This window comes from Halorubrum sp. CGM5_25_10-8B (assembly GCF_005435095.1).
GTDB lineage: Archaea > Halobacteriota > Halobacteria > Halobacteriales > Haloferacaceae > Halorubrum > Halorubrum ezzemoulense.
Genome location: NZ_SGTY01000002.1, coordinates 168455 through 279133, shown reverse-complemented (window position 1 = coordinate 279133; position 110679 = coordinate 168455). Strand labels below are relative to the sequence as shown.

Annotated in this window: 109 protein-coding genes, 1 tRNA gene and 1 pseudogene (2 of these 111 only partly in view); 57 read left to right on the top strand and 54 right to left on the bottom strand. The window is 71.3% G+C overall.

Annotated features, from left to right (window positions below):
- Window positions 1-857, bottom strand: the 5' portion of a protein-coding gene (locus EXE51_RS02915; protein WP_049931881.1) for an ABC transporter ATP-binding protein. It extends 211 nt beyond the left edge of the window; only the first 857 of its 1068 coding nucleotides appear in the window; the start codon lies at window positions 855-857; the stop codon falls past the left edge of the window.
- Window positions 858-913: 56 nt separating this feature from the next.
- Between EXE51_RS02915 and EXE51_RS02910 the strand changes: the two genes are divergently transcribed.
- Window positions 914-1372: a hypothetical protein gene (locus EXE51_RS02910; RefSeq protein WP_049931879.1), complete on the top strand. Its 459-nt coding sequence runs from the start codon at window positions 914-916 to the stop codon at window positions 1370-1372.
- 115 nt (window positions 1373-1487) lie between these two features.
- Window positions 1488-2756, top strand: a complete 1269-nt coding sequence (locus EXE51_RS02905; RefSeq protein WP_137691997.1) for a hypothetical protein — start codon at window positions 1488-1490, stop codon at window positions 2754-2756.
- Between the two features lie 55 nt (window positions 2757-2811).
- Here the strand turns inward: EXE51_RS02905 and EXE51_RS02900 are convergent, their stop codons facing one another.
- From EXE51_RS02900 to EXE51_RS02865, 9 genes are all read right to left on the bottom strand, one after another.
- Window positions 2812-3015, bottom strand: a complete 204-nt coding sequence (locus EXE51_RS02900; RefSeq protein WP_049931877.1) for a helix-turn-helix transcriptional regulator — start codon at window positions 3013-3015, stop codon at window positions 2812-2814.
- Window positions 3012-3410: a hypothetical protein gene (locus EXE51_RS02895; protein ID WP_137691996.1), complete on the bottom strand. Its 399-nt coding sequence runs from the start codon at window positions 3408-3410 to the stop codon at window positions 3012-3014. The genes EXE51_RS02900 and EXE51_RS02895 overlap by 4 nt, the downstream gene beginning before the upstream one ends.
- Window positions 3407-3679, bottom strand: a complete 273-nt coding sequence (locus tag EXE51_RS02890) for a hypothetical protein (protein ID WP_199234019.1) — start codon at window positions 3677-3679, stop codon at window positions 3407-3409. Before EXE51_RS02890 ends, EXE51_RS02895 begins: the two co-directional genes overlap by 4 nt.
- Window positions 3680-3681: 2 nt before the next feature.
- Window positions 3682-3981, bottom strand: coding sequence for a hypothetical protein (locus EXE51_RS02885; protein WP_089308862.1), 300 nt, complete (start codon window positions 3979-3981; stop codon window positions 3682-3684).
- A 335-nt stretch (window positions 3982-4316) separates the two neighbouring features.
- Window positions 4317-5261 carry an ABC transporter substrate-binding protein gene (locus tag EXE51_RS02880; RefSeq protein ID WP_137691995.1) on the bottom strand — a complete coding sequence of 315 codons (945 nt, stop codon included), beginning with the start codon at window positions 5259-5261 and terminating at the stop codon, window positions 4317-4319.
- 290 nt (window positions 5262-5551) lie between these two features.
- Window positions 5552-5818, bottom strand: coding sequence for a hypothetical protein (locus EXE51_RS02875; RefSeq protein ID WP_089308860.1), 267 nt, complete (start codon window positions 5816-5818; stop codon window positions 5552-5554).
- On the bottom strand, window positions 5815-6459 hold the full coding sequence (locus tag EXE51_RS02870; RefSeq protein ID WP_094494342.1) for a class I SAM-dependent methyltransferase: 645 nt from the start codon (window positions 6457-6459) through the stop codon (window positions 5815-5817). The genes EXE51_RS02875 and EXE51_RS02870 overlap by 4 nt, the downstream gene beginning before the upstream one ends.
- A gap of 170 nt (window positions 6460-6629) precedes the next feature.
- On the bottom strand, window positions 6630-6806 hold the full coding sequence (locus EXE51_RS17665; RefSeq protein ID WP_167373103.1) for a hypothetical protein: 177 nt from the start codon (window positions 6804-6806) through the stop codon (window positions 6630-6632).
- 164 nt (window positions 6807-6970) lie between these two features.
- Window positions 6971-10057: an FAD-binding and (Fe-S)-binding domain-containing protein gene (locus tag EXE51_RS02865; protein ID WP_137691994.1), complete on the bottom strand. Its 3087-nt coding sequence runs from the start codon at window positions 10055-10057 to the stop codon at window positions 6971-6973.
- Between the two features lie 220 nt (window positions 10058-10277).
- On the opposite strand from EXE51_RS02865, the gene EXE51_RS02860 reads away from it, so the two are divergent.
- On the top strand, window positions 10278-10646 hold the full coding sequence (locus EXE51_RS02860) for a VOC family protein (protein WP_049931864.1): 369 nt from the start codon (window positions 10278-10280) through the stop codon (window positions 10644-10646).
- 156 nt (window positions 10647-10802) lie between these two features.
- Here the strand turns inward: EXE51_RS02860 and EXE51_RS02855 are convergent, their stop codons facing one another.
- The 7 genes from EXE51_RS02855 to EXE51_RS02825 form a co-directional block, all read right to left on the bottom strand.
- Complete coding sequence (locus EXE51_RS02855; RefSeq protein WP_137691993.1) at window positions 10803-11072, bottom strand: hypothetical protein; 270 nt, start codon at window positions 11070-11072, stop codon at window positions 10803-10805.
- Window positions 11073-11139: 67 nt separating this feature from the next.
- Window positions 11140-12051 (bottom strand): CoA ester lyase, encoded by a 912-nt coding sequence (locus tag EXE51_RS02850; protein WP_049931863.1) that lies wholly within the window; start codon window positions 12049-12051, stop codon window positions 11140-11142.
- A gap of 101 nt (window positions 12052-12152) precedes the next feature.
- Window positions 12153-13193, bottom strand: a complete 1041-nt coding sequence (locus tag EXE51_RS02845; RefSeq protein WP_049931862.1) for a zinc-dependent alcohol dehydrogenase family protein — start codon at window positions 13191-13193, stop codon at window positions 12153-12155.
- A 74-nt stretch (window positions 13194-13267) separates the two neighbouring features.
- On the bottom strand, window positions 13268-14296 hold the full coding sequence (locus tag EXE51_RS02840; protein ID WP_137691992.1) for a DUF4350 domain-containing protein: 1029 nt from the start codon (window positions 14294-14296) through the stop codon (window positions 13268-13270).
- Window positions 14293-15279, bottom strand: a complete 987-nt coding sequence (locus EXE51_RS02835) for a S49 family peptidase (RefSeq protein ID WP_086220735.1) — start codon at window positions 15277-15279, stop codon at window positions 14293-14295. The genes EXE51_RS02840 and EXE51_RS02835 overlap by 4 nt, the downstream gene beginning before the upstream one ends.
- A gap of 127 nt (window positions 15280-15406) precedes the next feature.
- Complete coding sequence (locus EXE51_RS02830; protein ID WP_094592919.1) at window positions 15407-16411, bottom strand: alcohol dehydrogenase; 1005 nt, start codon at window positions 16409-16411, stop codon at window positions 15407-15409.
- Window positions 16412-16503: 92 nt separating this feature from the next.
- The gene (locus tag EXE51_RS02825; RefSeq protein WP_049931858.1) at window positions 16504-17589 is read right to left on the bottom strand and encodes a sulfite exporter TauE/SafE family protein; all 1086 of its coding nucleotides are present in this window, start codon (window positions 17587-17589) and stop codon (window positions 16504-16506) included.
- A gap of 341 nt (window positions 17590-17930) precedes the next feature.
- Between EXE51_RS02825 and EXE51_RS02820 the strand changes: the two genes are divergently transcribed.
- From EXE51_RS02820 to EXE51_RS02805, 4 genes are all read left to right on the top strand, one after another.
- Window positions 17931-20342 carry a type II/IV secretion system ATPase subunit gene (locus EXE51_RS02820; RefSeq protein ID WP_137691991.1) on the top strand — a complete coding sequence of 804 codons (2412 nt, stop codon included), beginning with the start codon at window positions 17931-17933 and terminating at the stop codon, window positions 20340-20342.
- Window positions 20339-22405, top strand: coding sequence for a type II secretion system F family protein (locus EXE51_RS02815; protein WP_241990579.1), 2067 nt, complete (start codon window positions 20339-20341; stop codon window positions 22403-22405). The genes EXE51_RS02820 and EXE51_RS02815 overlap by 4 nt, the downstream gene beginning before the upstream one ends.
- A 73-nt stretch (window positions 22406-22478) precedes the next feature.
- Window positions 22479-23150 (top strand): hypothetical protein, encoded by a 672-nt coding sequence (locus EXE51_RS02810; protein ID WP_049931854.1) that lies wholly within the window; start codon window positions 22479-22481, stop codon window positions 23148-23150.
- 374 nt (window positions 23151-23524) lie between these two features.
- Window positions 23525-24220 (top strand): hypothetical protein, encoded by a 696-nt coding sequence (locus EXE51_RS02805; protein WP_137691990.1) that lies wholly within the window; start codon window positions 23525-23527, stop codon window positions 24218-24220.
- A gap of 40 nt (window positions 24221-24260) precedes the next feature.
- Here the strand turns inward: EXE51_RS02805 and EXE51_RS02800 are convergent, their stop codons facing one another.
- The gene (locus EXE51_RS02800) at window positions 24261-24749 is read right to left on the bottom strand and encodes a cupin domain-containing protein (protein WP_094579805.1); all 489 of its coding nucleotides are present in this window, start codon (window positions 24747-24749) and stop codon (window positions 24261-24263) included.
- A gap of 339 nt (window positions 24750-25088) precedes the next feature.
- Between EXE51_RS02800 and EXE51_RS02795 the strand changes: the two genes are divergently transcribed.
- Window positions 25089-26660, top strand: a complete 1572-nt coding sequence (locus EXE51_RS02795) for an alpha-isopropylmalate synthase regulatory domain-containing protein (protein ID WP_176450653.1) — start codon at window positions 25089-25091, stop codon at window positions 26658-26660.
- Between the two features lie 51 nt (window positions 26661-26711).
- Window positions 26712-27023 (top strand): hypothetical protein, encoded by a 312-nt coding sequence (locus tag EXE51_RS02790; protein WP_049931849.1) that lies wholly within the window; start codon window positions 26712-26714, stop codon window positions 27021-27023.
- A 27-nt stretch (window positions 27024-27050) separates the two neighbouring features.
- On the opposite strand, the gene EXE51_RS02785 is transcribed toward EXE51_RS02790, so the two are convergent.
- Entirely contained in the window at window positions 27051-28496 is a 1446-nt protein-coding gene (locus EXE51_RS02785; RefSeq protein ID WP_049931848.1) for an MATE family efflux transporter, read from the bottom strand.
- A 29-nt stretch (window positions 28497-28525) separates the two neighbouring features.
- Window positions 28526-29629 (bottom strand): ATP-binding protein, encoded by a 1104-nt coding sequence (locus EXE51_RS02780; RefSeq protein WP_049931847.1) that lies wholly within the window; start codon window positions 29627-29629, stop codon window positions 28526-28528.
- 127 nt (window positions 29630-29756) lie between these two features.
- Between EXE51_RS02780 and EXE51_RS02775 the strand changes: the two genes are divergently transcribed.
- Window positions 29757-30164, top strand: coding sequence for a gamma-glutamylcyclotransferase family protein (locus EXE51_RS02775; RefSeq protein WP_049931846.1), 408 nt, complete (start codon window positions 29757-29759; stop codon window positions 30162-30164).
- 263 nt (window positions 30165-30427) lie between these two features.
- Complete coding sequence (gene ilvA, locus EXE51_RS02770) at window positions 30428-31639, top strand: threonine ammonia-lyase (RefSeq protein ID WP_086215771.1); 1212 nt, start codon at window positions 30428-30430, stop codon at window positions 31637-31639.
- Window positions 31640-31998: 359 nt separating this feature from the next.
- Here the strand turns inward: ilvA and EXE51_RS02765 are convergent, their stop codons facing one another.
- The 5 genes from EXE51_RS02765 to folP all read right to left on the bottom strand — a co-directional run bounded on the left by EXE51_RS02765 (window position 31999) and on the right by folP (window position 39025).
- Complete coding sequence (locus tag EXE51_RS02765) at window positions 31999-32559, bottom strand: hypothetical protein (RefSeq protein WP_094552509.1); 561 nt, start codon at window positions 32557-32559, stop codon at window positions 31999-32001.
- Window positions 32560-32697: 138 nt separating this feature from the next.
- A complete protein-coding gene (locus tag EXE51_RS02760) occupies window positions 32698-33768 on the bottom strand; it encodes an NAD(P)/FAD-dependent oxidoreductase (protein WP_089308847.1) in 1071 nt (356 codons plus the stop codon).
- 181 nt (window positions 33769-33949) lie between these two features.
- Window positions 33950-34672: a bifunctional 2-polyprenyl-6-hydroxyphenol methylase/3-demethylubiquinol 3-O-methyltransferase UbiG gene (locus EXE51_RS02755; RefSeq protein WP_094579804.1), complete on the bottom strand. Its 723-nt coding sequence runs from the start codon at window positions 34670-34672 to the stop codon at window positions 33950-33952.
- 77 nt (window positions 34673-34749) lie between these two features.
- Complete coding sequence (locus EXE51_RS02750; protein ID WP_094495437.1) at window positions 34750-36246, bottom strand: DHH family phosphoesterase; 1497 nt, start codon at window positions 36244-36246, stop codon at window positions 34750-34752.
- Window positions 36247-36331: 85 nt separating this feature from the next.
- Window positions 36332-39025 (bottom strand): dihydropteroate synthase, encoded by a 2694-nt coding sequence (gene folP / locus EXE51_RS02745; RefSeq protein WP_137691989.1) that lies wholly within the window; start codon window positions 39023-39025, stop codon window positions 36332-36334.
- Window positions 39026-39171: 146 nt separating this feature from the next.
- Between folP and EXE51_RS02740 the strand changes: the two genes are divergently transcribed.
- From EXE51_RS02740 to EXE51_RS02725, 4 genes are all read left to right on the top strand, one after another.
- Window positions 39172-40206, top strand: coding sequence for an ABC transporter ATP-binding protein (locus EXE51_RS02740; RefSeq protein ID WP_137691988.1), 1035 nt, complete (start codon window positions 39172-39174; stop codon window positions 40204-40206).
- Window positions 40203-40958 carry an ABC transporter permease gene (locus EXE51_RS02735; RefSeq protein WP_049931830.1) on the top strand — a complete coding sequence of 252 codons (756 nt, stop codon included), beginning with the start codon at window positions 40203-40205 and terminating at the stop codon, window positions 40956-40958. The genes EXE51_RS02740 and EXE51_RS02735 overlap by 4 nt, the downstream gene beginning before the upstream one ends.
- Window positions 40959-41049: 91 nt before the next feature.
- Window positions 41050-41193: a zinc ribbon domain-containing protein gene (locus EXE51_RS02730; RefSeq protein ID WP_129452291.1), complete on the top strand. Its 144-nt coding sequence runs from the start codon at window positions 41050-41052 to the stop codon at window positions 41191-41193.
- A gap of 89 nt (window positions 41194-41282) precedes the next feature.
- On the top strand, window positions 41283-42296 hold the full coding sequence (locus EXE51_RS02725; RefSeq protein ID WP_049931828.1) for an aldo/keto reductase: 1014 nt from the start codon (window positions 41283-41285) through the stop codon (window positions 42294-42296).
- A gap of 13 nt (window positions 42297-42309) precedes the next feature.
- Here EXE51_RS02725 and hisH read toward each other — a convergent pair whose 3' ends face one another.
- Entirely contained in the window at window positions 42310-42963 is a 654-nt protein-coding gene (gene hisH / locus EXE51_RS02720; RefSeq protein ID WP_049931826.1) for an imidazole glycerol phosphate synthase subunit HisH, read from the bottom strand.
- A 129-nt stretch (window positions 42964-43092) separates the two neighbouring features.
- Between hisH and EXE51_RS02715 the strand changes: the two genes are divergently transcribed.
- The 3 genes from EXE51_RS02715 (at window position 43093) to EXE51_RS02705 (ending at window position 46027) form a co-directional block, all read left to right on the top strand.
- Entirely contained in the window at window positions 43093-44133 is a 1041-nt protein-coding gene (locus tag EXE51_RS02715) for a phosphate/phosphite/phosphonate ABC transporter substrate-binding protein (protein ID WP_049931825.1), read from the top strand.
- Between the two features lie 71 nt (window positions 44134-44204).
- Entirely contained in the window at window positions 44205-45023 is an 819-nt protein-coding gene (gene phnC / locus EXE51_RS02710; RefSeq protein ID WP_049931823.1) for a phosphonate ABC transporter ATP-binding protein, read from the top strand.
- Complete coding sequence (locus EXE51_RS02705; RefSeq protein ID WP_049931821.1) at window positions 45020-46027, top strand: ABC transporter permease; 1008 nt, start codon at window positions 45020-45022, stop codon at window positions 46025-46027. Before phnC ends, EXE51_RS02705 begins: the two co-directional genes overlap by 4 nt.
- Window positions 46028-46033: 6 nt before the next feature.
- Here EXE51_RS02705 and EXE51_RS02700 read toward each other — a convergent pair whose 3' ends face one another.
- From EXE51_RS02700 to EXE51_RS02690, 3 genes are all read right to left on the bottom strand, one after another.
- The gene (locus EXE51_RS02700; protein WP_049931819.1) at window positions 46034-46666 is read right to left on the bottom strand and encodes a uracil-DNA glycosylase family protein; all 633 of its coding nucleotides are present in this window, start codon (window positions 46664-46666) and stop codon (window positions 46034-46036) included.
- A gap of 65 nt (window positions 46667-46731) precedes the next feature.
- A complete protein-coding gene (locus EXE51_RS02695; RefSeq protein WP_137690613.1) occupies window positions 46732-47298 on the bottom strand; it encodes a DUF99 family protein in 567 nt (188 codons plus the stop codon).
- A complete protein-coding gene (locus EXE51_RS02690) occupies window positions 47299-47481 on the bottom strand; it encodes a DUF5786 family protein (RefSeq protein ID WP_007995123.1) in 183 nt (60 codons plus the stop codon).
- Between the two features lie 112 nt (window positions 47482-47593).
- On the opposite strand from EXE51_RS02690, the gene EXE51_RS02685 reads away from it, so the two are divergent.
- The gene (locus EXE51_RS02685) at window positions 47594-48235 is read left to right on the top strand and encodes an MBL fold metallo-hydrolase (protein WP_137691987.1); all 642 of its coding nucleotides are present in this window, start codon (window positions 47594-47596) and stop codon (window positions 48233-48235) included.
- Between the two features lie 208 nt (window positions 48236-48443).
- Here the strand turns inward: EXE51_RS02685 and EXE51_RS02680 are convergent, their stop codons facing one another.
- Together EXE51_RS02680 and EXE51_RS02675 are read right to left on the bottom strand one after the other, a co-directional pair.
- Complete coding sequence (locus EXE51_RS02680; RefSeq protein WP_006629440.1) at window positions 48444-48593, bottom strand: 50S ribosomal protein L40e; 150 nt, start codon at window positions 48591-48593, stop codon at window positions 48444-48446.
- Window positions 48594-48678: 85 nt separating this feature from the next.
- Entirely contained in the window at window positions 48679-48948 is a 270-nt protein-coding gene (locus tag EXE51_RS02675; protein ID WP_006111654.1) for a co-chaperone YbbN, read from the bottom strand.
- A 158-nt stretch (window positions 48949-49106) separates the two neighbouring features.
- On the opposite strand from EXE51_RS02675, the gene EXE51_RS02670 reads away from it, so the two are divergent.
- From EXE51_RS02670 to hisE, 3 genes are all read left to right on the top strand, one after another.
- Window positions 49107-49268 carry a preprotein translocase subunit Sec61beta gene (locus tag EXE51_RS02670; protein WP_049910744.1) on the top strand — a complete coding sequence of 54 codons (162 nt, stop codon included), beginning with the start codon at window positions 49107-49109 and terminating at the stop codon, window positions 49266-49268.
- A 94-nt stretch (window positions 49269-49362) separates the two neighbouring features.
- Window positions 49363-49956, top strand: coding sequence for a pyridoxal 5'-phosphate synthase glutaminase subunit PdxT (pdxT, locus tag EXE51_RS02665; RefSeq protein ID WP_086220210.1), 594 nt, complete (start codon window positions 49363-49365; stop codon window positions 49954-49956).
- Window positions 49953-50279: a phosphoribosyl-ATP diphosphatase gene (gene hisE, locus EXE51_RS02660; RefSeq protein WP_137691986.1), complete on the top strand. Its 327-nt coding sequence runs from the start codon at window positions 49953-49955 to the stop codon at window positions 50277-50279. The genes pdxT and hisE overlap by 4 nt, the downstream gene beginning before the upstream one ends.
- Before the next feature lie 20 nt (window positions 50280-50299).
- Here hisE and EXE51_RS02655 read toward each other — a convergent pair whose 3' ends face one another.
- Complete coding sequence (locus EXE51_RS02655) at window positions 50300-50695, bottom strand: hypothetical protein (protein ID WP_049931810.1); 396 nt, start codon at window positions 50693-50695, stop codon at window positions 50300-50302.
- Between the two features lie 173 nt (window positions 50696-50868).
- Between EXE51_RS02655 and EXE51_RS02650 the strand changes: the two genes are divergently transcribed.
- From EXE51_RS02650 to EXE51_RS02615, 8 genes are all read left to right on the top strand, one after another.
- A complete protein-coding gene (locus EXE51_RS02650) occupies window positions 50869-51774 on the top strand; it encodes a glycerophosphodiester phosphodiesterase (protein WP_099288758.1) in 906 nt (301 codons plus the stop codon).
- Window positions 51775-51843: 69 nt separating this feature from the next.
- A complete protein-coding gene (locus EXE51_RS02645; RefSeq protein WP_137691985.1) occupies window positions 51844-54144 on the top strand; it encodes a hypothetical protein in 2301 nt (766 codons plus the stop codon).
- A gap of 117 nt (window positions 54145-54261) precedes the next feature.
- Window positions 54262-56934 carry a leucine--tRNA ligase gene (gene leuS, locus EXE51_RS02640; protein WP_094580536.1) on the top strand — a complete coding sequence of 891 codons (2673 nt, stop codon included), beginning with the start codon at window positions 54262-54264 and terminating at the stop codon, window positions 56932-56934.
- A gap of 70 nt (window positions 56935-57004) precedes the next feature.
- A complete protein-coding gene (gene kynU / locus EXE51_RS02635) occupies window positions 57005-58417 on the top strand; it encodes a kynureninase (protein WP_137691984.1) in 1413 nt (470 codons plus the stop codon).
- A gap of 111 nt (window positions 58418-58528) precedes the next feature.
- The gene (locus EXE51_RS02630; RefSeq protein ID WP_137691983.1) at window positions 58529-61165 is read left to right on the top strand and encodes a PAS domain-containing protein; all 2637 of its coding nucleotides are present in this window, start codon (window positions 58529-58531) and stop codon (window positions 61163-61165) included.
- A 188-nt stretch (window positions 61166-61353) separates the two neighbouring features.
- Entirely contained in the window at window positions 61354-64308 is a 2955-nt protein-coding gene (locus EXE51_RS02625) for a DEAD/DEAH box helicase (RefSeq protein WP_199234018.1), read from the top strand.
- An 80-nt stretch (window positions 64309-64388) separates the two neighbouring features.
- Complete coding sequence (locus tag EXE51_RS02620; protein ID WP_137691982.1) at window positions 64389-65894, top strand: stage II sporulation protein M; 1506 nt, start codon at window positions 64389-64391, stop codon at window positions 65892-65894.
- Window positions 65895-65986: 92 nt separating this feature from the next.
- Entirely contained in the window at window positions 65987-66340 is a 354-nt protein-coding gene (locus EXE51_RS02615; protein WP_094495447.1) for a hypothetical protein, read from the top strand.
- 220 nt (window positions 66341-66560) lie between these two features.
- Here EXE51_RS02615 and EXE51_RS02610 read toward each other — a convergent pair whose 3' ends face one another.
- The 10 genes from EXE51_RS02610 to ahaH all read right to left on the bottom strand — a co-directional run bounded on the left by EXE51_RS02610 (window position 66561) and on the right by ahaH (window position 76111).
- Window positions 66561-66950: a DUF6276 family protein gene (locus EXE51_RS02610; RefSeq protein WP_094495448.1), complete on the bottom strand. Its 390-nt coding sequence runs from the start codon at window positions 66948-66950 to the stop codon at window positions 66561-66563.
- 116 nt (window positions 66951-67066) lie between these two features.
- The gene (locus tag EXE51_RS02605; protein WP_049931793.1) at window positions 67067-67768 is read right to left on the bottom strand and encodes a V-type ATP synthase subunit D; all 702 of its coding nucleotides are present in this window, start codon (window positions 67766-67768) and stop codon (window positions 67067-67069) included.
- Between the two features lie 153 nt (window positions 67769-67921).
- Window positions 67922-69346, bottom strand: a complete 1425-nt coding sequence (locus EXE51_RS02600; protein WP_049931791.1) for a V-type ATP synthase subunit B — start codon at window positions 69344-69346, stop codon at window positions 67922-67924.
- Window positions 69347-69348: 2 nt separating this feature from the next.
- Window positions 69349-71112: an ATP synthase subunit A gene (locus tag EXE51_RS02595; RefSeq protein ID WP_049931790.1), complete on the bottom strand. Its 1764-nt coding sequence runs from the start codon at window positions 71110-71112 to the stop codon at window positions 69349-69351.
- A gap of 1 nt (window position 71113) precedes the next feature.
- Complete coding sequence (locus EXE51_RS02590; RefSeq protein ID WP_006629423.1) at window positions 71114-71443, bottom strand: V-type ATP synthase subunit F; 330 nt, start codon at window positions 71441-71443, stop codon at window positions 71114-71116.
- Window positions 71440-72486: a V-type ATP synthase subunit C gene (locus tag EXE51_RS02585; RefSeq protein ID WP_049931788.1), complete on the bottom strand. Its 1047-nt coding sequence runs from the start codon at window positions 72484-72486 to the stop codon at window positions 71440-71442. Before EXE51_RS02585 ends, EXE51_RS02590 begins: the two co-directional genes overlap by 4 nt.
- Window positions 72483-73061 carry a V-type ATP synthase subunit E gene (locus tag EXE51_RS02580; protein WP_049931787.1) on the bottom strand — a complete coding sequence of 193 codons (579 nt, stop codon included), beginning with the start codon at window positions 73059-73061 and terminating at the stop codon, window positions 72483-72485. Before EXE51_RS02580 ends, EXE51_RS02585 begins: the two co-directional genes overlap by 4 nt.
- Window positions 73062-73082: 21 nt before the next feature.
- Window positions 73083-73334 (bottom strand): ATP synthase subunit K, encoded by a 252-nt coding sequence (locus EXE51_RS02575; RefSeq protein ID WP_049931785.1) that lies wholly within the window; start codon window positions 73332-73334, stop codon window positions 73083-73085.
- 202 nt (window positions 73335-73536) lie between these two features.
- Window positions 73537-75750 (bottom strand): V-type ATP synthase subunit I, encoded by a 2214-nt coding sequence (locus tag EXE51_RS02570; RefSeq protein ID WP_089308874.1) that lies wholly within the window; start codon window positions 75748-75750, stop codon window positions 73537-73539.
- A 4-nt stretch (window positions 75751-75754) separates the two neighbouring features.
- On the bottom strand, window positions 75755-76111 hold the full coding sequence (ahaH, locus tag EXE51_RS02565) for an ATP synthase archaeal subunit H (RefSeq protein WP_049931783.1): 357 nt from the start codon (window positions 76109-76111) through the stop codon (window positions 75755-75757).
- Between the two features lie 167 nt (window positions 76112-76278).
- Here ahaH and EXE51_RS02560 point away from each other — a divergent pair, with 167 nt between their 5' ends.
- Window positions 76279-77922, top strand: coding sequence for a P-loop NTPase (locus EXE51_RS02560; protein WP_137691981.1), 1644 nt, complete (start codon window positions 76279-76281; stop codon window positions 77920-77922).
- A gap of 18 nt (window positions 77923-77940) precedes the next feature.
- Here EXE51_RS02560 and EXE51_RS02555 read toward each other — a convergent pair whose 3' ends face one another.
- Entirely contained in the window at window positions 77941-78912 is a 972-nt protein-coding gene (locus tag EXE51_RS02555; protein WP_049931780.1) for a transcriptional regulator, read from the bottom strand.
- Between the two features lie 197 nt (window positions 78913-79109).
- Here EXE51_RS02555 and EXE51_RS02550 point away from each other — a divergent pair, with 197 nt between their 5' ends.
- Both EXE51_RS02550 and EXE51_RS02545 read left to right on the top strand, forming a co-directional pair.
- The gene (locus tag EXE51_RS02550; RefSeq protein WP_137691980.1) at window positions 79110-80498 is read left to right on the top strand and encodes a tRNA(Ile)(2)-agmatinylcytidine synthase; all 1389 of its coding nucleotides are present in this window, start codon (window positions 79110-79112) and stop codon (window positions 80496-80498) included.
- A 26-nt stretch (window positions 80499-80524) separates the two neighbouring features.
- Window positions 80525-80878 carry a VOC family protein gene (locus EXE51_RS02545; protein WP_049931776.1) on the top strand — a complete coding sequence of 118 codons (354 nt, stop codon included), beginning with the start codon at window positions 80525-80527 and terminating at the stop codon, window positions 80876-80878.
- A 45-nt stretch (window positions 80879-80923) separates the two neighbouring features.
- On the opposite strand, the gene EXE51_RS02540 is transcribed toward EXE51_RS02545, so the two are convergent.
- Both EXE51_RS02540 and EXE51_RS17660 read right to left on the bottom strand, forming a co-directional pair.
- Window positions 80924-81154, bottom strand: a complete 231-nt coding sequence (locus tag EXE51_RS02540; RefSeq protein WP_049931774.1) for a hypothetical protein — start codon at window positions 81152-81154, stop codon at window positions 80924-80926.
- Window positions 81155-81245: 91 nt separating this feature from the next.
- Entirely contained in the window at window positions 81246-81416 is a 171-nt protein-coding gene (locus EXE51_RS17660) for a hypothetical protein (RefSeq protein WP_167373102.1), read from the bottom strand.
- A gap of 93 nt (window positions 81417-81509) precedes the next feature.
- On the opposite strand from EXE51_RS17660, the gene EXE51_RS02535 reads away from it, so the two are divergent.
- The 3 genes from EXE51_RS02535 (at window position 81510) to EXE51_RS02525 (ending at window position 84475) form a co-directional block, all read left to right on the top strand.
- Window positions 81510-82670, top strand: a complete 1161-nt coding sequence (locus EXE51_RS02535; protein ID WP_137691979.1) for an aminopeptidase P family protein — start codon at window positions 81510-81512, stop codon at window positions 82668-82670.
- A 270-nt stretch (window positions 82671-82940) separates the two neighbouring features.
- Window positions 82941-83240: a DUF5789 family protein gene (locus tag EXE51_RS02530; RefSeq protein ID WP_086219956.1), complete on the top strand. Its 300-nt coding sequence runs from the start codon at window positions 82941-82943 to the stop codon at window positions 83238-83240.
- Between the two features lie 695 nt (window positions 83241-83935).
- Window positions 83936-84475 (top strand): hypothetical protein, encoded by a 540-nt coding sequence (locus EXE51_RS02525; protein WP_241990578.1) that lies wholly within the window; start codon window positions 83936-83938, stop codon window positions 84473-84475.
- 112 nt (window positions 84476-84587) lie between these two features.
- On the opposite strand, the pseudogene EXE51_RS02520 reads toward EXE51_RS02525, so the two are convergent.
- Window positions 84588-84845: pseudogene (locus EXE51_RS02520) on the bottom strand (cation:proton antiporter); the annotation flags it as partial.
- Between the two features lie 51 nt (window positions 84846-84896).
- Here EXE51_RS02520 and EXE51_RS02515 point away from each other — a divergent pair.
- From EXE51_RS02515 to EXE51_RS02505, 3 genes are all read left to right on the top strand, one after another.
- Window positions 84897-85268: a hypothetical protein gene (locus EXE51_RS02515; protein ID WP_089308830.1), complete on the top strand. Its 372-nt coding sequence runs from the start codon at window positions 84897-84899 to the stop codon at window positions 85266-85268.
- A 71-nt stretch (window positions 85269-85339) separates the two neighbouring features.
- The gene (locus EXE51_RS02510) at window positions 85340-86641 is read left to right on the top strand and encodes a ribonuclease R family protein (RefSeq protein ID WP_049931763.1); all 1302 of its coding nucleotides are present in this window, start codon (window positions 85340-85342) and stop codon (window positions 86639-86641) included.
- A gap of 40 nt (window positions 86642-86681) precedes the next feature.
- The gene (locus EXE51_RS02505) at window positions 86682-87239 is read left to right on the top strand and encodes a hypothetical protein (RefSeq protein ID WP_094592901.1); all 558 of its coding nucleotides are present in this window, start codon (window positions 86682-86684) and stop codon (window positions 87237-87239) included.
- 16 nt (window positions 87240-87255) lie between these two features.
- Here the strand turns inward: EXE51_RS02505 and EXE51_RS02500 are convergent, their stop codons facing one another.
- The 3 genes from EXE51_RS02500 to EXE51_RS02495 form a co-directional block, all read right to left on the bottom strand.
- Window positions 87256-88539, bottom strand: a complete 1284-nt coding sequence (locus tag EXE51_RS02500; protein WP_137691978.1) for an MFS transporter — start codon at window positions 88537-88539, stop codon at window positions 87256-87258.
- Window positions 88540-88724: 185 nt separating this feature from the next.
- Complete coding sequence (locus EXE51_RS18105) at window positions 88725-88853, bottom strand: hypothetical protein (protein WP_255375966.1); 129 nt, start codon at window positions 88851-88853, stop codon at window positions 88725-88727.
- A gap of 184 nt (window positions 88854-89037) precedes the next feature.
- Window positions 89038-89109 (bottom strand) — tRNA-Ala (locus EXE51_RS02495).
- Window positions 89110-89367: 258 nt separating this feature from the next.
- Between EXE51_RS02495 and EXE51_RS02490 the strand changes: the two genes are divergently transcribed.
- The 3 genes from EXE51_RS02490 (at window position 89368) to EXE51_RS02480 (ending at window position 92238) form a co-directional block, all read left to right on the top strand.
- A complete protein-coding gene (locus EXE51_RS02490; RefSeq protein ID WP_049931759.1) occupies window positions 89368-90126 on the top strand; it encodes a DUF120 domain-containing protein in 759 nt (252 codons plus the stop codon).
- Window positions 90126-90878, top strand: a complete 753-nt coding sequence (gene ribB / locus EXE51_RS02485; protein WP_099288933.1) for a 3,4-dihydroxy-2-butanone-4-phosphate synthase — start codon at window positions 90126-90128, stop codon at window positions 90876-90878. Before EXE51_RS02490 ends, ribB begins: the two co-directional genes overlap by 1 nt.
- A 430-nt stretch (window positions 90879-91308) precedes the next feature.
- The gene (locus tag EXE51_RS02480; RefSeq protein WP_049931757.1) at window positions 91309-92238 is read left to right on the top strand and encodes a branched-chain amino acid transaminase; all 930 of its coding nucleotides are present in this window, start codon (window positions 91309-91311) and stop codon (window positions 92236-92238) included.
- Between the two features lie 86 nt (window positions 92239-92324).
- Here the strand turns inward: EXE51_RS02480 and EXE51_RS02475 are convergent, their stop codons facing one another.
- Window positions 92325-93038 carry a DUF502 domain-containing protein gene (locus EXE51_RS02475; protein ID WP_049931755.1) on the bottom strand — a complete coding sequence of 238 codons (714 nt, stop codon included), beginning with the start codon at window positions 93036-93038 and terminating at the stop codon, window positions 92325-92327.
- A gap of 84 nt (window positions 93039-93122) precedes the next feature.
- Window positions 93123-93962: a proline dehydrogenase family protein gene (locus EXE51_RS02470; RefSeq protein WP_049931754.1), complete on the bottom strand. Its 840-nt coding sequence runs from the start codon at window positions 93960-93962 to the stop codon at window positions 93123-93125.
- A gap of 132 nt (window positions 93963-94094) precedes the next feature.
- Here EXE51_RS02470 and EXE51_RS02465 point away from each other — a divergent pair, with 132 nt between their 5' ends.
- The 6 genes from EXE51_RS02465 (at window position 94095) to EXE51_RS02445 (ending at window position 99579) form a co-directional block, all read left to right on the top strand.
- Window positions 94095-94637: a CDP-2,3-bis-(O-geranylgeranyl)-sn-glycerol synthase gene (locus EXE51_RS02465; RefSeq protein WP_137691977.1), complete on the top strand. Its 543-nt coding sequence runs from the start codon at window positions 94095-94097 to the stop codon at window positions 94635-94637.
- 151 nt (window positions 94638-94788) lie between these two features.
- Window positions 94789-94971, top strand: coding sequence for an HVO_0416 family zinc finger protein (locus tag EXE51_RS02460; RefSeq protein WP_049931749.1), 183 nt, complete (start codon window positions 94789-94791; stop codon window positions 94969-94971).
- A 78-nt stretch (window positions 94972-95049) separates the two neighbouring features.
- On the top strand, window positions 95050-95208 hold the full coding sequence (locus tag EXE51_RS17655) for a hypothetical protein (protein ID WP_006111597.1): 159 nt from the start codon (window positions 95050-95052) through the stop codon (window positions 95206-95208).
- Between the two features lie 106 nt (window positions 95209-95314).
- On the top strand, window positions 95315-97159 hold the full coding sequence (locus tag EXE51_RS02455; protein WP_049931748.1) for a UvrD-helicase domain-containing protein: 1845 nt from the start codon (window positions 95315-95317) through the stop codon (window positions 97157-97159).
- Window positions 97156-98511: a Xaa-Pro peptidase family protein gene (locus EXE51_RS02450; RefSeq protein ID WP_137691976.1), complete on the top strand. Its 1356-nt coding sequence runs from the start codon at window positions 97156-97158 to the stop codon at window positions 98509-98511. The genes EXE51_RS02455 and EXE51_RS02450 overlap by 4 nt, the downstream gene beginning before the upstream one ends.
- A 159-nt stretch (window positions 98512-98670) precedes the next feature.
- Window positions 98671-99579 carry a BGTF surface domain-containing protein gene (locus EXE51_RS02445; protein ID WP_241990577.1) on the top strand — a complete coding sequence of 303 codons (909 nt, stop codon included), beginning with the start codon at window positions 98671-98673 and terminating at the stop codon, window positions 99577-99579.
- A 13-nt stretch (window positions 99580-99592) separates the two neighbouring features.
- Here EXE51_RS02445 and EXE51_RS02440 read toward each other — a convergent pair whose 3' ends face one another.
- Entirely contained in the window at window positions 99593-99862 is a 270-nt protein-coding gene (locus EXE51_RS02440; RefSeq protein ID WP_049931745.1) for a hypothetical protein, read from the bottom strand.
- Window positions 99863-99979: 117 nt separating this feature from the next.
- Here EXE51_RS02440 and EXE51_RS02435 point away from each other — a divergent pair, with 117 nt between their 5' ends.
- Window positions 99980-100603 (top strand): riboflavin synthase, encoded by a 624-nt coding sequence (locus EXE51_RS02435; RefSeq protein ID WP_137691974.1) that lies wholly within the window; start codon window positions 99980-99982, stop codon window positions 100601-100603.
- Window positions 100604-100628: 25 nt separating this feature from the next.
- On the opposite strand, the gene EXE51_RS02430 is transcribed toward EXE51_RS02435, so the two are convergent.
- Entirely contained in the window at window positions 100629-101333 is a 705-nt protein-coding gene (locus EXE51_RS02430) for a phosphoglycerol geranylgeranyltransferase (RefSeq protein WP_049931741.1), read from the bottom strand.
- A gap of 90 nt (window positions 101334-101423) precedes the next feature.
- Window positions 101424-102503: a tubulin/FtsZ family protein gene (locus tag EXE51_RS02425; RefSeq protein ID WP_049931740.1), complete on the bottom strand. Its 1080-nt coding sequence runs from the start codon at window positions 102501-102503 to the stop codon at window positions 101424-101426.
- 74 nt (window positions 102504-102577) lie between these two features.
- On the opposite strand from EXE51_RS02425, the gene EXE51_RS02420 reads away from it, so the two are divergent.
- From EXE51_RS02420 to EXE51_RS02385, 8 genes are all read left to right on the top strand, one after another.
- Window positions 102578-103147, top strand: coding sequence for a hypothetical protein (locus EXE51_RS02420; protein ID WP_137691973.1), 570 nt, complete (start codon window positions 102578-102580; stop codon window positions 103145-103147).
- Between the two features lie 7 nt (window positions 103148-103154).
- Window positions 103155-103619 (top strand): hypothetical protein, encoded by a 465-nt coding sequence (locus EXE51_RS02415; protein ID WP_049931736.1) that lies wholly within the window; start codon window positions 103155-103157, stop codon window positions 103617-103619.
- 143 nt (window positions 103620-103762) lie between these two features.
- On the top strand, window positions 103763-105781 hold the full coding sequence (locus EXE51_RS02410) for an ATPase, T2SS/T4P/T4SS family (RefSeq protein ID WP_137691972.1): 2019 nt from the start codon (window positions 103763-103765) through the stop codon (window positions 105779-105781).
- Window positions 105778-107601 (top strand): type II secretion system protein, encoded by a 1824-nt coding sequence (locus EXE51_RS02405; RefSeq protein ID WP_137691971.1) that lies wholly within the window; start codon window positions 105778-105780, stop codon window positions 107599-107601. The genes EXE51_RS02410 and EXE51_RS02405 overlap by 4 nt, the downstream gene beginning before the upstream one ends.
- Before the next feature lie 85 nt (window positions 107602-107686).
- Entirely contained in the window at window positions 107687-108187 is a 501-nt protein-coding gene (locus tag EXE51_RS02400) for a hypothetical protein (protein ID WP_137691970.1), read from the top strand.
- 6 nt (window positions 108188-108193) lie between these two features.
- Window positions 108194-108658 (top strand): hypothetical protein, encoded by a 465-nt coding sequence (locus EXE51_RS02395; RefSeq protein WP_137691969.1) that lies wholly within the window; start codon window positions 108194-108196, stop codon window positions 108656-108658.
- Window positions 108649-109257: a hypothetical protein gene (locus EXE51_RS02390; protein WP_049931731.1), complete on the top strand. Its 609-nt coding sequence runs from the start codon at window positions 108649-108651 to the stop codon at window positions 109255-109257. Before EXE51_RS02395 ends, EXE51_RS02390 begins: the two co-directional genes overlap by 10 nt.
- Window positions 109251-110679, top strand: the beginning of a protein-coding gene (locus tag EXE51_RS02385; protein WP_137691968.1) for a hypothetical protein. 1793 nt of this gene lie beyond the right edge of the window; the window shows 1429 of its 3222 coding nt (coding positions 1-1429); the start codon lies at window positions 109251-109253; its stop codon lies off the right edge, out of view. Before EXE51_RS02390 ends, EXE51_RS02385 begins: the two co-directional genes overlap by 7 nt.

Below are 110679 nucleotides of genomic sequence, written 5' to 3'. Positions count from 1 at the left end.
GCCTCGCGGAGGCCCGCGACCGCCTCGGCGTCGAGGTCCGGGCTGGCCACGCGCACCGCGTCGCTCGCGGCCGCGCCGAGCAGCGCCTCCACGCTGTCGTCCGCCACGATCCGCCCGTTCGACAGCATGACGACGCGGTCGCACACCGCCTCGATCGTCGTCATGTCGTGGCTGCTGACGACGATGGTGAGCCCCTCCTCGACCGCCAGCCGGCGTAACTCGGCCCGGAGCGTCCGCGCGCTCTCCACGTCGAGCCCGAGCGTCGGCTCGTCGAGGAAGACCAGCTCCGCGCCGCCCGCCAGCACGCTCGCCAGCGACACCTTCTGTTTCATGCCGCGCGAGAGGTCCCGAACGGGCGTGTCCGCCTTGTCGGCCAGGTCGAGCCGGTCGAGCAGGCGGTCGTGACGCGCCGCCACGGAGTCGGGGTCGACTCCGCTGATCGTCGCGAAGTACCGGAGGTTCTCCCGGACCGTGAGCCGCCAGTAGTCGTTGCGCGCGCCCTCCAACATCGCGTCCACGTCGGCGTAGGCCGCGCGGCGGCCGTCGCCCACGTCGTTGCCGAACACCCGGATCGACCCCGCGTCGGGGACGACGATGCCCAGCGCGCACTTGATCAGCGTCGTCTTACCCGCGCCGTTCGGTCCGAGCAGCCCGACGACGGAGCCGCGCTCGACCGCGAGACTCACGTCGTCGACCGCCGTCACCGCGTCGTCGCCGTCGCCGAACCGCTTCGTGAGCCGCTCGACCGAGAGGGCGGGCGGGCCGGTCAGCCCGTCCGTCGACGCGTCGTCGTCCGCGCTCCGGGTCTCGTCGCGCTTGCGGGGACCATCGCTCGCGCTCGCCGCGCTCCGTGCCATTGATCCGGGGTACGAGCCGAGCGGGGATATATCCGCGCTCGCGCCCCAACGCGGACATGGACCTCGACCAGTTCGCGGCGGACGCCCCCGACGACGACGCGCCCGGCGACGCCCGCGTCTGCGTCGTCGCGACCCAGCCGGACACCTTCGAGCGCTGTCGCGCCGGCTTCTACCCCGCGCCGCGCTCGTACGACCGCACCCGCGCCGACTTCGCGTACATGGCCTTCTACCGGACCGAACCGGTGTCGGCGGTCACGCACTACGCCCGCGTCACGGCCCGCACCGAGCAGACCCGCGGTGAGCCCGGCCCGATGGACGAGGCCGACTGGAAGGCGCTCATCGACCCGTTTTCGGAGGAGCGCGTGGTCGTCGTCTTCGAGTTCGACGACCTCGTGCCGCTGGAGCGCCCGGTCGAGAACGACCTGAACGGCGTGCGCGGCGCGTGGTACTGCGCGGTCGACGACCTCCGCGAGGCCGGGACGCTGTCGGCGCTGCGCGAGCGGGCGGAGACCTGACCAGCCGGTCGTGATCACCGGCTCTACTGAGATACGCCGCGACGGCCGGGCGGACCCGCGAGACGGCACCTGAGCAGACCGAATTTTATTATCGACGAGACTCAGGGCGTTCACGATGCGGTACGGTGCCCTCCTCGCCCTCTGCGTGGTACTCGCGGGATGCGGCGGGTCGCTCGGACTCGGGTCGGCGCCGGCAGACGACGTCTGCCGCGGGGCCACGGGGGCCGAGACTCCCGAGTCGGTAGCCAGCACTGCGCCTCCCGACGCCTCCCGGGTCGAGGTCCGAGGTGACGGAGACAGGCTCCCGGTGAACGCCACCGTGGTCTGGCTGCGCGTGCTCGACCTCCACGGACTGTCGCCCGCGGAGGTTCCCGCCCCTGTTGTCAGGGTCGCTCCGGCCAGCGAGCAGACCTTCTCGCAGACCGATCTGGACGGGAACATGGACCGCTTCGGCAACCTAATCGGGTTAAACGAGAACCAGAGTCGAGACGTGACGCTGACCAGCCCCGACGGCTACGTCGCTCCCCCGGATTTCACCGACGGTAATTACTCGAGAGTGAACGTGGGGATCGGCGGGGACGACCCCGTCGCTGACGTCGAGGCCACGCTCGCCCACGAGTACGTACACGTCGTCCAGATCGAGACCGATTTCTGTTTGACCGACGAGGAACTGACACAGGTTCAGGCGAACGTCTCACCGGGGATGTTCGCCGCCGTCCGCGAGGGGGCCGCAGAGTACGTCGCCGATGTCTACGCCGAGCGCTACCTGGAGGGGATCGATCTCAGGGCCGAGCGCCGGGCGGCCTACGAGCGGGCCAGACCGAACGCCTGGAAGCTGTCCAGGGCCGGCTACTATTACGGCTATCGCCACGTCGCGGCCCGCGCCGAGTCGCCGCGACAGCTGCCGGCCGTGTACGAGACGCCCCCGGAGACGACGGAGCAGCTCGTTCACGGGCTGCGACCCGACGAAGCGCCGCCGGTTCCCCTGTCAGTCCGAGCCGGAGGGAAGTGGCAATCCCGCGGGACCGTCGGCGAGCTCCGCCTCCAGGTCGCGCTGACGGAGGGGGTGGCAGAATCGCGCGCTGCCGAGGCCGCGGCGGGGTGGGGCAACGACACGCTCCTGCGACGCGGTGACGACTACGTCTGGATCGTGCGGATGGACGACGCCGCGAACGCCTCCGATCTCGAAACGGCGCTGGAGTCCCACGTCGACGGGCTCGCGGCCGCCACCGATCCGATCGGCCGACCGTCGGACATCGCATACCGGGTCGTGCGGGTGGACGAGGAGACGCTGGGGCTCGTCGTCGGTGAGTCAACGACCGTCGAGAGCCTCCGTATTTCGGCTGAGGGCGAGGCGGTAAACGTCTCCACCGAGGCCGCGTAGCCGCCGGCCTCGGCGGCGGTTCGGTTTCGAGCGCGCTCCTCGACCGTGCGTCGCCTCAGTTCGTATCGAGGGTCGGGTCGAAGAGCGTCTCGACCCGACAGTCGAAGTGTGCGGCGAGTTTGAACGCCAGTTCGAGCGAGGGGTCGTACCGCTCGCGCTCGATCGCGTTGATCGTCTGGCGGGACACGTCGACGGCGTCCGCGAGGTCGGCCTGGCTGAGACCGCGTTCCTCTCGGCGCTCCCTGACGCTGTTTTTCATCTGTATCGTAACCAGCCGTAGGTGAGCGCGAACAGTCCCGACTGGACCGCGATCGCCAGTAGCGCCCCGTCGAACGCCGGCGGCGGCGTGTACACGTCGATCTCCGAGAGGACCACCATCGTCGGCCAGAGCAGGATCATCCCCAAGGTGAAGACGGTCGCAGCGAGGGCTATCGCCCGGCGTTCGAGCGCGCGGTCGCGCTCGTCGAACAGGGGGACTGAGGTCCCCTGCCAGACCGACAGAAAGCCAGCGAACCCCGCCCAGTACAGCGCGACTCCCACGACGGGGTACCCGACAGACTCGGCGGAAATAAACCCGAGGGTCCCGGCGAGGACGCTACCGCCCATCAGCCGGCGGTACCGGCGGATCCGGGCCTGTCTGGACGAGCCGCTCACGGCAGGAACCTCCGGACGCTCCAGTACAGGCCCTGTGCGGCGTCTCGGAGGGCCCCGGTCGGCGACAGCCCCGCGTCGGGGTCCGCGGCGGGCTCGAACTCGGTCCGGAGAGCGGACGCCGTGACGCGGCACACCGCTCCCGTGTGGACCCGACGACCATCGGCGTCGCCGACCCGGAGGAGCGTCGCGCCGTCGGTGGCCCCGACGACGCGATAGACGCCGGGGTCGTGATCGCCGTCAGTGGGGCGGTAGTGTGCGCCGACGTCCACGGTCAGCACCCCTGTGACGCCACGGTCCCGTCGTGATCGACCAGCTGTGAGAGGAGGGCCGGCAGCGCGATCCAGCACGCGGCCGAGACGGCGAACGCGACCACGAGGCCGTCGATCGGCCCGACGGCGAGCCGGTCTTCGAAGTGGACGAGAGGGGTGATGGCGACGCCGCCCACGAGCAGCTGGAGGTACCAGGGCAGCGCCTCCAGCGTCGCGTGGTCGCCGAGCCGCCGTTCGATGGCGAATCCGGCCGCGAGTACAGCCACGAACACGGCGATACTCGCGAGGAGTGCGGTGGCCATCAGCGCTCACCCCCGTCAACGGCGGTGGTTCCCTGTCGATGCGTTCGAGAGCGGAGAGCGTCGTTCATTGGTGGTTTCCGGTAAATCGGCGGCGTCGTAAAGCGCGCTTTACAGTAAAGCGTACTTTACACCTCAGTATTAAATGTGTTGGTCAGTCGGAACGAGCCGGAGAAAGAGGTCCTAAGCAGTCGATGGTCTCGACGAAACCGCCGTTCGGAGGGGCGGCACGCGCTCGCCGTTCCGCTCCGCTGACGACACCGCTCCGTGCTCAGCGAGCGGTCCCCGTCTGTCTCTGAGAACGGTGGCGGGGCGAGAACGCCGGACCGCAGTCGCCGTTATCCGCCGTCGGCGCGCACCGAAGGCGTCGCGGCCGCGTCGACGCGCGCGATCCGGTCGTGCGCAGCGGGCGGCGTCGCGGCGTGCTCGGGGTGGAGACACGCGAACAGCGCCTCCAGCGAGTCGACGAGCCGGTGGCTCGGGCGGTTGAACAGCCCGTTGCCGTCGACAGCGTAAGCGCGGTCGCGGCGGACCGCTGCGAGGTCGTCGAAGCCGGGCCGCGCCGCGAGGTCGCCGACCGCGTCGACGGCCCGGTCGCGGTCGAAGCCGCAGGGCGCGACGACGAGGGCCTCGGGGTCGACCTCGCGCACGTCGTCCCACGCCACCGGTTCCGAGGGGCCGTCCGGCTGGAACGCGGGGTCGCCGCCCGCGAGTTCGACCATATCGCGAACCCAGTGGCCCGCGCGGATCGGCGGCTCGGTCCAGTCGAGGACGGCGACTCGGGGGCGGCCCTCGTCGGCGACCGCGCGCTCGGCGCGCTCGCGGACCGCGTCGACGCGATCGCGGAGGTCGCCCCGGAGCGCGCTCGCGGCGTCGGTCGCGTCGACCGCCTCGCCGATCCGCACCACGTCGTCGAGCGCGTCGGCGAAGGAGTGCGGGTCGCACGCGAGCACGTCGGGCGCGGGGTCGAGCCGCTCGGCGGCCGCGCGGACCTCGCTCGCGTCGACCGCGCAGACGTCGCAGGTCGCCTGCGTGACCAGCAGGTCGGGGTCGAGGGCCGCGAGCCGCTCCTCGTCGAGGTCGTAGACCGCGCCGTCGACCGCGCGCATCTGTTCGTCGATGTCGGCGGCCGAGCGGTCCGCGTGGTCGACGACCGTGCTCGTCAGCGTCGGTAACTCGCGGGCGGCGGGCGGGTGGTCACAGCTGTGAGAGACGCCGACCGGCTCGACACCGAGCGCGAACAGCGTCTCCGTGGCGGAAGGCAGCAGTGAGGCGACGCGCATGCCCGAAAGAACGCGCTCGACGGGCAAAAGCGAGGGGGCCGGCCCGCGCTACTGGGCGGGGAGCCACGCGAGGAGGGGCCGCGAGACGACGTAGCCGGCGTACAGCAGCGTCGCGACCGCCAGGGCGGCTGACGCCGTTGGAACCACCGCGCCGTCGGGGCGTCGAGCGTGTTTAGCAGCGTACGGCGAGCAGGGTACTCAGGAGGACGAACCGCGCGTCGCGCCGGTCCGTGCCCGGCCGTGGAACGGAGCTGGTGAAATGGTCGGTGGTTTCGCGGCCGACGCGACGCCTACTCCGTGACGGCCTCAGCGGTCGCCGTCGCGTACGCGGCCGCGAGATCGCCGTTCGGCAGGGCGTCGAGCGCGGCCCCGCAGCCCCACCGGACGCGGTCGCGACGCTCGCCGGCCGGGAGCTTGTTCGTCGCTACCGTCTCGGCCGTGTCGAGGGCGGCCCGCGCAGTCGGCTCGTCGCCCTCGGCCGCCGCGGTCGACGCCGCGACGAGCAGCTGTTCGAGGCTCGCTCGCACGTCGTGAGGGACCTCGTCGGCGTCGGTCACGAGTTTGCTTCCCTGTCGGGTGTCTCGCCGAGCGTCGCGAGCGCGAACTCGGTACTGCTGCCGAGCGGGTCGGTCGCGGTCGGCGTCTCGACCTCGGTGAACCCCGCGGCGCGGAGCTGGTCGAGCGTGCGCTCGCGGCCAGGTGCGGAGAAGAACATCTCGCCGCCCATCCAGCCGCGCCGGACCGTCTCGAAGCGGCCGCCCGGCAGCGTCGTGAGGAGTCGCCCGCCGGGACGGAGGACGCGGGCGAACTCCGCGTACACCTCGGGGTGGCGCTCCCGCTCGACGTGAAACACCGCGTGGTACGCCGTGACCGCGTCGAAGCGGTCGGCCGCGAACGGGAGCGCCGACATCTCGCCGTGGACGAGCCGGGCCTCGGGGACGGTCTCTCGGGCGAGGTCGAGCCCCCGGCGAGAGATGTCGATCCCGACGCTGCCCGGCGGGAGGTTCGCGAGCGTGCGCGCGCCGTCGCCGCAGCCGACGTCGAGGACGAGCGGGTCGCCGTCGCCGACCGCGGGGTCACTTGCCAGCGCGTCGAGCAGGTCGTCGATCAGCGCCGCGTCCGAGCCGTCGGGGTCGCGGCGGGCGGCGTACGTCTCGGCGACCTCGTCCCACGCGCGGCGCACCGCGTTGCGGTCCATACCGACGTGACGGGCGCGAGCGGCTTGATTTCGTCGGCGGTCGGGGCACGCTGGCGTCGGCGGTCGGGGCACGCTGGCGTCGGCGGTCGGGGCACGCCGGCGCCGCCGCTCGGCGTTCCGGGCGCGCGAAAAGATTGTCGGGGTTCGAGGCGGGGTCGTGCCCGACCGCGTCAGTCGTCGGCCGGGGCGCGCGGCTCCGCCGGGGGCTCGGGCTCCTCCGTCTCACCCGCCGGCTCGTCGACCGCGTCGGCGTCGGGGATCGCGTCGGGTTCCTCGTCCGCCTCCTCGGATCGGTGGCGTGCCCGGACCTCCTCCCAGGTCATCGCCTCGTCGTAATGGTGGCACATGGCAACTATTGACAAGGCCTGTTCGCTCATAAGCGTTACGTCGGTTAAGCGGGGTGAGAGCCCGCAAAGCGCGGTGTCGACGGGACGGACAGATCGGCCCGGGCGCCGAACTGACGGTCGCGGACGCCGGGCCGATCGGTGGGGGCGTCGACCGTAACGCCGGCTCAGTCGTCGGCCGAGGACGGAGTCGTCGCGTCGGCGCCCGCGTCGGGCGCGGGCCCGGCGACCGCCTCGGCGACCTTCTCGATGGGGTGCGGCGGGGCCGCGGCCGCGGCGTCGCGGTCGCCGAGCTGTGACCGGCAGGAGGCCCCGGGGGCGGTCACCGTCTCGCCGTCGCTCTCGTCGACCTGATCGAAGAGGATCCGACCGATCGCCGCCGAGAGGTCGTAGTGTTCGGACTCGTAACCGAACGACCCCGCCATCCCGCAACAGGAGGAGTCGAGCGGGTACACGTCGTAGCCGGCGCGCCGCAGCACGCCGACCGCGTGGTGGTCCTTGTTCGTCGCCTTCTGGTTACAGTGGCCGTGGTAGGTTAGCGACTCCGCGGGCGCGTCGAACGCCAGCCGCTCGTCCACGCGGCCGGCGTCGAGGTACTCCAGGACGCCGCACGCGGCGGCCGACACCGCTCTGACCTCGTCGCCGTCGAGCAGGTCGAGGTACTCGTCCTGGAACATCACCGCGTCCGAGGGCTCGACGAAGACGACCGACTGCCCGTCGCGGACGCGGGGCGCGAGCGCCGCGACGTTGGCCTCGGCGCGCTCGCAGGCCGCGTCGAGGAATCCCGTCGAGAACGCCGCGCGGCCCGAGGGCGCGAGGTTGTCCGGCACCTCGACGCGGACGCCGGCCGCCTCCAGCACCGAAACGGCGGCCTTGCCGGCGGCCGGGTAGCTGTAGTTGGTGTAGGTGTCGGGGAACAGCGCGACCGTGTCGGTCGCGTCGGCGGGGTCGACCGTCGAGCCCCCGCGCGCGTCGAACCACTCCTCGAAGCTCTCGGCGCGGAACGTCGGGAGCTCGCGGTCCGGGGCGATCCCCGCGACCGCGTCCATCACCTTGCGGGCGCCCGGGAGCTTCGTGGCCGCGTTCGAGAGCGGGGCGAGCGCGCTGCCGAGCGCGGAGAGTCGGTCGATGTCGCGGAAGATGCGCTCGCGGAGGCCCGCCCCCTCCCGCTCGTGGTGGTCGTGTTTCACCTCGGCCTTGAGCTTCGCGAGGTCGACCCCCGTGGGGCAGTCGCTCTTACACCCCTTACAGCCGACGCAGAGCCCGAGCACCTCCTCTTGGAACCGGTCGGAGTGGATCTCGTCGTCGTCGAGCTCCCCGCTGATCGCGGCCCGCAGCATGTTCGCCCGGCCGCGGGTCGACTGGACCTCCTCCTCGGAGGCGCGGTAGGTCGGACACATCACGCCGGAGTCGGTCTCTCGGCAGGTGCCGCAGCCGTTACACAGCTCGACGAGGTGCGAGAGCCCGCCCTCGTCGGAGAAGTCCAGTTCGGTCTGCGGCTCGATCGACTCGTAGGCGGGGCCGTACCGGAGGTTCTCGCGCATGTCCGTCTCGGCGGCGGTGTCGGGATAGTCCCGCTCGGCCGCGGTGTCGCCGTCGACGTAGACGACCTTCCCGGGATTCATCCGCCACTCGGGGTCGAACGTCGACTTGAGTTCCTGGAACGCCGCCCACAGCGCTTCGCCGTACATCTTCGGGTTGAACTCCGTGCGCGCGAGCCCGTCGCCGTGTTCGCCCGAGAAGGCGCCGTGGTGTTCCAAGACGAGGTCGGTGACGTCCTCGGAGATGGAGTGCATCTTCTCGACGCCTTCCTCCTCCTTCAGCGAGAGGATGGGCCGGATGTGGAGCGTCCCGCTCCCGGCGTGGGCGAAGTACGCCGCCGAGGTGTCATGATCCGCGAGGACCGACTCGAACTGCCCGACGTACTCCGCGAGCTCTTCGGGCGGGACCGTGGCGTCCTCGATGAACGGGTACGGCTTCGGGTCGCCCCGCATGCTCATCAGGAGCGGGATGGCGGCCTTCCGGAGCTTCCAGAGGTCTTCTTGGGCCTCGGGGGCGTACGCCTCCAGTACGTCGAACGCGTCGCCCTCGGCGACGAAGTGCGCCGTCGTGTCGGCGATCCCGTCCGCGAAGTCGTCGACCAGCTCCGAGTCCCACTCCAGCATGAGCGCCGCGGCCGCGCGCTCCGGGATCGGCTCCGCGTACTGCGCGAACTCCTGTGACCCGGCCGCCAGCGAGAACACCTCGTCGTCCATCAGCTCGACCGCGCTCACGGGGAACTCCAGCGCCTCCGGGACCGCCTTCATCGCGTCGACCAGCGAGTCGAAGGCGTACAGCGCGAGCGCCGTCTCCTCGGGTCGCGTGACGAGCGACACCTCCGCCTCGACGATGGTCCCGAGCGTCCCCTCCGCGCCGACGAACAGCTTCGAGAGGTTGATCACCCGCTCGCCGTCGTCGTTCTCGTAGATCACCTTGTGGAGGTTGTACCCGGAGACGGAGCGCTTGAGGTTCGGGTACTTCTCGTCGATCGCGGCCTCGTTCGCCTCGACGAGCGCGCGGGTCGTCTCGTACAGCGCCGCCTCCCGGTCGTCCCGTTCGACGATCGCCTCGTACTCCGGCGAGTCGAGGACGACCTCGCGGGTCTCGATCAGCGACCCGTCGGCGAGCACGACTGTCAGCTCCTCCGTGTACGCGTCGGTGATCCCGTACCGGACCGAGTGCGCGCCGGTGGAGTTGTTGCCGATGCCGCCGACGACCGTCGCCCGCGCCGAGGAGGCCGGATCCGGCGCGAACTTCAGCCCGTCCTCCGCCAGCCGGTCGTCGAGTCGGTCCTGAACGACCCCGGGCTGGACCACCGCCCTCCGGTCGTCCGGGCGCACCTCGACGATCCCGTCCATGTGCGTCGAGAAGTCGAGGACGACACAGCCCGGACCGACGCTCTGCCCGGCCAGCGAGGAGCCGGCCCCCCGCGGGATGACGGGGACGCCGTGGTCGGCCGCGACCGCCATCGCCGCCCGCACGTCGTCGATCGAGCGGGGGACGACGACGCCGGCGGGCCGGGCCTGATAGACGCTCCCGTCCGTGGCGTACAGCACCTGCGCGTACTCGTCGAACTGGACCTCGCCCGTCACGCGCTCGCGGAGGTCCGCCGCGAGCGCCCGATACGCGGGCACGTCCGGCCGATCGTGGCCGAGCGCGGCCGCCGACGTGTCCGGGGCAGGTGTGTCACCGCCCCTCGTGGGCTCGCTTGCCATGATAACGACCGGGGGAGAACAGAGAATAAAACCTTTGTTCATGATGGTTTTGGCGGGGAGCGGGGTCCGACGTCGGCCCCGTGTCGTCGCTCCGGGGCGCAGTCGCTCTCGTCGCGTGTTGCCTCGCTGCGTCCGTCCGAGGCGTCCCTTCGCTGTGTCTACCCGAGGCGTCCTCCGGCTTGCCGTCGGGATTTATGCCGTCGCCGCGACAGCACGACGCATGGAGATTCTCCACACGTGTCTCAACGTGGCGGACGCCGACCGCGCCGCGGACTGGTACGTCGAGCAGCTCGGGTTCGAACGCGCTTGGGAGTTCACGACCGCCGACGGCGACACGCGCAACGTGTACGTCGCCGGCGACGGCGGCGTCGAGTTCCAGTTGTCTGACACGGACGGCGCGGCGCCGAGCGCGGACGGCGACCGCTACGACCACGTCGCCGTCGGCGTCGACGACGTGGACGCCGCGTTCGAGACGATCGACCACCACGGCGTCGTGAAAGAGCCGGGCGACCAGCCGGAAGCGGGGGCCCGGACCGCCTTCGTGAAGGACCCGGACGGCCACGTCGTCGAGCTGATCGAGCCTCTGTGAGCGGTCGGGCACCGAAGGCGGCGGTGCGTCCGGACCGGACGACGCGCGTACTTCGGCGGTCACCACCCGTCGTCGTCCTCGCCGGGCCACACGTCCACGTCGACGTCGTCGAAGAACGCGGACGGTCCTCGACGACCGCCCAGACCAGCACCGTGATCAGCGCGAGAACGAAGAGGCGGCCGAACCGCCCCGCGTCCTCCGTTCCGAGGGCGTGGCCGAACGGCACCGCGTAGCCCACCCACACCAGCAGCCAGCCCCATCGCCCGTTCGCCTCCGTCCCGTGGCGCGGAGCGCCACGTACTCGAGCCCGGCGACCGTCACGGGGAGTCCCGGGAGCGAGGAGAGCCGAAAGAGCCAGAACGCCGCGACGAACGTCGGCACCGCGACGACGTGGTGAACGAGCGCTCCCCACCTGCCGTCACCCATACCATTAGCGTGGCTCCGAATCGCAAAAAAAGCGGACGCCAGAACAGGGAGTGCGGCGCGCGACTCCTTACAGGATCCCGGCGGCCTCGGCCGTCTCGACGATGTCTTGGGCCATCTTGTTGGTCGCCTCGTCGACCATCTGGCCGTCGACGCTCACGGCGCCTTTGCCCTCCTCCATCGCCTCGGCGTAGGCGTCGACGATGCGCTTGGCGCGCTCTGCGGTCTCCGGATCGGGCGCGAACACGTCGTTGCCGATCTCGATCTGCGATGGGTGGATCGCCCACTTGCCGTCGCAGCCGATCATGTTGGCGCGCTCGGCGGACTGCCGGAACCCGTCGGCGTCCTCGATGTCGGCGTACGGGCCGTCGAGACACGGCAGGCCGGCCGACTTCGCCGCCGAGTTACACTCGGAGAGCGCGTGGTGCCAGTAGTGGCCGGGGTACTCTGGGAACTGGCCGATGTCGAGCCCGGGCGTGCCCATCGCCGCGGAGTAGTCTCCCGGCCCAAAGATGATCGAGGAGAGCCGGTCGGAGGCGTGCGCGATATCGTGGACGTTGTGGATCCCCTCGCCGTCCTCGATCTGGGGCTCGAGGCCGATGGCGCCGACCTCCAGCCCGTTGTTCACCTCGACCTGCCGGAGCAGGTTCTCGACGGTGTGAATGTCGCTGGCGGACTTCACCTTGGGGATGATGATGTCGTCGATGGACTCGCCCGCGGCGCCGACGACGGTGATCACGTCGTCGTACCACCACTCCGTGTCGATCCCGTTCATCCGGAAGCTGAGGACCTTGTCGCTCCAGTCCTCCTCGCGGGCCGCCTCGATGAGGGGCTCGCGGGCGTCCGGCTTGGCGTTGGGGGCCACGGAGTCCTCGAGGTCGAGGAACACCTCGTCGGCGTCGCTGTCGGCGGCTGAGTGCATCATCTTCTCGTCGCTCGCCGGGGTCGCGAGCTGCGTCCGGCGAAGGGTAACGTCCGTCATCTGTGTCGAATCTATCACGCTCGTCCATGAAAATAAAGCTACCTTACGCGGGGTATTTTCGCCGGGTCGAAAACGAGTTAACGGCCGCCGAGCCGCGGCCGCTACGGCTTGACCAGCACCTTGATCGCCTCGCGCTCGTCCATCAGCCGGTACCCCTCGGCGACGCCGTCGAGGTCGACCGTCTCGGTGAAGATCGGCGCGGGGTCGAGCGTTCCCTGTAGCACGTCGGCCATCAGCTCCTCGGCGTATGCGCGGACCGGGGCGACTCCGCCCGCGAGCGTGACGTTCTGTCCGAACATCCCGAACACGTCGAGCCCCTCCTCCTCGACGCCGTAGGGGACGCCGACGTACCCGATCGTGCCGCCGGGACGGACGGCGTCGATCGCGGTGTTCATCGCGCTCGCGGCGCCGACGCACTCCATCACGTGGTTCGGCCCGCCGTAGGTGAGCTCTCGGATCCGCTCGACCGCGGCCTCACCGCGCTCGGAGACGGTCTCGGTAGCGCCGAACTCCTCGGCGAGTTCGAGCCGGTCCTCGTGGTGGCCGACGGCGACGATGCGCTCCGCGCCGAGCCGACGCGCCGCGAGGACGCCGCAGAGCCCGACCGCGCCGTCGCCGATGACGGCCACGGTCGACCCCGCCTCAACGCCCGCGCTGACCGCAGCGTGGTGGCCGGTGCCCATCACGTCGGTGAGCGGGAGCAGCGAGCGGAGCGTGTCCTCGTCGTCGGCGTAGCGGTCGGGCACGCGCACGAGCGTCCCGTCGGCGTGGGTCGACCGGACGTACTCGCCCTGTCCGCCGCCGTTGTCGCCGCCCCAGGAGTCGCCGTTCTCGCAGGAGGTGTGGAGCCCCTTCCGGCAGAACTCGCACTCGCCGCAGGAGATCGCGAACGGCGCGAGCACCCGGTCGCCGGGCTCGACCGAGGTGACGGCCTCTCCGACCGCCTCGACGATCCCCATCGGCTCGTGGCCGACCGGGGAGCCGGGGTCGCGCTCGCTGTCGCCGCGGTAGAACCAGAGGTCGGAGCCGCAGACCGCGGTGTGGGTCACGCGGACGATCGCGTCCGTCGGCGCCTCGATCTCGGGCCGGGGTCGCTCTTCCACGCCGATGTCGCCGGGACCGTTGAAGACGGCTGCTCGCATACAGTTCGCTTCCGGCGCGGGCGGCAAAAATGAGAGGGTGACGGAAGTCGCTCGGGCGCGGACCGACCGACCGATCAGCCAGCGGTGCCGTTCGTCGGCGGCTGGCCGGGCCCCGGCTGCGTCGGGCCCGTGGATCCGCCGTCGCCGGGCGGCGTCCGGTCGTTCGTCACGAGGAAGTCCGCGAGGTTACCGATCAGCGCGTCGTTGTCGGCGCGCCTGGCGTTGTCCGGCGACAGGAAGTCGCTGTCGCCGATCATGACGACCTCGTCGTTGCGGACTAACAGCGGCGCGTCCGTGGGCGCGCGCGTCGTCGAGAGCTCGCTGCCCTCGATCGGGCGCAGCACGTCGGCGCCGCCGGCCGGCGTCCCGACGGGCGTCGCCGACGGGAACACCGCGCGGTCGACGCCCTCGGTCAGCGACGCGTCGCCGGTCGCCTCGGCGTACACGCGCTGGTAGTTCAGGTCGTTCTCTTCCATGTTGTACACGTACCCACCCTCGGTCGTGACGTCGAGCGTCGCGTCGAGAGACGCCGCGCCCGGCTGCGAGTACGCCGCGTCGGGCTCGGTGGCGAGCACGACGTGACCGCCGGACTCGACGAACGACTCGATCGCGTCGAGCTCGTCCGGCTCGTAGTCGGTCCGGAACGTCACGAACGCGTCGGCCTCGGCGAGCCGCTCGCCGAGCTGGGTCGTCTCCTCGGCGCCGGGCCGCGCGGGCCGTCGCTGCTGGTCCGGATCGGGGACGTACACGCCCACCTCGTGACCGTTCTCGATGAGCGCATTCGCGAGCGGCCGGATGTCCCGGTCGGCGACGCCGCCGCCGCCGAGCCCGATGAGGCTGAAGGGGAGCACCGGACGGGCGGTGGCCGGTTCGACGCCGGGGTCGACGAGGACGGTCTGGGAGTCGGCCGAGGCGTCCATCTCGACCGTCGCCTGCCCGGGCGTGTCGTTCGCGATTAGGTCTGGGTTCTGGTAGTGGTCGTTCTGGATCGCCGGTGCGGGCGCGGCGCCGTCGGCGGTCACGTAGCCGGCGACCGCGGCGCCGCCGGTGACCGCCGCGAGGGTCACGACGAACGCGGCCGCGAGGGGGGCGACGCGGGTCACGCGCCGACACCTCCGCTGAGCCGCGCCGTCTCGTTCCCCGGCGTCCCGCGCTCGGTCGAGACCGCGCCGCCGGTCCGCACGTCGGTCTCGGAGAACCGCTCGATCGTGTCGACGTGCGGGACGGCGGGCGTGTACACGTACGTCGAGGGCATCGGCTTCACGTCGGCGTACCCGGGGTCGTTCGCGTGGATCGCGACGATCCCGGTGTCGGTCCGGACGAGGAAGGGGATGCCGAACTCCTGTCCGGTCTCGCGGGTGTCGACCGTGTACTCGCCGAGTTCCTCCTCGGTCGCAGCCGCGTGAATCGCCTCGTTGAGCGAGCCGATCTCATCGGCGAAGCCGTTCTGAACGGCCTCGGTACCGAGGTAGGTGTCGGCCTTCGCGACCTCCTCGCGGGGCATCTCGAACTCGTCGCTACGCTCGGCCATCATCGCGTTGATGAACGTGTCCGCGAGCGTCTGTTGTTCGGCCCACGCCTGCGTCGGGTTGCTTCCGGCCTTGTCGGGGCCGCTCGGCCCGAGCGCGGTCGACGACGCTCGGGGCGCGGGAGCGTTCAGGCCGATGCTGCCGACCGTCGAGGTCGGGAGCACGTAGATCTCGTCCGCGGGCGCCATCGCGTAGTAGCCGCCCGAGGCGCTGATCGACTGGACGCTCGCGATGACGGTCATGTCATCGCTCGTCCGCTGGACCGCCTTGTACATCCGCTCGGAGGCGACGGGCGCGCCGCCGGGCGTGTCCAGCTTGAGGACGACCGCGCCGACGGACTCGTTGGCGCGGATGTCCGCTAGTTCGCTCTCAACGTCGTCGGCGAGGGCCGTGTTGACGGGCCCCTCTATCTCGACGACGGCGACGGTATCACTCGGTTCGTTTGTCGCCGCGTACACGCTCGGAGCGAGCACGGCGCCGACCAGAGCCGCGGCCAGCACGACGACAGCCACCTGCTGTCGCGACGTGAGGGCCGTGGAGGGCTTGTCTGCTGACATCGCCGTCTTATACGATCGGCAACTGTATGATAAAAACAACGACTCCGGGACGACGACGCCGCGAGCGACGGGGGCGAGACGGGTGGGCGAACCCGACGCGAGGCCGGGAAGCGATCGCGCCCGTCGCCTACGGCTCCAAGACGACTCGGAACCGCGCCTCGTTGTCGGCCATCCGGTCGTACGCCGCGGCGACATCGTCGAGCGCGAACGTCTCGATCTCCGGCGCGATGTCGCGCAGGGCGCTGAACTCCAGCGTGTCCTGCGAGTCGCGGGCGTGCCCCGAGCCCCACCCCTCGACGGCGCCCCGCGTCCCGACCAGCTGCTGGGCGTCGACCGACACCGGCTCGCCGGGGATCCCGGCGACGATCACCGAACCGTCGATCCCGAGCCCACCCACGACCGACTCGATGGCGTCGCTCGCGGGGGCAGTCGTGAGGACGACGCTCGCGCCGCCCAGCTCCGAGAGCCGCGCGGCCGGGTCCGACTCCGCGGCGTTCACGAAGTGGTCGGCCCCGAGGTCCCTCGCGAGCGGCTCCTTCTCGGGGGTACGCGAGATCGCGACCGTCTCGTAGCCGGCGGCGTGCGCGTACTGGACCGCGAGGTGACCGAGCCCGCCGACGCCGACAACGGCGACGAGGTCGCCGGCGCGGGCGTCGGAGTTACGCAGGGCGTTGTAGGTGGTGATCCCGGCGCAAAGCAGCGGGGCGGCGTCGACAGCGTCGAGGCCGTCCGGGATCGCCGCCAGCGCCTCGGCGGGGACGGTGGCGTACTCGGCGTAGCCGCCGTCGAACGTGAGCCCGGTGATCTCGGCATTCTCGCACTGAAGGAACTGCCCGCGGCGACACGGCTCGCAGGTGAAACAGTGGCCGCCGTGCCACCCCGCGCCGACGCGCTCGCCCGGCTCCCACGCGTCGACATCGGCGCCGACCGCGTCGACGCGCCCAGCGATCTCGTGGCCGGGGACGCGCGGGTAGTCCACGCCGGGATAGCCGCCCTCGACGACGAACTCGTCGCTGCGGCAGATCCCGCACGCCTCGACGGCGACCCGGACCTCGTCGGGGTCCGGTTCCGGCACGTCGCGCTCCACGAGTTCGAACTCGGCTCCGGGCTCCGGCACGACCGCGGCACGCATGGTGTCCGTCATCGGAACACGCTCCGGTCGAGACGATCAAGAAGCTGACGCCGGCGGCGATACGACCGCTCGGCGGCGGGGGGCGTCAGCCCTCAGATCCCGCCGGCGGCCATCGCGAACAGCGCGGCTGCGATGACCGCGAACAGGCCGCCCACGCCCGCCTTGATCGTCCCGGTGTCCAGCGCGGTCGAGACGTACGGGGCGATCTGCCCGCCGAGCGTCGTCGCCGGGACCGTCCAGACGACCATGTTCCACGGCGTCGTCGCCAGGTCCATCGTGTGGCCGCCGACCAGTCCGCCGCCGAACACGTGGACGACGGACGCCAAGACGGCAGTCGTCGCGACGACGATGTGGTTGGTGCCGATCGCCACGCGGACCGGGACCTGCGTCCGGAGCATCGAGATGATCCCGAGCTCGCCGATCCCGAAGCCGGCGAGCCCCTGGAACACCCCGCCGACGCTGTAGTTGAGGAACCGTTCGAGGTAGCCGCCGCGGGAGTAGGTGTAGTCGTCGCCGTCGCGGTCGACCCGGGTGACGGTGCCGGACTCGTCGGTGTCGACGCCTGCCGGCCCGAGCTTGTTGTCGTCGTCGGGGAGATCCGGTGACGAGCCGCCGTCGGTCGCGACCTCCTCGTCACCCCCGCTCTCGGTGGGGTCGCCGTGGGCCAAGTTGGCCTTGAACAGCAGGTACGAGGCCGCCAGAAGCGCGACCCCCAACAGCGCGTGGAACACCGGTTCGGGGATCACGAACGAGAGGAGCGCCCCGCCGACGACGAACGGGACGCCGCCCAACACGAGCGAGAGCGAGAGCCGGCGGTCGACGAGCCCGTACTGGATGAACGCGAGCGACGAACTCGACAGCCCGAACGACTCGCTGATGAGGCCGATCTTCACCAGCGTCGTCGGCTCCAGCGGGTAGGCGACCAGCGGGAAGGCGAAGATGAGGAACGGCACGAACAGCGCCGACCCGCTGATCCCGACGGTGTTGACGATCGTGGCGCCGGCGGTGAAGACCGCGAACAGCCACCAGTACTCGGTCCAGTAGCCGACGCCGGCGTCGGCGGGCGTCGGCGCGAAGGCGTACACGCCCCCGACGAACGCGAGGGGGGCGAGGAAGACGAAGACGTGCTGATAGCGCAGAAAGGCGCGCTGAACGTCGCTCGACAGTGACGTGCTCATTGAGGCGTGGAACGCGGGTTACGGGGAGACGAATAAATGCGTTTTCACACGTCACGATAGTGATGATCGATCGTCACCGTCGCGGAGCGCGTCGGAGCGGGTACCGCACCTTCGATATCCGACCGGACGAGCGCACGTTTTCGCGGCGTGAAATGAATGGACAGTGACAGAAAAGAAACGGTTAAACGGACCCGTAGATCACCCGCGGATCGAACGATGACACGGGATCTCGGGACCGCGGCGCACGGCGTCTCGGGGAGGGCGACGCGCCCGCCGCGCGCGATAGACGCGATAAGCGGAGAGACGACGACTGCGGACCGGCGGAGCCGGAGGACGGGGCGGTGAGCGACGGAGCGACCCTCCGGATCGTCGACGAGCCCGACGAGGGGTCGAGCGGTGCGGTCCCCGCGCCGGTGCCGCCGGACGACCCCGAGGCGTGGTACGCCCCGGACGTCCGGGCGCAGTACGAGGCCGCCCCCGGCGTGGTGGCGACCGTCCGCGAGCGCGACGGCGGGCGGTTCGGCTACGACGCCCGCGAACCGCCGCTGTCGGTCGGGGACGAGCGCGCGCTCGACCGCGTCCGGGACCGCTTCTCCGCGGTGCGGCACCGTCGCCCGCTCACCCGGGTCGGGGTCGTCGAGCGCGCCGAGGCCGGGTTCGAGCCGAAGTACGCGGAGGCGATCGACCGGTTGGTGGACGCGAGCGCCGCCGCGCGTCGACGGATCGACTACCACGCGCTGCGGGAGTTCCGGCTGCTCGGCGCGCTCACGCCGATCGCCTTGGACGACCGGATCGAGGTGGCCGACGTGGGCGACGACCGCGAGCTTGTCGTCCACACCGAGACGTTCGCGCCGCTGGAGACGGGGATCGACGCCGACGCCGACTACGTCGAACGCGTGGCGGCCGAGCGGCTCGCGCAGTACACCGTCGAGTTCGCCGGGCTCGCGGTCGAGGTGGTCCTCTACCGCGAGCGGCTGCTCGGCTCGGACGCGTTCGAGACGAAGTACGCCGTGCTAGAGCCGGACCTTCTGCCCGGCGACGAGGAGCTCATCGAGGAGTGTAAGTCGCGGATCTGGGAGACGACCGTCAGCGACGTGATCGAGGATCGGGAGTCGTTCGTCGCCGCCCGCGCCCGCCGCTTCCTCTCGCGGCGGCTGACCGCGCGCAACACCCGGGCGTGGCTCGACGCCGCCGCGTACCGGGCGAGGTCGGCGCTCGCGGACCGGGGGCTCGTCGCGCCGCCCGTCGACTCGCGGTTCGCCCGCGACCGGCTCGACGACCTCGCGTACTACGTGCTGCGCGACTTCGTCGGCGAGGGGATCCTCACGGTCCCGATCCGCGACCCGCACCTCGAAGACGTGGAGGCGAACCGGGTCGGAGAGCGCGTGAAGGTCGTCCCGCGCGCGTCCGTCCTCTCCGGCGCGGCGGACGAGACGGGCCGTTCCGCCGCCGCGAGCCGGGGTGACGGCGAGGCCCCGGCGGTCGGCTCTCGGATCCCGACGAACCTCGCGTTCGAGGACGAGACGACGTTCGTCGACGTCGTCACGGGGATCGCCGCCCGCGACGGGACGGAGCTCAACGCCTCGACGCCCTCAGCGAAGGTGAACCTCGAACTCGACGGCGTGCCGCAGACGATCCGGTGTGCGGTGGCGCTCCCGGTCATCTCTGAGGGCGGTCCGCACGTCTCGATCCGGAAGCAGCGCGCAGACGCGCTCACCCCGGTCGACCTGATCGAGCGCGGGACCCTGTCGGTCGACCTCGTGACGCTGCTGTGGCTGCTGTACGAACACCGCGGGGTCGTCCTCTTCGCCGGACCGACGGGGGTCGGCAAGACGACGCTGCTCAACGCTCACGCGCCGTTCATCCCGTTCGACGCCCGACCGGTCTCCGTCGACGAGGGCTCCCGCGAGGTCCGGCTCCCCCACGAGACGGGCGTCTCGCTCACCACGCGCGACCACGAGGACGCCTACAAGTCGGTGGGAATGGCCGAGCTGATGACCGAGGCCAACTACCTCAACCCGGACGTCGAGATCATCGCCGAGATCAACACCCCGGAGAGCTTCGAGACCTTCGCGGAGAGCCTGAACACCGGCCACGGCGTGATCGGGACGACGCACGCGGAGGACGTCGAGGCGCTGGCGAACCGCCTGCGAGAGCGCGACCTGCCCGCGCGCCTGCTGCGCGAGGTCGACCTCGTCGTCTTCCCGCGGCGGGTCGACGGCGAGCGGTACGTCTCGCGGGCGATCGAGCCGCTCTCCGAGGCCGCGTACGACGGCCTCGGCCCGGAGGCGACGCGGAGCCCGACCGGCGACCCGAAGCGCGGCGGTGCGGGCGTCGTCGAGGCGGGCGGGGAGTCCGTCCGGTACAACACGGTCGCGTGGCGCGACGGCGACGGGACGTTCCGGTTCCCCGGCGCGCCGGGCGGCGACGCGGACGGGGCGGCGTCGAGCGCGACCGCGGCGGGCGAAGCTCCGGGCGGCGGTCGGGACAGCGACCCGCTGTTCCGCGCCTTCGACCGGATCGCAAGCCGGACCGACCGTGACCGCGAGGCAGTCGCCGCCGAGTTCGCGTCGAAGCGTCGGTACGTGGAGTTCCTCGTGCGAGACGGCGTCGACGACCCGGACGAACTGTTCGAGTTCCTCGCCGACCTGCGTACCGACGAGGCCGCGACCGTCGAGCGCGCCGCGCGGATGATGGACCGCGACGACGGGGGCGAGAGCCGAGACGAGTCAGCGGCACGGAGGCGGCCGTGAGCCGGCGTCGCGCGACCGAAACGGTCGGCTCCGAGGCGAACAGCGCGAGCGCGGCCGGGACGTGCGCGGGCCAGTCGGACGCGGCGCACGCGCACAGAGCGGACGCGGCGCACGCGGACCGAGCGGACGCGGCGAGTGTAGACGCGACAGGCGAGACGGGCGCGGACGACCCCGTCGCGGCGGGCGGGCGGTTCGCGGTCGTCGGCCGGGTCTGCTACGCGCTGTTCGCGCGCCACGCGAGCGACCGGCGGCACGACGCCGACCGGAAGCGGTACCGCGGCACCGCGCTCGACACCGGGTTCGAGACGTACCTCTCGGGGGCGTACGGGCTCTCGTGGATCGTCGCGGCCGCGGTCGAGGCGCGGTTCGGCGCGGCGTTGCTCGCAGCAGGGTCGACGGCGACGCCGGCCCCGACGCCGGACTCGGTCGGCCCGCTCCGCACGGACCGGGCCGCGCTGCTCGTCGCTACCGGTGTCGCGCTCCTCGCCAAGCGCGCGACGGTCGCGGTGGCCGGACTCCACCTGCGGTGGGTGGTCGCGACGCGGCGGACGGACATCGAGCGCACCCTCCCGGGGGCGGTGCGCTACCTCGAACTGCTCTCCTCGGGGAGCGACGAGCCGCGGGCCATGCTCCGGAAGGCGGCCGACGGCGACGCGTACGGCGGCACCGCGACCTCGTTCCGGAAGGCGCTCAACGCCGCCCGGCTCGCGGGGAGCCTCGACGAGGGGCTCCGGCGCGTGGCGCGGGACACCCCGTCGCGGGAGCTGCTCGCGCCGTTCCTCCTCAAGTTCCGGAAACACGCTGCCACCGGCGACGAGGCGCTCTCCGAGTTCCTCGCGACCGAGCGCCGGATGCTCTCGCACCGGCAGGACCGCGCCCGGAAGCGAGCCCGGCGGTTCCTCGAACTGCTCACGGAGCTGTTCGTCGCCGTGTTGGTGTTGCCGGCGCTTCTCGTCATCGGCGCGACCGCGCTGTCGGTCGTGATCCCCGAGCTGCTCCCGCCGGTCTCGACGCCGGTCGGCGTGGTCCCGACCCGGGCGGTCGTCCTCTACGGCGCGGTCGCGTTCCTCGTCGCGTTCGGCCTCGCGGCGGCGGTCGCGGTGGGCACGCTCCGCCCGCCGAGCCAGCGGGCGAGCTACGAGGCGCCGGCGAGCCCACGGGCGGTCCTCGCGACCGCCGGGCGCAACCCCGCGAGCACGGCCGTCGTCGCCGCGGGGCCGGCGGTCGCCCTCGCGCTCTGGCTCGCGGTCGCGGGCTACACGCTGGTCAACGTCGCCCTCGTCGGCTACGCCGCCTTCGCGGTGCCCGTCGGGCTCGTCGCGGCGCGCCGCACGCGGATCGACGACGCGAAGGACCGCGAACTCGCCGACTTCGTCCACGCCGTCTCGGGCCACGTCGCGCAGGGGCGCCCCCTCGAGGCCGCGGTGGCGGCGGTCGCGCGCGACGCCGACCTCGGCGTCCTCGACGACGACGTGGCCGACCTCGCGTTCGCGCTGCGGTCGACGACCGCGCCCGCAGACTCGGCCCGTTCGGAGCCCGGAGCCGGCTCACCGGAGGAGCCGACCGCGGTCGACCTCCGCGGGGCCGCCATCGAGCGGTTCGTCGACCGCGTCGACACGCCGCTCGCCGCGCGGACGCTCGGGCTCGTCACGGGGGCGTTGAACGCCGGCAGCGACGCCGACGCCGTCTTCGAGACGCTCCGCATCGAGGTCGGGCGGCTGTACAGCGAGCAGCGCGCGCTCCGCTCGTCGATGCAGCCGTACATCGCCGTCGGCTGGGCCGCGGCGGTCCTCGTCGCCGGCGTCGTCGCGGTCGTCAACACGCAGGTCGTCGACGCCGCGCGGCTCGCGGAGTTCGCGGCCGCGTCCGAGGCCGTGACGGAGCCGGAGGGGGTATACCCCGAGTTGGAGCGGTTCCGACTGTACGTCGTCACGCAGGCGACCGTGCTGGCGTCCGGGTGGTTCGCCGGGACCGCCGCGCGAGGGCGGTACGCCGCGCTGCTCCACTCGGGCGCGCTGGTGGCGTGCTGTTACGTGGTGTTCACCGTGGGTGGGTTGGTGTGAGGCCGGAGCGATACCGGTGTGGACGCCGCGCCGACACGAGGCTTTTCAGCCGTGCCCGCGTAGGACCGCTCCCATGGACGAGAAGACCGCCGAACTCCGCGACCTGTTCGTCGACGCCACCGGCTCGGAGACGGTCACCGAACGCCAGGAGGCGGAGCGGGGGACCCTCGTCAATCGCGACGACGCCAGCGAGGGGGTCCGCGACCTCGTCGCCGCGATGCGGGAGCGGTACGGCTTCTCGACGCCGCTCGACGACGCCGCCTACGCGCTGGTCGCCCGCGGCCGGTTCGCAGACGAGAGCGACGCGGCGGTCGCGGCGGCGATCCGCGACGAACTCGGCGATCGCGAGGACGGCGACGCCGAGGTCGATCCGGACGATATCGACGCCGAGACCGTCCGGAAGGCGCGTCTCGACCTCCACCTCGTCCGCGAGTCGGACCGTAAGGTCGGGACCGACGACGGCGCCGACCCGCCGTTCGCGTACGCCGACCTGAAGCGGCTCACCGCCGCCGGGAACTCGATCGTCGAGTGCGCCGAGGAACTGGACGCCGCGCCGGACACGGTCGCCCGGTACGCCGCCGTCGCGCGCACCGACATCGCCTCCACGCGGGCGAACGACCGCTTCCGCGACGCGTTCCGCGACCTCCTTACCGACGCCGATATCGAGGGATCGCTCGCGAGCGACGCCCGCGAGGACGGCCTCCGCGAGGCGACCGAAGACATCGAGACGGACGTATCCTTATAAATAGTCGACGACTGAGCGGCGGCGAACACCTCCAAAGCCCCAGCCGCTCGCTTATAAATGGATGCTGACGGATCCGTAACGAACACCTCCAAAGCCCCAGCCGCGAGGGCTCGCGCGGCTCGCTGCGGTCCTCAGTCAGTCGCTGACGCTCCTTCCTTGCGGTCCTTGCGTCGCCGTGCTTCGTCCTCGCGGCTGCCCCTTTGAGTCCCGCCCCGCACAGCACCGCAGCCTCACACCTCCCCAGCCTCGTCGCTGGCACCCTTCGCTTCGCTCCGGGGCCAGCGACTCCCTCGCGCGTGCTCCTCGCGCCCGGTGGGCGCTCGGAGGCACGCGCCGTCGTTCATTTATAAGCGAAGCCGCGGCCAGCGGCTCGCGTGACCCTCGTCCCGTTCAGCGACTTGGCCCGCGCGGCGTACTGTCCCCGCCAACTCTACTACGTTCGGCGCGACGACGAGCGGAGCGTCCCCCCGAAGGCGCGCGAGCGCATCGGACTGGCGTTTCGGTACGACGAACTCGTCGACGCGCCCGATCGGGCGCTCCGGCAGCTTCCGCTTCACCGATCGCCCGCGGCCTACCGCCGGAATCTGGACCGCCTGCGCGAGCGCGAGGAGTACGGCTCCCTCGTCGACCCCGCGAGCGAGCGCGGGTTCCTCTCGGGCAAGGACTGCCACGGCACCGTTCACAAGGTGCTGGAACCGAGCGGAGAGGCGGAGGACCCGGACGAGACGGAACAGTCTCCCCCGCCGATTCCGACGCTGGTCTCGTCGGGCGAGCCGCCGGAGAACGGCGTGTGGGAGCCGCAGGCGGTCCGTGCGGTCGGGATCGCGAAGGCGCTGGCGTGGGAGCGAGAGCGCGAGCTACCGCGCGCGCTGGTCGAGTACCCGGCCGTCGGGGTCGTCCGCGAGGTCCGGCTCACGCTCCGGAAGAAGGCGGCGTACCGCGAGGCGCTCCGCGCGGCGCGGTCGATCGACGGGCCCCCGCCGCGCGTCGACGACGGCCGCTGTTCGACCTGCGACTACGCCGCCGAGTGCGGCACGCGGCGGCGGTCGCTCCGGTCGCTGCTGGGCTGAGGCGGCGCGGGCGGTGGTCACCGAGCGCCGCAAACGATCCTCACGGCGAAAACGACGTGCCGCACTCGGTACAGGTGAACCGGAACCGGCCCTCGTCGGTGAGTTCGGTGTCGTGGACCCGTTCTTCGCCGCAGTCACGGCACTCGACGATCGACTCGACCTGGTCCCAGTCGTGGCGCGCGCCCGGCGCGCCGATCGCCCACGCGATCACCTCCTCGTCGGCGTCCTCGGGGACGAATCCGGACTGGAACTCGCCGGGCGCGAAGCGGATCGCCTCGTCGGGGCCGACCTCGACGCGCTCGCGCTCGCGCCCGACCTCGAACGTGGCGGTGCCCGAGCGCACGTAGAATATCTCCTCCTGGTCGCCGTGAGTGTGGAGGCCGCCGGAAAAGGCGTCGCCGGGCGCGAGCTCGAAGTAGTTCATCGCGACGTGGTCGGCGCCGAGCGCGCGCGAGACCGGCTTTCGGATGTCGTGAACGCCCATCGGGTTCGTGACGACGTCGACGTCGTCGATCGCGGCTCGCTCCATGGGCGTCGCTCTCGGGGGCGGGTCGTAATCCTGTCGCCGGCCGCGTGTGAAACCGCCGGCGTGTGACGCTCTCGCTGACCCGCGCCGAGGATCCCTCGGCGATCCCCCGGGTCGCGGCGAGGATCGCTCGGCCAAACCTGACGCGACCCGGCAGTTTATACGTGTGTACATTGTTCGCACGGGTACGAATGACGCGAGACACTCGCGATCGTTCGGAGGATAGAGGAAGTCGCCTCGCGGCGGCTGGCCGCGAAATTCTCCGACGATAACGACTCCGGGGCACGACCGCCCCGCGGCGGCACCGACCCCGAGACCACCGCAGAGCCGACGGACTCCCTTTTGACCCGAACACCACTCACCGACCTCGACGAGGTACAGCTACTCGACACCACCCTGCGCGACGGCGAACAGATGCCGGGCGTCTCGATGACCCCCGGCGAGAAGGTCGACGTGGCCCGCGAGCTCGACGCCGCGGGCGTCCACCTGATCGAGGCCGGCTCGGCGTGTACCTCGGCGGGCGAGCGCGAGGCGATCAGCCGCGTCGCCGACGAGGGAGTCGACGCGACCGTGACGAGCTTCGCCCGCGGGGTACGGGCCGACGTGGACCACGCGCTCGACTGCGGCGTCGACGGGGTGAACCTCGTCGTCCCCGCCTCCGACAAGCACGTCGAGACGAAGGTGGGGTCGACCCGCGACGAGGTCGTCGAGACGACCGTCGAACTCGTCGAGTACGCGACGGATCACGGTCTGTGGGTCGAGGTCCTCGGCGAGGACGGCTCGCGCGCCGACCTCGACTACCTCGAACGCCTGCTCGGCGCCGGGCTCGACGCCGGCGCGGACCGGATCTGCTACTGCGACACGGTCGGCGCGGCCGACCCCGAACGGACCGCCCGCGTCGTCTCGCGGCTCGCCGACCTCGGCCCGACGAGCCTCCACACCCACGACGACCTCGGGTTCGGACTGACGAACGTCCACGCGGGGCTGAAGGCCGGCGCCGACACCGTCCACGGCACCGTCCTCGGGGTCGGCGAGCGCGCCGGCAACGTCGCGCTCGAGGAGGTCGCCATCGCGCTCGGGGAGTCGTACGACGTCGACACGGTCGAGCTATCTCGGCTCTATCGGCTCTGCCGGGCCGTTTCAGAGGCGACCGGCGTCGCGCTCCCCCCGAACAAGGCCGTCTGCGGCGCGAACGCCTTCGCCCACGAGTCGGGGATCCACACGGACGGCACGTTGAAGGACGGGACGATGTACGAGCCGTACCCGCCCGAGACCGTCGGCCGGGAGCGCCGGCTCGTCCTCGGGAAGCACGCCGGGCGCGCGGGGGTGAAGGCGGCGCTCGCCGAGCACGACGTGGCGGTCGACGACGGCGAGCTGCGCGAGGTCGTCGCCCGCGTCAAGGAGCTCGGCGAGCGCGGCAAGCGGGTCACCGACGCCGACCTGCTCGCGATCGCCGACGACGTGCGCGGGCGCGAACGCGAGCGCCACGTGGAGCTCGTCGACCTCTCGGCGACCTCCGGCGGGAACCTCCCGACCGCCTCGGTGCGGCTCCGAGTCGGCGAGGACGAGCGCGTCGCCTCCGGCACCGGCGCGGGTCCCGTCGACGCCGGCCTCGAAGCGGTCCGCGCGGCGCTCGCGGGCGACGACGGCGGGCGCGGCGGGGACGCGGGCGCCGAGGCGGACGTCGCCTTCGAGCTCGACTCCTACCACGTCGACGCGATCACGGGCGGCACCGACGCGGTCGTCACGGTCGAGGTCGACCTCTCACGGGGCGACCGCTCCGTGAGCGTCTCGGCGTCGGACGCGGACATCACCCGCGCGAGCGTCGTCGGGATGGTCGACGGGCTCGACCGGCTGCTCGCGGCGGAGGCGGACGCGGCGGGCGCCGACCCGAGCGCCGTCGCCGACGACTGAGCGCGCCGGCGTCTGACGAGGCTTTTATTCGAGGGCGGTCGATCGTCGGGTGTGAGCGTCGTCGTCGCGATCAAACCCTCGGCCCGCAAGCGGAACGCGAAGGTGGGACGGCTCGTCTTCGAGGACGGTCCCAGCCACACCTTCGAGAGCCGCGCGGCCGCCGAGCGCTGGGCGGACGACCTGTCGGCCGGCGACGGACACGTCTGGGTCGCGAGCGCGCACCCCCGCGACGACGGCGACGCCGACTGTTACCTCGTCTCGCGGGCGACGAACGCGAAACTGGAGGCCGCCTACGACAAGCGCCGCCGCCGGCTCAGGGGCGACGCGGGGTCGGAGCAGGAGTCGCTCGGCGGCGAGCCGTAAGAGCGGGTTTGGAGGCGACCGCGGCGGCTACGACGATTTTTCGCTCGGCGTGGGGTCCGATTCGGCGCCCGATTGCGGGTCGGGGTCGGCGTCCGGACCGGACCCGCGCGCGTCCATCATGTCCGCGGCGCGGGTCGCCCAACCCGAGTAGCGGAAGCCGGCGACGACGACGAGCGCCATCCACGCGTAGGCCGCGGACACGCCGACGTACGCGCCCGTGGGGCCGAGCCCGACGGTGCGTCCGAGCAGCCACGAGAGCCCGAGGAAGAGCCCGAACATCGCCGAGACGCGCGCGACGAGCGGGATCCGGGTCTCGCTCGCGCCCTGGAGCGACCCGGAGAGCGCGGAGAAGCAGGCGAGGGCCGCGCCGGCGAGCCCGTACACCCGCGCGAAGTCGACCGCGGACGCGACCGTCGCCGCGTCGTCGGTGAAGATCGGCACGATCCGCGGCGCGCCGATCACGAGCCCGAGCCCGATCGTTCCGACCGTGAGCACGCCGAGCCCGGCGACGGCCCAGCCGTCGAACCGCGCGCCCGCCGGGTCGCCCTCGCCGAGCGCCTGGCCGACGAGGACCGACGCCGCGACGTTGTAGCCGCGCGAGAGCGGGCCGGTCACCTGCTGGTAGACCCGGCGACCGATCTGGAAGCCGGCGTTGACCGACTCGCCGAAGCCGAGGAGGAGCGCGTTGAACGGGAACTCGGCGATCTCCGAGCCGAACCCCTCCAGCACGCGCGGGGCGCTCACCACGAGGAGCTGCTTCGCGATGGTGAGGTCGCGCGGCCACGCGAAGTCGGCGTCGGTCCACGACCCCCAGATGGCGAAACAGAGCAGTCCGGCGGTGAGTACGTTCGCGGTCGCGGTCGCGAGACCGACGCCGAACACCTCCAGCCGCGGGAAGCCGAACAGGCCGAGACCGAGGACGACGGAACCGGCGATGTTGACGGAGTTGGCGGCGATGTTGACGTACATCGGCGTGCGGGTGTCGCCGGTGCCCTGGAGCGCGCGGGCGCCGACGAGGGCGACGTGGCGCGCGGGGGCGGTCGCGAACACGATCGCGAGGTACGTCGACCCGAGGTCGACGACCGCGGGCGAGGTCCCCTCGCCGACCAGACGGCCGAACACGTCGATCGCGAGCTCGCCGAAGAGGACCCCGAAGAGGACGAACGGAATCCCGGCGAGCGCGCCGAGTACGATCGCCTGCGTCACCGCCTCGTCGCGGTTCTCAGCGGCGCCCGCGCCGGTGTCCTGCGAGGAGAGCGCGATGGCGCCGCCGCCGAGGCCGAGCCCGATCCGCAGCGGGAACCGGGCGTACAGGTCGGCGAGGCCGATCGCGACGACGGCGGCCGGGGAGAACAGCGCGGTGACCAGGATGTCGGTCGTCCGCATCGCGGTGCGGAACGTCTGCTCGGCCATCACGGGCCACGCGAGCGAGAACACGCGCTTCCAGACGCGCCGCAGCCGCGGGAGGTCCATGCGTCGGTCCCGACGAGCGCCCGCGGTTTCTACGTATCGGAGCCGGCCGAGTCGGCCGGTGCGTGCGGGAGCGTCACCGTGAACCGCGCTCCCCCGAGCGACGACTCGCCGGTGTCGAGGGACCCGTCGTACGCCTCCGCGAGCGTCGCGACCAGCCGCAGGCCGCTGACGCCGCCGTCGCTCGCCCCGCCGACCGCCTCGTCGGTCAGGAACGACCCGTCCCGTACCTCCGGGGGAAGCCCCGGACCGTCGTCCTCGACGACCAGCGCGACCCCGTCGTCGCCCCCGAGGCGCGCCGCCTCGTCGCCGTCGGCGCGGACGGCGACGCGGACGGTGACGCCCGGACCGCCGTGTTCGACCGCGTTCTCGACGAGGTTATGGACGATCGACCGCACGCCGTCGTTGGCGGCGACGGGGGCCGCGTCCGGGAGGTCGGTCTCGATCGCCGCCGATTCCCCGTCGGCGACCCCCGCCAGCACGTCTCGGGTCGTGTCCGCGAGATCGACGCGGCTGGAGTCCGCGTCGCCGAGGATCGCGTCCGCGACCGCGCTCGTCGCCTCGATGCGTTCGAGCCCCTCGCTCGCCTTCGCCGCAACGGTCTCGGCGTGACCGGAGCCGTCGGGGTCGTCGAGCAGGTCGGCGTAGCCGCGGATCGTCGAGAGGTCGTTTCGGAGGTCGTGCCGCAGGAGGTGGTTGACGAAGGAGACGGCGCGGACCGCGTCCCGCGCCCGGCGCGCCTCCGCCGACTGCCGGACCGCGTAGTACCCCGCGATCGCGCCGCCGAGGCTCCCGACGCCGGCGGCGACGAGCATCGGGAAGGCCGGCTCGACGAGCGGACGGCCCTCGAAGGCGCGCACGGCGAGCGTCGCGGCGAAGGCGGCGACGGCGAGGACGGTTCCGGTGGCGGTCCACCGCGCGACGCGCTGCTCCTCGGCGGGCGAGAGGTCCCGGCGAGCGATCCGGCGGCCGGCGACGAGGACCGCGACCGCGATCCCGCCGTCGAGCGCGAACGCCAGCAGCGGCCCGGCGGAGCTCCCGATGGCGCCGATCTCGGCGCCGTGGTGGACCGCGGCGGCGACGAGGAGGCCGGCTCCGATCAGGGAGACGGCGCGGTGGCCGCGCAGCGTAGACATTACGAATCCGACCGCGGAAGCGAGTAAAACGGTTGTGGATTCGTCGGGAGGCCGGCCGCAGCGCGGCGAGAGAGACGCCGCGGGGAGCCGTCCGAACGTTGAAAGCCGCGAGCGACCCACGGCACCCATGGACGTCTTCGTGTACGGGACGCTGACCGAACCGGAGCGGGTCGCCGAGGTCGTCGACTCGTTCGTCTTCGTCGGCTCCGCGACGCTCGACGGCCTCCGGCTCGTGGAGGGGCGGTACCCGACGCTCGCGCCGGGCGGCGAGACGGGGGGCCGACTCCTCCGGACGGAGGCCGTCGACGCGCTCGACGCCTACGAGGACGTCGGGGGCGGACTGTACGTCCGCGAGACCGTCCCGCTCGACGCGCCGGCCGACTACCCCGACGCCGCCGCGGTGTACGTCGGCGACCCCGAGCGCCTCGACGCGGACGCGACGTGGCCCGGATCCGGGCCGTTCCCCAACCGAGTGCGCTCCGTCCTCGACGCCCGCGACGTGCGGGTGCGACTGACCCCCCGAGATACCGTCTGACGGGCGGATGACGGCGCCGCTGTCGTGCGGTTTCACTTTCGCTCTGGTAGCCCCACCTTTTTGTATTTCCGTCGCATCGTTTCACTCGCACGTCACACGCGTGCATTCCCCCTTTCACCGACCGCGAGCCGTCGGCTCGGCGTGCCGGGCCGCCCGGCGGCAGGCAGTCGGCACACGGCGACCGCGGCGGGTGCCGTCGACCGTCCCGTGGACGGTCGCCCCCGACCGGAACCGATTAGCGGGCGGCGCGGCGACGGGGTGGCATGCTCAGTCTTGCCGACATCCGCGAGGCGCGCGAGCGGGTCTCGGGCGTCGCCCGCCACACGCCGCTTGAGCGGTCGCGCTCGTTCTCCGAGATGAGCGGCGCGGACCTCCACCTGAAACTGGAGAACTTCCAGCGGACCGGCGCGTTCAAGATTCGCGGCGCGATGAACCGGATACAGACGCTCTCGGAGGCGGAGCGCGAGGCCGGCGTCGTCACCGCGAGCGCCGGGAACCACGCGCAGGGCGTCGCGCTGGCGGCGAGCCGCGCTGGCGTCGACGCCACCGTCGTGATGCCGAAGTTCGCGCCCGTCTCGAAGGTGAAGGCCACCCGCGGGTACGGCGCGAGCGTTCGCCTGGAGGGCGTCGACTACGACGAAGCGCAGGCGTACGCGCACCGGCTGGAGCGCGAGGAGGACCGGACCTACGTCCACGCGTTCGACGACCCCGTGGTGATGGCCGGACAGGGGACCCTCGGCTTGGAGATCGTCGACGACTGCCCCGACCTCGACACCGTCGTCGTCCCGATCGGCGGCGGCGGCCTGATCTCGGGCGTCGCGGTGGCGATCAAAGAGCAGCTGCCGGACGTGCGCGTCGTGGGGGTCCAGGCGGAGGGTGCGGCGTCGGCCGCGAAGTCGCTCGAGGCGGGCGAGGTCACGGAGATCGACAGCGTCGACACGATCGCCGACGGGATCGCGACGCGGTCGGTCGGCGAGGAGACCCTCGAGGTCATGGCGGAGTACGTCGACGAGGTCGTCACCGTCGACGACCGCGAGATCGCCTTGGCCCTCACGCTGCTCTTGGAGCGCGCGAAGACGCTCGTGGAGGGCGCGGGCGCGGTCGCGCTCGCCGCCGTCCTCTCGGAGGCGTTCGAGTACGACGACGGCGAGACGGTCGTCGCCGCGCTCTGCGGCGGTAACATCGACCTCAACCGCCTCGGCACCGTGGTCCGGCGCGGGCTCGTCCAGATGGGCCGGTACCTCAAGATCACGATCGACCTGAAGGACCGACCCGGCGAACTGGAGCGCGTCTCCAGCATCGTCGCGCGCACCGGCGCGAACGTGTACGCGGTCCACCACGACCGAACCTCGCGGGACGTGGCCGTCAACGCCGCCGAACTCGAACTCGAATTAGAGACCGACGACGCCGAACACGCCGCCGACATCGTCGACGCACTCGAAGCGGAGGGGTACGACGTGGAGATTCTGTCCTGAATCGGTCGGCGATGGCGACCATTTACAAATAGAACTACGGTGGCGCGTGCCTCCGAGCGCCCGGAGGGCGCGAGGAGCGCGCGCGAGGGAGTCAGTCGCCCGGAGCAACGCGGAGGGCGACTGACGAGGCTGGGGAGGTGTGAGGTGCGGTTGCTGTGCGGGGTGGGATTCAACTGGGCAGCCGAGAGACGGGCACAGGCCACGCAAGCACCGAAAGGAGCGAGCAGCGCGAGCGACTGAGGAACACAGCGAGCGTGCGCCCGCCTCTCGGCTGGGGCTTTGGATGCGGCCACCGCCGGTCGATTGCCAGTTGTTCATAAGCGAGCAACTGGGAGTTCGGCTACGATAGCTCGCCCGATTCACTCCGACGAGTCCGTCGAGTTGCTCCCAGAATCGGGAGCCGAAACGCTGCCGCTCACGCTCGTCGACCCGCCGAGGAGCGAGGAGTCCGAGTCGCCGCGCAGCGTCGTGACCGTCTCGCCGTCCTGTTTCACGATCAGGGTCCACGGGTCGTCGCCCGCGGGAATCCGCACCGTGCCGTTGTAGCGGACGACGCCGGAACACGACCGCGGCGCCGCGTCCGTCTCCTCGGTCGGAACGTCGAGCACGTAGGCGGACTCGTTCACCCGCTCGAACGTCGGGCCGCCGATCGCGTGCGAGGGTCCCGGCAGCGAGACGTTTCTGGAGTACGTGATCTCCGTGTTCTCGGCGCCGGCGACCACCGACGTCGAGCTGTTCGCCGAGAAGTCGTCGGGACAGCGGACCTCGTCGGTATCGAAGTGGAGCAGCGCCGGCGGATCGCTCGCCCCGCCGAGGAGGCCGCCGGGCCCTCCCGACACGGGGCCGGCGAGGGCGACGGCGCTACCGGTCACGAACAACGCGAGCGCAGCGGCGACGACGACCAGACCGCGTCTGTTCATCACATGTCCAACGACGGGAGAGGCGGAAATAGTACCGCGTATAACTCAAAGAGGGGTTTGCGTCACCGATCGCGTCACGGGTGTGGACGGAGCCGTCGAGACGGCGAATCGAACGCGTCGGAACCGACGGACCGCGCTTCAGTCGTCCGCGGCCGCGGCGTCGAGCTCGCCTTCGTATAGCTCGCCGGCGCGCTCGCGCTCGGAGAGGTACTCGTCGGCGTCGAGCGCGGCCTTCACGCCCATCCCGCCGGCGGTGGCCGCCTGCTGGTAGTGGAAGTCGACCACGTCGCCCGCGCCGAAGAGCCCCTCGACGCCGGTCCGGGTCTGGCCGCCGCCGCGGCCGCCCTCGGTGAGCAGGTAGCCGTCGTCGTCGGTCTCGATACCGGTGCCTTCGAGGAAGTCGGTGTTCGGCGTGTGACCGATGGCGTAGAAGACGGCCCCCACGTCGAAGTCGTACTCGTCGACCGCGTCGGCGGTCGCGGGGTCGTCGAGCTTCTCCTTCGGGTGGCCGTCGGGGTGTTCGACGAGGGTCACGCGGTCGATGCCGTCCTCGGGGGTGCCGTGGATCTCGGTGAGCTCGGTGTTGAGGAGGAGCTCGATCTCGCCGTCTTCGACGGCGTCCATCGTGCGCTCGATCCACACGTCCTCGGCGCGGAACTCCTCGCGGCGGTGCGCGATGTACACCGTGTCCGCGAACTTCGTCAGGAAGTTCGCCTCCTCCATCGCGGCGTCGCCGCCGCCGACGACGAGCATGTCCTCGTCGCGGAAGAACGCGCCGTCGCAGGTCGCGCAGGTGGAGAGGCCGTAACCCATCAGCTCCTCCTCGCCGGGGACGCCGAGCGTCCGCGCGCTGGCGCCCGACGCCGCAATGACGGCGTCGGCGGTGTACACGTCGCCGTCGGTGAGCGCGACGTGGAAGTGGCCCGCCGGCTCCTTCGAGACGTCCTCGATGACGCCGTTTCGGGTCTCGGCGCCGAACTTCTGCGCCTGCTCTTTCATGTCGTTGATCAGCCCCGGCCCGGAGATCCCCTCGGGGAAGCCGGGGTAGTTCTCCACGTCGGTCGTCAGCGTGAGCTGGCCGCCCGGCTCGTCGCCCTCGACGAGCAGCGGGTCGTTGTTCGAGCGCGCGGCGTATATGGCCGCGGAGAGACCCGAGATACCGGTGCCGGCGATGATGAGTCGGCGGTGTTCGACGATGTCGTCGGTCATTACCTACAGTTGGCCGCCGCGTCCTATGTACGTTGCGACCGTTGCGCGATTCCCGCACGACCGCCCCGCCGATGCTGCCGCGGACTTGCCCGCCGGACCGCCACCGACCTGCCCGCCGGACCGCCACCGACCCGCTCGGCGAACTGCTGCGGACCCGCTCGACGAACTGCCGCGGACCCGCTCACCGCACCGCGACGAACACGCTCCGGTCGTCGCCGGGGCCGTACCCCGAGGACACGTCAACGTCGTCGAACCCGGCATCTGCGAGCGCGTCGCCGATCCGCTCGTCGGCGAACGGCGTCATCCGGCGCCGGTCGGTGAACGGGTCGCCGTCGGGGGTGAACGTCACCGCGCGCCAGTCGAGCCGGCCGTCGTCGGTCGCGACGTGGTGCGCGACGCGGACGTACCGGAGTTCCCCATTTGCGTCGTGGCCAACGTCGAGACCCGGGGAGTTCCCGTCGGACGGCAGCGGGGAATTATCGAAGACGAGGACGCCGCCGGGCCGGAGTCGGTCCCGGAGCGCGGCGAGCGCGGGGTCGAGGTCGCCGGGCCCGAGGTGGTTCACGACGCCGCGGATGGCGACGGCGGCGTCGAACGGTTCGGTGTCGTACAGGTCCGGCTCCGGGAGCCCGGTCCGGTAGATCGAGACGGCGTCGGCGGGGCACTTCTCCCGCGCGACCGCGAGCATCCCCTCGTGGACGTCGATCGCGGTCACGTCGACTCCGCGGGCCGCGAACCGGCGCGTGTGCTCGCCGGTTCCGCAGCCGACCTCCAGCAGACGCTCGGGGTCGACGCCGCGGTCGGCGAGCGCGTCGAACACGAAGCCGGCGTCGCGGTCGTAGTCCCACTCCGACTGGATCGCGTCGTACAGCCGCGGGCGCTCGTCGTAGAGGCCGTCGGACATGGCGGGAACAGGCGCTATCTCGGCGCCCGGTGATGAGTGTCTTACGCCGCCTCGGGACCGGTTCGCACGACGGCGCCTCAGTCCGTCGGGAACTCCGGCGGAAGCCCGGTCGGCTGCGCCGGCGCGTCGTCGAGGGCCTCGAAGAAGCGCCCGGCGACGAACTCCTCGACGACCTCGGGCAGCGACTCCGACTCGTCGACCGCGGAGAGGATGCCGAGCGGGACCTGCGCGCCAGCCATCGAGGCGTGGCCCCCGGCCGACCCCGCGGGATCGAGCGCGTCGCGCAGCAACTCGCCGGCGTCGACCTCGGCGCCGCGGGCGCGGGCAGAGCCGTAGATCACGCCGTCGGTGTAGCCGTAGACGAACGTCACTGTCACGTCCTCCAGGTCGAGAAGCCGATCGGCCGCCTGCGCGAGCGCGTCGCGGTCGGTTATCTCGCCGACGCAGGAGGCCGCGACCGACCCGCGCACGTCGCGGTTCTCGATGGCGGCCGCGAGGACGCGGAGCGTCTCCGGGCTCACGCTCGGGCTCTCGACGCGTTCGAGCGTCGACTCGTCGGCGTGCGCGAGCAGCGCGGCGGCCGCCTCGAAGTCGTCGGTCGCGGTCGCGCGGGTGAAGTCTTTCGTGTCGATCCGGATGCCGTACAGCAGCGACGTGGCGAGTTCCCGGTCCGGCGCGATCCCGTACCGCGAGAGGTACTCGGCGATGAGCGTGCTCGTCGCACCGACGTCGGGCCGGATGTCGACGAACGATCCCGCGACCGGCCCCCGCGGCGGGTGGTGGTCGACGACCACGTCGACCGGGTGGCCCTCGGGGAGGCTGTCGTTGATCCCGGCGCGGGAGTGGTCGACCAGGGCGACGCCGCCGTACTCGTCGAGGTCCACCCCGTCGAACGACCGGAGCCCGATGTCGAGGAGGTTCACCAGCGCGCGGTTCTCCTGATGGGAGATGTCGCCGCCGTAGCAGGCGTCGGCGTCGACGCCGATCGACTCCGCGATCCGCGCCAGCCCGAGCGCACTGGCGATGGCGTCCGGGTCGGGGTTGTCGTGCGCGACGACCAACAGGGGCCCCGAGAACCCCCGGAGCGTCGCGAGCAGCCGGGCCGGCTTCTCGCCGTCGTCGGCATTGGCGCGCGAGAGGGCCGCCCCGGGGGAGGCGCCGCGACCGTCGTCGAGTCCGATCGCCTCGGAGACCCGATCGACGACCGCCTCGACGGGGTCGACCACGCGGTCGGCGACCGCCTCGACCGCCGCCCGCTGCTCCTCGGTCGGCGCCGTACCGAGGTGCGCGACGATCATCGCGTCCGGGTACCTGTCCCGAGCGGCGCGCGCGGCGGCGACGTTGCGCTCGGGGTCGTCGCTCGCGACCAGCACGACCGCCGCCGAGTCCGGATACGTCGCGGGGTCGGAGGGGTCGGCCTCGACGGTGGCGACGTTGCGGTCGCGCAGCGTCGACACCCAGCCGGTGTCGTCCGTGATCGCCACCAGGTCGTCGCGGTCGCCGCGCTCCTCGCGGGCGCGCTCGACGAGCGCGTTCCCGACCGCGCTACAGCCGAGCAGCAGGCGCCGGGTCATACCGGCGCGAGGGGATCGCGAGGCAAAACGCTGCCGTCGGCGCGGCGCGGGGCCGCTCCCGGGCCGAGCGGGCGCCGATGCCGAGTCACTCCGGGTCCTCCCCGTCGCGGAGCGCGCCGTTCGCCGCCGCGGCGACGTCGACCGCCGCGCGGTTCTCGGCCACGTCGTGGACCCGGACGATGTCGGCGCCGCGGTCGGCCGCGAGCGCGGTGCCGGCGACCGTCGCGTGCTCGCGGTCGTCGGCGTCGCGCCCGACCGCGCCGTACAGCGACTTGTGGGAGTGGCCGACGAGGACCGGGCAGCCGAGCGCCGCGAACTCGCCGCAGCGCGCGAGCAGCTCGAAGTCCTCCGCGGGCGACTTCCCGAAGCCGATCCCGGGGTCGACGATGACGCGATCGCGGTCGATGCCCGCCGTGTCGGCCAGCGCGAGGCGCTCGCGCAGCGCGTCGACGACCTCGCCGACCACGTCGTCGTACTCGGGGTCGGCGTCCGGGTCGACCGGCGCGTCGAGGCTGTGCATCACGATCACCGGGCAGTCGGCGTCGGCGACGACCGACCGCATCGCCGGGTCCTCCAGCCCCGTCACGTCGTTGATGATGTCCGCGCCCGCGTCCAGCGCCGCCCGGGCGACCGCCGGCTTGCGCGTGTCGACCGAGACGAGCACGTCCCCGGACCCGACCGCAGGCACCGACTGGATCGCCTCGATCGTCGGGACGACGCGCTCGATCTCCTCGTCGGCCGGGACCGGGTCGGCGCCCGGACGGGTCGACTCGCCGCCGACGTCGACGATGTCGACCCCGGCGTCGACCATCCGCTCGACGCCCGCGACCGCGTCGTCGAGGTCGGCGTGGCGCCCCCCGTCGTGGAAGGAGTCCGGCGTGACGTTGAGCACGCCCATCACGGCGGTCCGGTCGCTCCACGGGAACTCCGGGGCGGACTCGTCGTCCGCGGACGCCGACCTACCGTCCGGCGCGTCGATCCCGACCGACGCGGCGATGTCGGTCGCCACGCCGCCGAGCCCGCCGCCGTCGCTCGCGGCGAGCCGGTCGACGAGCGCGCGGAGCTCGGCGACCGTTCCCGCGACGGTGACGGGGACGTGCTCGCCGCCGGCCCCGCGGTCCTCGTTCGCGCCGAGCCCCCCGAGCGCCGCGTCGCCGCCGACGATCCGCGCCGCGGCCGCGACGCGCTCGGCCCGATCGCCTCGTAGCCGGAGCGTGAGGGTGCGGTGGTCGACGCCGTCCCGGTGCGCCGCGATCCCGTCTGGTTGAACGCCGGCAGTGTCGAGCGCGTGGGCCGCGCCGTCGACGCCGCGGACCGTCCGCTCGCGGACCGTTCGCATCCGCGCCGCCCGGGCCTCGGCGACGGCGAACAGCGAGCCGACGAGCAGCACGCAGTCGCCCGCCTCGGCGCGGTCGACCGCCGCCGCGAGCGCGTCCGCCACGTCGTCGCCGGCGGTCACGCGGTCGACGCCGGCGGAGCGCAGCGCCGCCGCGAGGACCGCGGGGTCCTCGGCGCGGTCGATGGCGGGCCGGCAGGTGACCGCCGTCGCCGCGTCCGGGAGCGCCGCAGCCGTCTCGGCGTGGTCCTTGTCGTGCATCGCCGCGTACACGAGGTGGAGGTCGTCGTAGTCGTACTCGGCGAGCGTCGCGGCGAGCGTGCGGGCGGCCGCGGGGTTGTGCGCGCCGTCGAGGACGGTCAGCGGCGCGGTGTCGACCACCTCGAACCGGCCGGGCCACGTCGCCCGCGCGAGGCCGTCGCGCACGTCGCGGTCGTCGAGGTCGGTTCGCAACGCTGCCGCGGTCCGGTCCGCGAGCGCGACGGCGACGGCCGCGTTCGTCGCCTGATGGCGCCCGACGAGCGGGATTCGGTAGGTGCCCTCGCGCTCGCCGGCGAGCGCGACCTCGGCGTCGGTGGCGCTGACGCGACCCTCGTAGCTCGCCGCGAACGCCGGCGGGTCGTCGGGTTCGGCATCGCTATCGGTGGGGTCGGCGCCCTCGTCGCGCTCGTTGGGTTCAGCGCCCTCGTCGCGCTCGTTGGGTTCAGCGTCCTCGTCGCTATCGTCGGCTTCGGCGTCCTCGTCGCTATCATCGGGATCGGCCGCCTCCGACGCGCCGTCTCCGACCACTCGCGTCACCGGCGCGCCCGCCTCGCCGGCGACCTCGCGGACCACGTCGAGCGCCTCGCCCTCACAGGCGGTGACGAGCGGCGCGTCGGGGTGGGCGATCCGGGCCTTCGTCCGGGCGATCTCGGCGATCGTGTCGCCCAGCACGTCGGTGTGTTCGAGCGAGACGTTCGTCACGGCGGTCGCGACGGGGTCGACCGCGCTGGTCGCGTCGTACTCGCCGCCGAGGCCGACCTCCAGGACGGCCACGTCCACGTCGCGCCGCGCGAACTCGCGGACGGCCATCGCCGTGACGACCTCGAAGAAGGTGAGCGGCTCGCCGGCGGCCGCCCGGTCGATCAGCCACGGGCGCACCGCCTCGACGAAGTCGGCGATCGCCGACTCGGTCATCTGCCGGCCGTCGACGCGGACCCGCTCGGCGAGCGCGGAGAGGTGCGGCGAGGTGTACAGCCCCACCGACAGCCCCGCCTCCCGGAGGACCGACTCGGTCAGCCGCGCCGCGCTGCCCTTCCCGTTCGAGCCGGCGATCTGGACGAACGGAACGTCCGCCTGCGGGTCCCCGAGGTGCGCGAGCAGCGCCTCCACCCGATCCGTGCCGGGCTTGACCGAGAAGCGGCGGAGGTCGAAGAGGAACGCCGCCGCCTCGTGGTAGTGCATGTCCCGTGAGTCGGCGGCGCGTCGCTTAGACGTAACGGACCTGACCGGGAGGGCGGGCGCGGTGGCCACGACCGCGCCGGAGGGGCCGACACCCCTGCGTCGACCGAAAAGTAACCCTTACGCGCGCGGCGGCCGCAGTCGATCGCATGGATGAGACAGCGACCGCCGACGCCGCCGCGGGAACGGCCGCCGACGGGACCGCGGCCGACCCCGTCGTCGCCGGCGAGGGGGTCCGGAAGGAGTACGGCGAGGTCGTCGCGCTCGACGGGGTCGACCTCGACGTCGCGGCCGGCGAGGTGTTCGGGCTCATCGGACCGAACGGCGCCGGGAAGACGACGCTGGTACGCGCGCTCACGGGGACCACCGAGGCCGAGGGCGACCTGCGCGTCTTCGGCGAGGCGCCGGCGGCGGTCGACCCGGCCCGGATCGGGCTGCTGCCGCAGTCGTTCGACCCGCCCGCGCGGCTCACGGCCCGGGAGCTGGTCGACTACTACGGCGGGCTGTACGACGCGGCCCGCGACACCGAGTCCGTCCTCGACGACGTGGGGATGGCGGACGACGCCGACGCCTGGTACGAGACGCTCTCCGGGGGCCAGCAGCGGCGCACCTGCGTCGCGACCGCCGTCGTCAACGACCCCGACCTCCTCTTCCTCGACGAGCCGACGACGGGGATCGACCCGGCCGGCCGCCGGGCGATCCACCGCCTGATCGAGCGGCTCGCGGCCGGCGGGACGACCGTCTTCCTCACGAGCCACGCGATGGACGAGGTCGAGCGGCTCGCCGACCGGGTCGCGCTGCTCCGCGACGGGCGGGTCGTCGCGAGCGGAGCCCCCGACCGACTGGTCGCCGAGCACGGCGGCGCGCCCCGCCTCGACGCCGACACCGCGACGGCGACGGGCGAGGAGACCGTCGAGGGCGTCGCGGCCGGCGTCCGCGAGCGCCTCGGGGACGACCCGACCGTCGAGGCGACCGACGGCGGGCTCCGGGTGCGCGGCGTCCGCCCGGAGGCGATCGGGGACGCGGTCGACGCGCTCGACGCGGCCGGCGTCGCGTTCAACTCGCTCTCGTGGTCCGAGCCGTCGCTGGAGGACGTGTACCTGCGGCTCACCGGCGAGGAGTACGCGCGGCGGGGCGGCGCGGCGGAGGCGACCGAGGCCGTCACCGACGGAGGGGAGCGATGAGCCGCCTCGGGCGGGTCCGGACGGAGGCGGTCGCGGCGGCGCGCTCGTTCACGCGCCGCCGGACGGCGGTGTTCTTCACCTTCTTCTTCCCGGTCATCCTCGTCGTCATCTTCGGCGCGCTGGTGCGGACCCAGCCGACCGGCGGCGGCCTCTTCGCCGAGCCCGCGGGCTACTACATCCCCGGCTACCTCGCGGTCGTCGTCCTGTTCACGCCGCTGTCGCGCGTCGGGTCCGAGATCGCGCGCCACCGCGACGGCGGGCGGTTCGAGAAGCTCGCGACGACGCCCCTCTCCCGCGCCGAGTGGCTGCTCGCGCACACGCTCGTCAACGTCGGGATCATCGGCGCCGCGAGCCTGCTCATCCTCGGGCTCGTGCTGGCGGTGACCGACGCGACGCTCATCCTCTCGCCCGCGCTGGCCGTCCTGCCGGTCTTCGTCGCGGTCGCGGTCGCGCTGTTCTGCGGGCTCGGAGCCGTCCTCGGCGCGCTCGCCGACTCGCAGGACGGCGTGATCGCCGCGAGCAACACGGTCGCGCTCCCGCTCCTCTTCCTCTCCGAGACGTTCGTCACCCCGTCGCTGCTGCCGGCGTGGTTCCGGCCCGCGGTCGCGGCCTCGCCGCTGACGTACTTCGCGCGGGGGACCCGGGCGATCACCTTCGAGGGCGGCGCGTGGACCGGCGACCTGCTGGTGTTGACCGCGCTCGCGGCCGTCTTCCTCGCGGTCGGCGCGTACGCGGTCCCGCGCACCGAGTGAGGGCTCGCCTCCGAAGCGGCGTCGGCGCCGCGGTTCGGAACCGTTCATTTATGGTCACAGCCCGCGCATCCGTGAACCGAGAGGAAGGCCGTTGACCACCGTTCACTTCACCTGTCCGGACTGCGACCAGACTATCGAGGTCAACGACGCGATGCGAAAGACGATCCTCGACACCGGCTGCCCGGTGTGTACCGCGGCCGCGGCCGAGGAGCACTTCGCCGTGACCTGTGAGTAGCCGCCGCTGGGACCCTGCGATCGACACTCGTTGACACATCGCGTCCGCTTGCTGTGCCTTTTTGCGTCGACCGCGACAACCGTTCGGCGATGACGCCCGAACTCGACGAGATCGACCTGGGAACCGTGCCGCTCGGCCGAACCGGCCTGCGGACGAGCGAGCTCCAGTTCGGCACGTGGCGGTTCGGCCGCGTGACCGAGGCGGGGAATGTGGAGATCGACGAGGAGCGCGCCCACGAGCTGCTCGACGCCTACGAGGCGGCCGGCGGGCGGTACATCGACACCGCCGACGTGTACGGCGGCGGCGACTGCGAGCGCTGGATCGGCGACTGGCTCGCCGAGCGGGACCGGGAGCGCTACACGATCGCGTCGAAGGTGTACTGGCAGATCCGCGACGGCGACCCGAACAGCCGCGGGACGAACCGCAAGAACGTCCGCCACCGCGTCGACGCCCTCCTCGACCGGCTCGACACCGACTACATCGATGTCCTCTACATCCACCGCTGGGACGACGAGACGCCGGCCCGCGAGCTGATGAAGACGCTCAACGGGCTCGTCGAGTCCGGCAAGGTCCACTACCTCGGCGCCTCCACGCTCCGCCCGAACGCCTGGAAGGTCGCCCGCGCCAACGCGATCGCCCGCAGCGAGGGGTGGGAGCCGTTCACGGTGCTCCAGCCGCGGTACAACCTCGTCGACCGCGAGATCGAGGGGGACTACCTCGAGTTCGCGCGCCAGCAGAATCTCGCCGTCTCCCCGTGGAGCCCGCTCGGGCAGGGCTTCCTGACGGGGAAGTACGACCGCGACGCGGACCTCCCCGACGACTCGAAGGCCGCCGAGTCGAGCCGCTTCCAGGAGGCGTACCTCACCGAGGAGAACTTCGACGTCCACGACGAGCTGGACGCGGTCGCCGACGAGGTCGGCGCGTCGCCCGCGCAGACCGCGCTCGCGTGGCTCGCGCACCGCGACGGCGTCACCGCGCCCATCGTCGGCGCCCGGACGGTCGACCAGCTGCGCGAGAACCTCGCGGCGGCGACGATCGACCTGTCGGACGAGCAGGTCGACCGGCTGACCGCGGCCAAGCCGGGGCCGTACGACGCGCTGTAGAAGGGAACGGGGGCTACCGCTCCGCGCAGTAGTCGACGAAGTTCCGCAGGATCGTCAGCCCCGTCTCGCCGCTCTTCTCGGGGTGGAACTGCGTGCCGAACACGTTGCCGGCCTCGTTGGCGACGACCGCCGGGAAGTCGACCCCGTAGTCGGCGGTGGCGACGACCGCGTCGGCGTCGTCCGGCTCGGCGTAGTAGGAGTGGACGAAGTAGGCGTACTCGCCGTCGACTCCCTCGACCAGCGGATGCTCCCGCTCGACTTCCAGCTCGTTCCAGCCCATGTGCGGCACCTTCCGGTCCACCTCGAAGCGCACGTTGGTACCGGAGATCAGGTCGAGTCCGGTCACCTCGCCCTCGCCCTCGTGGTCGGCCTCCTCGCTCGTCGTCAGGAGCATCTGCATCCCGAGACAGATCCCGAAGAGGGGGCGACCGGCCTCGGCGTGGTCGGTCAACGCCTCGCGCAGCGGGCCGGCGTTCTCCATCCCCTCGCGGAACGCGCCGACGCCCGGGAGAACGACGCCGTCGGCCGCGGCGAACGCCTCGGGATCGTCGGTGATCTCGACGGTCGCGCCCGCGCGCTCCAACCCCCGAGTCGCCGACCGGAGGTTCCCGAGCCCGTAGTCCACGAGCGCGACGGACACGTCGCGGTCCGGTGGAGATTCGTCCATGGTTCCGGTTCGCGACCGCGGTGGAAGTCAGTTTCCATCCGTGAGGCGTTGCATAGCGGTACGTAGCCGTACGTATATTTGAACAGCAACACTTTTGATAGAACAGTAAAACCCACACACGTACTCCTCATGGAGCGACGACGCCAATTCCTCAAGATCGCGGGTGCGGCAAGCATCGTTGGACTGGCCGGCTGTAGCGGCGGCGGCGACGGGTCGGACGGCTCCGACGGCATGAACGGCTCTGACGGGTCGGACGGCTCCGACGGGTCGGACAGCGAACCGGAGATGACGTTCGGCGGCGACGGCACGATCGACTTCGGCATCTCGCCGTCCGTCCCGCAGGAGGACCTCAACGTACAGTACTCCCCGCTCGAAGAGCACATCGGGAGCTACCTCCGGGAGAACTACGATGTCCCCAGCGACCTCAGCGTTGAGGGGACCATCGGAAGCAACTACAGCGCCATCATCCAGTCTCTCGGCCAGGGGACGCTGGACATCGCCGAGACCGGGCCGTTCGCGGCCGCCCTCGGCGTGAAGACCGGCAACGCGGAGGTCATCCTCCAGCGGTACGGCTACGGCGGCTGGACGTACAAGAGCATCATCGCGACGCCGAACGACAGCGACATCACCGAGCTGTCCGACCTCTCCGGGAAGACGGTCGCGTTCTCCGACCGGCTCTCCACCAGCGGCGCGCTGTACCCGCTGTACAGCATGTCGAGCCAGGGGGACCTCGACGTCGGCGAGCTCCCCGAGGGCAACGGCTCGCAGGCCGAGTTCGACGCCCGCTTCGCCGGCGGCCACGTCGGCTCGTACACCCTCCTCGAACAGGGCCAGGTCGACGCGGCCGCGATGGGCGGCTTCGTCCGCGACACGAAGACCGGCCCCACGCCGGACGAGTGGCAGGAGGTCGCGACTACCCTCCACGAGGACGAGGGGCTCCCGCGCGCACCGATCGTGGTCTCGCCCGAGCTCGACGACGACGTGAAAAGCGCCATCCAGGAGGCGTTCCTGGAGGGCCCGGACAGCATCTACTACGGCGCGGACGGCGAGGACGGCACCGGAGACGACCTCTGGTTCAGCCGCGTCCGCGGGGCGACCCAGGACGACTACCAGTCCGTCATCGACGTCGCCGACGAGCTCGGCGTCGGAACCGACATCTTCAACCAGTAGATCCCACACGGTCCCCCAACTTCGGATCGTTTTTCACACGATCGGTCTGTTTTTGGACAAACTCACACCTCATGCCAACGATCGAATTCGAAAACGTCAGTAAAATATACGACGAGGACACCGTCGCCCTCGACGACGTGTCGTTCACCATCGACGAGGGGGAGTTCGTCATTCTGCTCGGTCCCTCCGGTGCCGGCAAGTCGACGATGTTGCGGGTGTTGAACGGGCTCACGGAACCCACCGAGGGGTCCGTTCGCATCGGCGGCGAAGAGCTTCAAGGGAACCGCAGCGGGGTCGGGATGGTGTTCCAGGAACACTACCTCATCGAGAGCAAGACCGCGTTCGGCAACGCGCTATCCGGGGCGCTCTCGCGGAACGGGCTCCTCCGGAGCGCCCTCGGGATGCACGACGACGCGGACAAGCGGACCGCTCTGGAGGCACTCCAGACCGTCGGCCTCCTCGACGAGGCCGGGCAGCGCGCCGAGTCGATGAGCGGGGGACAGAAACAGCGCGTCGGGATCGCCCGCGCACTCGTCCAGAACCCCGAGATCGTCCTCGCCGACGAGCCGGTCGCCAGCCTCGACCCGAAGGCGGCCCGCGACGTGATGCGCTACCTCAAGAAGGCGGCGACCGAGCAGGACCTCACCACGATCACCAGCCTCCACCAGGTGAACATCGCGCGCGAGTTCGGGGACCGGTTCCTCGGGATCCGCGGCGGCGAGGTGATCTTCGACGGCGACGCCGACGACCTCACCATGGACGAGATGGACCGGATCTACTACGGCGAAGCCCAAGGCGGCAAGACGGTTCCGACCGGAACGAGCGGCGACGAACTCGGCGGGAGCGACGCCGACGTCGACGCCGCCGCCGACGGGGGTGAGCGGGCGTGAGCTCGCCAGACTCGGCGATCGACGACCAGTTCCGCGCGCTCGAACGGCTCCGCCGACTCAAATACCTCCTGTGGGCCGGGCTGCTCGCGGCCGTTCTCGGCGTCACCTACTGGGGTCTCGGCTTCATCGGGTTCCAGCCCAACGTCGTCGCCGGGCGGCTCCCGGGGATGTACGAGTTCATCTCGACCGGCTTCTTCCCGCCGGACTTCCAGAACTTCACGATCTACACCAAAGACCAGGGGATCAGCGGGCTACAAGCGATCCCCGCGAGCTTCGGCGACGGCGGCGCCCACATCATCGAGAGCTTCCAGTCGTCGCGGCAGTCGCTGGTGAAGGCGAGCCTCGTGACGCTCCTGCTCGGCATCATGGGCACCGTGTTCGCCTTCCCGTTCGCGCTCGTCCTCGGGGTCCTCGGGAGCGAGCGCGTCACGCCGTTCCCGTTCAACTTCATCTTCCGGGGCACCCTCAGCGGGATCCGCGCCATCCCCGCCATCGTCTGGATTTTCCTGTACATCCCCATCGGCCCACCGGGACAGGTGACGGCGGTGCTCGCGATCGCGACCGACAGCATCGGGAACCTCGGCCGCCTGTTCACCGACGACCTCGAAGAGATCGAGGAGGGGCCGATCGAGGCGATCCGGTCGACCGGTGCGTCGGGCACCCAGACCGTGAGCTTCGGGATGTTGAGTCAGGTCTCCCGCTCCTTCATCGCGTGGACGCTGTACATCTTAGAGATCAACACCCGGATCGCGATCTCGCTCGGCGTCGTCGGCGCTGGCGGGCTCGGACTGATGATCCGGAACAGTCAGGACCTCTTCGAGTTCCAGCAGACCGCCGCGGGGCTGGTGATGGTGTTCATCGTCGTCCTCGGCATCGAACTCATCTCCTCGCGCATCCGCGCCCGGCTCCGGCCGGGCGAGCACGAGGGGAAGGGGCTCATCGAAGCGATCCGCGGCCTGTTCGACCCGAAGAAGTGGCTCGGCGTCGGCGACCGCCGCGACTGAGCCGACTCAGAACTCGCCGAGCCGCGACTGGCCGTCGCCGCCGTTTTCTCCCCGGTCGCTGACGCCGCTCAGTTCGGCCGCCCGGGCGATCGTCTCGAAGAAGCCGTCGCGCTGACTCCGGTCGTACAGCGTCGCTGCGGGGTGGACGGATAACAGTACGCGCCGCGACACGCCGGCGAGCCGCGCGTCGACCACGTCGCCGGACTCGCCGGTGATCGCGACCGAGCGGTCGAGGAGGTGTTCGCTCGGCACCTTCCCGAGCGTCACGATCAGCTCCGGGTCGAGTCGGTCGATCTCGCCTTCGAGGTACCCGCGGCAGTTCGCCAGCTCCTCGGTCGTCGGGTCGCGGTTGTCCGGCGGTCGGCAGCGCACGCAGTTCGTGATCCGCACGTCGGCGCGGGCGAGCCCCGCGTCGCGCAGCGCCTCGTCGAGCACGTCGCCGGACCGCCCCACGAACGGCTCGCCCTCCTCGTCCTCGGTCGCGCCCGGCCCCTCGCCGACGAACAGCAGGTCCGCGTTCGTCGGGCCGACGCCGTCGACGATCCGGCTCCGCGACTCCACCAGCGCCGGGCACCGCTCGCAGGATGGCACTCGGAGGTCCTCGTCGAGCGCGGAGCCGTCGCCGCCGTGTTCGCTCATGCCCACGGCTCCGGGCGCGGTCGTCTAAGTAGCGTCGGTCGAACGGGCCGCACGCCGAGCCCCGCCTACTCGGCCGTCGCCGCCTCACGGTGCGCGCTCGCGGCGAGCGCCGCGATCCGGAGGGGCTCACAGCGCCGGAAGCCGTCGCGAGTGAGCCCCCGGATCGCCGCGGCGGCGCGCTCCGGTTCGATACCGACCGCGCGGACGAATCGGGGCCGATCCGAGTCCGGGTCGCCGACCGGAACGCGGGGCGGAAGCGACCGGTACGCGGCGAGCCGGTCGGCGAGGGCCTCGCCGTCGAACGCGTCCCGGAGCGCCGGTTCGAGCCCGGGGCTCGCCTCGTAGCTCACGGCGTAGACCGGGCGGTCGAGCGTCTCGGCGAGTTCGTCGAGGTCGAGGAGGTTGAACCACGCGGGCGCGACCCCCGCACAGACCACGTGGCGGACGTCCTCGCGGGCGAGCGTGCGCCAGCAGTCGATCACCGCGTCGGTCGCGTCGGTGCCGCCGACGGTACACCGCGCGAACGCGAAGCCGTCGGGGGTCCCGTCGGCGCGAACGACGACGCCGGCCGCGTGGCTCGCGTCGCGGGCGTCAGAGAAAGCGACGCCGAGCGCGCGGCTCGGCGTGGTCACTCACGCGTCCTCGGACTTTATCTCCTGGAGCCGGTCGAGAAGCTCGTCGTTCGAGGCGCCGGGTTCGTAGTCCACGGACCCTTGGTGGGTCTCCTGGGCAGCCCGGACGCCGTCGTCGTCGTCGAAGTCCGCGTCCAGGTCCTGATTCTCCTGTTCGGACTCGTCGTAGCTGCCGAAGCCCATTTGTGTGTGACACTAACAGGGGGTGAGTGATAAATCCACGGCCGTCAGCGGACCCGAGGGGCTCGCTGGGGTGCGACTGTACGCTTTTGTCGCTCCGCGAGCGAGTGGAGGCATGGAGCCGATCACCGTCACCGCGGACGCGGAGGAGTTCACCTGTAACGCGTACCTCGTCGTCGGGGACGAGACGACGCTCGTCGACGCGGGAACGATGCCCGGCGTCGAGGACGCCGTCGCCGACGCTCTCGCCGACGCCGGCGTCGACGGCCTCGACCGCGTCGTGATCACGCACCAGCACCGCGACCACGTGGGCGAGCTCGGCGCGGTGGTCGAGCGCTTCGACGCGGAAGTGCTCGCGTACGCCGATCACCCGCTCCGGGACGCCGCGCTCGGGGACGGCGACGAGGTGGTGGTCGGCGACGAGTCCTGCGAGGTCGTCTACACCCCCGGACACGCCGACGACCACGTCTCGCTCGTCGGCGCAGAGCGGCTCTACTCGGGCGACGTGGTGGTGTACAACGACGGCGCCTTCGACGACGGCTCGTTCGGCCGGACCGACATGGCCGGCCAGTCGCGCGAGCGCCTGATCGAGAGTCTCCGCGAGATCCTCGACCGGCTGCCCGACTCCACGGGGGCGATATTCCCCGGCCACGGCGACGTCTACCGCGCCGTCGACGGCCCGGAGACCCTCCGCGAGGTGATCGAGCGCGCGACGGAGCGCGCCGAGCGCCGCGAGCCGAAATACCCCGACGGGTGAGCGGGAGCCGGGTTTAAAACCGAGTGACTGCGAGACCGACCACCGACTTCGGCGGCCGCGAGGAGCGCGTGCGAGGGACGTGAGAGAGGGGTGACCGAAGGGAGCCCCGAGCGAACCGCGAGGCTGGGGCGGAGCGAGGCACACGCGCACCTGGTCGTCAGAAGGAGAGTCCGTGAGAAGGGCCGTGAACGACCCGGAAACGGCCGGGTTACGCCGCGCGGCGCTCGGTCGCCTTCGGGCGGAGCTTGGTGTAGCCGCACTTGCGGCAGCGCTCGGCCTCGGAGGCGTTGCGGGCGTTACAGCGCATACAGATCTGTCGGTCGAGCATGCGACGTTCGGCGGCGTCGAAACTGGCCATACGGCTACTGTGCGGGCGGTGCTGTAAAAGGTTGCGAGACGCCGCGACGGTCGCGGGAGGAGAGGCTAGTCGGCGAAAGTCCTGGTCAGGCGCCCGCTTCCGAGAGGGCGGCCTCGATGTCCTCGCGCTGCGTGACGCCGACGAAGCGGTCGACGACGCCGTCGTCGTTCTCGACGATGAGCGTCGGGAGCGAGCGGACCTGGTACTGGTTCGCGACGTCCTGCTCCTCGTCGACGTCGACCTTCTGGAGCTCGAACGCGTCGCCGAGGTCTTCCTGGATCTCCTCCAGGATGGGGTCTTGGGTCTTACACGGGCCGCACCACTCGGCGTGGAAATCCAGCAGTCGAACGGTCATAGTCGCGGTCAACTACCGCCGGGCCGCGCATAAGGGTTTCCCACTTGTGCGTGCGCGCGCTCGGCGGCGGCTCGACCGGGCGACGGCGCGACGGTGGCGCGAACACGGTCCGAACGACGAACGAAACGTTTAGGACGCGTCGCCGTCCAGAAGCGGGCATGAGTGGTTCCAACTCCGGCGGGCTGATGTCCAGTGCGGGACTGGTCCGCTACTTCGAGAACGAGGACCGGAACGCCATCGCGATCGACCCCAAGACGGTCCTCGCGTTCTGCGTCCTCTTCGGCGTGTTCGTCCAGATCCTCTCGCTGACGGTCGCGTAACGGCCTCGCCGTTCCCGTTCTGCCGACGCACCGATCCCGAGTCGACCGGTCGCGTAGCGCGCCCTTTTTCCACGCGCCCGCCCCACCGATACGTATGAAAGCAGGCGTCATCGCCGTCCAGGGCGACGTGGCCGAACACGCCGCCGCCGTCCGCAACGCCGCGGCCGCCCACGACGAGTCCGCGGAGGTCGTCGAGATCCGAGAGTCGGGGGTCGTGCCCGACTGCGACGTCCTCCTGATGCCGGGCGGGGAGTCGACGACCATCTCGCGGCTGATCCACCGCGAGGGGATCGCCGCGGAGATACGGGACCACGTCGCGGCCGGGAAGCCGATCCTCGCCACCTGCGCCGGACTGATCGTCTGCTCGACCGACGCGAAGGACGACCGGGTCGAGCCGCTGGGGCTGGTCGACGTCTCGGTCGACCGCAACGCGTTCGGCCGGCAGAAGGACTCCTTCGAGGCGAAGGTCCCGGTGACCGGCCTCGACGACCCCTTCCACGCCGTGTTCATCCGCGCGCCGGCCATCGACGACGTGGGCGACGGCGTCGAGACGCTCGCGACCGTCGACGGGCGCCCGGTCGCGGTGCGCGACGGGCCGGTCGTGGCCACCGCGTTCCACCCGGAGCTCACCGACGACCCGCGGATCCACGACCTCGCCTTCTTCCCCGAGCGGGAGGTGGTCGCGTGAGCGATCCGGCCGAGGGCGAATCGAGCGCGGACGAGCCGCCCGAGGCCGTCCTCGACGAGCTGTTCGCCACCATCGAGTCGCGCAAGGAGGAGCTCCCGGAGGGGTCGTACACCGCGTCCCTGTTCACCCACGAGAAGGGAGAGAACGCGGTCTTAGAGAAGGTCGGCGAGGAGACGACGGAGGCCATCCTCGCGGCGAAGGACGACGACCGCGAGGAGCTCACCGCGGAGAGCGCCGACCTCGTCTACCACCTGCTCGTGTTGTTCGCGATGAAGGACCTCGACATCGAGGACTTACGCGCTGAGCTCCGCGAGCGGTTCTGAGTCCCCGCGGCGGTCGACGCCTACCGCTCCCGTTCGAGTTCGCGGTCGATCTCGTCGACCTCCTCGGTCTCCAACTCCTCGCCGATGCGCCGCTCGAACTCCGCCTCGCTGATCTGTCCCTCGACGTACTGCTTCCGGAGGCGGTCCTGGCGGCTGCTCCCGGCGTCGACCGAGGTCGACGAGGCGGACTCCGAGCCGATCGAGTCGAGCGACGGCGAGCCGCCCTCGCCGAGCAGCCACGAGCCGGCCTTGTAGGCGACGTAAACGAGCCCCGCCAGCACCGCGAGCGAGACGACCCCGGAGACGATCGTCCAGACGAGGCTCACGAGCGCGGAGACCACGCTGACGACGATACCGACCCCGATCAACACCGCGATCGCGATCGCCGCGTAGTAGAGGGCCTGCTTCCCGTCCATACCCCGGAATCGGGCTGCCGGCCGCAAATACCTTCTCCCGGAGACGGCGTCGCGCGGTTCGGTCCGTGCCCCCGGACTTTTGTCCGTGGCGCCGAACGTCAGACGGTGAGACCGCCGTGTGCGACGCCGCCCCGCCTGGATCCGACGCGCGGACGGAAGCGACCCGCAGAGCGATGCTTCGGCGGAGCGGGGCGCTCGCGGTCGGTGCGGTCGCGGCGACGGGGTCGGCCGCCCTCGCCGGTTGCGCCGGGCGCGGGAGCGGCGATGCCGGCGGAAACGACGGCTACGCCGCGGGGGCCGGCGCGGCCGCCGGTAGGGGGGACCCTCCGCTCGTCGCGCACCGCGGCTTCGCGGCCGAACACCCGGAGAACACGGTCGCGGCTATCGAGGCGGCGACGACCGTCGTCGACCGGGTCGAGCTCGACGTGCGCCGCTGCGGCACGGGCGAGCTCGTCGCCTTCCACGACGCGACGCTGGGGCGGGTGACGGACGCGACCGGTCGCGTCGGCCGGACCCCGGCGGGGCGGCTCGCCGAGCTCTCCGTCGAGGGGTCGGGAGAACCGGTGCCGACGCTCGCCGCGGCGCTCGACGCCGTGCCGTCGGACGCGTGGGTCCTGCTCGACCTGAAGGAGCGCGGCGTGGCGGCCGACGCGGTCGCGGCCGGCGCGGAACGCGACCACGGGCTCGCCGTCGCCGCCGACGACCCCGCGGCCATCGAGGCCGCGAACGCGGCCGACCCGACGGTCCCGACCGTCTACGGGGCCCGGGAGTCGGTCCCGGCGCGGCCGCTTAGGCCGCTGATCCCGGGGAGCCGAGCGGGGGTCGGACTGCCGAGGTGGGCGTATCCGCCGCAGGACGTGGCGGGGATCGTCGAGACGGCGACGGCACTGGGCTGTGCGGCGGTGTCGCCGCGGTACGAGCTGTGCCTCCGGACGGATATCGTCTCGCGGGCCGCGACCGCCGGGCTGCGGGTGCTGCCGTGGACGGTCGCCTCGGCCCGGGAGTACGGCGCGGTGGCGTCGGTCGACGGCGTCGGCGCCGTCGTCTCGGACGTCTCGCTGGGACGCCGGGAGCCGTGACAACCGAGACGAACGAGCGGCTCGCGGGCGGCAGAAGTGTTATTCGTGCGGCTCACGTCGCCCGAGGAAATGGATCGGGACGCCGACGCCGGCGACGGTGCGAGGGGGAGCGGGCCGGACGAAGCGCCCGGCGGGGCGCCCGCGAGCCGCGTCGACCGCCGGACCGTCCTCGGCGCGCTCGCGGGCGCCGGGAGCGCCGCGGTCGCGGGCTGTTCCGGCCCTGAGCCGGACGACGCGTCGACGACCGATCTCGACGCGGACCGGCTCGACGAACTCGCGGCGGGGTTCGCGCCGACGCTGTACTTCGACAGCGCCGAGCCGTGGTACCCGACCGACCCGCGACCGTACGCGAGCGAGGCGGACGGCGAGACGGTCGTCGACGGCTTCGCCGCGTTCGACGGCTACCACGAGCGGTACGACGAGGCGGGCGAGCCGCCGAACCCGACCGTCTTCTACAACGGGATGCGCTACGAGGACTCCCCGCTGGCGGTCGTCCAGTTCTGGCTCTATTCCGCGTTCGACCAGTTCACCGCGAACTTCCACTGGCACGACTGGGAGGTGCTCCACGTCTTCGTCGACCTCGACTCGGGCGACCCGCAGCTGTACGTCGCCAGCTCGCACTCGCGGAGCGTGCCCAACAACGAGTTCCTCGACCCCGACCCCGAGGTCGTCCCGCGGATCCTCCCCGAGCTCGGCTCGCACTCCAGCACGCTCTCGATCAACGAGATCCCGGACGGCTTCCGGCGCGTCGGCGAGGAGGGCCTGCTCGCCGACATCACCAACACGACGATCGACACGGTCGAGGACCTGCTCGGGATTCCGATCGCCTACGGTCTGCCCCGCGACGAGGGGGCCCGACTGCCGTTCGTCGTCCCCGAGTACGAAGGGGAGCCGATCTACGACCACCCTGACCTCCCGTCGGTCTCGGAGTCCTCGCTGGTCGACGGCGCGCTGACGGTCCGGTCGCTCGACGCGCTGCGTTCGCCGCCGACCGACCTGCCGCTCCGGGAGACGGGGGTCGCCTTCCGACACGGCGAGCGCCCCGACGACGGCGACGACGCCGCGCTCGCCGCCGAGGCCGCCGAGTCCGTCGTCGAGTACGAGCTGGTGGAGAGCGCCGAGCTGGAGGACATCGACGCGTTCACCGGCCCGCAGCTCAGCTTCGAGTTCGCCGTGCCCGAGGCCGTCGAGGACGCGGTCGCGAGCCACATCACGACCACCGGGGTCCCGTGGGAGCAGCCGCGCTACGAGAACCCCGCGCTCGACGTCACTGCGGGGAACCACCGGTCCGAGATGGCGGACCGGTACGACGCGATCGCCGACGACCCGTCGTTCGGCGACGAGGCCGCCGGGGGGCTCGACGCCGTCGTCGCGCGCGTCACGCGGGCGACCGAGAGCGACGAGGCGCCCGACGGCGAGGGGTTGACCACGACCGAGTCGAGCGTCGAGTCGTTCGCGCTGATCGAGAGCGACCCGGAAGCGGTGCCGACGTTCGCCGGCGGCGTCGCGGTCGCGAACGGCGTCCCCGAGGGCGATCACCGCTTCACGGTCAACGGCGCCGGGCGGGCGCCCCACAGCGAGCGGCTGACCGTCGCGGCCGACGAGGCCGTGACGACCGCCGGCATCGACGGCGAGATTCCGCTCGTCGCCCGCGAGAACGCGCGGAAGGTCGAGCTGTCGGACGCGGAGAGCGAGGTCGACCTGACCCGGACCGCGATCGAGGACGACTTCGCCGGGCGGATCTACGACTCCGCGATCGAGGGGAGCGACGCCGCCTACGTCCACGCCGGCGGCGCGTACACGACGGAGGTCCGCGACGCCGACGACGAGGTCGGCGCGTACCGCGTCAACCCGGACCGGCCGGGGGCGGGAGACGACGGCGACGAGGGGGACGATCCGGACGCCGGCGACGACGCGATCCGGATCGAGCGCCCGGAGACCGGGGCGGCCCCGCTCGCGGGCTACGTCGCCGACGTGGCCGAGGAGACGCGCGCGGCGGTCGCGGCCGCGGCGGCCGAGAGCGACGGCGGGGACGGAGACGGCGGCGCGGGCGGCGGGAGCGGCGGCGGAAACGACAGCGGCGGGAGCGGCGGCGGTTCGGGGGGCCCGTCGAACGCGGTCAACGGGCTCGAACGCGCCCTCGCGGCCGCGGTCGACGCCGCGGAGCGGGCCGAGGAGCGCGCCCGCGAGGGCGACGCCGAAGGGACGGAGCGTCAACTGGCGAACGTGCTCGACCGGATCGCCCGGATCGAGGAGCGGCTCGCGGCCGCGCGGGAGGGGCTCCCGCCCGGGCTCGCGAACGCGACCGGAAAGCGGGTCGAGCAGGCGACGAAGCGGGTCGAGCAGGCGAGGAACGCCGAGAAGCTGTAGGCCGCCAGCGCGCCGGCGCTCGCGCGGGCGCGCGCAACGGCCGCGTCGCCCCGTGTCACGGCGCACCACTGGATGGAAAGCTATACGACGCAGAACCGACCACGAGTATATAAGCAGATGTCTCAGGAGAGATACGACCACGCGGCGGTCGAAGAACGGTGGCAGGAGGCGTGGGACGACGCCGACGTGTACCACGTCCCGGACGAGGCCTCGGACCCGACGTACGTCCTCGGGATGTACCCGTACCCGTCCGGGAAGCTCCACATGGGTCACGTCCGCAACTACACGATCACGGACGCGTACGCCCGGTACCGGCGGATGCGCGGCGACGACGTGCTCCACCCGATGGGGTGGGACGCGTTCGGACTGCCCGCCGAGAACGCCGCCAAGGAGCGTGACACCAACCCCCGCGACTGGACGTTCGACTGCATCGACACGATGAAGGGGCAGATGAAGTCGATGGGGTTCGGCTACGACTGGGACCGCGAGGTCACCACGTGTACCCCCGACTACTACCGGTGGAACCAGTGGCTGTTCCGCCGCTTCCACGAGGCCGGCCTCGTCGAGCGCCGCGACGCGGAGGTGAACTGGTGTCCCTCCTGCGAGACCGTCCTCGCCGACGAGCAGGTCGAGGGCGACGCGGAGCTGTGCTGGCGCTGCGACACCCCCGTCGAGACCCGCGAGCTCGACCAGTGGTTCCTGAAGATAACCGAGTACGCCGACGAGCTGCTGGACGCCATCGACGACCTAGAGGGGTGGCCGAACTCGGTCCGGCAGATGCAGCGCAACTGGATCGGCCGACAGCACGGCAGCGAGGTCGACTTCTCGATCGACGGGTACGGGGACGTAACGGCGTTCACGACCCGGATCGACACGATATACGGCGCGACCTTCTTCGCGATCGCCCCCGATCACCCGATCGCCGAGGAGCTGGCCGAGGAGGACGACGAGATCCACGAGTTCGTCCACCACGAGGCCGACCCCGACGGCGACGAGCCGAACGGGGTCGAGACCGGACTGACCGCGACCAATCCCGCCACCGGCGAGGAGATCCCGGTGTACGTCGCCGACTTCGTCCTCTCGGACGTGGGGACGGGCGCGCTGATGGCCGTGCCCGCCCACGACGAGCGCGACCACGCGTTCGCGACGGAGAAGGGCGTCGAGATCCGACCCGTGATCGCGCCGGAGTCCGACGACCCCGACGGCGAAGCGGTCCCGGACGCACCGGACGTGGAGGAGGCCGCATTCACGGAGGACGGCGTCCTAATCGGCTCCGGCAAGTACACCGGACTGGACAGCGAGACCGCGCGCGAGCGGATCACGGACGATATCAGGAGCGCCGAGCCGGCCACGCAGTACCAGCTGCGCGACTGGGGCATCTCCCGGCAGCGCTACTGGGGGACGCCGATCCCGATGGTCCACTGCGACGACTGCGGCGCGGTCCCGGTGCCCGACGAGGACCTGCCCGTCGAGCTGCCCGAGTTCATCAACACCACCGGGAACCCGCTCGACGCCGCCGACGAGTGGCAGGAGACGACCTGTCCGGAGTGCGGCGGGCCGGCGACCCGCGAGACCGACACGATGGACACGTTCGTCGACTCCTCGTGGTACTTCCTGCGGTACGTCTCGCCGGACCTGGCGGACGCCCCGTTCGACCTCGGCCGCGCGAACGACTGGATGCCGGTCGACCAGTACGTGGGCGGCATCGAACACGCCGTGATGCACCTGCTGTACTCGCGGTTCTTCACCAAGGTGTTGGCCGACGAGGAGGACCTCGACCACCGCGAGCCGTTCACCAACCTGCTGGCACAGGGGATGGTCCAGCTGGAGGGCGAGAAGATGTCCAAGTCGAAGGGGAACGTCGTCTCGCCGCAGCGGATCGTCGACGAGTACGGCGCCGACACCGCGCGGCTGTTCATGATGGAGGCCGCCCAGCCCGAGCGCGACTTCGACTGGTCCGAGGAGGGCGTCCGGTCCACCCACCGATTCCTGACCCGCCTCAGCGACCTCGTCGAGGCGCACGCCGCGGGCGACGTGGCGACGGCCGACCCCGACGCCGACCGCGATGAAATCGACGACTACGTCGCCGACGAGACCGACGCCGCGGTCGCCATCGCCGGCGCGGAGTACGACGACCTGACGTTCAACGTGGCGCTGCGGGAGGCGCAGGACCTCGTGGGGACGCTCCGGAGCTACCGCGAGCACGCCGACCCGCACCCCGCCGTCTTCGAGCGCGGCGTCGACGTCGCGGTCCGCCTGCTCGCCCCCGTCGCGCCCCACCTCGCCGAGGAGCTGTGGGAGTCGCTCGGCCGCGACGGGTTCGTCGCGGAGGCCGACTGGCCGACCGCGAGCGTCGACCGCGAGACGGTCGAACGCCGGCGCCGGCTGGTCGAGAACACCCGCGAAGACGTGCGCGACATCGTCGAGGTCGCCGGGATCAACGACCCCGAGCGGATCGACGTGGTCGTCGCGCCCGACTGGAAGTACGACGCGCTGGAGATCGCGATCGACAGCGACGCCGACAACCTGATCTCCGAGCTGATGGCCGAGAGCCACATCCGCGAGCGGGGCGACGACGCCGCCTCGTACGGGCAGGACCTCCAGGCGAACCGCGAGGCGCTCCGTGAGACGCTCGACGGCGACGCCGAACACGACGCCCTGCGAGCGGCCGCGTGGCTGATCGAGCGCGAGTTCGACGCCCCGGTCCGCGTCGAGCGCGCCGCGGACGCCGAGGAGGCCGTCGTCAGCAAGGCGGAGCCGGGCCGACCCGCGATCGACATCGTCGAGTAGGTCACCCGACCGTTTCGCGGCCCTCGCCGGACCCCGGAAACGCTTAGTCGCCGGCGCGGCGCCCTCGTGTATGGACGACTCGTACGCCCCCGCGCGCGACGCCCTCGCGGGCGAGGGACTCGGCGCCGACGACGGAGAGGACGCCGACCCCGCGGTGCTCGCCGCGCGACTCGACGAGGACGATCCGCTCGCGTCGTTCGCGGACCGCTACCGGGTCCCTGACGGTGTTCTCTATATGGACGGGAACTCGCTCGGCCCCGCGAGCGACGCCGCCCTCGCGAGCCTCGACCGCGTGGTCGACGAGTGGCGCGAGCTGCTCATCTCCGGGTGGACCGACGCCGACCCGCCGTGGTTCGATGTCGGCGAACGACTCGGCGACGCGCTCGCGCCGCTGGTGGGCGCGGAGCCGAGCGAGGTTGTCGTCGGCAACTCGATCACGGTGAACATCCACACCCTGATCGGCACGTTCCTCGACGAGCTGCTGGCCGGGAACGGGCCCGAACGCGAGGACGTCGCGGCCGCGGACGGAGAGTGGGCGCCGGACGGCGACCCGGACGCCGACCCCGCGGTCCTCGTCAACGAGCTCGACTTCCCCTCCGACCACTACGCGCTCCGGGCGCAGCTCCGGCAGCGGGGGATCGACCCGGACGAGAAGCTCCGGGTCGTTCCGAGCCGCGACGGGCGGACGATCGATCCCCGGGACATCGAGGCGGCGCTGGCGGCGCACGACGACGTGGGGATCGTGTTCATGCCGACCGCGCTGTACCGCTCGGGCCAGCTGTTCGACGTCGAGCGGATCGCGACGGCGGCCCACGAGGCGGGCGCGTACGCCGGCTTCGACGCCGCCCACTCCGCGGGCGCCGTCCCCCACGCGTTCGGCGACGCCGGCGTCGACTTTGCGGTGTGGTGTACGTACAAGTACCTCAACGCCGGACCGGGGTCGATCGGCGCGCTGTTCGTCGCCGAGCGCCACCACGGGCTCGACCCCGCGCTGGCCGGGTGGTGGGGCCACGAGAAGGCGACGCAGTTCGAGATGAACATGACCTTCACCGCGGCCGACTCCGCCGGCGCGTGGCAGATCGGCACGCCGCCGCTGCTTTCGGCCGCGCCGCTTGAAGGGTCGGTCGAACTCCTGCGCGAGGCCGGGATCGACCGCCTGCGGGCGAAGTCGCTCGCGCTCACCGACTTCCTCATCGCCCTCGTCGACGACCGGCTCCCGGGGGTCTCGGTGGGAACGCCCCGCGAACACGCCGCGCGCGGCGGTCACGTCGCCCTCGAACACCCCGAGGCCGAGCGGCTGAGCGAGGCGCTCAACGACCGGGGCGCGGTCGTCGACTTCCGACCGCCGAACGTGGTGCGGGTCTGCCCCGCGGCCCCCTACACCTCCTTTGCCGACGTGCTGGAGGTCGTCGACGAGATCGAGGCGATCCTCGACTCGGGGGCCCACGAGGCGTACGCGACGGGCGAGGGCGGCGTAACGTAGCGGGCGCGGCGCCGTGAGGGGCCGCGAACAGGGTCGACGGGCGGTCTGTTCCCCGCGTTGACATCCGCAGTATTATTACTCTCAGTAACGTAAAGAGAAAAGAGCGAGATCATGGGAAGAGGTTCATCTACGAACGGTGCCGATCGGTTCGGATCTGACGGCGATGAGGTGACGAGCGTTTACGAGGCGATGTTTCAGGAGGCTGACGACGCGATCTTTCTCGTTGACGTGGCGCGGACGGACGGGGAGTACGAGTTCACGTTCAGGCAGAACAACACCGCACACCAGCGACAGACCGGGCTGACCGAGGACGCGATGTTCGGGAAGACGCCGCGGGAACTCCTCGGAGAGCAACAGGGGGCCGCGGTCGAGGCGAACTATCGGCTCTGCGTCGAGCGGGGGACGACGATCGAGTACGAGGAGCGGCTCGAGTTCCCGGGCGGGGCGACCGACTGGCAGACGAAGCTTACCCCGGTCGTCGACGACGGAACGGTGACGCAGATCGTCGGCGTCGCCCGCGACGTCACGCGACAGAAGGAGCGGGAGCGGGAACACCGGCGCACGCACCGGCGGTTCCAGACCGTCTTGGAGACGATGTCCGCGGCGGTGTTCCTGAAGGACACCGAGGGGCGGTACCTGCTGATGAACCAGGCGTGCCGCAACGTGTTCGACGTCGACGAGGACCCCGTCGGGATGACCGACGAGGAACTCTTCCCGGAGGCCGTCGCGGCGCAGACCCGCGCTGACGACCGCCGGGTCGTTGAAGACGGCGAACGGATCGAAGTCGAGGAGACGGTGCCGACGCCCGCCGGAGAGAGCGTTCGGCTGACGCGGAAGTCCCCCGTGTACGACGAGGAGGGGGAGATACGCGGTGTGTGCGGTGTGTCGACCGACATCACCGAACAACGGGAGCGAGAGCGAGCGCTCCAACAGATCAAAGACCGCCTCGAACTCGCGGTCGAGGGCGCACAGATCGGCGTCTGGGACTGGGACATGGCCACCGACGAGGTCGAGTTCAACGACCGGTGGGCCCGGATGTTGGGCCACGCGCCCGACGAGATCGAACCGCACGTTGACGCGTGGGAGCGGCGCGTTCACCCCGACGACCTCGGGCCCGTCGAAGACGCCCTGTCGAGCCACATGGCCGGCGAGACGGAGCTCTACGACACGGAACACCGGATGCGCACCGCGGCGGGAGACTGGAAGTGGATCCGGGACGTCGGGAAGGTCGTCGAGCGCGACGACGACGGGAAGCCGGTCCGCGCGGTCGGGGTCCACCTCGACATCGACGACCAGAAGCGCCGGGAGGCGGAACTGGAACGCACGCGATCGGTCATTGAGCGCACCCAAGAGAGCGCGTCGATCGGCTGGTGGGAGGCCGATCTGGTCGAGGACTCGCTCACGTGGAGCGACGAGGTGTACCGGATCCACGAGGTTCCGCCCGACGACACGATCCGCCTAGAGGACGGGCTCAGCTTCTACCACCCGGACGACCGCGACGCCATCGAGGCGGCGTTCGACCGCCTGACCGAGGCGGGCGAGTCGTACGACCTCGAACTCCGCATCGTGACGGAGTCCGATCGGACCAAGTGGGTGCGGGCGATCGGCGATCCGCAGTACGACGACGCGGGGAACGTCGTCGGGGCGCTGGGGCTGTTCCAGGACGTCACGGAGCGGAAGGAGTACGAGCGGGCCATCGAGGCGACGCGCGAGGAGCTCCGGCGGATCATCGACCTCGTGCCCGACCTGGTGTTCGTGAAGAACCGGGAGGGCGAGTACCTGCTGGCCAACGAGGCGACCGCGGCGGCGTACGGGAAGACGCCGGAGGAGGTAGAGGGCAAGTCCGAGGCGGAGATCATCCCCAGCGCCGAGGACTCCGAGGCGTTCAGACAGGACGACCTCGCCGTGATCGAGTCGGGCGAGCCGAGGACGATAGACGAGGAGACGCTGACCACGGCGGACGGGGAGACGCGCATCCTCCAGACGACGAAGATACCCTACGAGGTTGCCGAGACGGGCGAAGACGCCGTCCTTGGATACGCCCGCGACGTGACCGAGCTCAAGCAGTACGAGCGGACGCTCGAAGAGCAGCGGGACAACCTCACGCTGCTCAACCAGGTCGTCCGCCACGACATCAGAAACCAGCTGATGGTGGTCGAGTCGTACACCGGACTCCTCGAGGACGCGCTCGTCGACGACCAGAGCCGGACCTACGCGCGGACGGTCATCGAGGCGGCGAAGCAGGCGGCGGACATCACGGAGACCGCCAGGGACGTCACCGACGTGCTGCTACAGGCCGGCTCCGACCTGACGCCGATGAACCTCCGAGCCGAGCTCAACGGACAGATCGAACAGGTCCGGTCGGAGCAGGACCGGGCGACGGTCACGGTGAGCGAGTCGATCCCGGACGTGACGGTGGCGGCGGACGACCTGCTGGAGGCGGTGTTCCGGAACCTGCTGACGAACGCGGTCGTCCACAACGACAAGGAGAGGGCCGAGATCACGGTCTCGACGCGCGTCTCGGACGACTCGGTGCGCGTGTCGATCGCGGACAACGGCCCCGGGATCGACGACGACCACAAGGAGGACATCTTCCAGGAGGGCGCGAAGGGGCTCGAGAGCGGCGGGACGGGGATCGGTCTGTACCTCGTCGAGACGCTCGTCGACAAGTACGGCGGCGACGTGTGGGTCGAGGACAACGAGCCGACGGGGAGCGTGTTCGCCGTCGAACTGCCCCTCGCGAACTGATCGGCGCGCGCGAGGCGGGCGCCGTGCGTCGCCGTCCCGCGCGTCTCCATCCAGCGCGTCGCCGTCCCGCGCGTCTCCATTCAGCGCGTCGCCGTCGCCGCGCGTCGCCGCCGCCTCACGTCGACCGTGCGCGTCGCGCGGGGCGACGGGCTTAATCGCCCGAGCGCCCAAGGTCCGACGATCAGACAATGGCGGAATCGTCGGGCATGGACGCGTTCGCGCAGCTCGGGAGCGATATTCGCGAGGCGCTCTCCGACCGGGGCTTTTCCACGCCGACGGAGCCCCAGCGCGAGGCGATCCCGCCGCTCGCCGACGGGCGGAACGCCCTCGTCCTCGCGCCGACGGGGACCGGGAAGACGGAGACGGCGATGCTCCCCGTCTTCGACGCGATCGTCGCGGCCCGCGACGCGCCCGGCGACCCGCCGCGGGAGGGTATCTCCGCGCTGTACATCACCCCGCTGCGCGCGCTCAACCGCGACATGATGGACCGGCTTGAGTGGTGGGGCGACCGCCTCGGCGTCGAGGTCGCGGTGCGCCACGGCGACACCACGCAGTACGAGCGGTCGAAGCAGGCCGACGACCCGCCCGACGTGCTCATCACGACCCCGGAGAGCCTCCAGGCGATCCTCACCGGCTCGAAGATGCGGGTCGCCCTGGAGGACGTGGCGCACGTCGTCATCGACGAGGTCCACGAGCTCGCCGCGGCGAAGCGGGGCGCCCAGCTCACGGTCGGCCTCGAGCGCCTCCGCCGCGTCGCGGGGCCGTTCCAGCGCGTCGGCCTCTCCGCGACGGTCGGTGACCCCGAGGAGGTCGGGCGCTTCCTCGTCGGCACCGGCAAGCGCGACCCCGACCGCCCCGGCGACCGCGCGTTCGAGACGGTCGAGGTCGCGGCCGGGACGCGGACCGACGTGCGCGTCCTCGATCCGGCGATCACGGACCGCGATACCACGCTCGCCGGCGAGCTCGCGGTCGACGAGACGACCGCGAGCCACGTCCGGACGATCCGCGAGATCGTCGCCGAGAACGAGTCGACGCTGATCTTCGTCAACACGCGCCAGACCGCGGAGGCGCTCGGCTCGCGGTTCAAGACGCTCGCCGAGAACGAGCGGGAGGCCGCCGAACGCGACGGGCGGGACGACGCCGCCGACCCCACGGAGATCGAGCTCCACCACGGATCGCTCTCGAAGGAGGTCCGGGTCGACGTGGAAGACCGGTTCAAGTCGGGCGGTCTGGACGGGCTCGTCTGCACCTCCTCGATGGAGCTCGGGATCGACGTGGGGCGCGTCGACCACGTGGTCCAGTACGGGAGCCCCCGCGAGGTGGCCCGGCTGCTCCAGCGCGTCGGCCGCGCGGGCCACCGCCGCGACCTCGTCTCGGAGGGGACTGTCGTGACGCAGGGAGGCGACGACACGCTCGAAGCGATGGCCATCGCGCGGCGCGCCGGCGAGGAGCTCGTCGAGCCCGCGAACATCCACCACGGGAGCCTCGACACGGTCGCCAACCAGATCGTCGGGCTCGTGATGGACGAGGGCGAGGTCCACGCCCGGGAGGCGTACCAGACGATCACGAACGCCTACCCGTTCGCCGACCTCTCGGAGCCCGAGTTCCAGGAGGTCGTCCGCGAGCTCGACGGGAACCGCCTGCTGTGGCTCGACGAGGAGACGGACACTCTCGAAAAGTCGGGCGGCACCTGGCAGTACTTCTACGCGAACCTCTCGATGATCCCCGACGAGTCCACCTACGAGGTGTACGACATGTCCTCGCGGCGGGGTATTGGCACCCTCGACGAGCAGTTCGTCGTCAACTTCGCCGGGCCGGGCGAGACGTTCGTCCAGCGCGGCGAGATGTGGCGGATCACCGAGGTCGACGAGGAGGAGGAGCGCGTGAACGTCACGCCGATCCCCGACCCGACCGGCGAGGTCCCCTCGTGGGTGGGCCAGGAGATCCCCGTCCCGAAGCCAGTCGCCGAGGAGGTCGGCCGGATCCGAGGCGAGGCCGCGGCCGCCCTAGCGGCCGGCTCCACGCCGACGGCGGTCGCCGCCGACCTCGCCGAGCGCTACCCGACCGACGAGGAGACGGTCGCGGCCGCGCTGAAGGCGGTCGTCGACCACGTCGACGCCGGCCACCCCGTGCCGACCGACGAGCGGATCGTGATCGAGGGGAGCGCCCGCACCGTCGCGGTCAACGCCGCCTTCGGCCACGAGGTCAACGAGACGCTCGCGCGGTTGCTCGCTGCGCTCGTCGGCCAGCGCGCCGGCTCGTCCGTCGGGATGGACGTCGACCCGTACCGGATCGAGTTCGAGGTGCCGAACGGCGTCAGTCCCGGAACCTTCCGCGAGGTGCTGGAGACGACGGACCCCGACCGGCTGGAGGCGTACCTCGAACTCGCCGTGAAGAAGTCGGACGCGCTGAAGTTCACGCTCGCGCAGGTCGCGGCGAAGTTCGGCGCCGTCAAGCGGTACAAGGAGGGGCGCGGCCGATTCGGCGGCGACCGCCTGCTCGCGGCCCTCGAAGACACTCCCGTCTACGACGAGGCGCTCCGTGAGGTGTTCCACGCCGACCTCGCGGTGCCGGAGACCGCGGACCTGCTCGCGGCGCTCCAGCCGGACGACGGGGGACGGGACGGCCCGCTCGACCTCACTATCGCCCGCGAGCGCACCCCGCTCGGCACCGCGGGTCGCTCCGCCGGCACGGAGTTCCTCGTCCCCGACAACGCCGACGCCGACGTGATCGAGACGGTCAAAGAGCGCATCCGGGACGACCGAGTGATCCTCTTTTGTCTCCACTGTACGGACTGGAAGCACACGACGAAGGTCCGGCGCGTCCGCGACCAGCCCGAGTGCCCCGAGTGCGGGTCCACCCGGGTCGCGGCACTCAACCCGTGGGACGACGAGACGGTCGCCGCGGTGCGCGCGGCCGAGAAGGACGACGAGCAGGAGCGCCGCACCGAGCGGGCGCACCGCGCCGCGAGCCTCGTCCAGACGCACGGGAAGCGGGCGGTGATAGCCCTCGCGGCGCGCGGCGTCGGGCCCCACAACGCCGCGCGGATCATCAATAAGCTCCGCGAGGATGAGGACGAGTTCTACCGCGACGTGCTCCGCCAGGAGCGCGAGTACGCGCGCACGCAGTCGTTCTGGGACTGACCAACGGCGGCCCGGACCGCGCCGAACCGCTCCCCCGTCCGGACTCCCGTTTTTAAGTTGCGGACGACCGAACCGACCGTATGGACCTCTCCGCCGCCGTCACGGCAACGACTGCGACCCTCCGTCGACGCCCCGCCGATGTCCTCCCCTTTTACCTCCTCGGCACCGCGGTGCCGGCGATCGCTCGGCTCGGCCCGTTCGCGGCGCTCGCGGCGATCTACCTCCACCTCGAACTGAACGGCCGCCTCGCCGCGGCCCGCGACTCGCTCGCCGGGGTCGAGCCGCCGCCGGAGACGCAGGACCCCGAGGCGCTTCAGGCGTGGGCCGAGGGGTTGGGCCCCGCGTTCGAACCGCTGCTCACGCCGACCGTCGTGGTCCTCTTCGCCGGGGGCGTCCTCCTCGCGGTCGCCCTCTCGGTCCTCGCGTACGCCGTCGTCTCGGCCGGCCAGCTCTCGGCGGTCGCCGCGAGCCTCCGCGACGACCGCGGGCTCGTCGCCGGGATCGCGGGCGCCCGGTCCCGGTGGCTCACGTTCCTCGGGCTGTACGTCGCCGAACTCATCCTGTGGATCGGCGTGGTCGCGCTCGGATTGATCGCGGTCGGCGCGGCGTTCCTCGCGAACCCGTTCCTCGGGGCGGCGGTGGCGATCGGCGCCCTGCTCGCCGGCTTCGTTGCCCTCGCGCTCGTTCGGATCCTCTTCGCGTTCGCGCCCGCGGCCGTCGTCGTCGACGACGCCGGCGTCGTCGGCGGGGTCGAGGGCGCCGGCGGCTTCGTTCGCTCGAACCCCGTCGACGCCGCCGCGTACCTCGTGGTCGCGATCGGCGCGCTGGTCGCCGTCGCGTCGGTCGCCTCCGGGATCGCGTTCGTCGGCGGGGGCCCCGTCGTCGCGCTCGCCAGCGCCGTCGTCGTCGCGCCCGCGCTCGACCTGCTGAAGACGGTCCTCTACGGCGACTACCGCGGGACGGTCGACCCCCTCTCGCCGACGGAGGCCGGCCTCCGGGCCCAGCTCGGCGGCGGCCTCCGACGCGGGTGGCGGGAGCTGCGCGGGTTCGTCCGGTCGACGCCGGGCTCCCACGCGCTCGCGCTCGGAGTGGCCGTCGGGTTCGGCGCGCTCGGGTGGGTCGCCGCCGCGCCGTTCGCGGAGATGGCCCCGACCTCGATCGAGGGTCGGATCGCCGGACAGATCCCGCCCGTAGCGGCGCTGACGTACTTCGGGAACAACTGGGGGGTCGCGATCGCGACCGCCTTCTCGGGCGTCGGGCTTGCCCTCCCCGCGCTCTCGTCGCTCGCGTTCAACGGCCTCGCGCTCGGCGCCACCGCGGCCTTGGAGGAGAACCTCTCCGCGCTCGTCGCGTTCGTGGTCCCGCACGGGATCTTCGAGATCCCCGCGCTCGTCGTCTCCGGCGCGCTCGGCGTCCGCCTCGGCGCGGTCTCGTGGCGGACGTTCCGCGGCCGCGCGAGCCGCGAGCGGTTCGCCGACGCCTTGGAGACAGCGTTCTGGGTGACCGTCGGGATCGGGATTCTGATCACCGTCGCCGCCGTTATCGAGGGGTTCGTCAGTCCGTACTACTGGCGGCCGTTTCTCTAGCTCGCGACCGAGCGGCGACCCGTCTGCGGGCGTCCGGCCGGAGAGGCGCCGGCCCGCCCGCAGCCTTATTACCGCGCGGGCGAAGCGTCGGTATGCGACCGCTCGTCGCCGTCATCCTCGTCGGCGTCCCGCTCATGTGGCTCGTCGGCTTCGCCGCCTACGCGTACGTCGACGCGCCCAAGTACGGAATGGACCCGCGCAAGTGGGCGCTCATCTCGTTCGTCGTCCCGCTGTTCGGCTTCTTCGCGTACGTCTTCGAGCGGGGTGAGCGCGACTACAACCCGGACACCGACCCGTACGCCGGCGGGAGCGACGAGCGGACCGGCGGCTTCGCCGTCCACGAGTCGCGGCAGGGCGAAGAGCGGCTCGGCCCGGCGGGGACGGAGGCGGACGACGGTGACGACGCGGACGACGAGTGGAACGACCCGGACGGCGTCGACCTCTGACGGGACGATCGGGACAGGCCCCGGTCAGTACCGAGACGGCGGTGAGTGAGACGGTACGTAACCACCGATGAGGCTGGGGAGGTGTGCGGTGCCGTACTGGGCGGGGCGGGAGTCAAAAGGGCAGCCGCGGGGCTTTAGCGGGTTTCGCTGCCGATGTACTCGCCACGGTTTAGTTACGGTCGGCGTCACCGTTCGACAGAAGCGAACAATCGTACCAGTACTAAATCGCGTCGCGGAGCGCCGTTCGCCGACGGTCGAGGTCGAACGCGGCGTCAGGTGCGTCGAGCCGGTCGAAGAACGCGAACGCGTCGGCGCCGGCGCGCTCGGCGTGGCCGATCAGCGCCTCGATCGCCGCACGGTTGAGCGCGAACGACTCCAGCTTGCCACAGCAGAGCGCCAGCGCGACGCCCGCCTCGCCGGAGGGGAAGGCAGGATCGATAACCGACAGGTCCGGGTCGACGGGCGCGTCGCCCGCGACCCCCGCCTCCGCGGCCGGGACGACCCGCAGGCACCGAGTACAGATCGCGACCGCGTCGGCCGGCGCGTACTCGCGGATCGGGGGCGGCACGGCGAACCCGACGGCGTCGGCGTCGCAGTGAGGACAGGGCACGACCGGAGATAGGCGGCGCTCGAAACTTAAACGCGGCCGTCTTCGGTGCGGCGAGAGCGGCGAGGGAAAACGGACAGAGCGATCGACAGAAAGAACGGCCGACGCGCGGTGGACGGTCAGTCGGCGGGCTCGGGTTCCTCGGTCTCCGCGGCCGCGGCCTCCGCGGCCGCCTCGGCCTCCTCGGCAGCCTCCTCTTCCTCCTTCTTCGCTTTGATCTTCTTCATGCGGAATATCTCCTCGCGCTCCTGCTCTTCGAGCTTCTGCTCGATGTACTCCTGATTCTCGTAGAGGCTCGGGAGCAGGGTGAACTCCAGGGCGTTCACGCGGCGCTTCGTGGTCTCGATCTCCGTGAGCATCTTCTTCATCGCCGTCTCCACCTCGGCGGCGAGGATGATCGACTCGAGCAGCTCCTCGTAGGCGTCGGCCGCCTCGTCGATCCGCGCCGAGGAGCCGAGCAGGCCGTACCCGCGCTCGTCGAGGCTCTTCTGTACCTTCGAGGACTCGATCTGCGGGACCACGACGCCCATGATGTTCTTCGACTGGGTCGTGATCTCCGGGTGCTCTTTCAGCGCCGCGGCCGCGCCGCGGACCGCCACGTCGCCCTCCATCGCCCGGGCCATGTCGATCTTCCGCTGGGCCGTCTCGTAGTTCTCGGAGACCTCCGACCGGACGTCCTGCGCCTGGTCGAGGATGTCCATGAACTCCATGATGAGCCCGTCGCGCTTCTGTTCGAGCGTGTCGTGACCGCGCTCGGAGAGCTCGATGCGGTCCTCGATCGCCATCAGGTTCTTGCGCGTCGGTTTGACGTCCTTGGCCATCTTGGGGGTAGGTTCCGCTCCGAGGCGGTTAATTCTTTTCAGACGCGCCGGATCGGCCGGGCAGCCGCCGCGGATCGGCCCCCGAGCGCGGTCACCGCGGCGCGGTCGCTGGCGAGGGGTATCGACCGCGGGTAAAAGGTGAGTCGAGGCGGATCAGTCGGCCGCTTCGACGACCTTGCGCTCGGAGTCGTCCTCGCGGTAGTGCTCCTCGATGAACTCCTCGTCGATCCGGTTGAGGGCGTCCTTCGGCAGCATCGAGAGGAGGTCCCAGCCGATCGAGAGCGTCTCGTCGATGTCGCGGTTCGTCTCGAAGCCCTGGTCGATGAACTCGGACTCGAACGCGTCCGCGAAGTCGAGGTACTTGTTGTCGAGCTCCGACAGCGCCTCGCGACCGACGATGTTCACGAGGTCGCGGAGGTCCTCACCTTCCGCGTACGCCGCGAACATCTGGTCTTTCACGTCGGCGTGGTCGGCGCGGGTGAGCCCCTCGCCGATCCCGTCGTCCATCAGCCGCGACAGGCTGGGGAGGACGTTGATCGGCGGCTGGAGGCCCTGGCTGTTGAGGTCGGGGTCGACGTAGATCTGCCCCTCCGTGATGTACCCGGTCAGGTCCGGGATCGGGTGAGTGTCGTCGTCGCCCGGCATCGTGAGGATCGGGATCTGCGTGACCGAGCCCTCGCGGCCCTTGATCCGGCCCGCGCGCTCGTACAGCTGCGCCAGGTCGGTGTACATGTACCCAGGGTACCCGCGGCGGCCGGGCACCTCCTCGCGGGCCGCCCCGATCTCGCGGAGCGCCTCGCAGTAGTTGGTCATGTCCGTCAGGATGACGAGGACGTGGTAGTCCTTCTCGAAGGCGAGGTACTCGGCCGTGGTGAGCACCATGCGCGGGGTGACCGTCCGCTCGACGGCGGGGTCGTCCGCGAGGTTCATGAAGACGACGGAGCGCTCCAGCGCACCGGTGCGCTCGAAGTCCTCCATGAACTCGTTCGCCTCCTCCTGGGTGATCCCCATCGCGCCGAAGATGACGGCGAACTCGGAGCCCTCCTCGTCGTCGCCGCCTTCCTCCTCCTCCGGCACGCTAGCCTGCCGGGCGATCTGCATCGCCAGCTCGCTGTGCGGCTGGCCGGAGCTGGAGAAGATCGGGAGCTTCTGCCCGCGGACGAGCGTGTTCATCCCGTCGATGGCGGAGACGCCCGTCTCGATGAACTCCTCGGGGTACTCCCGGGAGTACGGGTTGATCGCCGCGCCGACGATGTCCTGTCGCTCCTCGGGGACGATCTCCGGGCCGTCGTCGATCGGGCGGCCGGAGCCGTCGAGCACCCGCCCGAGGAGGTCCTCGGTGACGGGCATCTTCATCGTCTCGCCAAGGAAGCGGACGGACGCGTCTCTGTCGATACCGCTCGTCCCCTCGAAGACCTGGATCGCGACCACGTCCTCCGAGGATTCGAGCACCTGTCCGCGCAGCGTCTCGCCCTGTGCCGTCTCGATCTCGACGATCTCGTCGTAGCCGATCGCCTCGTCGACCTCGGCGTACACGAGGGGGCCGCTGATCTCGGTGATGGTTTGATACTCTTTCATGGTCAGTAGAGGCTCCGGAGCTCCTCGGTGATCTCCGACTTGAGATCCTCGACGTACTCCTCGTAGTCCTCTTGGACGCCGATACGGTTAATCCGCGGGGCCGACTCGATGTCGATGATCTCCTCGACCGGGACGCCGGCGTCGAGCGCGTCGAACGCCTCGTCGTTGAACGTCTGGATCGTCGTCAGCATCAGGTACGTCTTCTCCGGCGGACAGAACGTGTCGACCGGGTGGAACGCGTTCTGCTGGAGGTACGCCTCGCGCAGGTAGCGCGCGACCTCCAGCGTCAGCTGCTGGTCGTCGGGCAGGGCGTCCTTCCCGACGAGCTGGACGATCTCCTGGAGCTCCGTCTCTTCGTCGAGCACGTCGACCGCCCACTGGCGGCGCTCCGCCCAGTCGTCGGCGACCTCGTCCTCGAACCAGGGGTCGAGCTGGTCTTTGTACAGCGAGTAGGACTCGTTCCAGTTGATCGACGGGAAGTGGCGCCGCTCCGCCAAGTCCGCGTCGAGCGCCCAGAACGTCTTCACGATCCGCAGCGTGTTCTGGGTGACCGGCTCGGAGAAGTCGCCGCCGGGCGGCGACACCGCGCCGATCGCCGAGACGGAGCCCTCCGTCCCGTTGATGTTCTCGAAGTAGCCGGCGCGCTCGTAGAACTGCGCGAGCCGGGCGGCGAGGTACGCGGGGTACCCCTCCTCGCCGGGCATCTCCTCCAGCCGGGAGGAGATCTCGCGCATCGCCTCCGCCCACCGCGAGGTGGAGTCGGCCATCAGCGCCACGTCGTACCCCATGTCGCGGTAGTACTCGGCGATCGTGATCCCGGTGTAGATACAGGACTCACGCGCCGCGACCGGCATGTTCGAGGTGTTCGCGATGAGCGAGGTGCGGGCCATCAGCGGGTTGCCGTTGGCCGGGTCCTCGAGCTCGGGGAAGTCCTCGATGACCTCGGTCATCTCGTTGCCGCGCTCGCCGCAGCCGACGTAGACGATGATGTCCGCGTCGGCGTACTTCGCGAGCTGGTGCTGCGTGACCGTCTTCCCGGAGCCGAACGGGCCGGGGATCGCGGCCGTCCCGCCCTTCGCGATGGGGAAGAGTCCGTCGAGGATGCGCTGGCCGGACACCAGCGGCGTCCGGGGCGTCTTCTTGTCGTTGGCGGGGCGCGCCTCGCGCACCGGCCACTCCTGGTGCATCGAGACCTCCTCGCCGTTGTCGAGCTCGACGACCGTCTCGGTGACGTCGAAGGATCCGGACTCGGCGGCGACGACCTCGCCGCCCTCGTAGTCCGGCGGCACCATGACCTTGTGGTCGATGGTGACCGTCTCCTCGACGACGCCGACGATGTCGCCGGGCTCGACGACGTCGCCCGCCTCGACCTCGGGCTCGAACTCCCACTCCTCCTCGAGGTCGATGCCGGGCGCGTCGACCCCGCGGTCGAGGTACGGACTGCCCATCTTGCCCTCCAGCACGTCCAGGGGGCGCTGAACGCCGTCGTAGATGGCGTCCAGCATCCCCGGGCCGAGGTCGACCGACAGCGGCTCGCCCGTGTTCTCGACGGGTTCGCCGGGGCCGACGCCGGAGGTCTCCTCGTACACCTGAACCGTCGTGAGGTCGCCCTCGATCTCGATCACTTCCCCCATGAGCCCTTCGTCGCCGACGTAGACGACGTCGTTCATGCGGGCGTTGAGATCGCGGGCGGTCACGACCGGACCGCTCACGCTCTGGATGACGCCGCTGTCTTCGACGGCGTCGGTTGTGTCTGCTTTGCTCATATTAGTCGTCTTCCTCCATCAGGTCGATGCCGATGGCGCGTTTGATCTGGTCGCGCAGCCCGCCGCTCCCGGCGCCGGAGCCGCCGAGCGTCACGAGGACCGGTTCGATGCTGCCCTCGACCGCCTCGCGGGTCCCCCGCGAGAGGTGGTCGAGGTCGTCGTCGTGCATCACGATGATGCCGACGCCCTCGTCGTCGAGCGTCCGCTCGACGGCGTCGTCGAGCTTCTCGTCCTTCTCGTCGTCCGGCACGTTCTCGAACGCCCGAACGCCGGCGAGGCGGAATCCGGTCGTGAACTCCGGGCTGCCGACGACCGCTATCTCCTGGCTCATGTTATCACCAGCTCCGATTCGATCTCGTCGGCCGAGAGGCCGGCCTCCTTGCCGCGGGCGATCGCCCGGATGTTCTCCGTCTCGCGCTCCTTCGCGAGGATGTACGAGATGACCGGGGTGACCGACACCGGGTGGATCGTGCCGAGCCGGTCGCCGTACGCCAGCAGGGCGCCGTCGATCGCGTGTTCGAACGCGATGAGGCTGTCCGCCTCCTCGAGCTCGCGCAGCGCGGGCCCGAGCTCCTCGCCGTACTGGCTGTCGCCGATGTACTCGACCAGTTCGTCGAGGTTCTGCGCCAGCCGCGCGAGCGACGAGCGGGTGAACAGGTCGCCCCCCTCGATGAAGTACGCGGCGGGGTCGATGTCGGCGCCCGACCGGGCGAGCCGGAGCGCGTTCGTCGCGTTCCGGAAGTCGACCTCCGCCACCAGGAACGACTCGTACTGCCGGGTCGGCTCGTCGCCGCCGAGCCCGGAGAGGAGCCGCTCGTAGAACGCGCGGTCGACCGCGTTCTCTAAGGGCACCAGCACGTCCGTCTCCTCGAACTCGGCGTACGCCTCCCGCAGCGGCTCCCCGTAGATCGTGTCTTCGAGGACCTCGATCACGCCGTCGATCGAGTCCGCCTCAAGCAGGCGACGGATCCGGCGGTCGTCGAACTCGCCGGCGCGGATCAGGTCGACCTCGACGGCCGACTGCTCCGCGTCGGTGTAGACGCCGCGGATGACCGTCTTCACGTTCCAGGCGTCGAACTTCCGGAGGTACCGGGCGATCAGGTCGTACAGCGACCCCTCGCTCCAGTCGAGGATGGCGTCGAACTGCTCGGCGAGGTTCCGGTTCAGCGCGTACTCGATCAGGTCCACGCCGCCGTGGCGGCTGCCGAGCGCGTTGATCTCCTCGCCGTAGCTCGACTCCTCCATGAACCGGGCGATCTCGGCCGGGCCCATCCGGGTGAGCTTGCGGTACTCCTCGTCCCCGTAGAGGCTGCCGCGGCGGGCACGAACCCGCGCGACGACGTACTCGGGGTTCGGGCTGCCGGCGGCGCTCATTGGTCGAACAGCCGCTCCGAGATGTTCTTCAACTCGTCGTCCCAGACTGCCTCCAGGACCGAGTCGAACGTGTTGTTCACGCGAACGCGGGAGGTGTCGCTCTCCGCGACGACGCCGCCGAGGCAGTCGACCTCGCCGTCGACCTCGGCGTTGCGGTCCGCGACGAGGTCTTCGAGCAGGTCGACGTCCTCGGCGCGGGTGTAGACGGCGACGGCCTCGTCGTCGTCGAACTCCGCGAGGCTCGCGTCGAGTAAGGCCTCGGTGAGCTCGCGGCGATCGTCGCCGTCGAGGGCGGCGATGGCCGCTTCGACGTCGTCGTGGACGTCCTCCAAGACGTCACGTCGAGCGCCGAGCCGCTCCTGTTTGGCCTCGAGCTTCGCCGAGGAGAGCGTCTGTTCGCGCTCCTGGTCGATCTGGTCTTCGACCTCGGCGAGCCGCTCCTCGCGGATGCGCTCCGCGTCGGCCTCCGCCTCGGCGACGATCTCGTCGGCCTCCGCCTCGGCCTGTTCGCGGATCTCCTCCGCACGCGCGCGGGCCTCATCTTCGACGTCCTCAACGACGGTTTCCAAACTCATTGGTGTGGAAGGAAGTACCGCTTAGACGATGAAGACGACGACGAGTGCGAGGATGACGATCGTCTCGGGAAGGACGGTCAGGATGAGCCCGTTGACGAAGAGGTCGTCGTCCTCGGCCATCGCCCCGACGGCGGCCGACCCGATACCGCGCTCCGCGTAGCCCGCGCCCAGCGCCGCGAGCCCGACGGCCAGCGCCGCCGCGGCGTTGGGGTCAGTCAGCGTTCCACCAGTCGACAGTACGAGGTTCCCGAGTTCGTTGGTAGCTTCAAGCATTGGTAGTAGTTGCGGTTGCTCGTCTCCGAACGGTTGCTATTTGCCCCCAGAGGAGTCATAAAGCTTCCCAAAACGACCGGACAGAAGACGGAAGAACGGAGGCGAGAGCGGACGCTATCGCGTCGAAACCCGACGGAACCGTCGCGTTTCAACCGGCTGCGAAGCGGCGAGACCGGCGGACGACGGACGGTCGGGTCGACCGTCAGTCGTCGCGGGTGTACTTCCGGTCGCGGCCGAACGGGAGGTACGCCCGCCCGCCGCCCTCGTAGAAGTTCCCGAAGAACTCCACGTACTCGAGGCGGACCGCCTGGATGCCGGCGGACGTGACGCCGAGCAGCAGGACGACGAGGTGGCCGACGAGCGCCACGACGATGCCGCCCACGAGGGCGACGATGCCCACGAGACCGATCGAGGCGGGGTCAAACGCGGTGGTGATCCCCGCGAAGACCAGCTCCTCGCTCGGCGTCTCCTGGACGTGATGGAGGTGCTCCGCGGAGAAGATGAAGTGGAAGCTCCCCTCGCCCCCCTTGTCGATGTACGCACCGAACGCGAGCAGGTTGACCGCGAGCGCCATCCCGCCCTTCGCGAGCAGGACGGCCATGATCCGGGCGTACGAGATGACGTTGACGATGGGCGAGAGGAACTCCGCGAGCTCCGGCGGCTCGCCGATCCCGAGCAGGACGAGCCCAAGACCCGCGGCGACGGCGCCGGCGATACCGACGACGACCGGGAAGCCGCTGAACGAGACCGTGCCGAACGTGAGGAGCGACACCGACTCGAACAGGAAGTCGGGCTTCGGGCCGGGGACGTGCTGGCTGAAGATCCAGATCCACGCGCCGTTGAGGATCAGGAGCCACGAGCCGGCCTCATAGAGCGCGTGCTTCACGTCGTGCTGCTGGAGCGTGCTCACGAACGAGAGCACGTGGCCGATGTTGAGGTGAACGATACCGAACACCACGCTGACGACGAGGAACGAGAGCCCCCAGTCGAGGTCGGCCGGCGAGAGCCCCTTCCCGGCGACGGGCCAGTGGACATCACCCGGCAGCAGCTGGTAGGCGTGGTAGCCGAACAGGTCGATGCCGAAGTAGATCCCGAACAGTATCGTGAAGCCGCCCGCCCACATCGCGACGGAGCCGAGTTCGCGGAACGCGCCGTCGAACCGGGAGTACATGAAGAACCCGATGGCGGCGTACAGGACGCCGTACCCCACGTCGCCGATCATGAACCCGAACATCGCCGGGAACGTGAGGAACACGAGCAGCGTCGGGTCGAACTCGGAGTACTTCGGCCGCCCGAACGCCTGGACGAGCAGTTCGAAGGGGCCGGCCGCGCTCCCGTTGTCCTGGACGACCGGCGGGTCGTCGGTGCCGTGCGCCGCGTGGCCGCCGTCGGTAGCGACCGCCGCTTCTGTTTCGGCGGACGCACTGCCGTCGTCGGCCGACGGGGACTCGGTGCCGCCACTCCTGTCGACCGGCTCGGAGTGGTGGTCGCCGTCGGGGGTGAACGAGGCGCGTTCGAGCTCCTCGACCTCGACGTGGTCGCCGACCGCGTCGACGACCGCCGCCTCGAAGTCGGGGTACGACTCGGTCGGCACCCACCCCTCCGCGACGAACGCGTTCTCGGTGGTCGCGAACGAGAGCGGCGCCTCCTTCTTTTCGGCCTCGATCGTGAGCTTCTCCTCGGCGCGCAGCAGGAAGCCCGCGGCCTCCTCCTTCACCGAGTCGAGCTCGGCTTCGACGCCGTCGAGCTCGTCGCGGAGGTCGGCCTGCTCGGCCTCCAGCTCCGCGACGTACTCCTCCGGGCTCGCGTCGGCGTCCGGCACGTCGAGCAGCGCGATGTCGACGCCGACGAGCGCGTCCTGAACGACGCCCTCCGCGTCGCCGTCGGTCGGCCTCGCGACGATGGCGAGCACGTCGCCGCCGACGAACACGTCGAAGGCGTCGACCGTCTCGGCGTCCCCGAGCGCCGCCTCGACGGCGGCGGGTTTCGCCTCGCCGACGACGACCTCGACCGAGTCGTAGCCGCGCAGGTAGTCCAGGTCGATCCCGAGCTCCGCGAACGGCTCCATCCGGTCGATCTCCTCCTGTCGGTCGCGGATCGCGCCCTGTAGCTCGTCGCGCCGGTCGTTGAGCTCGTTGACGCGGTCGCGGACGCGGTCGAGCTCGGCTTCGAGCTCGTCGTCGTCAAGCGACCGCGCGACCTCGGCGTCGTCCTCGTCGACGTCGAGGATGCTCTCCAGCGACCGAACCGTCACGAGCCGCTCGTTGACGGTCTCGGCCCCGTCGAGCGACGTTCCGGGGTCGAACCCCTCGTACCGGTCGTCGTAGTCGGTGACGTGCAGGGAGTGGTGGGCGTACGCCGCCTCGATGACGTCGTCGATGACGCGCTTCGAGCCCGTCACCGACACCCGGCTCATCTGCTCAGGCCTGAGCATCCACCGCCTCCTCGGCCTGCTCGTGAACCGCCGCCTCGAACCGCTCGACGGCGTAGTCGACGGCCGATTCCACGCGGTCGCGGGCCTCGCGTTCGAGCTCGTCGCGGTCGGCACGCCCCGACTCGAGGATCTCCTCGCGCCGCTCCTCGATCTCCGCTCGGGCCGTGTCGAGCCGCTCTTGGGCCTCGGACTCCGCCTCCTCCTCGGCCTCGGCGCGGATCTCGTCCGCGCGCTCTCGAGCCTCGGCGAGGCGCTCTTCGGCGTCGGACTCCGCTTCCGCGACGATCTCGTCCGCCTCCCGTTCGGCCTGCTTGATGGATTCGAGCACCTCTGGTCTCGCCATGCTACTAATCGCCTGAAACTCTAGAAGCGACGTATAAGGTGTTTGCGAAAGCCCGCGGGGGTGCGACCGGATTCTGAGGCGATTCGGCGGTACTTCGAGCCGAACGCGTCGGCCGCAGTCGCGCGCCGCCGCCTACATTTAAGTAGCAGTCGCCGGACCGTCACCGTATGGCAACGGTGTATGCGGTCGCGTCGGCGAAGGGTGGCGTCGGGAAGACCACCACGACCGCCGCGCTGGCGACGGTGCTGGCGGACTCGGGCGCCGACGTCGTCGCGATCGACGCCGACCTCGGCATGGCGAACCTCGCGGACGCTGTCGGGGTGACGCCCGGCGAGATCACGATTCACGATGTACTCGCCGGCGACGCGGACCCGGCGGCGGCGGTCCGGGAGGGGCCGTCCGGGCTGCGGGTCGTGCCGGGGGCGGCCGACCTCGACGCGTACGCGGCCGCGGACCCCTCCAGGCTCCGCGGGGTCGTCGAGGCGTTCGACGGCACCGACTACGTGTTCGTCGATGCGGGCGCGGGGCTGTCGCACGACTCCACGCTCCCGCTCGCGATCGCCGACGAGACGCTGCTCGTCTCGACGCCGGAGCGGAGCGCCCTCGGCGACACCGAGAAGACGCGGCAGTTGACGGAGCGACTCGGCGGGACGGTCGCGGGCGCCGCGATCACCCGCGTGACGGCCGACGCCGACGAGGTCGTCACGGCGCTGCTCGACGCTTCCGTCCTCGGACAGATCCCCGAAGACGAGGCCGTGGCCCGGGCCGCGGCGGCGGGCCGGTCCCTGCCGGAGGCCGCGCCCGACGCGCCGGCGACGCGGGCCTACCGCGACCTGACCCGAGCGCTGACCGGCGCCGAGGTGGAGGGGGCGGGACTCGACGGGTCCGCGGCCGACGCCGCGAGCGGAGCCGGGGCGGACGACGCGGAGGGCGACGGCGAGCCGACCGCGACGGACGACGACGCCGTGATCGTCGACGACGGACCGGCGGCGGACGACGCGGACGACGGCGGCCCGAGCGAGGTGAGCGAGCGGGACGCTGCCAGGGAAACGGATGAGGACGCGGCCGCCGAGGCCGAGGCGGACCAAGACGAGGGCACGGAGCCCGAGTCGGACGAAGACATCATCGTCGCGGACCCCGACGCGAGCGGCGTGGCCGAGCCGGGCGACGGCGACGACATCATCGTCGCGAGCGAGAGCGAACCGCCGGACGGCGACGCGGACGAAAAGGTGAGCGACGACGCGGAGGGAGACGTGGGCGACGATACGGAGGAAGGCGGTGACGACGGCGCGGACGGAGACGTGGGCGACGATACCGACGGGGAAACACGCGACGCCCGCGGCGACCCGAAAGAGCCCGTCGAGAACGACGAGCCGACTCGCGAGGCCGTCGGCGATGCGGCGAGCGACGACGAGGCCGGCGGAACCGACGCCGGTGACGAGTCCATGGCTGGAGGGAGGGCGGCCGCCGAGCTCGAGGCCACCGGCCCCGAGGCCGAGACGGAGGAGGAGCCGGACGCGATCCCCGACGCGGACGAGACGGCACGCGAGGCGGCCACCGAGCACGGAGAGGCGGACGGCGAGGGGACCACGAGCGCCGACCCGGCGGCGGACGACATCGACGATGAACTCGCGGGGAGCATCCCGTTCCGCGACGACGACACCGGGACGATGAACACCGTGCTATCGGACGAGGACGAGCCGGACGGCGACGCCGGCAGAGAGGCGACAGACGACGCCGACGCGTCGTCCGCTGACGAGGAGGAGGAAGAGGGCGACGGCGGATTTTTCAGTCGGCTACTCGGTCGCTGAGCGGAGCGCGGCGGCTCGTCAGGCCTCCGAGGGAGCGCGGGCCCGGTCGCGGATCAGCTCGCGGATCTGCTCGGGGTCGGTGACATCGGCGAGTTCCTCGCAGGAGACCAAGGCGGTGCCGTCGACCGATTCGCGCTTCTCCTTCTCCTCGGTGAAGTACACCGATCGGGTCCGGGCGACCTCGCCGATGGAGGACATGATCCGGGCGCGCTTCTCGGCCGCGGCCGTGAACGCGGAGTGGCCGGTGAGCACGCGCGTCTCGGGGCTGTCCTCGTCCTCGGAGACGGCCTTGAACGGGGCGCGGGCGGTCGGGTGGACCGTGAACCCGGCGCTCGTCAGCACGTGGAGGACGTGCTCGTCGTCCGGGTCGGCCTCGGGGGCCGACGGCGTCGGCTCCGAGTCGCGGACCTCGTCCGCGCCGTCGAGCACGTCGACCGGGCTGGAGAACGGCTGGTCGAACAGCTCCTCCAGCTGGATCGCCACCTCGATGGAGGCGTTCATCCCGTCCTCGTACTTCGAGACGGTGCGCCGGGAGACGCCCAGCTCGTTCGCGAGCCGGCCGAGCGACCAGCCGCGCTCCTCGCGCTCGTCGGCGAGGAGGTCGCCGTCGAGGCTGACGTACAGCCCGCCCGGGGCGGCGTAGATGAGCGGCGGCATCCCCTCGACGAAGAGGTCGTAGGCGGTGTCCGGGTTGATCACCGGGACGCCGTGTCGGAAGTAGACGACGCCGGGCTTCAGTTCCTCGTCGCGGGTCCGGATCCCGATCACCATCGGCGTCCCCCTGAGGTACTCGCCGAGCCGGCGCATCTCCGCGCCGGTCTCCGCGTCGAGCGCGTCGACGTTGCCGAGGATCTTCAGGAGGAGGAGGTCCTCGTTACGGCGGGCCGCCACGTCGAAGCTCTTGGGCCGGACCGCACACCGGTCGCTGACGAGGAACCCTGCGTCCTCCAGCATCGCGGTGACGTTCCCGATGAGCGCAGTCCGGGACATAGCCGGAACAAGCGTCTCGCCGTATATATGCGTTGTGTCGCCCGTTCGCCGGCGAACCCACCGCCCGCGGGCGATTTCTTCCTCCCGCGGCGGGAAACGGTTATATACCCGAGCGGTCGCTGTATCGCCTCAGCCGGCCCGGAGCAGCCTCGACCGGCCTCGAAAGGGGCTTGCCTCGGCGACGCGAACGTCGCGACATGCCGATCGTCGCCGTCGACGACACCGACTCCCGCGAGCGCGGGATGTGTACGACCTACGTGGCGACGCGGATCGCGGAGCGCCTCGCTGACGCCGGGGCTCGGGTCCGGCGCCGGCTGCTCGTCCGCCTCAATCCGGCCGTGAAACACAAGACACGCGGGAACGCCGCGGTCGCGCTCCACGTCACCGGGACGGACGCGGAGTCGGCCGCGTCGGTCGCGGCGGAGGCGGTCGAAGCGTTCGCCGCGGCCGCGGACCCGCGTACCTCGCCCGGCGTAGTGGCCGCGGACCTCGACGTCGCCGGCGACCCCTTCGATCCGACCGGAACGCCGATCCCCGACGCGGTGGCCGCGTTCACGCGGCGCGCGCTCCGCGAGCGGCTCTCGGTCGCCGAGGCCGTCGGGCTGGCCGACGAACACGGGTTCCGACACGTCGCGGTCGGGTCGGCGGGCGGCGCGGGCGAATCGGACGCTGTCGCTGGCCGGGGGCGGATCGGCGCGCTCGCCGCGGTCGGCGCGCCGGCCGCGTTCGACGACTGGACGTTCGAGCGCATCACCTACCGCGAACTCGACCGCTGCGGGACGCCCCGCGAGGTCGACGCCGAGAGCGTCTTCGCCGCCGCCGACGAGGGGTATCCGGCGGTGTGGGACACGGTCGACCGCGGCACGGGGAAGACCGTCTGCGTGCCGAACGCGCCCGGCCCGATCCTCTACGGGATCCGGGGGGACGACGCGGCCGCGTGTCGAGCGGTGGCGGCCGCCGTCGACAGCGAGCCGACCGAGCGGGCCGCGACGTTCCTGACGAACCAGGGCACCGACGCCCACCTCGCACCCAGCCGGATCGGCGACCTCCGCGACGGCGCGGGCTATCGGGTCGCCGGCGCGGTGGCGAGCGCGCCGGAGACGAAGCGGGGTGGCCACGTCCACGTCGACGTCGCGAGCGACGCCGCCGGAGTGGGGTCGGACGGTGAGACCGACGCCAACCGCCTCCGCGCCGTCGCGTTCGCCCCGACGGGCCGGTTCCGCGACCGCGTCCGGGCGCTCCGCCCCGGCGACCGGGTCACGCTCTGCGGCGAGCACGAGGTCCGGGACAACGCGGACGAGCCGGCGAGCACCCTGAAGCTGGAGAAGTTCGCCGTCCGCGACCTCGTCCGGACCGCGCCCGCGGTGCCGACCTGCCCGGACTGCGGTCGCTCGATGTCGTCGGCCGGGAGCGATCAGGGGTACCGGTGCCGCGACTGCGGGACTGAGGCGCCGGGGAAGGTCGTGGAGCCGATCGAGCGCGACCTCGAGGCCGGCTGGTACGAGGTCCCGCCGAGCGCGCGCCGACACGTCGCGAAGCCACTCGTCCGGGGCGGGTTCGACGCGCCGACCCACCCGGAGCGATAAAGTGCTCGCCGCGCAAGCGGGCCGACGTGACCGGAATCGTCTTCCACGCGACGGAGCGGCGCGAGGCGGTCGTCGAGTTCTACCGCGAGCGACTTGGCGCGACGGTGCGGGTCGAACAGCCCGACTGTACGATCCTGGCGTTCGGCGGCTTCCTGTTCGGGTTCTGCGAGCGCGACGAGGTCGACGACTGCGGCATCCTCACGTTCGTCTACCCGGACCGTGACGCGGTCGACGCCGCGAGCGAGCGGCTCGGCGACGCGGTCGTGACGCCGCCGCGTGAGAACGAGACGTACGACATCTACCAGTGTTTCGCCGAGGACCCCGAGGGCCGGACCGTCGAGTGTCAGGTGTTTCTCGACGAGGAAGTCGACATCGAGTAAGTTGGAGAGCAGGCGAACCGCGCTCGGTTGTCGGAGTGGCCAGCGTCAGTCGTCGAGATCGCGGGCGTCGCGCCACGCCACCGCGCGCTCCTCGGCGGCATCGCGGTCGTCGAACCGCTCCCGCTCGTAGGCGGAGTCGTCGGCCGCCTGCTCCATCACGTCGAGGCGGACGACGAACTCCCCGTCGGTTCGTTCGCGGAGCCTGACGGTCGCGTACCCGTCCGATCGCTCCCACTCGGTGACCGTGCCGTCGTCGCGCTCCAGCGACCAGCCCATATCGGACCCGACGCGCCCCGCGGCTAAAGCGGTGCGGTTCCGAGGCGGTCGCGCGGGTGCCTCCCGACTTCGAGGCCTGTGTCCCCGCGAGTCAGTCGCCCGCGCTCGGCGAGCGGTCCGCGCTCGACGACCGCTCCGGCGTGGCCGCGTAGCCGCACACCGGGCAGACGACGTAGCCGAGCGAGTCGTACGGGACCGACGTCGAGGGCGCGCTCACGTCGCACTCGGGGCAGTCGAACGTCGCCGCGTTCTCGGTCGACATGGTATCACGTAACAACCGCTCACCAGTAGTTATGCGCCGCTTGCTGCCCCGTCAACGCCACCCTACTTATATACCGAGTCCGAACGTCGGCGCGTGACCGACGACGCACACGCGGGCGGGGCGGGAGCGGAGAGGTCGACCCGCCCGCACGAGCGACGACGCGGGCGGACCGCGCGCCGGTTGGACGCGGTCGACGCGGCCGGACTGGTCGCGTTCCCGAGCCGCAACCTCGAATACCTCACCGGCTTCGCCGAAGAGCCGGGCGAGCGACACTTCTTCCTCGTCGTGCCGGCGGCGGGCGCCGCCGACCCGGAGCCGGCGCTGCTCGTGCCGGCGCTGTACGAGACGCAGGTCCGCGAGGCGACGACCGTCAGTGAGGTCCGGACGTGGGCCGACGGCGAGGACCCGGTCGCGGCGACGCGCGAGCTGCTCGCGGACCGGGGGCTCGACGGCGGGCGGCTCCTCGTCGATGACACCATGTGGGCGCGGTTCTCGCAGGACCTCCGGGCGGCGGCCCCCGACGCGACGTGGGGGCTTGCGAGCGAGGCGCTCGCCGACCTCCGGGTCCGGAAGGACGAGGCCGAGGTGGCGGCGCTGCGGAAGGCCGCGGGGGTCGCGGACGCGGTCGTCGGCGACCTCCGGGAACTGGGCCCGGACGCGGTGGGCATGACGGAGGCCGCGCTCGCCGAGTGGATCGCGGACCGACTCGCCGAGCGCGGGGGCCGCGGCGTCAGCTTCGAGACGGTCGTCGCGGCGGGCGAGAACGGCGCGAAACCCCACCACGGCCACGGCGACCGGGAGATAGGCGCGGGCGAGCCGGTCGTCCTCGACTTCGGGACGCGCGTCGACGGCTACCCGTCCGACCAGACGCGGACCCTCGTCTTCGGCGAGGAGCCAGACGAGGCGTACGCCGAGGTCCACGAGGTCGTGCGCGAGGCGCAGGCGGCCGCGGTCGAGGCGGTCGTGCCCGGCGTCCCCGCGTCCGCCGTCGACCGCGCGGCGCGGGAGGTGATCGAGGCGGCCGGGTACGGCGACGCGTTCGTCCACCGGACGGGCCACGGTGTGGGCTTGGACGTCCACGAGGAGCCGTACCTCGTCGCCGGAAACGACCGCCAGTTGGAGCCGGGAATGGTGTGTTCCGTCGAGCCCGGGATCTATCTCGACGGACGGTTCGGCTGCCGGATCGAGGACCTCGTGGTCGTCACCGAGGACGGCTGCGAGCGGTTGAACCGGACCGACCGCGGCTGGGAGTGACGGGCGAGGGTGTCCCGGCTGCCGGCGGCGGAACACCTCGTCGTCAGGGAGAACGCGTCAGAAAAGCGCAGCGACAGGCGCTGCGAGCGTCGAATCGCAGATTCGGGAGTCGTGTGCTGTTCCCCCAACCGGAAATTACGGCCGGATAACATAACAGTATCACCGAATTATTTCGGTGTATTTCACCCGGCGGACCGAACGCGCGGACCGTCCCCGCGCGGCCCGAGCGGCATCGAAACCATTAGTGTCGCCCGAGCGGAACCGCGGGGCATGAGCGACACCGATGCGGACGAAGACGAGGAGGCGGAAGCGGAGCCGGCCGTCGAACTCGGCGACGGGCCGGACGTGGCCGGCGAGCCGGTCGCCCGCGTGGCGTCGCGGCTCACCTGGCCCGCGACGCGCAGCGACGTCCGCGAACAGGAGGGCGACGCCGAACTCCGGACGCCGGACGGCCCCCGAGAACTCGACGACGTGCTCGCGGAGAGCGAGGTCCCCCTCTTCGAGAGCCGGAGCGACTTCGTCCAGGCGGTCGAGGACGTCGTCGGCCGCGGCCCGGTCGCGACCGAGTAGGCGTCGAGCGCGCCGGACCTATTTATAAACAGCAGCTGAGACGAGGAGGGACGCCTATAAATTGGCGGTCGGCGCGCGCCTGCGAGCGGCCGATAGGCCGCGAGCCAGCACGCGCGAGGGAGTCGGCCGACCAGAGGGAGGCCGACGAGGCTGGGGCGGCGTGAGGTGCGGGGCGGTTGCGGTCGGGCTGGGACTCAAAAGGGCAGTTGTGAGGGCGGCGTAGACGACGTAAGCACCGAAACGAGGGAGCGAACGAAGTGAGCGACCGAGTGAGGAGCGCAGCGAGCGTACGCCGCCCTCACGACCGGGGCTTTAGAAGTGTTCGCCGTCGATCCACAGTCAGTTATTTATAAACGAGCGACGGGGACTTTGGTGGTTTCATCGGTCGATCAGCAATCGACTGTTTATAACCAAGCGGCTGGGGCTTTGGAGGTGTTCGCCACCGGTTTGAAATCGGCTATTTGGCTCTGTTGAAATCCTCGACAGATAACATGTACTCACCCGGTCTCGCTCAGTACAGAGTAGAAATATGTCGACTGAGCTGTCTTCGATTATTCGGCGAGTAGACTGTTCTACCTGTGTATCTGGTCTATCCCGGAGTCGAGGCTGCCCCAGATAAGGAGATGGACAGCGAGCCACTGTCCAGCCGGCGGAACGAAGTACGTTCAGATACGATTTATCAGGGGGTGAGTGTCATGGTAGCCAGGCTGGACCGAGTTGTGCGGCTGTACGGTCGATACGGACCGTCACGGTTGCCGCTCGGAGACCGACAAGACGTGGGGGCTGGCTACAGTATGGCGGCCGGTGTCCTCGCCGGTGGAATCGTGTTTGCTCCGGTGAGTACGCTGGTTTCGGGTACGGCGGCTTCCGTAGGGGTGGTTCTGTCTGCGATCCCGGTGTACCTCGCCACGGGATTCGTGGTCGGGGCGCTCACGTGGCGCTTCCTGTCGTCAAGTGTCCCGTACTACAGGGCCGTCGCAGCGCTGGTCACGGTCGTCGGGAACTACCTCGCCGGGACTGCCGTGTGGTTGCTACTGGCTCCGGTGTACGGCTACGAGGTTTTGAACCCGTACGTGGGGGCCGACCCGCCGACCTCGCTCACCGAGTTCCTCGGAGCGTTCTTCGAGCTGTACCCCCTTACCGTCTTGACAGTGGTCGTGTGGACGATCTGGATAGCCGTCCCACTCAGCCTGATTTTCAGCTACGTCCACGAGCGCAGCCGTGGCGGAGAATAGCCAATACGTTCGCACTCTTCAGCGATCGGCTGTTTCAGGCGAAAACGTATCTGAAGAACAGTGTTTCAACAGAGCCGACTGTTTATAAATAAACGCCCGCTGCGCCGAAATCCTATCCACTCGCCCCACTGCCGTCCGCTCCGTCGCGGTCCAGCCACGCGGTCGCGATCGACTCGAACGGCGCGGAGTAGCTCATCAGCGTCGTGCCCAGCACCGCCATCACGAGGACGTAGCCGACCGCGAACGCGTTGATCGTCCCCGCGAGCGCCGGGTCGAACGTCCCCGCGTTCGCGCCGGTGACCGCGACAGTCGCGATGATCAGCGAGAACTCGCCGCGGGTGGTCATCTCGAGTCCCACCCGCGTCGAACGCGCGTCGGCCGCGCACCAAACGCTAAGTGGGGCGGGAACGAGATGCGCGGTATGTGGGGCTCCCGGGGAAGTCGGGACCGGCGAACGGTCGTCTGTATCGCGTGCGGGGACTCGGTGCTGCGGGAGGACGCCCGCGAGTACGACAAGGAGGGCGACCGCTGGAGCCGGCGCGACAAGGAGTTCGAGTACCTCTGTGCCGACTGCGACGACGGGATCTGTCACCAGCCCCGCGACGGGCTCGAATCGCTACTGCGCTCCATCGAGGCGGACGGGCTCACCGACGAGGAGTTCCTCGACCGCTACGTCGAGGCGGTGACGAGCGGCGACGGTGACCGCACCGACGAGGACAGATCGGGTGCGCGCTCGGACCGCGGCCAGTCGGACAGGCGGCGCTCCGACCGCGACCGCGACCGAGACCGGTAGCCCCGTCGCCGGATCGAGTCCCCGTCAGCCCGCCCGACAGGCCTTTCTAACGGACCCGCGTTGGTGGAGGTATGTCAGACGACGAGCCGAAGCCCGGGTCCGCCGAGGACCAGGGCCCCGTGACGATCACGCCGGAGCTCGCGGACCGACTCGCGGAGAAGCGCGAGGAACTGTTCGAGGAGTTCGAGATCCGCGACGAGTTCCCGAGCGAGGTCCTCCGCGAGGCGGAGGCGCGGACCGAGGGCGTCTACGAGGAAATCGAGGCCGAGATCGACGAGCGCGAGGACCTCCGTGACCTCACTACGTGGACCACGGACCCGGTCGACGCGCAGGACTTTGACGACGCGATTTCGATTAAACGCGAGGAGGGCGCCTACCGGCTGTGGGTCCACATCGCCGACGTCACCCACTACGTCACCCCGGACACCGCGATGTGGGAGGAGGCGGTCGAGCGCGCCAACACCGTCTACCTGCCCGACTACACGATCCACATGCTTCCGCCGGTGCTGGCCGAGACGGTCTGCTCGCTCGTCCCGAACGAGGACCGACTCGCGCACACCGTCGAGATGGAGATCGACGACGAGACGCTATCCTTCGAGGACATCGACATCTACAAGTCCGTCATCAACTCCGACGAGCGACTCACCTACAAGGAGTGCGAGAACCGGCTGGAGGACCCCTCGCTCCCCCTCGGCGAGGAGAACGCGCTCGCCTTCGAGCTCGCCGACCGCATGCACGAGCAGCGCAAGGCGGACGGCTCGCTCGTCTTAAATCCCCGGCGCGACCGCGCGCACACCATCATCGAGGAGTCGATGCTGAAGGCGAACAAGGCGGTGACGCACACGCTGATGTGGGACCGCGGCGTCGAGGCGATGTACCGCGTCCACCCGCAGCCGACCCCCGACCAGTGGAACGAGGCGCTCAAAGAGATCCAGGAGCTCGACGGCGTCTCCATCCCGGGCGAGGCGTGGGGCGACGACCCCCGGAAGGCGGTCAACGCCGCCTTGGAGGAGTCGCCCGAGCGCCAGCTCAACAAGATCCAGCGCGCCGTGCTGAAGGTGATGCCGCGCGCGAAGTACATGAACGACCCGTTCGGTGGCCACCACGCGCTCAACTTCGACATCTACGGCCACTTCACCTCGCCGATCCGCCGCCTGTCGGACACGATCAACCACTGGATCGTCCACGAGAACGACGTGCCCGAGACCCTCGTCGAACTCTGCGACCACGCCAGCGACAAGCAAAAGGACGGCGAGACCGCAGAGCGGCTGTACAAGCAGTTCCTCCAAGAACAGGGGCTCGACCCCTACGCGGTCAACAACCGCGGCGTCGAGATCGTCGAGGATTCAGAGGAAGCGAAACACACCGCCTGAGCGGCGAGAGATATAGACCTGTGCGGCCGCAAAGCGTGGTATGGACGCACACGACCACGACAGCGCGGACCGGCACGAAGGGGACCCGCTCGAACCGACCGGCGATCCCGAGCGCGACGCGGAGCGCGCGGCGACGGTCGGCGGCTTCACCGGGGCGGTCCTCGGCGCTCGGGGCGGCCCCGTCGGCGCCGGCATCGGCGCGCTGCTGGGCGGGTCGACGGGCTACGCCGTCGGCTACGCACTGAGCGAGATGGAGTCGGCGGAGGACGAGCCGTTCGAGCACGACGAAGCCGGACGCGAGACGACGGAGGCCGATCCGGACGCGACCGAGACCGACAGCGGGCCCGTCACGATCGACGTCCAGTCGGAGGGAGAGCACGACGGAGATGCGGACGACGGAGGGGAAAGAGGTGATCACGAGGAGTACGAGGCGGACGACGAAGCGGCAGGAGCGGGCGACCACGGGGAGGGCGAGGCGGACGACGGAAGAGGGGAAGCGAACGGCCACGGGGCGGACGATCACGACGATTCCGGTGAACGAGCGCGCGACGACGACTCAGCCGAGGACGAAGGCGACCGCGACGGGGGCGCGGACTGACCGGCGGCGCCCCGGATCAGTCCCGTCGCGTCGCAAAGCGTGACACCGCCGTCGCTGACACCGCGCCGAGCGCCGCGATGATCGCCAGCACGACGAACAGCTCCGACGGGCCGGCCCGGGTGAGTATCGTTCCGGCCAGCGTCGACCCGAGCGCGCCGATCCCGAAGATCCCGACGTACGTGTAGCCGAACGAGAGGCCGCGCGCCTCGCTGGGCGAGTATGCCGCCACCGTCGCCTGCGAGAGCGGCTGGACGGTGAACAGCGCGACGCCGAGCGCGAGCGACACCGCGACGAACGTGGCGATCGTCCCCGTCGCGGGGATGAAGAGCAGCGCGAGCGCGGACAGGATACCCATCAGCGCCATCAGCCCGCGCTCCGGCGGCACGCGGTCGGCGATCCGACCGCCGAGGAACTGGCCGAACACGCCGACCGTGAGGACCGCCACGTAGAGGTACCGTCCCGCGTCGAACTGATCGGCGTACGGGCTCTCCGGGTCGACCAACTGGAGGTCGACGAGCCCGCCGAGCACGTCGCCGAGGAGGTCCGGCAGAAACGTGAGGAACGTCCGGTAGTAGAGCCCGCTGAACGTGACGAACGCGAACACGAGCAGGAACCCCCCGGCGATCAGGATCCGAGTGTCCGTCGCGACCGACGACAGCGAGACCTCGCCGCTCGCGCCGCCGGTCGAGTCCCCGTTCGGACCCCCGTCGGCGGCCGACGCTCCCGGCTCGGGGTCCGCGGACGAGAGCGCCGCGTCCACGTCGACGGTGACGCCGTACGCGGCGACGGCGACCGCGGGGAGCGCGAGCGCGGCCGTGACGAGCCGCCAGTCGAACGCCAAGAGCAGCAGCGCGGTCGCCAGCGGACCGAGCGCGATCCCGAGGTTCCCGCCGATCCCGTGGTAGCCGAGCGCGGTCCCGCGCTGGTCGACCGAGGTCGAGAGCAGCGACAGCCCCGCGGGGTGATAGACGCTCGCGGTGAGTCCCCATATCGCGACGGCCACGGCGAGGACGGGGAGCGTCGGCGCGAGGCTCACGGCGAGGAACGAGCCCGCCATCCCGGTGAGGCAGGCGAGGATGAGCGGCTTCGATCCGAAACGGTCGACCAGGATACCGCCCGGCAGCGCACCGACCCCGAACAGCCCGTAGCCGAGCGTGACGACGACGCCGAGCGCGGCCGCCGTCGTCGAGAACTCACCCACCCACACCGTCAACAGGATGGGGATCGACAGCTCGTATGTGTGGACGAGCCCGTGCGATCCCGCGGTGAATCCGACTATCCGTCGCTCGGCGGCGTCCATGTGAGTCGCGGGTTTGGCGGGTCCGTTCATAACCTCGGGGGTACCCGCCGCGGTTGCCGAGAGTGCGGGGCGTCGGCGGCGTCCCGAGGCGGACGACGACGACGAACGCTGTTCCGAGAGGTCTGACGGGACGCAGAAAGCGCCTCGCACTCGGGCCGCGCCCGCCGGACCGGTCGGGAAGCCGGTTATAGCGTCGACGTGTACAGGAGCAGACCGACGGCGATCACCGAGACCAACAGGATCCACCCGACCATGATTACCCCCATCTGACGGTGCGTGAGGTTGGTTCCCTCGAGTATCTCAGAGACGCTCATACGCCGACGGATTCGCCGAGGGTATTTAATCGCTTCCAACGGGAGAGATCCAGCGTGCGAACCGGGTCGGAACGACCGAAACGGGAGTCGAGGGGGCTCACAGGGGTCTCGTGAGGATCAACGAACGGGACCGCGCGAGCTGCGCGGGTTGCGCCGCTCGCGACCTTGCTCGCGGCGGAAAACATGGACTCGCGGGGATTTGAACCCCGGGCCTCTTCCTTGCGAAGGAAGCGATCTGCCACTGATCTACGAGCCCTCACGACGAACCAATCGCCGTTCGTATTTGTACCTTACCTTTCGACGACCCGTGCGGGAGTCGCTCGCATCCGGCGGCCGAATCGGTTCGGTCGAGGAACCGAAACATCGCGAAGCCGGCCGGCACCGACGGGGTTACATGTCCAGCGGGCGAACTGTTTGATCCTGCGGTTCTTGGTCGGCTCTACGACCACATAACGTTTTTGAGATGCGTACCACATTCGTTACTCTTTTGACCGCGGACGACCGACTGTAAGGTATGTCAGACGCGACGGCGACCGACGCGGACACCGACGTGGACTCGGCCGCGCTCGCGGCCCTCAAGCACGTCGGGCTGGTCGGCGGGCTCTCCGAGACGAAGGTGTCGTGTGCGGCGCTCGGTGACCGGCTCGACGCCTCAACGCAGACCGCCTCTCGGCGCCTCCAGACCCTCGAATCCGCGGGTTACGTCGAGCGCGACGTGGTCAGTGACGGGCAGTGGGTCCGCGTGACGGACGCGGGCGAAGCCGCGCTCCGCGCGGAGTACGCCGACTACCGCCGGCTGTTCGAGTCGGACGTCGGACTCTCGCTCCGTGGGTCGGTCACCGGCGGGATGGGCGAGGGGCGCCACTACATCACGCTCTCGGGCTACGCCGAGCAGTTCCGCGAGCGCCTCGGCTACGACCCGTTCCCGGGCACGCTCAACGTCGACCTCACCGAGGAGAGCGTCCGCCGACGCGGCGAGATGGCCGGTATCGACGCCGTGCCCATCGACGCGTGGGAGAGCGAGGAGCGCACCTACGGCGCGGCCACCTGCTACGGGGTCACCCTCGTCGCGGGCGACGAGCGCTACGAGGAGGTCCACGCCATCGTCCCCGATCGGACCCACCACGACGACGACCAGCTCGAACTGATCGCGCCGGACCGGCTGCGCGACGCGCTCGACCTCGCCGACGGCGACGCGGTGGAGGTCCGCGTCGAGCCGACGAGCCGGGCCGACGAGCCCGGATCGGTCGCGGCCGAGACGGAGGTCGCCTGATGCGCGCCGACGTCGACGCCGACCCGGAGGCGAGCGCGGGCGGAGCGGAATCGGCCGACGCCACCGAGGGGACCGAGCCCGCGGACGACGCCGACGCGGTCGAGCGCGCGCTTGACGCCTTCCGCGCCGGCGACCCCGTCTGCGTCCACGACTTCGCGGACCGTGAGGGGGAGACAGACATCGTCTACCCCGCGGGCGCGGTCGACGAGGCCGCGGTCACGCACATGCGTAACGACGCGGGCGGCCTGATCTGCGTGGCCGTGAGCGATGCGGTGGGCGACGCGTTCGACCTGCCGTTCCTCGCTGACGCGCTCGACCACCCCGCGGTCGACGACGACCCGGACTACGACGACCGCTCCTCGTTCTCGCTGCCCGTGAACCACCGCGAGACGTTCACCGGGATCACCGACGCGGACCGCGCGAAGACCATCGCCGAGGTGGCGAACGCGGCCGGCCGCGTCCGCGGCGACCCGGGCGGGTACGGCCCGGAAGACTTCGCCGCGGAGTTCCGCGCGCCGGGTCACGTTCACGTCCTGCGTGGCGACCGCGACGGGCTCTCGGGGCGCACCGGTCACACCGAACTCGGCCTCGCGATGGCCGAGGCGGTGGGCGCCGCGCCCGCCGCCGTGGTCTGCGAGATGCTCGACGACGAGACGGGCGACGCGCTCTCGCCCGCGGACGCCGCCGCCTACGCGGCCCGCCGCGACATCCCGTACGTCGAGGGCGCGGCCCTCGTCGAGGCGCTGAAATAATCGACCACCGCTACTGTCGGCGCGCGCCTGCGAGCGGTCGCCCTCGGCGACCGCGAGTCAGCGCGTGCGAGGGAGTCAGTCGCCGGAGCGAAGCGGGGGCGACTGACGAGGCTGGGGAGGTGAGAGGTGCTGTACGGAGCGGTGCGGGGTGGGACTCAAAGGGGCAGCCGTGAGGGCGACGTAGGCGACGCAAGCACTGGAACGAAGGAGTGAACGCAGTGAGCGACCGAGTGAAGCGCGCAGCGAGCGTACGTCGCCCTCACGGCTGGGGCTCTGGCGGTGTTCGTGTCGGGATCGTCTCTGTTTCGCCGAGCGGCTGGGGCTTTGTAAGTGGTTGTCGTTGTCCCGTCAGAGGAATCGAAACTCGGTCCGTCCCGACAACCCCGACCGGTTGTCACAGTTTTAAGCCCGCCGGCCGCAACTACCGAGTATGGGATTCGACGAGATGGACGTCGACACGATCTGGAAGAACGGGGAGTTCCTCGACTGGGAGGACGCGACGACCCACGTTCTGACCCACGCGCTCCACTACGGGAGCGGCGTGTTCGAGGGCGTCCGCTGTTACGACACCGAGCAGGGGCCGGCGATCTTCCGGTGGGAGGAACACCTCGACCGGCTGTTCGACTCGGCGAAGATGTACGACATGGACATCGAGCACTCGCGCGAGGAGATCACCGAGGCGACCCTCGAACTCCTCGATCGGCAGGACCTCGACTCCGCGTACGTCCGGCCGATCGCCTACTACGGGTACGATTCGCTCGGCGTCTCGCCGAAGGGCTGCCCGACCGACCTCGTCCTCGCCGCGTGGCCGTGGGGGGCGTACCTCGGCGAGGAGGCCCTCGAGGAGGGGGTCGACGTGATGGTCTCCTCGTGGCGGAAGCACGCCTCCTCGCAGGTGCCGACGAACGTGAAGACGACCGGACTCTACGTCAACTCCATGCTGGCGGGCGAGGAGGCGCGCCGGAACGGCTACGTCGAGGCCATCGTCCTGAATAAGGAGGGGAACGTCGCGGAGGGGCCGGGCGAGAACATCTTCATGGTCAACGACGGCGAGATATACACTACCGGCCCCGCGCAGTCGATCCTCGAGGGGATCACCCGCGACACCGTGATCGCCCTCGCCGAGGAGCGCGGCTACGAGGTCCACGACGAGGCGGTCATCTCCCGCGGACAGCTGTACACCGCCGACGAGCTGTTCTTCACCGGCTCCGCGGCCGAGGTCACCCCGATCCGCTCGGTCGACGACACGGAGATCGGCTCGGGAAGCCGCGGCCCGGTGACCGAGGAGCTTCAGGACGCGTTCTTCGACCTGGTCGAGCGGCGGACCGACGACCACGACGAGTGGTTCACCTACCTGTAGCTCGCCTCGCCTGCTTTCTCTCGATCTTTTTAAATCGCCGCGCGCGAAGAGCCGCTAGTCACTCGAACTGCCGGCCGCTCGAGCCGCTACTCGCTCGAACCGCTCCCGTCGGTCGCCGACCCCTCGCCGTCGCTCGGGGTCCCGTCCGTCCGGACGCGTCCGAAGCCGCCCGGGGTCCCGTCGCCGTCGCCCTCCGTGGGCGCCTCCTCGTGGACGGGGACCTGATGAGCGGACTCGGCGAATCCGGCGGAGAGGACCCGCGTCATCCCCTCCTCGACCGTCTCGCCGGTCTCCTCGACCCGGTCCGGTTCGACCTCGATAACGAAGCCGGTGGTGATGTTCGGGGCGGTCGGCATGAACAGGACGATCTTTCCGTCTCGGGTCTTCTTCCCCGTCCGGAACGCGGTCATCCGGATCCCGGGCCACGTCTCGATGTACACCGGGCTCTGTAGCTCGTCGGTGCCGGAGATCGCCGTCTCGATCGCGAGCTTCGAGGCGTTGTACACGACTCGGAGCGCCGGGATCCGGTTGATCGCGTCGTCCACCGCCGACTCCGCCAGCCGACCCAGCGTCGTCCGCATGAAGTACCCCACCGCGAGCACCACGGTCGCGAACACCGCGAACGCGATGACGACGCGGGAGACGGGCTCTAGCGGCGCCGGGATGACCTCGGGCTGGAGCCCCTCGATGAGCGGGATCGAGGCGATGTACTGGTAGATCCAGCGGAGGACTAACAGGAGGACGAGGAGCGGCGCCAGCACGATGAGCCCGCTGGCGAAGTCGCGTTTCCACGTGGACATCTATCGGATCGGTATGTGTCGGCAATCCTTAAGAGGGCTTCCACGCGCCGGCGGCGCGGGCGAGGTCGCGAGGCGTCGCGTCGACTACTGCCCCAGCACCGCCCGCGCCGCGAACGTCAGGTTCTCCTTGCGCTCGCGGACGCGGCGGTAGAAGTACGAGAGCCACTTGTCGCCGTAGGGCGCGTACCGGTGGACGTCGACCCCCTGCGCGGCGAGGTCGCGCTGGGCGTCCTCGCGGACCCCCATGAGCATCTGGACCTCGTAGTCGGCGCCGCGGTCGCGGGCGAGCCGGTCGGCGAGCGAGATCATCTCGGGGTCGTGACTGCCGACCGCGATCCCCCGGTCGCGCCGCTCGAACAGCGTCGTCAGGTCGTCGCGGTACGCCTCGTCGACGCGGGCCTTGTCGGTGTACGCGATCGAGGACGGCTCGTCGTAGGCCCCCTTCACGAGCCGGAGCTTCCCCGGAACGTCGATCAGGCGGTCGAGGTCGTCCGCGGTGCGCCTGAGGTTCGACTGGACGCACTGCCCGACGCTCCACGGGTAGTCGGCGGCGATCGACTCGAAGGCGTCGAGGGTGGCGTCGGTGGTGTCTGCGTCCTCCATGTCGCACCAGACGAACGCGTCGACCTCGTGGGCACGAGCGACGATCTCTCGGTAGTGCTCCTCAAACAGGTCGGTCGAGACGTCCATCCCGATCTGCGAGGGCTTCACCGAGACGCAGGCGTCGAGGCCGCTGTCGGCGATATCGTCGAGCAGCCCGAGGTAGGCGTCGGTGTCCGCGCGGGCGTCCGCGGGGTCGTCGTAGTGTTCGCCGAGCAGGTTCAGAATGACCGCGACGCCGTCCTCGTTCGCGGCGCGGACGTGGTCGAGGGCCGCCGGGACGCTCTCGCCGGCGACGAACCGGCTAGCGACTGGGGGGATCATACTGAGCGTTCCGGCCGGCGCGAACTTTACCTTTGTCGAGTCGGCGGCGACGACCGCAATCGCGTGTGCGGTGCGGCGACCGGCGGCGACGGATCCGGGGTTTATAACACGCCGCGCGCCGCCCGTGGGGACATGATCGGTACGCTCGTCGCGACCGCGTTCTGGGCGATGCTCCCGGCGTACGTCCCGAACAACGCCGCGGTGTTGGCCGGCGGCGGACGCCCCATCGACGGCGGCCGCGAGTGGCGCGGGGCGCGGCTGCTCGGCGACGGGAAGACATGGCGCGGCACCGCGGTCGGCACTCTCGTCGGCGTCCTGCTCGCGCTCGCGCTCAACGCGCTCGCCGCCCCAGCGAGCGCGGCGCTCGGGAGCGACCTGCCGACGTTCCCGCTCCCGGCGGCGTTCGCGCTCGCCTTCGGCGCGATGTGCGGCGACATCGGCGCCTCGTTCCTCAAGCGTCGCTCGGGCCGCGAGCGCGGCGCCGCGTTCCCCGGTCTGGACCAGCTGGACTTCGTCGTCGGCGCGCTGGGGCTCGTCTTCCTCGTCGACACCGACTGGGCGCTCGCTGCGTTCACACCGGGCGTCCTCGCCGTCGTCCTCGTGATGACTCCGGTCCTCCACGTCGTCACGAACGTCGGCGCGTACGCGCTCGGAGTCAAAAACGAGCCGTGGTGAGCGACGCTACGCTTCCGCCCGCGGCGTTCGGTCTGCCCTGATGTTTGGTTTCGACTCTTTTTGTATCTCTTGTTGATCGATTGTCCGCGTAATTCGCAGCGACGAGAACGGCAGAAAGACATATATATTGGTGTGGCATACGATGACACGCATGTCTAGTAGTGCACCCAGCTCGGACGACGACGTGTTCGACGAGTTCCTCTCCGACCGCGGCCACGAGACGGAGATCGTAGGCTGGGAGCGATCCTATAACAAGCTCCAGTGTCCCGAGTGCGGTGCGCTCCACGAGGAAGGAACCGCGACGTGTTCGGTCTGCGACTGGCGGCCGAACTGACGCGCGCCGCGTTCCGCGAATTTTCTTTCCGTCATACCCCCCGGTAGTATTATGTGGAATTACTCGATAGTGACTATCATGCCGACCTGTCAGAACTGCGGTTCCTTCGTCACGACAGATTACGTTCGGGTGTTCACCCCGAACGAGGTCGATCGGCCCCGCGTCTGTCCGGCCTGCGAGGACCTGGTCCGCGACGGCGCCGACGTGCGGGAAGCGCGCGCGACGCGGAGCGGCTGACGGACCGACCGGACGATGACGCGACGCTCTGCCGCCGCGGTCCGGCGCGCGCATCGAGGGCAACCGAGCCACGGCGTTTAAGGAGAACCGGAATCTGGAGGTAATAATGACTGATACCACGGTGACGCGGCTGTTCGGGGGGCCCGGGAGCGGGAAGACGACCGCGCTCCTCGACCGCGTCGAGGAGATCCTCGACGAGGAGGGCGCCGACGTGCGCGACGTGCTCGTCGTCTCGTACACGCGCGCGGCCGCCGCCGAGATCCGCGAACGGCTCGCCGAGCGGCTCGACATCTCCCCGCGCAGCCTCCAAGGGAACGTGAGCACGATGCACGCGAAGGCGTACGAGCTGCTCGACCTCTCGCGAGGCGACGTGGTGGGCGAGGACGACAAGGAGGCGTTCTGCGAGGAGTACGGCATCGAGTTCGAGGACCAGCACGGCGGCGCCGGTCGCCGGACCGCGCGGTCGACGACCATCGGCAACAAGATCATCGCCACCTCGCAGTGGCTCCAGCGCACCGAGCGCGACGTGGCCGACTGGTACGACGTGCCCTTCCAGTGGAATGTCGAGGAGGTCCGGCTCCCGCCCGAGGAGGACCCCAACGCCCAGCAGGGGAACAAGTACACGCCGACGTGGCCCTCCGACGACGACCGGATCGACATCCCCGAGACGATCCGGGCGTGGCGGACGTACAAGGGGGAAAACGACCTCGTCGGCTTCGCGGACATGCTCGAACGGGTCGCGCAGCGCTCGCTCGTCCCCAGCGTCGACTACCTGATCATCGACGAGTTCCAAGACATCACGACGCTCCAGTACAACGTCTTCGAGGAGTGGCGCCCGCACATGGAGAAGGTGCTCATCGCCGGCGACGACGACCAGGTCGTCTACGCGTGGCAGGGGGCCGACCCCGACCTCCTCCTCGACACCGACGTCGACGAGGACGTGGTCCTCCCGAACTCCTACCGGCTCCCCTCGGAGATCCTCAACGTCGTCAACGCCGAGATCCGCCACATCGACAAGCGGCAGGAGAAGGACCTCCACCCGCGCACGGAGGGCGGTTCCGTCGAGGCGATCGAGTCGCCGTCGATGATCGAGCTCGTCCGGAACGTCCGGTACACCGTCGAGGACGACGAGGGCGACGTGATGTGCCTGTTCCGCGCCCGGTACCAGATGTTCGACTTCATCGACGAGTTCATCGACCACGGCATCCCGTTCACGATGCTCACCGACGGGCGGATGTGGACCGACCGCGTCCAGGACTACGTCAGCGCGATCGAGAAGGCCGAGGCCGGCGACCCGGTCACCGGGCTGGAGGCGCGGCGGCTGGCGGACATGCTCCAGGAGTCGGCGTTCGGGACCCACGACCGCGAGGAGTTCTACGACTTCCTCGACGACCGCGAGGAGGCGGCCGACTCCGACGATGTCGCCGACATCGACATCGCGGCCGACACGCTCGACGAGTACATCCCGTTCATGCCCGACACCGCCAGCGCCGACGACATGGTCCGGAAGGTAACGAGCTTCCAGCGCAAGTCGATGGGCGCGTACTTCGAGGGCGAGTACCAGGGCACTGACCCGACCCGCGTCCGCGTCGGCACGATCCACTCGGCGAAGGGCCGCGAGGCCGACCACGTGTTCGTCGCTACCGACCTCACGGAGAAGGTCGTCGAGCAGATGGCGGCCTCCATCGACGACCCGACCGACGTCGACGGCGTCGAGGAGTTCACGAAGTCGACGAGTCCCGTGCCCGTCCTCACCGACAACGAGCGCCGCGTCTTCTACGTCGGGATGTCCCGCGCCCGCGAGCGGCTCGTGATCATGGAGAGCCTCATCAGCGGTGCGCCGACGCTGCCGATCAGCGTCCTGTTGTTCAACGAGCTCCGGGAGGAGCCGGCCCAGGAACTCGTCGAGGAGGTCCAGGCGGAGCTGGCGGTGCCAGAGCCCGAGCCGTGAGCGAGGACGACGCGACCGCCACCGACCGCGAAAAAAATCCCCGCCCGCTCCGGACCGACCTCCGACCGATCGTCGAGGCGGTCCGCGACGCCGACGCGGCCGCGTTCGTCGCCGTCGGCGACCGCTTCGACGGCGACCTGCGCTACCTCTCCCGCTTCGCCGGCCCGGACAGGCCCTCCGCGCTGGTCGTCGTCCCGACGGGCGAAGCGACCGCCGACACCGTCGGCCGCGCCGTCCTCTGTGCGCCCGCCCTGTTCGGCGAGCAGGCCGAACGCGAGTTCGTCGCGAGCGCGCGGGCGTCCCACGAATCTGGGAGCGGTGGGCCGACCGACGACGAGGTCGGCTTCCACGACGGGGTCGCCCGCGAGGTCCGGACGGAGCGCGTCGGCGACCGCGCCGGCGAGCGCGCGGCCGCGGCCGCCGCGGATCTCGCGGGGGGAGCGAGCGGCGACGGGGAAGGAGTCCTGACGCCCGCGTCGATTCCGCACGACGCCGCGGTGTACCTCGAACGGGCGGGGTTCGAGCCGGCGTCGACGGAGGCGGTCGCGACCGCCAGGGCGCGAAAGACGCCGGCGGAGCGGGACCGCATCCGGCGCGTCCAGCGCGCAACGGTGGCCGGGATCGCCCGCGCCGAGGCCGTCCTCGCCGACTGCGAGGCCGTCGACGAAGGGAGCGAGGAGACGGCGGCCGGGCGGGCCGACGACGACCGCCGACCCCCGCTCCGGTGGGACGGGGATCCGCTGACGACGGAGCGACTCCGCCGCGAGGTGAACGCGGCCCTCGCCGCGCGCGGCGTCCGCGACGCGGGCAACACCGTGATCGGCGCCGGTCCCTCGGCGGCCGACCTCCACTACGTCGGCGACGACCCGGTCCGGCCGGGCGAGACCGTACTGCTCGACGTCTCGCCCCGCGGTCCCGACGGGTACTACGGCGACGCGACCCGGACGTTCGTCGTCGACGGGGACGGCGGCTGGGCGCGGCGGGCGTACGTCGCGGTCGAGGCCGCGCGCGAGGCCGCGCTCGACGAGGTCGAGCCGGGCGTCCCGGCGAAGACCGTTCACGGCGAGGCGGCGGCGGAGCTCGCCGCCTACGGCTTCGACCCGAACGCCGGGGAGGGCGAGGCCGGCTTCACCCACGGCACCGGCCACGGCGTGGGCGTGAGCCTCCACGAGAGGCCGTCGCTGTCGGGCGCGGGCGAACTGCGTCCGGGACACGTCGTCACCGTCGAGCCCGGCGTCTACGATCCGGATATCGGCGGCGTCAGGCTGGAAGACCTAGTCCTCGTCACTGAAGACGGATACGAGATACTGGCGGAGCATCCGTTCGGCATCGCGCCGCGCGAGCGAGAGTGAGCGGCGGGTAGCTACGACCGGTCTTTGCGCTATCGGCGCGCCTTTTGAGACTCCCGCCGAAGCCCGATACGCATGCGATCCGAGCCCTCCGTCGGATCCGGCGCCACCGCCGGGTCCGAATCGGTCTGGCGTATCGCGAGGCGTAGATGTTCGACGGCGGTGGCGGTTCTCGTGGCCGCGACGGCGCTCGTCGGGGTCGTCGTCGCCGGGAGCGGCGTCGCGGCCGCCGACGGAACCGCCGAACTCGGCGCGGGCGTCGTCACCGTAAGCGAGGACGGGAGCGCCGAGTTCACCGTCGAGACCGACGGCGTCGACGCGTTCGAGGTCGTCGTCGGCAACGAGGAGGAGGTCGGATACGAACTCCGCGCCACGGTGACGCCGGACGGCGACGGCGTCACGACGCTCGTCTTCACCCACGCCGAAACCGGCGGGAGCGGCGCCCCGCTGACCGCCGCCGACGGCGGCGCGGTGGAGATCGACTACGAGACGACCCTGAGCGAGGCGATCGCTCCCGGAAGCTACGACGCGGAACTGTTCGTCGGCGGCGACCCCGCGGACGTCGCCACGCTCGTCGTCGAAGACCGAACGGGCGACGAAAGCGGGGGCGACGGAAGCGGCGGGGACGGCGCGACCGACGGCGAGTCGGCCGAGGCCGTCACGGTCACCGAGGCGGACATCGAGGCGGCCGATCTCGTCGTCGCCCCGGCGGAGACCGAGCTGAGCGTTCCGGTGACCGCCGAGGACGGCGAGACCGTGACCCTCCGGATCCGCTCTGACGGCGACGCGAGCCCGAGCTTCCTCATGACCGAAGCGGCGACGGTCGAGAACGGGACGGCTAGCGCGGCCTTCGATCTGCGTCGGACGACCCACGGAGACCGCGCGACGCTGACCGTCCGCGGGAACGAGGCGGTCAACGAGTCGGGCGCGCGCGAGGTGCTCGTCGTCGACGAGGAGATCGGCGTCGAGGAACGCGACGGCGTCCTCGGCCTCGAAGCGCCCGGGTTCGGGGTCGTCGCCGGCGGGCTCGCTGTACTCGTCGTCGCGATCGTTGCCCGGCGGCGGGAGTGAGAGCCGGGCCGAGTCACTTTTCGACCGAATCGCCCTCGGAGCCGGCGGCGTCGTCGTCTCCACGAAGCTGTCGCGGTAACAGTCCCGAGAGCAGCCGTCGGAGTATGGTGGCGGGGTCGAGGAAGTACTGCGGGAGGACGACCATCGCGGCGGCGACGACGAGCAGGCCGGCGCCGAGCGCGACCTCGCCGGCGAACAGGCGGACGACGGCGTAGTTCGCGAGCGGGAGCGCGAAGACGAGCGACGCCGCCAGCCCGATCATGTCCAGCACTCCGAGTCGCATCGACCCTCCGTTGATCCCCGGGGGGCAAAAGGGGCCCGGCCGCGACGACGGGCGGTCGAACTCCCAGATCCCGGCCGGACCCAGAACCGATATCCGTCGCCCGCCCCCAGTTCCGGTATGTTCACCGGCATCGTCGAGGGCACCGGTACGGTCCGCGAGCGGACCGAGACCGACGACGGCCTCCGGCTTCGGATCGGCGTCGACGGATTCGACGACCTCCACCACGGCCAGTCGATAAGCGTGAGCGGCGTCTGTCTGACCGTCGAGGAGCACGGGAGCGACGACGGCGGCACGACCGACGGCGGCGACTGGTTCTCGGTGTTCCTCGCGAGCGAGACGGTCGCGAAGACGTACCTCGGCGGGATCGAGGCGGGGGACGCCGTCAACGTCGAGCGCGCGATGCCCGCCGACGGGCGGTTCGACGGCCACGTGGTCCAGGGACACGTCGACACCATCGCCGAGGTGACGGGAATCGAGCGCGTCGGAGAAGACTGGCGGTTCACGTTCGCGACTCCGGAGGGACACGGCGACTACCTCGTCGACAAGGGGTCCGTGACGCTCGACGGCATCTCGCTGACGGTCGCCGAGAAGCGCGCGGGCGAGTTCGACGTGGCGGTCATCCCGACGACCTACGACCTGACGACGCTCTCGGAGAAGTCGGTCGGCGACCCGGTGCACCTGGAGGTGGACGTGATCGCGAAGTACGTCGAGAACATGCTGGACGGGTACGCGGCCGACTAACTGGCGACGGACCGACCCGTCCCCCTCAGTCCCCTGCGTCCTTCGCGCCCTTCACCGTCTCGCGGACGGCGTCGACGCCCTCGTCGTGGAGCAGGTCGCCGACGACGATCACGTCGCTGTGAGCGGCCATCTCGTTGGCCGACTCGTAGTCGTGGATGCCGCCGCCGTAAAAGAGCGTGGCGTCGTCTAAGGCGTCGTGAGCGGCCGCGACCTTCTCCGTGTCGCCGAACGTGCCCGAGTACTCGACGTAGACGATCTCCTGGCCGAACATGCGCTCCGCGACCTTCGCGTAGGCCGCCACGTCGTCGGCACTGAGGTCGCAGTCGGCCTCCGTCAGCTGGGCGACCGACGCCTCCGGGTTCAACACGATGTACGCCTCGGTGTGGGTCCGGGTCCAGTCGAGGTCGTCGATCCGGACCCACTCCTTGTGGGCGCCGGTTATCCAGAAGGGGCCGCCGGCGTTGAAGACGGTCGGGATCAGGTAGCCGTCGAGCGCCGGCGAGTCGATCACGACTCCCGGATTCGACGGCTCCTGGTACAGCGGCACGTCGTACTCCGCGGCGGCGTCGACCACGCGGGTCATCTTCTCCGCGGTGACGTCGAGGGTCCCACCGATCTCGATCGCGTCCGTCCCGGTCCGGCAGACGTCCTCGAAGGTCTCGCCCGCCCGGAGGTCCTTGTCGGGGTCGACCTTCAGCACGTGGTCCCAGTCGTCCCACGGGTTAGTCATCGGCCGAGACTCCACCGGGCGAGAACAAAAAGGTGCGGAAGCTATCCCGCCCCGGAGCCCCGAGCCGCGCCGCGCGGGAGGGCGGGGGCCTCACAGCAGGTCGTCGATCTCGTCGTTCTCGAACGCGGCCGCCGGGTCGGGCTTCTCCTCGCGCTCGTCGCGGACCGCCTGCCGAGCGCGCTCCAAGAACGCCTCGACGCGCTGCGAGCGCTCGACCCCCGCGAGGAGGACCAAGGCGGCGATCCGGTCGGAGTCGAGCGGGAAGTCGCCGCCGCGGACCTGCATCGACCCCGTCTCCTCCTGAAGCCACTTCCGCGCCTTCTCCGCGCCCTTCCGGGAGATCCGGTCCGGGTCGCCGGCGACCGCGACGAGGGCGGCGTCGGCGTCGGTGGCGCTCGGCAGCGACAGCCCGGTCATCACCGAACTCCGGACCGCGCTCGTCACGGTGTTGACGTTCTCTTGCGGGTCCTCGGCGGCGGGCGCCGACGCGAACCCGACCGCGGCCATCCCGCCCGCCCGGAGCGTGTTGATCACCTCGCTCGTGTCGACGACGGACTCGGCGACGCCCTCGACCGCCTCGCCGGCGGCGAGGACGAGCCCGATCCGCTTCGCCATCGAGGCGTTGATCGCCTCGTAGCCGCCCTCGACGGACTCGCCCGCCGAGCGCCACGCGTCGTTGTCGAGCAGGATCGTCGCGTCTGACTCGCGGACCAGCGTCTTGAGCGACCGGCCGGCGTTCACCTGATACATCGTCCCCTCGTCGCGACCGGGGAGGACGCCGATGGCGTACACCGGCACGTCGTACACCCGGTTCAGCTCGCGGACGAGAACCGGCGCGCCGCCGGAGCCCGTCCCGCCGCCGAGGCCGGCCACGACGAAGACCGCCTCGGCCTCCGCGGTGACCTTCGGGGCGAGCGCGTCCAACACCTCGACCGCGTCTTCGTCCATCACTTCGGCGCCGAGTTCGTTGTCGCCGCCGACGCCGTGACCGTTGACGCGCGACTGCCCGACGAGGACCGTTTCGAGCGGGAGGGGGTCGAGGTCGGCCGCGGCGGTGTTGACAGCGATCGCGTCGAGGACCGCGCCGTAGCCGGCGTCGGCGTCGAACTCCGCGAGGGCGGTCGTGAGCTTGCCGCCCGCCTGTCCGACGCCGAGGAGGACTGCTTTCATGCCCAGACGTACCGGTTCCCCCGATAATATCCTTTCCCCGACGTTTAAGAGTGAGACCGTGGGCAACAGGCCGCATGACCGATCACGCGCGGGGCGCGGAGCCGACGGACGCGGAAACGGACGCGACGCCGACGGGAGCGGACGGACCGGACGACCGGATCGAGTCTCGGCTCCGCGCCGTCGAGCGCGCGGTGACCGGGAGCGAGGCGCGGCCGGTCGACGCCGCCGCGGACGCAGAGGCGACGGCCGAGCGCGAGCGACTCGAGTCGCGGCTCGACGACCTCGAGGAGCGCGTCGCGGAGTTGGAGGCGGCGACGCAGGCGGTCCGCGGCTACGCCGGAGCGATCCGGGCCGTCAACCGCGAGGTCGAGCGCCGGGCCGACCTCGCGCTCGCGAGAGCGACCGAGGCCGGGCGGGAGAACGAGCGGAGCGGCGGCAGTGTCGGCCGCGAGAGCAGCGCGAGCGACGGGCAGCGGGCCGACGACACCGTTCCGTCGGAGGGCGCCCTCGACGCCGCCCTGCCGGACGATCGCTCGCGGTCCGGACCGCGTACCGGCGGCAGCGGAACCGACGAGGCCGCCGGGGACGGCGACGGCGGGGCGTGGGTGACGACCGCGCTCGACCGCCTCCGGGAGTCGCTGTGAGCGAGCCGTGATCCGCGTGGCCCTCACCGTCCTCGTGGCAGTCGCGCTGCTGACGGCGTCGATGCCCGCGGTCGAGACGGCCCGGACCGCGACGACGGCGGACCGGATCGGCGCCGAGGCGGACCGTCTGGAGCGGGCGATCGGCAGCGTAGTCGCCGGATCGTCGCCCGTAGACGACCCCGCCCTGGCGGCGCAGGCGACGGTGCGTTTCCGGGTCCCGACTGGGTTCGCCGCGGCGGAGGTCGACCGCGTCGCGCTCGTCGAGCCGCCGGACAGGCCGGGCGGCGTCGTGCTCGCGTACCGCGTCGAGGACCGGCCGAAGCGCACGGTCCGCGTCGGAACGGGACCGGTGGAGGTGACTGTCGATCTCGGCGGCGGACCGATCGAACTTCGCCCGGGCGGGACGAACCGCATTCGGCTCCGGTACGTCGACGACGAGGGGCCGACGGTCCGGATCAACCGAGCGGGGTAGACCGGGGCGGAGGGACGCGACGGCGCGGGACAGAATAGATTACGACAGGGCAGACCGGGACGACGCGGATCGTTTCGAGACGCGGCGGAACGGAACGGCGGGACGGCCGACGACTTATATATCAAACCGCGGGCACGCCCGTCATGAACCTCGGTATCACCGATCAACTCGCCGACGGGGCCGGCGAGACGCCGCTCCGAGCGCTCCCGTGGGTCGACGAGGACCGCGACGAGTGTCGGTGCGAGCCGGCGTTTCGCGAGCCCGTGGGAACTGGCGTCGAGGACAGGGTTATACTCGACGTCGACGCCGGCGCGTGTCCCGGACGCGGCGACCTCGCCGCGAGCGCCGACTGTCTCGCGACCGTCGTGGAGGCGCTCGGCGACCGCGACGCCGACGTGATCAGGACACGACACCGCGGCCGCGAGCGGTCGTACGCCGACCGCGCGGCCGACCTCCTGACCGCCGCCGGACGGTTCCGCGAGCGGGTCGGGTTCCGTGAGGAGCGGCTCGCCGAACGAGTCCTCCGCGACCCGCTCGGCGCCGCGGTAGAGGCCGCCGGGCGGGCGGGCCCTACGAAGCGCATCGCGGCCGAAACGGGGCTGCTGTCGGCCGCGGAGGATCTCGGCGGCGGCGAGAACTGGCCCGAGAGCGACGGCGTTCTGAGCGATCGCCTGCGGGCCCACGTCGGTCCGACGGCCGCGACCGCACGAGTCGCGGCCTCGCCGCCGCCGGGTGCGACGCTGGTCGATCGCTGGACGGTGCCGACCGGGGCAACGGTCCGGCTCTACGACGGCGACGACTCCCTCAGGACGTACCACCTCACGCCGCCGACGGTCGATCTGGACGCCGACGCCGTAGCGACGCTGGCCGCGGCGCGAGACCGGCTGCTCGACGACCCCCGCGGCGGCGACAGGGCCCCCGGACGAGCGGTGCGGGCGGCGGCGGAAGACGGCGACCCGGTCGCCGATCTGACGGAGATCCTGCGCCGACACACGCACGGCTACGGCGTGTTCGAACACGTCTTCGCCGACGAGAGAGTGAGCGACGCGACGGTGACGGCACCGGTCGCGGAGAACCCGCTCCGCGTCGTGCTCGACGGGGAGCGGTGCCGGACGAACGTGCGGCTCCCCCCGGAAGGGGCCGCCACGCTCGCGTCGCGGCTCCGCCGGTCGAGCGGTCGGGCGTTCTCGCGGGCCACGCCGACGCTCGACGCGACGATCGAGTCCGAAACCGGTCGGGTCAGGGTCGCCGCGGTCACGGCCCCAGCCAGCGACGGGCTCTCGTTCACGTTCCGACGCGGGGATCCGGAGGCGTGGACGCTCGCGCGACTGGTGTCCGTCGACACCCTCACGCCCGCGGCGGCCGGGCTGTTGTCGGTGGCCGTCGAACGCGGGGTAGCGGGGCTTATCGCGGGCGGCCGGGCAGCCGGGAAGACGACCGCGCTCGGCTCACTGCTGTGGGAATTGCCCGCGGAAACGAGGGCGATCGCAATCGAGGACACGCCGGAACTCCCGGTAGACGCCCTCGCGGACGCCGGGCGAGACGCGCAGCGACTCTGCGTCGGTGACGGGGCCGAACTCGCCCCGGCGGACGCCGTTCGGACGGCGCTCCGGATGGGCGGCGGCGCGATAAGCGTCGGCGAGGTGCGCGGCGAGGAGGCGCAGGCGCTGTACGAGGCGATGCGTGTCGGTGCCGCCGGCGAGACGGTGCTGGGGACGATTCACGGCGAAGACTCGGCCGGGGTGGAGGAACGCGTCGTCACCGACCTCGGCGTCCCCCGCTCGTCGTTCGCCGCGACCGATCTGATCGCCGTGCTCGACGACCACCGCGTGGAGTCGATCGTCGAGGTCGGCGACCGCGACGGCGGCGTGAGCTTCGATCCGCTGTTCGAGCGGACCGAACGGGGACTCGTCGGCACGGGTCGGATCGACCGCGGTGAGAGTCGACTCGTCGAGGCGCTCGGGGGGACGAACGAATCGTACGCGGCGGTTCGGGAGGTTATCGATCGGCGGAGCGACCGGATCCGCGAGGCGGTTCGGGCGGGACGCGTTTCGCCGGCGCGGTACGTCAGGGGAGACGTATCCGGCGATCCGAGCGGAGACGTGGGAGCCCCGGCCGATCGACCACGCGAGGGAGGAGTGAAGCACGGAGGCGGCGCATGAACGAGGACCGGTCGAAACCGACCGAGCGATCGGCTCGTGTCGACGGAGAAGACGACGCGACCGCCTCGAAAGAACTGCGGCGGGCCGTCGCGTTTCTCGGCTGGGGCGTTTCCGCGGAGCGCGTCGTGGCGATCGGGTACCGGGCCGGCGTCGTCGTCGGGGCGGTTGTCGCCGCGGCCGCGGCGCTCGCTGCCGGCGCGGTCGTCGCCGCGCCGGCCGGACTGGCCGCCGCCGTCGGCGGCGTACACGCGGTCCACCGGGCGCCGGTGTGGCTCGCGTCGCTCCGGCGGACGCGGGCGCTGGGCGCGGCGCCGGGGCTCGTCGGGCGGCTCGTGTTGCGGATGCGGCTCGATCCCTCGACGGAGCGTGCGGTGCGGTTCGCCGGCCGGACGGGAGAGGGACCGTTGGCCGCGGCTCTCTCCCGCCACGAACGGGGCTGTGCGGACGGGCCGACGAGCGGCCTTCGAGCGTTCGCTCGCGAGTGGACTCCGTGGTTCCCGGCGATAGACCGCGCCGCCGCGCTGGTCCGGACCGCAGCGACCGCGCCGCCGGAGCGCCGCGGGCGGTGCCTCGACCGCGCCCTCGACGCGACGCTTTCGGGGACGACCGATCGGCTCGCGTCGTTCGTCGGCTCCGTCCGCGGGCCGGTCTCGGCGCTGTACGCGTTCGGCGTGCTGCTCCCGCTGGCACTCATCGCGCTCCTTCCCGCGGGCGCCGCCGCCGGCGTCGCGGTGGGTTCCGGACTCGTCGCCGGCCTGTACCTGATCGCGCTTCCGGGCGGGCTGGTGGCCGCCTCGGCGTGGCTGCTCTCCCGTCGCCCGGTGGCGTTTCCGCCGCCGCAGATCGGCGGAGACCATCCCGACGTGCCGGACCGACGCGGCCACGCGTTGGTCGTCGGCTGCGCCCTCGGTGCGGCCGCGGCCGCCGTCGCCGCGCGAGTCGTCGCGCCGTGGGCGTGGCCGGTCGCGGGGGTCGGCGTCGGAGTCGGGAGCACGCTGTTCGTCCTCGCGCGACCCCGCCGCGCGGTGCTGTCCGAGGTCCGAGGCGTCGAGCGGGGGCTGCCGGACGCGATGACCGTGATCGGCGGAGACGTGGCGGAGGGGGTCGCGGTCGAGACCGCGGTCGCGAACGCCGGCGAGCGGCTCGACGGCGCGACCGGCGAGGTGTTCGAGCGCGCCGGTCGGCGGAGCGACACGCTGCGCGTCGGCGTCCGCGAGGCGTTTCTCGGACAGGGCGGGCCGGCCGCGGACGTGCCGTCGTCCCGGGTTCGCGGGGCGATCGCGCTGCTCTCTGTCGCCGCGCGGGAGGGGCGTCCCGCCGGCGACGTCCTGTTGGAGCTCGCCGACCAGCTGGAGTCGCTACGGGAACTCGAACGCGACGCGCGCCGCCAGCTCGCGACCGTGACGGGGACGCTCTCGAACACCGCGGCGGTGTTCGCGCCGCTCGTGGGTGGAGCGACCGTCGCGCTCGCGACCGGGATCGACGCCGCCGATGTCGGGAGCCTGGGAGCCGGAGCAGCAGCGGGCGCCGACGCGTTCGGCGGAGGCGGACTGGGCGCGGAGAGCGGAGTGGCCGCTGGCGGGAGCGGGGCGGCGAGCGACGGCGCGAGGACCGGCGGAACGGCTGCCCTGTCGGTGCCGGTGCTCGGACGGATCGTGGGGACGTACGTGCTGTTGCTCGCCGCCCTCCTCACCGGGCTGGCGACCGGACTGGAGCGCGGGTTCGATCGGACGTTGGTGGCCTATCGGGTCGGGATCGCGCTGCCGACGGCGACGGCCACGTTCCTCGTCGCGTTCGCCGGCGCCGGACTCCTGTTCTGAGCCCGATCGGTGGGGCAGTCGGCCCTCGATCGACCGTGACGCTCGGGGCCGATCGTTTATGTATGAAAGCGCGGCCAGCCGCGCCATGTTCGAGACGCACCTCGACGCCACGTACGCGTGGCTCGGCTTGGCCGTCGTGAGCGTCGCGGCCGTCGGCGTGGCCGCCGCGTTCCCGGCGTCGCCGCCGCCGGACGCGGACGGCGTCGCGCGCACCGTCGATTCGGTCGCGGACGGGTCGTACCCGGCGACGGCGGAACACGGTATCGCGGCGGACAGACTCCGGCTCGCGGAGGGATCCGTCTCGCTTAGAGACGAGCGAGGGACGGCGCGGGCGACGCTCGATGCCCCGCGGATCACCCCGGTCATCCGACCGACAGCGGGGGTGACGCCGGGCGCGGCGACGGACGCCCGGCTTCGGCGCGTCCTCGACGGCGCCCCTCCGGACGCAGCGTTCGACGATCCGGCGTCGTTCGCGGCGGCCGCCGAGCGTGCGCGAGCGGCGGACGCGAGGTGGACGACCGCACCGAGGCGGATAACGGTCCGGCGCGTACACTACGGTGACGTCCGGATCACGCTGGTCGGGTGATCTCGCGTGTCGCGTGACTCCACGGAATCCGGCGCGTCGGCGACTCGGAACGGACCGAGCGCGGCGTTCCCGACCGCCGACCGTGCCGCCGTCGAGCCGATCGCCGCGCTCGTCGCGGTGGTGGTCGTCGGACTCGCGTTGGGGCTATACGCCGGCGCCTTCGCGGACGCGGCGCCGGACGACCGTCGGTCGGCCGCGAAGTCGGCACTGGACCGGGTCGAGGGGAGGGTCACCGTCGGCGGCGTCCTCGACTCGGACCGGATGCGGCGGGTCGAAGCGCCGGGGACCGCGATCGCGATCGAACTGGAGGCGGACGGCGAGCGGTGGTTGGCCGCGTCGGGGCCGGACGCGCCGGGACCGCCGGGAGTCCGGGCCCCGGAAGCGGTCGCGGTCGCCGAGCGACGGGTGACGGTCCGCGTGGCGCCGGGCCGTAACGTCCGCGGAACGCTCCGGGCGGTGGTGTGGCGGTGACCAGCACCGTCCTCGACGTGACCGTGCTGCTGCTTTGCGTCTCCGCGAGCGTCGTCGCGCTCGGCGCGAGCGACGCCGGCGGCCCCGACGGCCCGACCGCGACCGACGCCGCCGACCGGCTCGTCACCGAGACCGAGACCGTGGCGTATCCCGACGAGGGCGCGCCGAACGACACCCGACGAATCCACGCGACGCGCGCGGAGTTGCTCGCGCTGGTCGCCGAACGAGTCGGTGACGGGGGCACGAAAACGGCGTTCGACCGCCGCGCGATCGACGCGGTTCACACCGGGATCGGTCCGCGGACGCGCGTCGACGTTGCCCTCGACGGGCCGACGCGGACGGCGGAGAGAGTGGGTGGGGTGCCGGAGCGATACCGGGCGCCTGGCGCGTTTCGAACGACCGAACCGGCGGCCGACTCGTCCGGATCGACCGCGGACGAGACCCGACGGGTGGTCGCCGTCGGACCGGAACCGCCGCGAGACGCCACCGTCGGGGTCGCGGTCGTCAGACAGCCGCTTCCGGCAGGAGTCGACGGCAGTGGGGAATCGGACCGACGCGGAGCGGGTGCTACGGTCCGGATCGTCGTTCGGAGGTGGTGAGCGTGAAGGGCAGCGACTCCCGTCGGGCGGGTTCCGGCCGACGGAGCCGGACGTTCGCGGTCGACGAGCGGGCGCGAGTCCCGTTCGCGCTGGTCGGCGTGCTACTGCTCGTGACGAGTTCGGCGTACGCCGCCGGACTCGCCGAGCAGGGGCTCGTCGGCGAGGACCGCCGCGTCGAACGCGCCGTCGAGCGGGTCGACGCCGACGCCACCGCCGCGCTCAGGAGCGCGGCCCGGGAGGCCGCCCACGAGGCGGCGGCGGAGCCGGTGACGCGGCCACCGAGTGGACCGGGAGCGGCGGCCAAGGCCGTCCGGGAGGGATCGGCCTTCGAGGACGCGTTCCGGATCCGACTCGCGGTCGCCGGATCGAAGGCGCTGGGTGCCGTCGAGAGCGACATCGGCACCGTGACGGCGACCGCGTCGCTACCGGCCGTCGAGTCGCCGAGCGACCTCGTCGCCGCGCGCGAGCGGGTCCGCGTCGAGCGGGTCGCCAACGGGACCGCGACGCGAGTGACGTTCGAGGGCGTCGCGACGACCGCAACCCGGAACGGGCGAACCGTCGTGAACCGGACGCGGTCCCGAACGGTCACCGTCGCGGTGCCGACGTTGGCCGCTCACGAGCGGACCGAGCGGTTCGAGCGCCGACTCAACCGCGGTCCGGTCGAGGGGCCCGGACTCGGGCGACAGGTCACGGCCAGCCTCTACGCGATGGCGTGGGCCCGGGGGTACGGGCAGTACGCCGGCGCACCGGTCGAGAACGTGGTCGCGAACCGCCACGTGGAGCTGTCGACGAACGCCGGGATCGTCCGCGTCCAGCGGGACGTGTTCGGAACGAGCGATCCCGACGCCCGCGGCGGCGTCGCGCGAGCGACCGCCCGGACCGGTGTGACCGACCTGCTGTCGCCGACCGGCGTCGACGAAGCCTCCTGGACGGACGCCGTCCTCGGAGCGCCGACGCCGACGGCGGAGACCGAGAGAGAGCGGACGGCCTCGGACGGGAACGCGGCGACGAGCGAGGACGCGGCGTTCGACTCGGCCACGGATCCGACGAGCGAGACGGCGTCGGTCGAGGTCGGGCACGCGGCCGACCGCGCCGCGACCCGCGTCCACGACGACCTCGAATCGATCGTGCGGGCGAGCCACCGAGTCGAGGCGACCCTAGAGACGGAGGCGACGCGGGTCGTCGAGGGCGGTCCCGTGAGCCCGGGTCGTCCCCGGTCGCAGCTCGGAGAGCCCTGGCGGCGGGTCGACACGTCGCGGACGGAGCGCGTCCGCGTCGCCGACGGGAGCGACCTCCGAACGGGAACCGACGGCGAGACGGTGTCGGCCGGCGAGTCGGTGTCGTTCGGCGGCGCGACTCGGGAGGTCGTCGTCGAGCGCGCCGCGACAGCGACGTGGGAGCGACGGGTCGTCGAACGGGGAC

Excerpts from the sequence above, each read along its gene's own strand:
- EXE51_RS02555 (WP_049931780.1), bottom strand. The coding sequence starts at position 78,912 with ATGTCCCGGACTGCGCTCATCGGGAACGTCACCGCGATGCTGGAGGAC.
- EXE51_RS02500 (WP_137691978.1), bottom strand. The coding sequence starts at position 88,539 with ATGGACGCCGCCGAGCGACGGATAGTCGGATTCACCGCGGGATCGCAC.
- EXE51_RS17655 (WP_006111597.1), top strand. The coding sequence starts at position 95,050 with ATGCCGACCTGTCAGAACTGCGGTTCCTTCGTCACGACAGATTACGTT.
- EXE51_RS02800 (WP_094579805.1), bottom strand. The coding sequence starts at position 24,749 with ATGGAGCGAGCCGCGATCGACGACGTCGACGTCGTCACGAACCCGATG.
- EXE51_RS02715 (WP_049931825.1), top strand. The coding sequence starts at position 43,093 with ATGGAGCGACGACGCCAATTCCTCAAGATCGCGGGTGCGGCAAGCATC.
- EXE51_RS02700 (WP_049931819.1), bottom strand. The coding sequence starts at position 46,666 with ATGAGCGAACACGGCGGCGACGGCTCCGCGCTCGACGAGGACCTCCGA.
- EXE51_RS02530 (WP_086219956.1), top strand. The coding sequence starts at position 82,941 with ATGAGCGACACCGATGCGGACGAAGACGAGGAGGCGGAAGCGGAGCCG.
- ilvA (WP_086215771.1), top strand. The coding sequence starts at position 30,428 with ATGCTCAGTCTTGCCGACATCCGCGAGGCGCGCGAGCGGGTCTCGGGC.
- EXE51_RS02885 (WP_089308862.1), bottom strand. The coding sequence starts at position 3,981 with ATGGCCACCGCACTCCTCGCGAGTATCGCCGTGTTCGTGGCTGTACTC.
- EXE51_RS02780 (WP_049931847.1), bottom strand. The coding sequence starts at position 29,629 with ATGTCTACGCTGCGCGGCCACCGCGCCGTCTCCCTGATCGGAGCCGGC.
- EXE51_RS02740 (WP_137691988.1), top strand. The coding sequence starts at position 39,172 with ATGGATGAGACAGCGACCGCCGACGCCGCCGCGGGAACGGCCGCCGAC.
- EXE51_RS02850 (WP_049931863.1), bottom strand. The coding sequence starts at position 12,051 with ATGACGGACGTTACCCTTCGCCGGACGCAGCTCGCGACCCCGGCGAGC.
- EXE51_RS02600 (WP_049931791.1), bottom strand. The coding sequence starts at position 69,346 with ATGAAAGAGTATCAAACCATCACCGAGATCAGCGGCCCCCTCGTGTAC.
- EXE51_RS02525 (WP_241990578.1), top strand. The coding sequence starts at position 83,936 with ATGGTAGCCAGGCTGGACCGAGTTGTGCGGCTGTACGGTCGATACGGA.
- EXE51_RS02870 (WP_094494342.1), bottom strand. The coding sequence starts at position 6,459 with ATGGACCGCAACGCGGTGCGCCGCGCGTGGGACGAGGTCGCCGAGACG.
- EXE51_RS17660 (WP_167373102.1), bottom strand. The coding sequence starts at position 81,416 with ATGTCGACCGAGAACGCGGCGACGTTCGACTGCCCCGAGTGCGACGTG.
- folP (WP_137691989.1), bottom strand. The coding sequence starts at position 39,025 with ATGCACTACCACGAGGCGGCGGCGTTCCTCTTCGACCTCCGCCGCTTC.
- EXE51_RS17665 (WP_167373103.1), bottom strand. The coding sequence starts at position 6,806 with ATGTGCCACCATTACGACGAGGCGATGACCTGGGAGGAGGTCCGGGCA.
- EXE51_RS02785 (WP_049931848.1), bottom strand. The coding sequence starts at position 28,496 with ATGGACCTCCCGCGGCTGCGGCGCGTCTGGAAGCGCGTGTTCTCGCTC.
- EXE51_RS02560 (WP_137691981.1), top strand. The coding sequence starts at position 76,279 with ATGGCAACGGTGTATGCGGTCGCGTCGGCGAAGGGTGGCGTCGGGAAG.
- EXE51_RS02570 (WP_089308874.1), bottom strand. The coding sequence starts at position 75,750 with ATGAGCCGGGTGTCGGTGACGGGCTCGAAGCGCGTCATCGACGACGTC.
- EXE51_RS02540 (WP_049931774.1), bottom strand. The coding sequence starts at position 81,154 with ATGGGCTGGTCGCTGGAGCGCGACGACGGCACGGTCACCGAGTGGGAG.
- EXE51_RS02590 (WP_006629423.1), bottom strand. The coding sequence starts at position 71,443 with ATGAGCCAGGAGATAGCGGTCGTCGGCAGCCCGGAGTTCACGACCGGA.
- EXE51_RS02625 (WP_199234018.1), top strand. The coding sequence starts at position 61,354 with ATGGCGGAATCGTCGGGCATGGACGCGTTCGCGCAGCTCGGGAGCGAT.
- EXE51_RS02810 (WP_049931854.1), top strand. The coding sequence starts at position 22,479 with ATGGACGAGAAGACCGCCGAACTCCGCGACCTGTTCGTCGACGCCACC.
- EXE51_RS02505 (WP_094592901.1), top strand. The coding sequence starts at position 86,682 with ATGGACGCACACGACCACGACAGCGCGGACCGGCACGAAGGGGACCCG.
- EXE51_RS02835 (WP_086220735.1), bottom strand. The coding sequence starts at position 15,279 with ATGTCAGCAGACAAGCCCTCCACGGCCCTCACGTCGCGACAGCAGGTG.
- EXE51_RS02455 (WP_049931748.1), top strand. The coding sequence starts at position 95,315 with ATGACTGATACCACGGTGACGCGGCTGTTCGGGGGGCCCGGGAGCGGG.
- EXE51_RS02830 (WP_094592919.1), bottom strand. The coding sequence starts at position 16,411 with ATGCGTGCCGCGGTCGTGCCGGAGCCCGGAGCCGAGTTCGAACTCGTG.
- EXE51_RS02580 (WP_049931787.1), bottom strand. The coding sequence starts at position 73,061 with ATGAGTTTGGAAACCGTCGTTGAGGACGTCGAAGATGAGGCCCGCGCG.
- ribB (WP_099288933.1), top strand. The coding sequence starts at position 90,126 with ATGCGCGCCGACGTCGACGCCGACCCGGAGGCGAGCGCGGGCGGAGCG.
- hisH (WP_049931826.1), bottom strand. The coding sequence starts at position 42,963 with ATGGACGAATCTCCACCGGACCGCGACGTGTCCGTCGCGCTCGTGGAC.
- EXE51_RS02460 (WP_049931749.1), top strand. The coding sequence starts at position 94,789 with ATGTCTAGTAGTGCACCCAGCTCGGACGACGACGTGTTCGACGAGTTC.
- EXE51_RS02510 (WP_049931763.1), top strand. The coding sequence starts at position 85,340 with ATGTCAGACGACGAGCCGAAGCCCGGGTCCGCCGAGGACCAGGGCCCC.
- EXE51_RS02755 (WP_094579804.1), bottom strand. The coding sequence starts at position 34,672 with ATGTCCGACGGCCTCTACGACGAGCGCCCGCGGCTGTACGACGCGATC.
- EXE51_RS02475 (WP_049931755.1), bottom strand. The coding sequence starts at position 93,038 with ATGTCCACGTGGAAACGCGACTTCGCCAGCGGGCTCATCGTGCTGGCG.
- EXE51_RS02465 (WP_137691977.1), top strand. The coding sequence starts at position 94,095 with ATGATCGGTACGCTCGTCGCGACCGCGTTCTGGGCGATGCTCCCGGCG.
- EXE51_RS02470 (WP_049931754.1), bottom strand. The coding sequence starts at position 93,962 with ATGATCCCCCCAGTCGCTAGCCGGTTCGTCGCCGGCGAGAGCGTCCCG.
- EXE51_RS02430 (WP_049931741.1), bottom strand. The coding sequence starts at position 101,333 with ATGACTAACCCGTGGGACGACTGGGACCACGTGCTGAAGGTCGACCCC.
- EXE51_RS02405 (WP_137691971.1), top strand. The coding sequence starts at position 105,778 with ATGAACGAGGACCGGTCGAAACCGACCGAGCGATCGGCTCGTGTCGAC.
- EXE51_RS02910 (WP_049931879.1), top strand. The coding sequence starts at position 914 with ATGGACCTCGACCAGTTCGCGGCGGACGCCCCCGACGACGACGCGCCC.
- EXE51_RS02410 (WP_137691972.1), top strand. The coding sequence starts at position 103,763 with ATGAACCTCGGTATCACCGATCAACTCGCCGACGGGGCCGGCGAGACG.
- EXE51_RS02825 (WP_049931858.1), bottom strand. The coding sequence starts at position 17,589 with ATGAGCACGTCACTGTCGAGCGACGTTCAGCGCGCCTTTCTGCGCTAT.
- EXE51_RS02420 (WP_137691973.1), top strand. The coding sequence starts at position 102,578 with ATGACCGATCACGCGCGGGGCGCGGAGCCGACGGACGCGGAAACGGAC.
- EXE51_RS02905 (WP_137691997.1), top strand. The coding sequence starts at position 1,488 with ATGCGGTACGGTGCCCTCCTCGCCCTCTGCGTGGTACTCGCGGGATGC.
- EXE51_RS02775 (WP_049931846.1), top strand. The coding sequence starts at position 29,757 with ATGGACGTCTTCGTGTACGGGACGCTGACCGAACCGGAGCGGGTCGCC.
- EXE51_RS02575 (WP_049931785.1), bottom strand. The coding sequence starts at position 73,334 with ATGCTTGAAGCTACCAACGAACTCGGGAACCTCGTACTGTCGACTGGT.
- EXE51_RS02765 (WP_094552509.1), bottom strand. The coding sequence starts at position 32,559 with ATGAACAGACGCGGTCTGGTCGTCGTCGCCGCTGCGCTCGCGTTGTTC.
- EXE51_RS02880 (WP_137691995.1), bottom strand. The coding sequence starts at position 5,261 with ATGCGCGTCGCCTCACTGCTGCCTTCCGCCACGGAGACGCTGTTCGCG.
- EXE51_RS02400 (WP_137691970.1), top strand. The coding sequence starts at position 107,687 with ATGTTCGAGACGCACCTCGACGCCACGTACGCGTGGCTCGGCTTGGCC.
- EXE51_RS02615 (WP_094495447.1), top strand. The coding sequence starts at position 65,987 with ATGCGACCGCTCGTCGCCGTCATCCTCGTCGGCGTCCCGCTCATGTGG.
- leuS (WP_094580536.1), top strand. The coding sequence starts at position 54,262 with ATGTCTCAGGAGAGATACGACCACGCGGCGGTCGAAGAACGGTGGCAG.
- EXE51_RS02735 (WP_049931830.1), top strand. The coding sequence starts at position 40,203 with ATGAGCCGCCTCGGGCGGGTCCGGACGGAGGCGGTCGCGGCGGCGCGC.
- EXE51_RS02490 (WP_049931759.1), top strand. The coding sequence starts at position 89,368 with ATGTCAGACGCGACGGCGACCGACGCGGACACCGACGTGGACTCGGCC.
- EXE51_RS02680 (WP_006629440.1), bottom strand. The coding sequence starts at position 48,593 with ATGGCCAGTTTCGACGCCGCCGAACGTCGCATGCTCGACCGACAGATC.
- EXE51_RS02645 (WP_137691985.1), top strand. The coding sequence starts at position 51,844 with ATGGATCGGGACGCCGACGCCGGCGACGGTGCGAGGGGGAGCGGGCCG.
- EXE51_RS02670 (WP_049910744.1), top strand. The coding sequence starts at position 49,107 with ATGAGTGGTTCCAACTCCGGCGGGCTGATGTCCAGTGCGGGACTGGTC.
- EXE51_RS02620 (WP_137691982.1), top strand. The coding sequence starts at position 64,389 with ATGGACCTCTCCGCCGCCGTCACGGCAACGACTGCGACCCTCCGTCGA.
- EXE51_RS02725 (WP_049931828.1), top strand. The coding sequence starts at position 41,283 with ATGACGCCCGAACTCGACGAGATCGACCTGGGAACCGTGCCGCTCGGC.
- pdxT (WP_086220210.1), top strand. The coding sequence starts at position 49,363 with ATGAAAGCAGGCGTCATCGCCGTCCAGGGCGACGTGGCCGAACACGCC.
- EXE51_RS02900 (WP_049931877.1), bottom strand. The coding sequence starts at position 3,015 with ATGAAAAACAGCGTCAGGGAGCGCCGAGAGGAACGCGGTCTCAGCCAG.
- EXE51_RS02650 (WP_099288758.1), top strand. The coding sequence starts at position 50,869 with ATGCTTCGGCGGAGCGGGGCGCTCGCGGTCGGTGCGGTCGCGGCGACG.
- kynU (WP_137691984.1), top strand. The coding sequence starts at position 57,005 with ATGGACGACTCGTACGCCCCCGCGCGCGACGCCCTCGCGGGCGAGGGA.
- phnC (WP_049931823.1), top strand. The coding sequence starts at position 44,205 with ATGCCAACGATCGAATTCGAAAACGTCAGTAAAATATACGACGAGGAC.
- EXE51_RS02605 (WP_049931793.1), bottom strand. The coding sequence starts at position 67,768 with ATGGCCAAGGACGTCAAACCGACGCGCAAGAACCTGATGGCGATCGAG.
- EXE51_RS02585 (WP_049931788.1), bottom strand. The coding sequence starts at position 72,486 with ATGAGCGCCGCCGGCAGCCCGAACCCCGAGTACGTCGTCGCGCGGGTT.
- EXE51_RS02655 (WP_049931810.1), bottom strand. The coding sequence starts at position 50,695 with ATGGACGGGAAGCAGGCCCTCTACTACGCGGCGATCGCGATCGCGGTG.
- EXE51_RS02690 (WP_007995123.1), bottom strand. The coding sequence starts at position 47,481 with ATGGGCTTCGGCAGCTACGACGAGTCCGAACAGGAGAATCAGGACCTG.
- EXE51_RS02750 (WP_094495437.1), bottom strand. The coding sequence starts at position 36,246 with ATGACCCGGCGCCTGCTGCTCGGCTGTAGCGCGGTCGGGAACGCGCTC.
- EXE51_RS02675 (WP_006111654.1), bottom strand. The coding sequence starts at position 48,948 with ATGACCGTTCGACTGCTGGATTTCCACGCCGAGTGGTGCGGCCCGTGT.
- ahaH (WP_049931783.1), bottom strand. The coding sequence starts at position 76,111 with ATGGCGAGACCAGAGGTGCTCGAATCCATCAAGCAGGCCGAACGGGAG.
- EXE51_RS02595 (WP_049931790.1), bottom strand. The coding sequence starts at position 71,112 with ATGAGCAAAGCAGACACAACCGACGCCGTCGAAGACAGCGGCGTCATC.
- EXE51_RS18105 (WP_255375966.1), bottom strand. The coding sequence starts at position 88,853 with ATGAGCGTCTCTGAGATACTCGAGGGAACCAACCTCACGCACCGTCAG.
- EXE51_RS02440 (WP_049931745.1), bottom strand. The coding sequence starts at position 99,862 with ATGCGACTCGGAGTGCTGGACATGATCGGGCTGGCGGCGTCGCTCGTC.
- EXE51_RS02865 (WP_137691994.1), bottom strand. The coding sequence starts at position 10,057 with ATGGCAAGCGAGCCCACGAGGGGCGGTGACACACCTGCCCCGGACACG.
- EXE51_RS02855 (WP_137691993.1), bottom strand. The coding sequence starts at position 11,072 with ATGGGTGACGGCAGGTGGGGAGCGCTCGTTCACCACGTCGTCGCGGTG.
- EXE51_RS02760 (WP_089308847.1), bottom strand. The coding sequence starts at position 33,768 with ATGACCGACGACATCGTCGAACACCGCCGACTCATCATCGCCGGCACC.
- EXE51_RS02515 (WP_089308830.1), top strand. The coding sequence starts at position 84,897 with ATGTGGGGCTCCCGGGGAAGTCGGGACCGGCGAACGGTCGTCTGTATC.
- EXE51_RS02845 (WP_049931862.1), bottom strand. The coding sequence starts at position 13,193 with ATGCGAGCAGCCGTCTTCAACGGTCCCGGCGACATCGGCGTGGAAGAG.
- EXE51_RS02630 (WP_137691983.1), top strand. The coding sequence starts at position 58,529 with ATGGGAAGAGGTTCATCTACGAACGGTGCCGATCGGTTCGGATCTGAC.
- EXE51_RS02425 (WP_049931740.1), bottom strand. The coding sequence starts at position 102,503 with ATGAAAGCAGTCCTCCTCGGCGTCGGACAGGCGGGCGGCAAGCTCACG.
- EXE51_RS02685 (WP_137691987.1), top strand. The coding sequence starts at position 47,594 with ATGGAGCCGATCACCGTCACCGCGGACGCGGAGGAGTTCACCTGTAAC.
- EXE51_RS02435 (WP_137691974.1), top strand. The coding sequence starts at position 99,980 with ATGTTCACCGGCATCGTCGAGGGCACCGGTACGGTCCGCGAGCGGACC.
- EXE51_RS02860 (WP_049931864.1), top strand. The coding sequence starts at position 10,278 with ATGGAGATTCTCCACACGTGTCTCAACGTGGCGGACGCCGACCGCGCC.
- EXE51_RS02550 (WP_137691980.1), top strand. The coding sequence starts at position 79,110 with ATGCCGATCGTCGCCGTCGACGACACCGACTCCCGCGAGCGCGGGATG.
- EXE51_RS02480 (WP_049931757.1), top strand. The coding sequence starts at position 91,309 with ATGGGATTCGACGAGATGGACGTCGACACGATCTGGAAGAACGGGGAG.